This is a genomic window from Rugosimonospora acidiphila (assembly GCF_039543385.1).
Classification (GTDB): domain Bacteria; phylum Actinomycetota; class Actinomycetes; order Mycobacteriales; family Micromonosporaceae; genus Rugosimonospora; species Rugosimonospora acidiphila.
Genome location: NZ_BAABJQ010000038.1, coordinates 1 through 80,758, shown reverse-complemented (window position 1 = coordinate 80,758; position 80,758 = coordinate 1). Strand labels below are relative to the sequence as shown.

Genomic DNA, 80,758 nt, shown 5'->3' with positions numbered 1-80,758 from the left:
CGCCGCGACCCTGGTGATCAGCCAGGAGACGGTGAAGACGTACGTGTCGCGGATTCTCACCAAGCTGGATCTGCGCGACCGGGTGCAGGCGGTGGTGTATGCCTACCGCAACGGCCTGGTGACCTGAAACTCTCCACCGCCCGGTCGGACAGGCTCAGGACGACCCGGGTACGACCTCCGATCCGTGGGTCGGTGCCCGGCAGGCGTTGGTGGCCTATCCCTCGGCGTATGCGGTGGCGGCGAAGTTGCTGACCAAGCTCGGTGTGGGTGAACTCGCGCTGCCGGTGGCGGACCGGTCGGCGACGGCGGTGGAGGCGGATTCGCTGGAGGCTCGGGGTTTGGCCGCGTACCACGTGGCTTGCGCGTTGCTGCGTCTGGATCGACCGGAGGACACGGCGGACCTGGCCGTGGCGATGGCGGCGTGGCCGTACGGGCCGGAGTGTTGGACTAGGCCCGTCTAGCCGGGTCCTCTGCGACCACGAACGACCAGTCAAGTCGCTGCGCCACGCGGAGCCACCTACGCTGCGGCTCCTGGCCTGCTCGGCAAATCGTTGCTCCGGTCGGAGGCAACCAGATGGTGCTTCCAGGTCGTGTCAACCACAGACGAGGGATCGTGCCGCGAGGGGGCAGCATGTGCACTCGGTTGGTTGGAGTCCGGCTGGCCGATCCGAGACCTACTCGACGTGGTGGGCGAGATGAAGGACTCGCGCACACTCTCCCAGCCGCTTCGCCGCCGAGCGCTTCGCCTATGGCGCGCTGCGGCAGATACCTGACGGCCTGACAAGCCTGAATCTCGGTGGAACGGTGCGGGTCGCGGCATGTGAGTGCGTTTCGGGGGACATGAGCGGCGCGCGATCGGCGACGCAGCCGCGCGCGTGATCTTGGGTCTTGAGTGGACGGCGAGGGTCCGCTTTCTCGGTCATTCGGCGAGAATTGGGTGGAGTGCAGCACCAGTCGGGCTTCATGCTTGCGGTGATGATGGATTGGCATTATTCGCCGTACCTCGGTTTGTACGGGGGGCTGCAGCGAGGACACGGGACTGCGGCGGCCCGGCTACGCGATCGGCCCGAACACGCGTCGCTGGTCTACGCGTGTATCGGCCGGGACACGCGGTGGGACCGGCAGGTCGACGATCGCTACACCTATCTGGCCAGGCTGCTGCGCGACCTGCGTCTGGACCCAGCCCCGGTGGTAGCCCAGCTTCGCGCCTGCGCTGCACCGCCGGGCCCCGACGATGACGACAACCGGTTCGAGCTTGCCGCCGGCGTCCTGACGGCGCTGGCCGGCACCGGCGACCTACAGGCTCGGGAGGCACTGCGCGACTACATCCGCGACGGGACCCGCTGGATCGAAACGCTGGAGGGCCTCTGCGACGAATGGCCCGTCGACTGGTGGGACGACCTATGGGAGACCGCCGCCGCGCGCATCGACGCCGAACACGCACCCCAGCTGTGGCCGCACAGCCAACCGTGGCAGCGCTGGTACGGTCGCGACCGGCGGCTCGACACGGTGCTCGACGCCGCCGGCCGCGACCGCCCGCGAGCGCGAACCCGCCGCACCGACCTGGCTGCGGCCTCCGACGACGAACTCGTCGGTCACCTGCTCGCGCCGGGTGCCGGCCGCGGCAGCATCGCCGCGGTGCTGCGCCACATCCGCTGCCGGGGCCATCCGGTACCGCAGCTGCTCGACGTCGCAGAACGGCTGGCACTGGCCCGGCCGCCAGGGCTGCTCGGGGCCTTGGGCGCGCAAGGCCGGCTGGTCGTCCCACTGGCCCGGGCCTGGGCCTCGGATCCCGACCACCCGTTGTTCCTCGACGCCCCCCACCTACTCGCGCAGCACGGCGACGTCCAGGACATCCCGGTACTGCTCGCCGCGCTCGACCGGCTTGCCGACCGGTGGTGCGGCCACGACACCCTCACCGAGGGTCTGGCCCGGATACTCGCCGACGCGCCGGACTCCGCGCACGCTCACACTCGCGCCAGACTCGTCCGGCAGCTGCGCGGATTACTCATCGCCTCTCCGCACTCCTACGAGCGGGCCAGTCACCTGCGCAGCTTGCTGCTGCTCGACGCGACGCGCACGACCCGGGTGCTGCCGTTCTTCCTGCTCGACTGTGAGCCCACCGTACGGCTGCTCGCAGCCCAGCACACCCCGCTGACCGACCAGTCCCGCTACTGGATCATCCAGCTGCGCGACGACCCCATCGAGGACGACGAGGTCCGCCACACCGCGGCGCAGCGGCTAGCCTGACGCGGTCACAGCCAGCCGACTGCCAACTGTGGAGGCGCAGGACCTCGCTCAAATCGCGGCAGCTGCGGGTCCTGGCTAGCGAGCCATCCATCTGGCGTGCTGGGTCACGCGGCCATACCGGGTTATGCGGCTACCACCGCGGTCCACGCACAGCTCGTTGGTCTTGCGACCGCTGATCCGTCCGACCTGTTCGGGCCTGCCGGTAGCTCCGCAGGTGAGCCCAGGTGAAAGAGCACGATTAGCGAGTAGGCCGCGTCGCGGTGTTCATTTCAAGACCGCCGCCATCGGCCGCTAGGCGAGCCCCCTGACCTGCGGATTCGCCGCTACCGAAATCCGATTGTCGGTCTCAGTCGTGGTCCTGTAGCCCTGGCCGCAACCTCACGCGACGATCCGAGCGCGGGGCGATGATCCACAAAGTCCACTGAATAAGGAGCGCGGCCGTCAACAACCCCTGGCCAGCAACGCTTGGGCCGGGACGTCGTCCCGGCCCAGGCGTTGACGACTACTGCTGCTGGTCGCGTTGGGTCAGTGGTGGCCGTTGCCGCCGTCACTACGACGGCGTTGGAGCGTGAACTTCTCGAAGACCGACAGCTCACCTGTGGGCGTGATGATGTTGTAGTAGGTGACGTAGATGCGGGTCATGTCACCGGGGTGACGGCCCGGGTCGACGGTGAACTCGGCGAAGCCGTACGGATGCTCCGCGTCGCGGACGCCGATCCAGATCGCCGTCTCCTGCTCCTTGACCGAGTTGAACTTGCCGACGTGCTCCGTCTGGACGAATGCCGAGTGATGCCCGTGACCGTCAGCGTCGTCGGTGGTGAAGCTGTTGTTGGTGATGCCGGACACGCCGCCACCGCCGAGGACCATGTGCGTCGTGCCGTGCGCGCTGTCGATCACGTCGAGTGCGGTCTGGCTCGGGTTGGGTGTGAGTGTGACGCTGCCGGGGACGACGCCACGCACCGCCAACGAGCGCTCGTAGTCGTGCTCGTGGCCACAGACCACCAGGTCGACGCCGTACTTGTCGAACAGCGGGCCGTACGCCGCGCGCAGCGCGAGATCGGGGCCGTTCGCGGCGGTCGCCGAGCTGATCATCACCTGGTGCATGCAGATGACGATCCAGTCGATGTCCTTCGAAGCCCTTGCCGACTTGAGCTCCTTCTCCAGCCAGGCGAGCTGCCGACCGCCGGAGTAGCCGTTGATGTAGATGTCGCCGCCCTCCTGCAGGGCGATGTCGTCGTTCTGCAGGGAGATCACCTTCACCGAGCCGACCGTGAAGGAGTACCAGAGGTTGTCGAGCTCGGGCTGGGTCTCGGTCGAGGGCAGCTCGAAGTAGGTCTGGTACGCGTCGAGACCGAGCTTGCCGTTGCCCAGCTCGATCTCATGGTTGCCCGCGCACGGCATCCACGGACGGAATCGCGCTGAGCGGCTGTTGTTGGTGAGGAAGTCGTGCCAGACGCGGATGCGGTCGGGCCCGGTGTTGGCGTAGCAGAGGTCACCGTTGAGGAGGTGGAACAGCGGGCCGACCTTCTCGACGCCGGTGACGATGTCGGCAGCGGCGGGCGTGGCGTTGGGCTCGAAGTCCCGGCCCGAGGCGTCGGCCGGGTTCGCTCCAGTCATCCACGTCACACTCGGCGCACCCTGGTCGCCGAAGCTGGTGAAGGTGAACGGAGCTCTGCCGGACGGCGCCGTGTGGAAGGTGCCGGCGTCGGGAGTGGCGCCGTCGTGCTGGGCCGCGTACAGGTAGTCGGTGTCGGCCTTGAGCTTGCTGATCAGCGCGTGATGGACCCAGACGGTCCGCCCGGAGGCGCCGTCAACGTAGGTCTTCGTCGTCGCGTGCGCTGTGGAGCCGAAGCCGCCACTCAGCGTGCCGTAGACGACCCGGGGGTTCTTGACGGCCGCGTCGGTGACCCACGAGGCGACCATCTGGCTGCGTGGGTCGGCGCCGAAGGTCAGGTGCAGGCCCTGGACAGGGGTGGTGGCCGAGCCGGTGGTGAGACCGGTGACCTCCGACTTCGCCGGAGCCGCCTCGGCGGTTCCGGCGCTGAGGAGCACCGGCCCGGCGGCGGCGCCGGACACTGTCGCGCCGAACAGGCCGAGCGCGTTGCGGCGAGAGATTCGAGTTTGTTTGGATTCTTCGGACATTCGGAGGGCCCTTTCGCGTCTTCGCGTGCAGTCGAACACCGACCGGACAGCAGCGGTTCGAACCTGACAGCGGACTGCGGCAGGCCAGTGGTGCGCACGTTCACGGACGCTACGAAAAACGGACGACCGGTGCGGCGGGATGGGCATGAACGCCAGATGGCGGTCACCGCAACGGACGGCAACTCTCGACGGCCTTGCCCTGCAGGCGCCCGGCAGCGCGGCCGGCACCCGCCCATCACTCCACATATACCGTTATTCAAGACCATGCTGTCAATATCAACCTGGTCACCCGACTTTCGCCGCCCGGGAGGGCTTGGTCGTCAACCGCAAACGCACCCATCGGCTGTGGATCGAGGAGGGTCTGAGACGGCCACCCGTGGTGCGTTAGAAACGCCGCACCGGCTCGGCGCGTCATCAGCGGATGCGGGCAGAGCGGCCGGATCAGATGTGGGCGTTGGACTTCCAGGTCGATGTGACCGCGAACGGCCGGCAGGTTCGGTTCCTGAACATCATCGACGGGTACACCGGCCAAGCCCCTGGCGACGAGGGCGGCCCGGTCGTTCACCGCGGACGCCACCATCGCGGTACTCGACGACCTGGTCACCACCCTGGGCAGGTGTCCGGAGCACATCCGGATGGATAACGGCCCCGCGCTGACCGCGCACGCCCTGACCGATTGGTGCCGCTTCACCGGCGCGGACCCGGCCTACATCGACCCAGGCTCGCCGTGGCAGAACGGCACGTGTGAGTCGTTCAACGGCCGGTTCCGCGACGAGTTCCTGACCTGCGAGCAGTTCGACACGCTGCCGGAGGTGCGGTGTGATGCCCGCCCCGGGCCGGTCCGCGCGGGCACGGCGACGCCGGCCGATCGCGAGGTGCGGACACAGGTCGAGGGCTGCGGTTATCTTGAGCCGGCGAAGTGATCGTGGCTGTGAGCTGCGGTTTTACGTTGTGGATGGTGTTGTCGTCGTGGTCATGTGCAGTCGCAGACCGCTTATCAACATTTCTGTTTCGGCGTGTCGCGCCGCGGTGAGCGGATGCTGGTGATTCAGCGTGAGCGACGGTATCTGGCAGTAGGACTTATCCGACCGCAGCTTTCAAGACCCAGGAAGTCAGTCGAGGACGGCCGGGGAGTTCGACACGTCCGGTGGACCAGAGAAGTGCCTGGAAGGGATCCCCGCCTGGAGCATCAGGAAAGAGCCGGGTCAGCACGGCGGTGCAGAGAGATTCGGGTGGATGCCAGCGGATGCCCAGCCCTTGGGTGATGTCGTAGGTATGCACCAGCGTTTCGTTCACGCCCAGCGCCGCGAAGCCGCTCGGGTCTGTCGGGCCCCAATGCCAGGCTCGTACCGACGAGTCGGATGCGGCCAACGCAGTGCTCAGCAATCTTCCTGCGCCGATGACTATTTGCAGCAGGTCGCGAGGAGACGCGTCGCCGCGTACCACCAGGTCGAACGGGAGGTAGGCGGAGTCAGGCCGAGCGGCGAGCTGCCCGGCGTATGCGAGTAGATCATGCGCGACATGCGCGGCCGTTTCCCAGCAGCTCCAGTCCAGGGTGCCGGCGGGCCGTTGCCAGTCCGCGGACTCATGCGGTGCGAGTGCCTGAACGATCTCGGCCACGGCTTGGTCGACGTCACCGCTGTCCATTGGTCGCATGATGAGGAGCCTGCCAGGTCTTGCACTACTCGGGGCTATTGGGGCGGGAGGTGACATCGTCGACGCGACGTTGGCCGAGGGCGTGCGCGAGTGCCTCGCGCGCGTTTGGTTCTCGGCCTCCAGCCTTCGAAGGCGGTCGGTGGCGGCCTCCAGCCGGCGGAGTAGGGAGGCGTCGGAGGCGCGTTGGCGTGGAGGAACGCTCGGGTGTGGTTGGTGGGGTCGGTGCCGGTCGCGGAGTCGTTCGATCTCGGTGCGTAGTTCGGGTTGGGAATAGAGCCAGGACCGCGAAACTCGGACCTCTTTTGCGAGGGTTTCGGAGTTAATGGTTCGGCCGGTGTTGTCGAGCCGGCGCAGCGCGGCTCGGGCCCGGCGGTGGGTGGCCTCGACGCGTCGGCGGGTGGCGGCGGCGAGGTGGCAGATCTACCGCGGCGGCCCGACCCGATCCCCCTCGACCTCACATGCCGAAGATGGACGGCCGCGAGCTGCTCCACGTCATCGAGGCCGGGTTGGTTGATTATCGCGTCGGCTCGAAGGACCGGATCGCTGAAGGGCAGCCGGTTCATTGCGAGGTCGATCTGGCCCCGCCGTGCTCGGTGATCCGGTAGCCCCGCTGCGGGCCGTTCTCGCCGGGGTCGTCGGACTCGATCTGCCCGTCGCGCTCCAGGGATCTGTCTCTCACGGCGGCACGCAGATCCAGAGCGCGGCCGGACGGACCACCGCGTTCAGCGTGGCGGCTGGTTCGATCACGTCACCGTCGACCTCCCGTGGATACGGGCGGTCGGCGATGACCTCCACCCGGCGGGCGCGGAAGGTCTCCATCCGCGGTACCACCGGCCGACGCCGCAACACGCCCCAGGCCAGCGCCAGCCAGTCCCGCAGGTGTCGGGGAGTGAGTACGGCGACGTCGAACAGCCCGTCGTCGGGCAGCGCATCCGGAAGCAACTCGACCCCGCCTTCGAGCCGGCCCACGTTCGCGACCAGCAGGGTACGCGCACGCCGTCGCATGGCCGGATGCCCGTCCAGCCGGATCCGCAGCCGCATTGGCCGGTCCCGCAGGTGGCGCAGTGCCGCCAGGACGTAGGCCGAAGGCCCGATCCTGGCCTTCATCCGGTCGGAGGTGGCCTCGAGCATGCTGGCGTCGAAGCCGATTCCGGCCATCACCGTGAAGCAGTAGCTCTCCAGCGAGCCGACATCGATACGCCGCCGCTGACCGCGGGTAGCCAACCCGACCCCGTCCAGCACGTCGCTTGGTACGCGGAGGTTGGCGGCGAGCAGGTTGCCGGTACCCGAGGGCAGCACCGCCAGCGCGACCGAGGTTCCGGCCAGCTCGCCCGCGCAGGCCATCACGGTACCGTCGCCGCCGCAGACGAACAGCACGTCCACACCCTCGCCCAGCGCCTGCCGGGTCTGGCCGCAGCCGGGGTCCTCGGGTGTGGTCTCCAACCACAGCGGCTCAGGCCACCCGGCGTCGGCGAGGGCGGCACAGATCTCCTTGCGCCGCCCGTCCAGGTCGGTCACCTTGGCCGGGTTGATCACCACGGCACTGCGGGTGCCGGTCATACCTTTCGGTACTTCGACTGGAAGAAGCAGTAGACGCCGAACGCGGCGAACCCGGCCGCGATGGCGATGAGCAACAACTTGCCGAACGGATGGCCGGCCAGGGTGCGCAGCGCACCGTCCAGCCCGGCGGATCGGGCCGGGTCGTTCTTCACCGCTGCGCTGAACAGCAGGATGCCCACGATGGCAAACGCGAGCCCCTTGGCGATGTAGCCGACCTGACCCAGCCGGGTCGCGGTGTGCCGGGTACGGCCGCTCATCTGCGCGAGGCGGAGCCGCTTCTCGAAGCTGCGCCTCGCGCCGTACACGGTCAGGCCGGCGCCGACGGCGATGACCGCGAGCCCGGCGACCGCGACAAGGGTGCGGCCGGAGGGGTGCGCGAGCACGCCCGCGGTCGCGACCTTCTGCTGGGCCGCGCTGGACGTCGGAGCGCCGGATTGCACCTTCCACGCGGTCCACGCGAGCGCGCCGTAGATGACGGTACGAGCCAGTGATGCCAGCCGCTCAAACACGCGGTGGGTGCCGCGCTCGTCCCGGTGTCCGATGGCCGCTTCCAGTAACTGCCAGACCGCCATCGCGACCAGCCCGACCACGACGATGATGACCAGCGGCCGGCCGAACGGCTGGCGCAGCAGGATCTGGAAAGCGCCAGACTGGTCGCCCTCCTCTGTGGTGTGGCCCAGCGCGATCTGCAACGCGAGCCACGCCACGGCGAGATGCAGCAGGCCGTACCCGATGAAGCCGCCCCGGGTCAGATCCACCAGAGGGGTGCTGTGCCGGGCCCGGCCGGCGGTACGGCGGGCGGATCGCGCCAGTGACGACATGACGGTGGGAGTTTCCGATGTGCCGATGCGGCAAACCTCGAATACGACAAGGTGTAGGAGACTGGGCTTCGGGTACCGACGTCCACCATGTCGACCTCTGCTGCCCGGATGGAGCATGACCGGCCGCGCCAGCGGAATCTCGGCGGCCTGATCGCGGTCAGTACCGGGGGGAGTCTCTTGGCGGTGCTGCTCCTGCTCGTCTGGTCTGGCTGGACGCCGCTGGAATCGGTGGACCACGGGCTCGCCACCGACCTGAACTCGCTGGTCGCAGGCCATCGGGGACTGGTCGCGCTACTCCGGGTGGTGACCACCCTGGGCAGGTACGGCATCCTGTCCTGGCTGGTCGGGCTGGGCGCGGTCGTCGTGGTGCTGCGCCACCGGTACCGGCTGGCCGCCTATCTCGTAGTGGCCGGCGTCGGCGCCCTCATCCTGGATCCGGTTCTCAAGGCGGCCGTTGGCCGAGCCATGATGATGGACACCGCCACTTCACCGTGGCAGCGTGATCCGGCCCGGCCGAACCAGCCGACAGCCTTCAATCGGCGTGGACGCCCTGATCAACCAGCCGCTCGGAACAGCGCAGCCGCTGTGGCGGGCTGGTCCGGGTCGACCAGGAGCAGCACCTCGTCTCCGGAGTACAGGACGGTGTTGCCGCGGACCGGTACTGGTGTTCCGTCGCGGTTGATCAGGCTGATCCAGGTATCCTCGCCCAGGTCGAGGTCCGCGACCCTGGTGTTGTCGGCGGGCGAACCCGCGGCGACTTGGTAGTGGCGGACGTTGGTCGGTTCGTGGCGGAACCGTACGGACAGCGACCAGGGCTCGGGTTCCAGGACGCGCATGGGTACGCCGACCCGATGGGCGATGGTCGGGATCAGACCGCCCTGCACGATGACGGAGAACGCGACGACAACCACCACGATCTTGTACAGGCGCGTCGCGCCAGCAACGTCCGCCGACAACAGGTAGGTCCCGAGTAGGATCGGTACGGCGCCTTTCAGCCCGGCCCACATGACGAACACCCGCTCGCCCCGGCTCAGTTTCATCGGCAGCAGCAACGCGCCGACCAGAATCGGCCGGATCACCAGGGTGAGCAACGCGGCCAGCGCGAGACCGATCAGCCACGCCGTACCGTGCGCCAGCCCGGCCACGGACACCGTCAGGCCGAGCATCGTGAACGCGGCGATCTCGGCCAGGCTCGCCGTCGATGAGTGGAAGCGCTCGATCTCCGCCTTGTACGGCGTACGCAGGTCCCCGACGACGATCCCCGCGACGAACACCGCGAGGAATCCCGAGCCGTGCGCGAGGGTGGCGATCCCGTAGATCGTGCCGGCGCCCAGCAGTGTCTGCACCGGGTACAAGGCGCCGCTGGGCAGCGGGAGCCGGCGCATCGCCAACCCCAACAGGTACCCGCCGCAGACGCCCGCCGCGGCGCCGATGAGTATCTGCTCCGCGAACTCGCCCACCCCGGCACCGATCGCGCTCCAGCCCCCGGCCGAGCCGGCCGCCAGTACGGCGGCCAACGCGGCGATGCCGACCGGGTCGTTGGCCCCGGACTCCCCCTCCAGCAGAGTCCCCGACCGGCCGGCGATCTCCCGTCTGCCCAGCACGGAGAAGACCACCGCCGGATCGGTGGGAGCTACGGCGACGCCCAGCAGCAGCGCGCCGCGCCAGTCGAGCCCGAACACCAGGTGCGCCACCGCGGCAACCCCGGAGGCGGTGACCACGGTGCCGGCGACCCCGATGATCAAAACCGGGCCGGCGGCCGTGCGCAGCCTCCGCCAGCCGATGTGCATGCCGCCCTCGAACAGCAGCAGGATCAGCATCGCGGTCACCACCCGCTGCGTCACCCGCACCGGGATGTGCTCCAGGGGCGTGAAGATGTCCGAGGTCACCGCGGCGGCGATCAGGAAGATCGCTGGTGCGGGGATCCGGACTCGTTCGCTGACCCGGTTCGACCACACCGACAGCAGGCCCGCCCCGCTGACGACGGCGATCACCAGGCCGAAGGGGATCACATCGCTCATCGGGCGACGATCAGTGGTAGGTCGAGCCAGGAGCGGATGAACATGAACAGCCTTTCGGTGAAACTCTTGCAAGGGTGCCGAGCATCCTTGCGGGCACGCCGCGTTGGACCTTATCGGGCCGGCATGGCCCAGGTTGAGGAAGCCGCGATCAAAGCGGGGGCGGTCGTCTCTCGCGGTGCGCCTGGTGCGGCGACGGCGCTCGCCGTCAGTTCGGCACCTGGATACGGAAGCGTAGGCGGCAGATCACGGCATTGGTGTGCTTGCGGATCGCGCGGTCGAGGACGGCGCCGCGCTGGTTCTGGAGCAGCCGCTGCCACGGTCGGGGCAGTTGCATCTCCGGGATGAGTACGACCACCCGGTCGTGCTCGTCTTCGGCGTCCACCAGCCGTACGTAGTCCACGATGGGTCTGGTCAACGATCTGGTCTGGCTGGTGAGCACCGTCAGTGGAACGTCGGGGTGCCACCGGTTCCAGAGGTCCCGTATGCCGGCGGCCTCCGCCTGGTCTTCGACGTGAACGACGGTGACGGCGCGTACCTCGTCGCCGAGGGACAGGGCGGCACCGAGCGCCTCCTGGGTCAGCCGGTTGACCGCGCCGACGGGGACGATGACCAGGTCGGTTGGCATGCGACCATCTCTCGTAGGCGCGTGGTGCGGCCCGGAGGTAGGCGCCAAGCTGAGCGTGCGTACCACGTCCTCGGCTTCGATACCGCTGACACCTGCCCAACTTGACGGACAGTGAATCGCCGGCCACGGCCCATCCAGTCCGAGTCAAGTGCGGGACGACAGTCTGTCGATGTCGACATCTCCCGAGAGACGCAGGAGTTGCTGTGAGCGCGACGCAATCGTTCCGCAGAATAGTGACCGGTCATGATCCGTCCGGCCGCGCGGTGATCACCCAGGACGCGCCGCCGACCCGCGCGGTCGAGATCGGCGGCCCGGGTGGCGCGATGTTCTACGAGGTGTGGCACACCAGCGAGACGCCTGCCCTCATCGACCGGCAGTCGGGCGAGCCGGCGGAGGACGGCCTGGTGCTCGGGCCGCCCACGCAGGGCACCCGTCTCCGCGTGATCGACTTTCCGCCGGAGGACGACCGGATCCGCAACCTGTCGGGGGCCGAGGCGGCGGGGCACTTCGCGCAGATGGGCGGCGCCGACGCCGCCCGCGCGGCGGCCGGTGCGCCACACCCGTTGATGCATCGCACGCAGACCGTCGACTACGCGATCGTCATCGACGGTGAGCTCACCCTTGTGCTTGAGGACAGTGAGACCATCCTGCAGGCCGGCGACATCGTGATCCAGCGCGGCACCAGCCACGCGTGGGCGAATCGGTCGGCGGAGACCTGCCGGGTCGCGTTCGTGCTCATCGACGGCCAGTACACCGACGGACTGTGAGGACGGCCATCATGCGCATTCGGCCCATCCCGCCCGACGAACTCGGCCCCGAGCTGCGCGAGGTCCACGACGGCATCGCCAGCCTGGTCAAAGAGGAGCAGGCCCGCGTCGTCATCCTCGACGACGACGGCGCGCTCGTCGGGCCGTTCGCGGCGATGCTGCACTTCCCGACGTTCGGCGTGCCCGCGCTGATGCTGCAGCGGGCAGTCGCGGCCGAGGCCCGCCTCGACCCGATCGTTCGCGAGATCGCCATCCTCACCGTCGGCGCCGCCTACGGCGCCCGCTACGTGCTGTACGCGCACGAGCACACGGCCGACCAGGTCGGCCTCGCACCGGAGCAGGTCGCGACTCTGGCGGCCGGCGGCCGGCCTTCGGGGCTGACCGCCGGGCAGGCCGTCGCCCACGACGTGGCGGCGGCGCTGACCCACGGCCGCATCCTGCCCAACTCGACATACGACCGCGCCGCCCGGCTGCTGGGCCATGACGGCGTCGGCGAGCTGGTCTTCCTCATCGGCAGCTACTGCCTCATCGCGATGGTGGTCAACTGCTTCGACGTGCCCGTGCCCGACCTTGACGTACCGAAGGGACAGTCCTCATGACCGAGACAACGCCAACGCCGACCGTCGTGCTCGTGCACGGCGCGTTCGCCGACAGCAGCGGATTCGATGCCGTCATCCGGCGCCTGCTGGCGGCTGGCTATCCGGTGCTCGCCGCGCCGAACCCGCTGCGGGGCGTCGCCGCCGACGCGGCCGGCGTGCGGGCGCTGCTGGACTCCGTTGAGGGCCCGGTCGTCCTCGTCGGGCACTCCTACGGCGGGGCAGTCATCTCCGTGGCCGCGGCGGAGAGCCGCAATGTGCGGGCGCTGGTATACCTCGCGGCATTCGTGCCGAACAAGGGGGAGGCCGTCGGAGAGCTCGTCGACCGGTTCCCCGGCAGTACCGTGAACGAGTCGCTCAAGCCGGTGCCGCTGCCCGACGGTCAGGTGGACCTGTACATCGACCCGCGGGTCTACCACGAGCGGTTCGCTGCCGACGTACCGGCCACGGACGCCGCCGTGTACTCCATCGCCCAGCGCCCGGCCAGCGCGGCCGCGTTCGCCGAACCGGCGGCCGGGGCGCCGGCGTGGACCGAGATTCCGAGCTACCACCTGATCGGCACGGCCGACCTGATCATCCCGCCGGCGGCCCAGCAGTTCATGGCCGAGCGGGCCGAAGCCGCCGTCGAGGTGATCCAGGGCGCCTCACATCTGCTGTTCGTCTCACACCCGGACACCACGGTGGCCCTCATCGAGCGTGCGGCACGGGAGACGGCCGGCTGAGTACCGACGCTTGAGGCCGTGCCGCCGATGCTCCGGCGGCACGGTATCTGCCAAGCAACGTCCAGACGGCCTTGGGTGCGACGGTGGAATCAGGCGCGTTGACCGACCGGGGTCTGGGGAGCGGACCGAGCGAACCACAGGTGGAGACCGAGTCCGATCCCCCAGGCGGAGCCCGGCCAGACCGTGCTCGACGCGGCCAACGAGGCCGGTGTACCGCTCCCGCAGTCGTGCGGCGAAGGGTCCTGCGGCACCTGCCGGGTGCGGGTCCTGTCCCGCCGCTACGAGACCGACGCCCGCGGGCTCTTCTCCACCGACGAGATCGCCGCGGGCTGGTTGCTGGCCTGCCAGACCCTGCCGACGGAAAACCTGGTCATCGCCTCCTAGGAAGCGCGGTTACGGGTGATCTTCGAACAGCCCCAGCAGTTCGCCGACACGCGCCGCGAACAGGTTGGCCTCGCGTTCCCGGGTAAGCGTCAGGGCCCGGCGAGCGACATTCTGCGCGGACTCGACGTCGCCGCCGGCTCGCAGCGCCTGCGCGCGGATGAGCAGGACCAGGCCCTCGGCGTACCGTTCGCCGTAGGTCTCGATGAACGTCTCGCCCTTGTCCAGTGCGGTGATAGCGGCGCCGACGTCCCCGGCTCGCAGCAGCACCTCGGCCAGCAGTGCATACCAGGTGGCGAGATTCGATCGAGGCGGGTCGACCAGTGCGCTCTCGATCAGGCGCTCCATCTCGAGCGCCGCCTGGCCTGGGTCACCGCCGGACATCGCCGTTGCCCAGTGTTTCGCGAGCCGCGGGTAGCTGCCGGAGAAGGTGAAGGAGAAGTTCGGATCGGCGTCGATCGCCTTCTGCGCCGACCGCAGCGCCCAGGCGGAGTCTCCCGCCACGGCCGCTGCGGTGACCGCGAACGAGCCCCAGATGCTGAGGGCATACGGATCGTCGCCGGCCTGGGACTCCACCGTGTCCAAGAGCTGGCGGGCGGCGGCCGGATCACCGTGCAACGCGGTGTTCAGCGCCAGCATGACCGGCGTCATCATCTGCAGCCGGTGGCGCAGCGGCTCGGCGTCCCGTTCGGCCCGGACGAGTGCGTCGGACTCGCTGAGGTTCCGGTAGGCCTCGCCGACGTTGCCCGTGCTCCACTGATGGACGCCCCACGCGTGATGGCCGGACGCCCGCACCACGGGGTCCGCGGAGCGCTGCCCATAGTGCAGCAGCCGGCGGGCGAGGCGCCCGGCCGCATCCAGCTGAATACCTTGGGCGTGCGCCAGAAAGCGGGAGAAGAGCAATGCGGTGGCTTCTCGTTCCCGGCCAAGCAACCGCGCGACCTCCTCGGCGCGGTCCAGATGGTCCATGGGCGCGCCGACGAAGCCGGCGTAGATGCCGGCAACGGCGGTCAGCTCGGTCAGCGCACTCAGCTCGAGGTCGAGGAGGATGGCGCTGCGCGCGGTCTGGGCGGCCGCGGCGAGATGGTGCTCCGCTCGGTCGTAGGCGGATCGCCGGGCCGCGATGCGGCCGGCGACGATCAGCGCCTGCGCCGTCTCCTCCGGGTCGGCCAGCGGGCCCGCGCAGAGCAGATGGTGGGCGAGAGCCTCGCGCTGACGCTCAGCCGGTTCCTGGGTCTGCGCGAGCAGGGCCGCGATGCGCAGGTGGAACTGGCTCGCGTCAGACCGCGACGTCGACCGGACCACCGACTCACGGACGAGGTCGTGTACGAAACGCCAGCCACCCAGGGGAACGGGGTCGACCTCGACCAGGCCGAGGTCGGCCAGGGCCTCCAGCCGTGCGACGCACTGCAGCACGTCGAGGTCGTTCGCGTCGGCCAGCAAGCGCACGTCGATGCTGCGGCCCATGAGCGCCGCCACCTCGAGCAGCCGGCGGTCCCCGTCCTCGAGCCTGGCCATCCGGTCGCGGACGATGTCGCGCACCGTTGCCGGAATGGCGGCCCGGGCGGCCGCCGGGTCGGACAGGTGGCCCTCTTCGGCGAGGAACCTCGCGAGTTCGCGGACGAACAAGGGGTTGCCCTCGGTCCGGGCCTGGATGTCTCGGGCGACCGCCGGACTTGGCCGCTGCCCGGTCTCCTGATGGACCAGTTCGGCGACGTCCGCCGGGCTGAGGGGGCCGACCGTGATGCGCTGATGGCCGCCTTGGCGGGCAATGCCCGCCAGCACCCGGCGCAGATGCTGCGTGGGCGTCGGCGCATGGTCACGCACGCTGCCCATCAGCGCACTGCGGGCCGGCAGCGAGCCGGCCAGAAACGCGAACAATTGCAGCGAGGCATGGTCGGCCCAGTGGAGGTCATCGATGACCACGATGATCGGCCGGCGGGCGGCGGCATCGCCGAACAGCGCCACGACCTTCGTGAAGAGTTGGAACTGTGCTCCGGCGTCCGGCCGCGCCGGGACGTCCGCTTCGCGTCCCGGGCGCCGCAGCAGGTCGTCGAGCACCGCAACCCAACGCCCCCGGTCGTGTTCCGGGAGGGTCGCAATCACGGCCTCGACGACCTGCATCCAGGGCCACATCGACGGAGCGCCTTCGCCGTCGTGGCATCGACCCCAGAACGTGACGACACCGTTCGCGGCGGCCTGGTCGGCGGCCTCGGCCAGCAACCGGCTCTTGCCCGCCCCGGGGGGACCTTCGACGAGCACAATCTGCGCTCGGCCGGAGACCGCCGACTCGACGGCCTGGTGCAGCAGGACCAACTGCTCCTGCCGCCCGAAAAGCCGATCGGACCGGTGGTCGGAGCGCTTTCGTGCCGTGGACTGCCCTTGGGATGCGGTCGGGTTCAGGGGCTCGCGGTGGGCGCCGGCGGCGCTGGGACCAACGACGGCTCCGGCCCCGCGCAGCACGCGTCGATGCGCCTCGCGAAGCGCCAGGCCGGGACCGATGCCCAGCTCCTCGGTCAGCCGCAGGCGCACCGTGTCGAACACCGACAAGGCCTCCGCCTGCAGTCCCCACGCGTCCAAGGCCGTCATGAGCGTCGACTGCATGATCTCGTCGAAGGGCGCCAACCATGCGGCGAGGCGCAGTGGTTGCAGGATGCGTTCAGCCCGGCCGCGCGGCACGACAACCTGAGCGGCCTCGACGCAGGCGTCGCGCAGCTCGCGGTTGACGGAGGCGAACAGCGGGCTGGCGGCGTTGGTGATGGGCAGCCCGTCGCCCACGGACCCCCGCCACCGCGACAGGGCCTTTTCGTATGTGTCCGCCGCCTCGTCGAGCCGGTCGGTGTCCACCGCAGCGCGCGCGAGGCGCAGCAGCCGTCGAAACTCCGTCAGGTCGAGCTGCACGCGGCCGTCGTCGAATCGGTAGCCGGTGTCGGTGCGGTGCAGATACGAGCCAGGTGCCCGCGCGGGCAGGTTCGGTTCGACGAGTCGTCGCACCGTACCGACGTACTTCTGCAGGATGTTCAGCGCCGACGCGGGCACGGTCTCGCCCCAGACGAGGTCGATGAGCTCGGACGAGCTGACCGAGTGACCGGCCCGCAACAGCAGCAGAGCGAGGAGATACGCCTGCTGGCGCGGCCCGGTGTCGACCTCGGCGCCGCCCCGCCACATCCGTAAGGGGCCGAGGATCTGGACGGTCAAGGTGTCATCGGCGCGCTCCGGGTCGACCAGCGTGGCGGCACCGCGCGCAGCGACGAGCGACGGTTCGGTTCCGGCGTTCGGTCGGGGGAGGGAGGATTCGGCCATTCGAGTCCTCTTCGACGAGAAGATGTCGGTGCCAGACTAGCGCTCCCTCTCGGCCGTGGATGTCCCCAGCGCCACCGGCGCCGGGCCGCCGTCCGCTGCCGCTGGGCATCCATTACCTCCTGTTGTCACAGGTGTTGCTGATCATGCACACGTGGACCAGAGCGTTTCCGGACGGCGCGGCACCGGATCGTGTGGTCGCTCGCGGAGCGCGCGGCGTGAAGGGCGATCGTGTTACCGACGAAACGGGTAGGCACACATCGCGCCAACAGCGACATCACTGGTCATGCGGAGGCAAGCACGGCAACCAGCAGATCGGCATCTGAAGACGGTGTGGGCCGGTCAAGCGGCCCAATAGAATGTTGCCTCTACGAAGAAAGGCGAGGTGTTGCTTCGCGTCGACATCCTGGGCCGGCTACGTCTGCAGCACGACGGCGTCGTCGTGGACACCGGCCCTCGGCAACAGACTTTCCTGCTCGCGGTGCTCGTCGCCCGGGCCGGGCGACCGATCAGCACGGACGAACTGATTGACGTGCTCTGGGAGGGCGATGTGCCGCCCAGCGCGCTCAACATCGTCCAAAAGTATGTGGGCGCGGTGCGGCGGCTGTTGGAGCCTTCTCTGCTGGCCCGGGAAACCGGGTCATACCTGCAGCGGCGCGGCAACAGCTACCTGTTCGACGCGCCGGTCATGACGGTGGATCTCACCGAGTTCCGTGATCTGGTGCACCGGGCCCGGGAACTCGCCGGTGAACCGTCCCTCAATCTGTATGCGCAGGCCTTGGGCTTGTGGCGCGGACCGGTCGGCCAGGGCCTGCCCGCGGGGCCGCGGGCGACCTTCCTGTTCGGCGCGCTCGACGAAGAGTTCTTCAGCGCCTGCACCCGGGCCGCCGACCTCGCGGTCGCTCTCGGCGAGCCGGATCGCCTCCTGGCCCCGCTGCGGCTGGCGGCGGCCATGAAGCCACTTCACGAGCCGATTCACGCTGCCCTCGTCTCGCTACTGGCCGCAGCAGGGCGGGGCGCCGAGGCGGACGCGGCCTATGACGACATCCGCGCCCGACTCGCCGACGACTTCGGCCTCGACCCTGGACCGGTCCTGCAGGCGGCCCACCACGTCCGCGCCGAACCGGCCGCGGCAGACCGGCCGGCCGGTGGCGGACTGATCGGCCGGGCCGGCGAGCTCGCGGTGCTACGCCGGGCCGTGCAGTCCGCCCTGGCCGGTGGCACCGGACTCGTCCTGGTCGAAGGGGAGCCGGGCGTCGGCAAGACACGACTGGTCGACGAGGCGGTCGGCAACGCCGGCGGCGAGGGAGCGCTCGTCGTCTGGGGCCACTGCCTGGAGGGCTCCGGCGCGCCGGCGATGTGGCCGTGGATACGCGCGGTCGACGCGGTCCTCGGCGCTCTGCCCCCGGCCGTTCGCCGGGAGTGGCTCGACGGTGAGCTCGGTCGGCTGGTCGTGTCAGCGGACGGCGCGCAGACGACACCGTCGCTGTCCGACTTCGGCCGCCAGTTCCGGCTCTTCGAGGCGGCGGTGAACGTACTCCGAGAGGTCGCCGCCAAGCAGCCGGTGCTGCTGGTCATCGACGACTTGCAGTGGGCCGACCTTGCCTCCCTCCAGCTGTTCGGTCACCTGGCCGCCCGGCTGCCTGACGGCGTCGCGCTGATCGGCACGCTGCGCGACCGCGCCCCGGTCCCCGATGCGCAGCTGCTGCGGATGCTCGCCGCCGTCAGCCGGGTCCCGGGTCACCGCCGGATTCGGCTCGGCCCGCTGCCCGCCGCCGACGTCGCCGAACTGGTGCGCCGCGAGATCGGCAGCGACCTAGGCGGCGATGTGACTATCGGCATCCACGCCCGCACCGCCGGCAACCCGTTCTTCGTCCAGGAACTGGTTCGGTTGCTCGCGGTCGGCGAGGCGGTCACCGCCGTACCGTCGACCGTGCGAGACGTCGTCCATGACCGCGTCTCCCGCCTCGACGACGATGCTCGCGACCTGCTGCAGGCCGCCGCGGTCATCGGCGGCGACGTCGACTTCAACCTGCTCTGCCGCGTGACCGCCACGGACGGGCAGACCCTGCTCGAGCGCATCGAGCCGGCCGAGCAGCTGGGCCTGCTCCGGCCGGCCCAGGGCCATTCCCTCGTCGTGCAGTTCTCCCACGACCTGGCCCGCGAGTCGGTCGTCACCGCGCTGTCACCCCACCGCAAGATCCAGCTGCACCTCCGCATCGCCGACGCTCTGGCGGCCACCGACACCAGGGTCGAATCGGTCGCCGAACGCCTCGCGCATCACCTCTGGGCCGCTGGTCCGCTCGCCGACCCGGCCCGGACCGCCGACGCGCTGATCCGCGCCGGCTGGCAGGCGGCGTCCAAGTCCGCCTTCGACGCCGCCGCGCAGCACCTGCACTCGGCGGCGCAGGTCGCCCGGACCGCTGGTCAGGCCGAGCTCGAACTGGCCGCGCTGTCGCTGCTCACCGCGGTTGTTCGTCGATCCGGCTACGCGGAGTCGACGAACGACCTCCTGGAGCGCGCCGAGCACCTGGCCCGCGAGCTCGGCCAGGCGGAGGTCGCCGTCAACTTCCTGATCTCCCGGTTCGCACTGTCCTGCCAAGGTCTGCAGCTGGACCGCGCCGGCCGGCTGGCCCGCCAGTTTCTGGCGCAGACCACCGTCTCGGCCGATCCGACCATGCGCGCCTACGGCTTGCACATGTGGGCGATTTACCAGTGGTCCATCGGCAACCTCGGCGAGGCGTACGACTATCAGCGCCGGTCCGACCGCACGCTCCTCGAGGATATCGACGGGTACACTCACTACTCGCTGCACCGCGAACTACATCTGATCATGGCCGGCCTGCGCGCCAAGATCTTCGCCCTGCACGGTGACCTCGACGCTGCCCGGACGGTCCTGGACACCATGGAAGCCGCCGGCGACGATCCCTACACCATCACCCTGTGGGCCGGCTTCGCGTCGACGCTCGCCGCCCTCGCCGGTGACCCGGATTGGGCGTTGCGGACCGCCGAACGCGGCATCGCCGAGGACGCCGGCTTCTCGTTCCGGTTCTTCGGGGCCTTCGCCCGCGTGAACCGGTGCTGGGCGCGCGCCGTGACCGGCCACGACGCGGCCGCGGCGGCCACCGAAGCCGAGGCCGTGCTCACCACCCACCTGCTCGACCCGCCGGTAACCGGACTGGCCGCATGGAGCGGGCTGATCGCAGAGATGTGGCTCGCCGCCGGCCGCCCGGACCTCGCCGCGACCGCCCTCGACCGCGCCGAGCACGCGCTCGACACCCACGGCGAACGGTACGCCGAGGGCCTGCTGCTGCTCCTGCGAGCCCGCCTGCTGGCGGCCGGCGGCGCGCCCGCCGACGAGGTACGGGCCGCCGCCGAACGGGCCCGGGCGTTGTCGGACGCCCGCGGCGCGCACCTGTTCGCGCGCCGCGCCGAGGCGCTGATCAGCGGAGCATGACCCGGCGCGTCGGCCCGGTCCGCGGATTCCTCACCGTGGCCCGGCCGCGAGATATGGACGCCGGCACGCGTACACCAGTGCCGGCGGCAAGTTCCCCCAGACCGTCCGGCTGACTGCCACCTCGTCAAACCGCGCCCGCAGCGAGCGCACCAGCCGACGCGCCGACGGCGCCCACCGGGCATGCACGTACGCGAAGGTGGTGAACACGCCGTGCGGCGGCAGCGCGGCGACGACCGCGGACAGTACCGCCCGCTGCTGGTCCGGCCCGAACGCCGCCCAGGGCAGGCCACTGACCACGACATCGGCGTGACCGAGTTCACGCTGGGCCAGCACGTCGGCCAGAAACGTCGCGTCGCCGTGCACCACGTCGACCGCCGGGTTCGCAGCCGCCAGCCGCCACCACACCAGTATCTGGACCAGGTTGGCGGCGACGTAGTAGACGACATGGGTTCAGAAACCCCATCGGGCGGCGGTGCCGCGGCTCGCATGCTTCATGCCGGCAAGCTAGGGCGGCGCACTTGACCGCAAATGAATCTTCCGTTCAGTCACCGTCAAGTGCCGGTCCCTACGTTTCCCAGCCATGACAACGACTCGTCGCACCGTACTCGCCGGAACCGCCGCTGTGGCGGCCGGCGCCTTCCTGGCCACCGCCTCCACAACCTCCGCAACCGCCTCGTCCGCCCGCAAACCCAAGCCGACCGTGGTCCTCGTCCACGGCGCCTTCGCCGATGCCTCCGGCTGGAACGCGGTGGCCACCCGGCTCCTCCGCGAGGGGTACCCGGTGATCGCGCCGGCGAACCCGCTGCGCAGCGTGTCGGCCGACTCGGCCTACCTGGCCAGCGTCCTGGCCACCATCAGCGGGCCGGTGGTGCTCGCCGCGCACTCCTACGGCGGCATGGTCATCACCAACGCGGCGACCGGCAACGCCAACGTCAAGGCCCTGGTCTACGTGGCCGCGTTCGCCCCGGACGTCAACGACACGCTGCTGGGCCTGCAGACGAAGTACCCGGGCAGCAGGCTCAACGAGACGGCGCTGGACTTCCGCCCCTACGGTGAGGGGCTCGTCGACGGCTACATCAAGAAGGACGCCTTTCACGACGTGTTCGCCGGTGACGTGCCGCGGGCCACCACCGACCTGATGTGGGCCGGCCAGCGGCCCGCCGACGCCCGCACCCTCGGCGAGCCGTCCAGCGCCCCGGCATGGCGGACGATCCCCTCCTGGTACCTGGTAGCCCGCAACGACCAGGTCCTACCGGCCGCGGCGCAGCGGTTCATGGCGCAGCGCGCCGGGTCCCAGGTCCGCGAAGTCAGCGCATCACACGTCGCGATGATCTCCCAACCGGCCGCGGCGGCCGACATCATCGCGCGCGCCGCGTGCTGAGCCGTCCCTCCGACTGACAAGGACGACCGTGCATCACCGTGCCCTTGAAGGACAGTGCGTCGCCGAAGAGGTCCGGCACACCGTCGCCACCTCGCCGATCCGCAACCCGGCGCTCGCGCTGCTCGCCCTGGCGCTGGGCACGTTCGCGATCGGGACCGGCGAGTTCGGCAGTAACGGCATCATCCAGCTGTTCGCGACAGACCTCGGCGTGCCCGTCCCGGTCGCCACCCACGCGGTTACCGCATACGCGCTCGGGGTGGTCGTCGGTTCGCCGGCGATCACCCTGTTCGCCGCCCGGGTCAACCGGCGCACCCTGCTGCTCGGCCTGGTCGCGTTGTTCCTGACCGGCAACGGGTTGTCCGCGGTGGCCCCGGACGTCACGCTGCTGGTCGTGTTCCGGTTCCTTGCCGGCAGCGTCCAGGGTGCGTTCTTCGGCGCCGGGGCCGTCGTCGCCGCGTACGTGTACGGCCCCGGCCGGGGTGGCAAGGCGTTCGCCACCGTGATGAGCGGACTGACCGTCGCCACCGTCGTCGGGTCGCCGCTGGGCACCTTCGTCGGCCAGCACGCCGGCTGGCGCGCCATGTACTGGACGGTGGTCGCTCTCGGCCTGCTGGCCGGCCTCGCCCTCGTGGCCTGGCTGCCGCGGACCCGGGATTTGCACGGCAGCTCCATCACCGAAGAGCTCGGGGCGCTGCGCCGGGGCAGCGTCTGGCTGATGGTCGCCGTCGCCGCGCTCGGCATCTCCAGCATCTTCGCCGTGTACACGTTCATCGGCCCGTTCATCACCGACGCCGCGCGCCGCGATGCCTCCCTCATCCCGGTCGCGCTGGCCGTCTTCGGCCTCGGCATGGCGGCCGGCAACCAGCTCGGCGGCCGCCTGGCCGACCGGTACGAGCACCGAGGCCTCATCGGCGGCTACGGCGGTGTGCTGGTGTTCCTGGCCCTGATCGGCGTCGCCGGTGACGACCTGTTGCTCCTGATGCCCTGCCTGTTCGGCGTCGGTGCCACCATGATGGCCGCGATCCCCACCATTCAGGTCCGGCTGACGAGGCTGGCGCCGGACGCCCCGACGCTCATGGGGGCGCTCAACCTCGCCGCCCTCAACCTCGCCAACGCCTTCGGCGCGATCGGTGGTGCCCTCACCATCGACGCGGGCTGGGGACCCCTGTCCACCGTCTGGGCGGGCTTCATCCTCACCACCGGCGGCCTGGCCCTGTACACCGCAGCCTTCTCAAGGAGACCCTAATGCCCACTCGCGTCAACCGGCAGACCGTCGATCTGTCGCCCTACCCCGACCTCGTGGTCGTGTACCTCGGCATGCGCGTCAACCGGCTCTACGGCCTGCGGACGCTGATGGGCTACGGCCCCCAGATCGGCCAGTCCGCCAGCGAGACACCTGAGGGCCTGCTGCACCACGAGTCGCTGCTCTGGTCGCTGTTCCCCATGCACGTCGGCATCCGCCAATACTGGCGGGATCTTCCCTCCCTGCTGTCGTGGGCACGGTCCGAACCGCACCGGCGCTGGTGGCGCAACTTCCTGCGCGACAGCGGCGGCACCGGCTTCTGGCACGAGACCTACCTGCTGCGCGGCGGGATGGAGGCGGTCTATGACGACATCCCCAAGCAGCGGGGCTTCGCCGCCTTCGCCCCCGTACAGCCGGCCCGCGGCCCCATGTTCGGCTCGGCCGCGCGAGTCGGGCGCCCCGAGGACATCGTCGCCCCCGTCGTCACCGAGGAGGAGCTCTACACTCCCGGCGCCGGCCAGCGCTGAGGACGCACCATGTCAGCGCACGCGTTCCGGAGCCCGGACGTCTGGCGACTCCCGATCATCATGATCGTACTGCTCAGTGGGCACTGCCGGCGTGCTACCTCAGCGGCATCACCGAACCGCCGGCGAACCTGCGCGGGCTGCCCGTGGCGCTGGTGGTCGAGCCGCAGCCGGCCGGCGCTTCCGGCACCTCTGCACTCGACGGTGCCGCCGACGCGATCGCCACCGCCGTCCGGGCCGGAACGGACGCCGACCGGATCCGGATCATCAACATGACTTCCGAGCAGATGTCCGAGGCGTTCCGCGACGACGACATCTACGGCGCCGTCGTCATCCCCGCCGTCAAAATGGGTCATCTCCCAAAAACTCGCCCACCCGCCGCTGGTCAGCGAGGAACAGCGACCACAGTGCCTGGACCATCGAGAGCGAGACGGCCAGCGTCACCCTCACACCAACGGCAAGCTACCTACCCGGCCTAGCGAAGAAAATCCCGCCCAGCGGGGCAGGGATCGGGGCGGGCTGGGCCGGTTTGGATGGGTGGTGGCCCGGCCGGGCGGCCGACCTCGGCTGCGAAGCCATTCGCTGCATCAAACGCCACATCGCCCGCGAGGCCTACCAGCTCATCCAACAACTCAACCCCGCAGACCACACCCTACGAACCGCTTGACAAACACAGGGGCATCGGAGCCTGCTGGACTGTTTCAGCGATGCGGGCCGGTAAACGTCGTGGACTCGAGGTCAACCGCCTTGGCGGTCGCGTTCCTCGCGCTGCTCGCGTTCTTCCTCCGCCCGGGACTGGGCGAGGTCCAACGCCAGGACTGCGGCCAGGACCAGCAGATGATCTTCGCCCTCGACGACGTTCACCGCGTACGTGTCGCGGATACTTAACCAGCGCTTCGACACCGTCGCGACCTCTCGACCGTCGCGCTCCACGGCGTACTCGTGATCCAGGAGATCCCCCCGCATCTCGAAGTCGGACGGGCCGGGTATGTCGATGGTGTACTTGTCGCGGAACGGCGTGAACAGGTTCTTGCGCACCTCGGCGGCCTTGTCGCCACCGATTTCGATGGCGTACGTGCGGCGCAGCGCCACCAACTGGCGATACACGGATGCCACCTCGCGCCCGGACGGATCCTCGATGACGAGCCGGTCGCGGACGCTCAGCACTTTGCCGTCGACGTGGTAGACGAGCCGGCCGGAATCGTCGGTGATGTCGAAGTCGTCGCCCAGATCGAAAATCCGCTCACGAATGAGATACATGGGGCCTATTCTGCCCCGGTTGCACCAGCCCTGCTGGAGACCGGCCGGCGCGCCCGCACCGGTCAGAGCCGCGACCATTTCGTCAGGGTCGAGCAGGCGGCAACCGGCGTCGTAGCCTCGATGGAGGGCAGCTGCGGTCAGAGCTGCGCCCGATCGAGCGTGCGTTGGTCGCCGACGGGCCTGTGGTGCCTCGGTGAAGGGCCAGCTCCGGTAAGGACTGCGACTCGCATCAGCGGCGGACGGTCTTGACGATCTGGCCGAGCGCGGCGCGGCCTTCGGGTGCGCTGTCACTGCCGAAACGCTCCACTGTGAACCGCACGGCGGCGGTGATGCCTCGGCTCGCCAACCATTGATCGGCGGCTGGGTCATCGGGCCTGCCGTCTTCTGGGCGTAGTCCGGCTACGGCCTCGCGATAGAGGACCTCAAGGCGCTGCGGCAGTGGGGCTCGCTCACTCCGGGTCACCCGGGGCACGGGAACACCGCGGGAGCGGAGACCACCACCGGTCCGCTCGGCCAGGGCCTGGGCAACGCGGTCGGGATGGCCATGGCCGCGTGTAGTCGAGCGAGTTGAACTCCAACTACATGATCGTCCTGCGTCACGAACTCCAGTCCGCGCCGTGGGCGATGTCGGTCAAAGGCAGGCTCGTCCTCGTGGTCGTGGGGATACCGGCGCGTTGTTTGGCCCGTGTCCGGTCCTGAGATCGACCAATCCGCCAGCAGGCATTACCCGCTCTTCTGCTGGTCTGGCTGTTTGTTGTGGTCACCGCGGCCGTTGCTGGTATCCGGGGTGGACGCCGGGCGTGAGACCTTGCTGTGCGGCGATGGCTTCGAGTAGCGCGGCGAGCCGCGCACGCTGGGTGTCGTCGAGCGCGGCGCAGATGTCGTCCTCGTGCGCGGAGCCGATCCCGCGCATCTCAGTCATCACGTGTGTGCCTTCAGTGGTGAGGTGCAGTGCGTAGTTTCGGCGGTCCTGTGGGTTTCGCCGTCGTTCGATGAGCCCTTTGCGTTCCAGGTTGTCGACCAGTGCGACGACTCGGCTCGGCACGACTCCCAGCTCCTCGGCCAGGGACTGCTGACTGCGCCCCGGCTGTGTGGCGATCATGCGCAGGAGTCCGGCATCGGCGGGAATCACCCCGAGTTCGCTGATCCGTTCGGCGAACCGCGCCGCGGCGTGCGCACCCACCTGCGCGAGGAGGAACGCCGTTGTCCTGGGTCGGTGACGAGGTGTCGATCCGTCGTCGTGGCCGGCCTGCTGTTGTGCGGTCATGCGGTAATGGTAGCGGTAGAGAATAGTTCTGTGCTATGAATAGTTCACATAGGAGAACGGAGGCAGCTATGGAGGTGTTCAGCGAAGCCGGTGGTCACCCGCCGCGCTATCCGGGCCTGGCCGGCAAGGTCGCGCTGGTGACCGGCGGCTCACGAGGAATCGGAGCGGCGACCTGCCGCGCCTTGGCGGCAAACGGCGTCAAGGTCGCGGTGAACGGCCGTGACCAGGCGGCGATCGATGCAGTCGTCACAGAGATCGCCGCGGAGGGTGGTACGGCGGTGGCGGCACCCGGTGATGTTGCAGATGAGGCCGCGGTGCGGAGCATGCGCGACACGGTCGAGCACGCGCTGGGGCCAGTGGAGATCCTCGCGACGTTCGCCGGTGGCCAGGGCACCCCTGTGCCCACCACCCAGCTCGGACTTGATCAGTGGCGCTCGGTCATCGAGTCCGACCTGACGTCGGTGTATCTCACGGTGGCCACGTTCCTGCCCGCCTTGATCGAGCGAGGTGGCGGATCGATCATCACCATGTCCTCTACAGCAGGCCGCCAACCGAGCGGCGCCAACGCCGCATACGCCGCAGCGAAGGCGGGCGTGGTGATGTTCACGAAGCACCTGGCGAACGAGGTCGGCAGGCATGGCATCCGCGTCAACTGCCTGGCCCCCTCCGCGGTGCTCAACGACCGCATGCGGCGGTTCATGTCCGCGGAGCAACTCGACGAGATGGCCGGAGCATTCCCGCTAGGCCGCATCGGGCAGCCTGATGATGTCGCCCAGGCCGTGCTGTATCTCGCCTCGAACGCATCGTCCTGGGTCACCGGGGTCACCCTCGACCTGACCGGCGGGCGGGTGATCGTGTGACAACCTCTGAGCGCACCCCGCGACAGGCCGATGGTGGGCCCCCGCTGGGGATTCTCGCCGTGGTGTTCACGACGCTGTTCGTCGGCGGGATCGCCATCAGCACGGCCATGGCGGGCGGCGACACCTTCCCGTCACCGTTCGGCTCCTCGCCCGAGATTCTGGCATATTTCCACGGCCACCAGGACGCCGTACGGGTAAGCGCGTTCCTGCAGTTCGCCGCCTCGGTCCCGATGGCGATCTATGCCGCCACCGTCTCAGCCCGGCTGCGTAATCTCGGCATCCGGGTGCCCGGGGCCACCATCGCCCTGGTCGGCGGCGTGCTGGCTGCGGCCATGCTGGGCCTGTCCGGCCTGTTCAGCTGGGTGCTGTCACGTCCGGAGGTGCTCGACGAGCCGGCCCTTGTCCGGGCGCTGCAGGACCTCGCCTTCGCTACCGGCGGCACCGGGCACGTCGTCTTCCTGGGCCTGCTCGTCGCGGGTGTCGCCGTGCCAGGCCTGCTGGCCGGACTGCTGCCGCGCCTACTGGCGCTTATCGGCCTGGTCATCGCCGCCGTCGCCGAACTGTCCCACCTCACCCTCCTGGTCTCAGACACGGCCATCCTGCTGCCCATAGCCCGGTTCACCGCGCTGGCCTGGCTCATCGCCACCGGTTTCCTTCTGCCGCGCACCCGAGCCAACAAGACCACGACCAACACATGATCCACTGGCCACAACCCGCGAACGGTCCAGGTCGGGAAAAGCGAGACAATCGTGACATCGACGCCATCGGGCAGATCCTGAACACGCAACCCGATCCCACGCTCGACGCCCGACCCGTCATCGGCCGGCAGGCCGCTGGGCAATTGCACCTCGACGACGGACTGCATCTCTCCCTCGCCGGTCAGCAAGCCCTGGCCGTCGCCCTGGTCGACACATTCACGGATCAATCATGAAGCTACTCATCTTCGGCCCTACCGGCGGCACCGGCGCCCAACTCCTGACTCAGGCACTCGGCGCTGGCCACAACGTCACCGTCGTCGCCCGCAACCCTGACAGGATCACAATCAGCGACCACGCCCGGCCGACCGTCATCACCGCAGACGTACTGCGGCCCCAGACGTGGGAAGCCGCCGTCGGCGGTCATGACGCCGTCCTGTCATGCCTGGGCAGCCGGGATCGCAAACATCCCACCACCGTTTACTCCCAAGGCACGACCAACATCATCGACGCCATGCGCCACACCGGGGCGCGACGCCTTGTGTGCCTGTCCTCGGCCGGCCTCGAAATCCCTCCCGAGGCTCCGCTACCCCAGCGGCTCGTCACCAGACTTCTTGTCCAGCGTCTCTACCGTTACGGCTACGCAGACATGACCGCCATGGAACGCGTCGTCACGGCCAGCGGCATCGACTGGACAATCATCCGCCCACCGATGCTCACCGACGGGCGGCTCACCGGGCGCTACCGGGCTGCGGCGAACCAGCACCTGTCAAACCCGAAGACCATCTCACGAGCAGACCTCGCCCACTACATGCTCACTCACATCGAGGACCACGAAACCTGGCAGAAGACAGTCGAAGTTTCATCGTGAACCGGCCGACCAAGACCAGCTGATGCCAGCGACGCTGGAAGCTGTTGCTTGAGAAATGCTCGAGATCTCTGGATCGGGTCGGGAAGGGCGAGATGGTGCGTGCACAGCCGGCACCGGAACTGGGCCAGCGTGGTGCTCGCCGACCCGCACGCCCCCGCCCCGGCGGCCTGTGCAGGTCGGCTCGCACGAGGTTCTGCCCGTACGCGCCTGGAGCAGGACGCGTCAGCCGGTACGCGGGTGTTCGCGTCCGAGTACATGCACCGTCGCGGACACCAGCGTCGTCAGCACGGTGACCACCGCACACACGAGCGTCACCTCCAGCGTCGGCCGCCAGGCCAGAACGATCTCCGGGCGGGCACCGGACAGGCGCACCAGCGCACTGCCGAGTCCGGCCAGCGTGAGGGCCTGCGCGGCGGCGGCCATAATGAACCCGACCGCCACAACGGCGAGCGACTCGGCGCCGGCGATGCGCAGCAGCTGGCCCGAGGTGGCTCCGGCGAGCCGCAGCATGCGCAGGCTGCCGCGACGTTCCTGGGCCGCCATCAGCATCGTGCCCGCGAGGGAGAGCAGGCTGTACAGCAGTGCGATGCCGAGCACCACGCGGAGGCCGGATCGAGTGACGGCGTTGCTGTGCGTACGAAGCGATCGCGCCCAATCCGCGGTCGACTCGACGGCCACGCCCGAGGCGGCGGTCGCGCGGTGGAGTGCGTCCGACACCGTGGCCGGGTCGGCACGCGGGCTCGGATTGACCAGCACCTGGCTCGCGAGCGTTCCGGACGGCGCCCACTGCCGCGCCACATAGGCGCCGTTGCCGTTGGCGCCCGTCCGGATGACGGCGGCCACGCGCAGCGACACGGTGCTGCCGTCGGTGCGCCACAACGTCACGGGGTCGCCCACCTTACGGCCCCAGTCCTGGTCGACGACGATGTCGTTCGGCTCCAGGCCCGTCACCGAGCCGGCGACGATCGGCAGATGCGTCACCTGAGCCAGCGCGTCGAAGTCGACGGCTTGCAGATCACGTCGGATCAGCGAGCCGCCGTCCTCGACGTGGAACGCGACCATCGGCGCCGACGCGCAGGCGACCAGACCGGGGACTGCGCGAAGGCGGTCGACCTCTGCCATGCCGATGCCCGGCGTCCCGTCCGGTACAACAATGTAGTGACTGATCACCTGGGCCTGGGACTCGGCCGCGCGTGTCTGGTCGATGGTGTCCGTGGTGCTCAGAAGGCACGCCGCGAGTCCCACCGTGAGGAGGACCGGCGCGGCGGCCGCCGCGGTTTGCGCGCTGGCGGCACGCGCCGACTGGTTCACCAGGAGGCCGACCGCGCGCCGCGATCGGTCCACCACCCGGCCGAATGCCCGGGTGATCGGGGCGATGATGGCCGGCGCCAGCAGCGCGAGCGCGACTACCAGCAGCATCGTCATGGGCACGTAGTGTTTGCGATTGAGGGCATCGTTCGGCGAGGACAGGGGCGGCAGCACCAGCATGGCCAGCGCTCCACCGCCGACCGCGATGGCACCGAGCCACCGCGGCACGGTCATCGGCCGGGCCTCCAGCCCCGACTCACGCAGCGCTTCCGTGGGCCGCACGCGCGCCGCGCGTCGGGCGGCTGCCCACGCACCGAGAATCGCGGTCGCGATCCCGACGACGATGGCGATCACGGAGGGCACGACGGAGGCGGGCGCCGCGAACCAGGACGGCGCGAAGCCCTGGCGGACAAGCCATTGCGCCATGGGTGGCGACAGGGCGCGACCGAGCAGGTTGCCCAGGACGGCGGACCCCACGCCCAGCACCGCCGCCTCGGCCAGTACCTGTCGCGATATCTGGCGTGACGTCGCCCCGATCATTCGCAGCAGCGCCAGTTCGCGCCGCCGCCGGGCGACGCCGTACGCGAACGTCGAGGCGACCACGAACAGCGAGACGAAGATCGCGACGCCTCCGGCCGTGCCGACCAGCGAGTTGGCCGCGACCAGCGCCTCGGTGTCGCGCCCGAGATCGGGGTCGAGTGAGCGCCGCGCCGACCCGGCCCGCACGGACGCCGTACCCGCGACCGCCGCACGCACCGCCGCGACGGGTGCCATCGAGATCACCGCGTCGACGCGGGGGCACAGCACCGCCGCCTCGTGATCGCTGAAGAACAGGGCGTGTTCGAAGGAAGCCGCCGACGCGATGCCCACCACCCGGAACGATCGGGCGTCACCCGCGGTGAACACACGTACCTGGTCGCCGACGTGTCCATCGCCGGTGGGGACGACGATCTCGTCGTCGCTGGCGGGGGCTCTCCCGGCCAGCAGTCGGTACGGCCCCGCCGCCGCCGCCGACCACGGGCGGCCGATCTGGTCCGAGGGGCCGTCGACGATCTGGGCGTAGAAGATCCGGTCGACCGTTTCCGTACCGAGTGCGGCCAGTTCGGTCACCACCGCAGCGGGCAGCCCGGCGTCCGTCGCGGGCGGCTTGTTCAGCGGGCTGACCACCACCGGCGCGTGCGCGTAGCGCTGCGGCGCGCGGTGCGGCGGCGAGAAGGTGCCAGCCAGCACATCGCCCGTCGCGGTCACCAGGGCGACGCCCAGGACCAGGGCCAGCATCGCGCTCGCATAGGTGGCCCACCTGACCCGGAACGACTGGCGTACAAGCATCAGCACGCCGCCGCCTCCAGCCGCGTCATGTGATCCAGGACCGAGCCGGACGTCGGGTCCACCAGTTCTTCGATCGGCCGACCGTCGGCGAAGAACACCACCCGGTCGGCTCGTGCGGCAGCGATCGGGTCATGGGTCACCATGATGATGGTCTGGCCCCGCGTGTCGACCAGGGCGCGCAGCATGCTGAGCACGTCCCGGCTGGTCTGGCTGTCCAGGGCGCCGGTCGGCTCGTCGGCGAAGAGCACGGAGGGCCGGTTCACCACGGCTCTCGCGATCGCGACGCGCTGCTGCTGGCCGCCGGACAGCTCGGTCGGATAGCGGTGCTCCCGCCCGGCCAACCCGACCTCCCGCAGCGCCGAGCGAATGTCCGTCCGAGACACGCGCCGGCCGGCCAGACGGGCCGGCAGACCGACGTTCTGTTCGGCGGTCAGCGATGGCAGCAGGTTGAACGACTGGAACACGAACCCGACGTGAGCACGCCGTAGCAGGGTGCGCCGCCGCTCGTTCAGCCTGGTCAGCTCAGTCCCGGCGATCCAGATCATCCCCGAGTCCGGCCGTTCCAGCCCCGCCGCGCACTGGAGCAGCGTGGATTTGCCGGACCCGGACGGTCCCATGATCGCCGTGAAGGCGCCCGCCGCGAAGCCGATGCTCACATCGGCCAGCGCCGTCACCGCACCGGTGCCGGCGCCGTAGGTGCGGCACACTGAGCGCAGCCGTACTATCTCGTCCATGTGTCAAGCACACCGGCCGCGCCGCCCGAGCGCATCACGCCTGGATCGACTCTGTTGGTAGAAGTTCTTCTACCGCTGTCCTAGCGCTGGGTGCATTCCGGTCGCCGTTGCCCGCACCGTAGCGTCGAACCATGCGCGCGACAACGGTCCGGCAGGCCCTGACCCAACCACGGCTGCTCGCGTCGAGCTGGCCCTGGCGAGCCTGCGCCTACCTCGTCAGCGGTGTGCCGATCGGCGCGTTGACCCTGCTTGGCCTGCTCACGCTCGTCGGGATCGGTCTGGCGTCCGCCGTCATCGTCATCGGGATTGTGCTGCTGGGCGCCGTGGGACTCGCCGGGCTGCCGGTGGCCGCCGTGGAACGCTGGCGGATCCGGCTCATCGACCAGCGGGGCATCGCCGATCCACACCGTCCCCCGAGCGGCGTCGGCCTACGCGCCTGGCTCGCCCGGCGCTACGGCGAGGCCGCGACGTGGCGTGAACTCGCGTACGCCCTGCTCCTGGCGACCGTATTGTGGCCGCTCGACCTGATCGTCACCGGTGTCGCCGTGGTGGTCCCGGGCGCGTTGCTGGCCACGCCGATGCTCCTGGAACTCGCCGCGGACCATCAGGTCAAGGTGTTGAAGACGGTGGACATCACCTCGTCGGCGCGGGCGTGGATGGCCGTCCCGCTCGGCGTGCTCGCGCTCGCCGCCGGCCTCTACGTGGCGACCGCGTACGGTGCGGTGCGCGCGTCGCTCGTGCACGTGTTCCTGGAATCCCGCGACGAGACACTCGCGCGCAGGCTGACCGCGGTGACCGAGTCGCGGATGCGGCTGGTGGGCGCGTTCGACGCGGAGCGCCGCCGGATCGAACGGGACCTGCACGACGGCGCGCAGCAGCGGCTGGTCGCGCTGGGCATGACGATCGGGCTGGCCCGGGTGGCCGAGCCGGAGGAGCTGCCCGACCTGCTCGACCAGGCGCACACGCAGGCCCAGTCGGCTCTCGAGGAACTGCGGGACCTGATCCGGGGCGTCCATCCGCAGATCCTCACCGATCGTGGCCTGCCGGCGGCGATCGCCGATGTGGCCGATCGCTCGCCCGTACCCGTCGCGCTCGACGCGGATCTACCGGACCGGCTGCCGGTGTCGGTCGAGACGACCGCATACTTCCTCATCTGTGAGGCGTTGACCAACGTGTCGAAACACAGCCATGCCCGGCAGGTGTCGGTCTGCCTGCGGATGAAAGGTGAGGTGCTGGTGCTGGACATCGACGACGACGGCGTGGGCGGCGCTGACCCGGCGCGGGGTACGGGCCTGACCGGCCTCGCCGACCGAATCAGCGTGGCCGGTGGCAGTCTCAACCTGAGCAGCCCGATGGGCGGCCCGACTCAGCTTCGAGTGGAGTTACCGTGCGAAACGATCTAGGCCTGCGCGTGGTGCTCGCCGAGGACGGCGTGCTCATCCGCGAAGGCATTGCCGGCCTGCTCACCAGGTTCGGCCATGACGTCGTCGCGGCGGTCGGCGACGCGCCCGGCCTGATGTCCGCGGTCTCCGCGTACGAGCCGGATCTGGTCGTGACCGACGTACGTATGCCACCCGGCTTCAGCGACGAGGGGCTGCGCGCGGCGCTGGCGCTGCGTGCCGACCGCCCGAAGCTGCCCTTGCTGGTGCTGAGCCAGTACATCGAGTTGACGTACGCCGGCGAGCTGCTCGACTCGCCCGGTGACACCGGTATCGGATACCTGCTCAAGGACCGCATCACCGATGTCACCGAATTCATCGAGGCGGCGGCGCGGGTGGCTGCGGGCGACACCATCATCGACCCGCGGGTGATCCGGCAGATGCTGCGTCGCCGTCGCCATCCCCTGGACCGCCTCACCGAACGCGAACGTGAGGTCCTGGCATTCATGGCCGAGGGGCGATCGAACCAGGCCATCGCGTCGGCGTTGAACGTCACCGAAGCTGCCGTAGGCAAGCACATCACCAACATCTTCACCAAGCTGGATCTGCCGCCCGCCGATGCCGACAACCGGCGCGTGCTGGCCGTGCTCACCTACCTGAGGCGCGCCGACGACCCGACTTGATCCCGATCGATCTCCCACCGGACGCGCAGCCGCCGGCGCCCTGTGCCTGCCGAAAATCCCATCCGTGCTGGTCAGACGGTGTACACGGTTCTGGCGTGGGACGAGCGCGTTCGCAGGTGGCCGCGCCAGCCGGCGGGCGGGCGGGCGTTACCGGGCACGATGGGGAGGTGCTGCTTCCTCTGGCCTATCTCACCGTCACCAACACCTTCGCCGTGATGCGGATGCTGCCGATGAGCGATCGTGACAAGGACGTCGAGATCCTCACCCTCCGCCATCAGTTGGCCGTGCTACAGCGCCACCTCGGCCCACAGATAGTGACCTTCACGCCCGCGGACCGGGCGTTCCTCGCCGCGCTGCTGCATCCCCTGCCCCGCGGGATGTTGCGCCGGCTGCGCCTGATCGTCCGGCCGGACACGGTCCTACGCTGGCACCGCAACCTCATGAAACAACGGCACGCGAACATGTCGAAACCGAAACGGCCCGGACGGCCACCGACGGTGCGCTCCATCCGTGTCCTGGTCCTGCGCCTGGTCCGCGAGAACCCGTCCTGGGGATACCGGCGCATCCACGGCGAACTCGCCACCCTCGCCATCACAGTCGCCGCCTCCACCGTCTGGGAAATCCTGAAAACCGAAGGCATCGATCCCGCACCACACCGACCCACCAGCACCTGGGCCGACTTCCTCCGCGGCCAGGCCCACGCACTGCTGGCCGTCGACTTCATCGAGACGATCACCCTGACCGGACAACGCCAGTACATCCTCGCCGCCATCGAACACGCCACCCGACGCGTGCGTGTCCTCGGAACAACCGCGCACCCGACCGCGGCGTGGGTCACCCAGGCGGCGAGGAACCTGGTGATGGACCTGGACGAGGCTGCCGTCAAGGTCAGGTATCTGATCCGTGATCGGGATGCGAAGTTCCCCGCCTTGTTCGACCGGATTCTCACCGACTCCGGGATCGACATCGTCCTCACCGGCGTCCGTATGCCACGGATGAACTCGATCATGGAGCGGTGGGTACGCACGTGTCGCCGCGAACTCCTCGACCGCACACTGATCTGGAACGAAACCCATCTGCGCCGGTGCCTGCATGAGTTCGAGATCCATTACAACGAGCACCGTCCCCACCAGGCGATGCGTCAGGCCGCTCCGCTCCGCACTCTCCCCACACCCATAACCGATCCGGACCTTCTCGCCCGCCTGGAGGTCCGCCGCAACGACCGGCTCGGCGGCATCATCCACGAATACCAACATGCTGCCTGAACTGCCTGGACGTAATTTTCGGCAGGCACAGGGTGCCGCGCCCGCCCGGCCGGGCCGGACTCGCCATGACGGCCGGCGACGACCCTGGGAATGATCGGGGGGACGAGCGAGGTGCTCACCACGACCACCCCCTAGCCCAGCCGGCGGTCGCCGACGGCACTGACAGAGAGTGAGAAGAGTGTTCAAAGGTGTTTGAACACGGACACGGGAAACTGCGCATAGAAACCCACGTGTGGTGTCCGAGGGGGGAGCTGAACCCCCACGCTCGGGAATTCCCCCGGTTTCGGGGGTCATACCCCGACTATAGCTGGAACCCGTGCTCGTGCACAGCCTCCCGGGACGCTGGCAGATGTCCTATGTGGACTCGTGACGCTCCCTTACCGCTGCCACCGTCATTGCCGAACTAAAACGCGCGGACGCATCGCGGTCACCCGCGGGTACTACACAGCGACAACAGCCGGGAACTGGCCTGCGCGAGGATGGCCAACGCAGCTGAGCGTCGGGTCGGACTGCGGTTCAGCCCACCCTGCCAGCATTGTCTCCGGAGGAACCCTGGTATGCACACGGCAATGGGGGCGAACGCCGGAACTCACGCTGGCTGCTCGCATCAAGGGCAAGTACCCGAATCCCCTGCTCCAGAGGGAATCTGGCGAAGCAACATGTCGACGGGAACCGTGTCTCGCGGCTCAAGGACCGACCCGACGATCCTCGTGGCTCAGCAGGTAGATATCCCAGTACGCGGGTCTCATGCCCTCAAGCGGCCCCTTCCGCCCCAGGGACCGCCAGCCAAGATGCTGATAGACGGCTTGAGTGTCCGTCGCGGTGGGTTGCACAGACAGGATCGTCCGCTGCTCGCTCCGGCTCCGGAGCAGCACCTCAAGGAGACGGCGTCCAAACCCTTTCCCGCGGTGACCGCTGTGAACGGCGAAGTCAATCAGCGCGAAGGTCCGCGCTTCCCATTCCCGAGTCAAGTCGTCCGGCAGCGGTTCGGGAAAACCCGTCCACCATCCGTGGTCTACGGGCAGGCGCACGCCGTAGGCGAACCCGACCAGTTCGTCGCCGCGCATGGCGACGGCCAGCCCGAAGGTCGGATCGGTACGCAGCGCGGCGAGTTCCTGCCCGTGCTCCTGCGAGTCGTTCGCGGTCCAGATGAACGGTGGTTGCGAAAAGACAGCGTCGTACAGCTCGCAGATCTGGCCATGCAGAGCGTCCGCGAGTCCTCGCCCGCCGAGCCGGACGTCGTACCCACTCGCCACCGACTCGTCTGGATCAAAAGTCGAAGCGCCGCACTCATCCATGGGACTCGTCCAGAGGATCGAGGCGCGCTCTGACCATGTCGGCGTGGGGATCAGCGAGTTCGTCGAGGATGAGCAGCGCGTCCTGCCAGCAGCGTTGAGCGCGGACGGTGTCGCCGAGAGCATGCAGGCTGTCGCCGAGCGCGGCGAGGGTTGTCCCTTCGCAGCGGCGGTCTCCGAAGGCACGGAACAAGCGCAGCGCCCGTTCATGCTGGTCGCGGGCCTCGGTGAACTGTCCGGCTTGCTGGTAGGCCAGCCCCAGCGGATGACACGCCCAGGCGATGCTCCACTGGTCATCGAGTTGCTCCAATATTGCCACTGCCTGCTGGTGGTGGGCGATGGCGTCGGTGGTGCGGCTGAGAGCTCGGTAGCAGTTGCCGAGGCTGAGTAGGGACATTCCCTCTCCGCGGGTGATGCGGTGGACGCGGAAGACGTTGAGTGCCTGCGTGTAGTGCTCCAGTGCGTCGTCGATCTGGCCGAGTTCTTCGTGGATCAGGCCGCAGCCACGCAGACAGAAGCCTTCCACCCAGGGAGCGTCGGCAGCGCGGCTTGCCTCGACGCCACGCCGATAGCAGTCGAGAGCCTGTTCGCGCTGATCCGTCCGCCAGTAGGCGTCGCCGAGGCAGCGGAGGTTGGACGCTTCGCCGTACCGGTCGCCGATGGCCCGAGCGGCCCGCAGGCCGATGACGTGGATGTCGCGCCAATCCGACCAGTACGACTTCAGTTCCCAGAAGCCGTCGCTGACCACCGGAAGCTGCCAGGCCACGTCATACTCGCCAAGTTGTTCGGCTTGGCGAATCGTGTCGAGCAGGTTGAGTCGCTCCTGCTCGAACCAGCGCATTGCCTCGTCAACCGTCGTTGGCGGCACAAGCTGCACCCCGGCCTTGACCTGCGCCAGAGGAACGGCCTGAGAGTAGGGCAGGATGACCTTGCGCCCCTCCTCCGCCATGTTCAGGTACCAGGAGTGCAACCGGCGGCGGACGAGGCTCAGCTGTTCCGGTGTCTCGTCGGCGTTGGCACGCTCGGCCGCGTAGACGCGCAGCAGATCGTGCAGGACGTATCGGTCACGTGCCGGGTTCTGGAGCAGGTGCGCGGCGGTCAACACGTCGAGCAGACCCCGGGTCCGCGCGATGGTCATTCCGGCCAGGGAGGCGGCCGCGGCGGTGCTGATGTCCGCGCCAGCATGTGCGCCGAGGAGGCGAAAGAACCTCGCGGTGTCGTGCGCAAGGGCGCGATAGGACCAGGAGAACACCGCCCGTACGTCGGACAGTTCGTCCTCGTCGATTCGGAGCGCGTCGAGCTGGCTGTCGGCGCGGGCCAGATCGTCGACGAAGTCTGCCAGCGACGTGTGGGGCGAGTTGGCGATCCGTTCGGCGATAATACGCAGGGCGAGCGGAAGGTACGAGCAGCGTCGGGCGAGTTCCGCCGCGGCCTGCGGTTCGGCGTCGACTCGGCCGGGGCCGATGGTGTCGCGGAGCAGGCCGAGGGATTCCTCGGCTGACAGGACGTCCAGGGTCATGCGGGATGCTCCCTCGCGGGCGACGAGTCCGGACAGCCTACTGCGGCTGGTGACGATCGCCATGCAGGTCGACGCCGCCGGCAGCAGCGGCCGGACCTGACCTTCCGAGGCGGCGTTGTCGACCACAACGAGGATTCGCTTACCCTCCAGCATCGAGCGGTACAGCGCCGCCCGCGCGTCGGCCTCGGCCGGGATCCGCTGCGCGGGAACGTGCAAGGCGCGCAGAAACGCGTCGAGCACCTGCTCGACACCCAGTGGCGTACCCGGACCGTAGCCGCGCATGTCGACATACAGGTCGCCATCGGTAAACCAACGGCGGACGCGGTGAGCCCAGTGCACAGCGAGTGCGGTCTTGCCCACCCCTGGGGCGCCCGCGATCGTGGTGACCACCGCGTGACCCGCCGACGGCACCTCGTCGGGCAGCGGTAGAGAAGCATCGAGGTCAGCCAGGGTGCGTTCCCTGTTGACGAACCCTGCCGCGTCGCGGGGCAATTGCCGGGGCGGTGGCAGCGGCGGCTCGGAACGGCCCTGCACGGTGATCCCGCCGTGGATCGTCCCCGCCTGCACGATCGCGTTCGCGTCCCCGGATGACTCGTTGCGTGCCAAGGGTTCGATGCTTGCCCTCCAGGTCGCATCAGGCCTATGGATTAGCGGCGAGCTGAGGTCCGGTGGCGTACTGCCGATAAGGGACGGAGAGGTGCACGGCCATGTCCCGCCACCGATTCGCCTCCACCACCTTGGCCGGCTCGGTGATCAGCTTTCCGGACACGAACGCGCCAGCCTCGTCGTAGTACATCGCCACCAGGTCGCAGGAGTCGAACAACCAGTAGTCGTAGTGCGGCAACCCCTCCGGCCAGTCCCTGCCGGCCACGGGTACCAGTCGGACATCCTCGCCCGCCTCGACTGTGTGCTCGTACGCCCAGCCGCACTCGAACCTCACGTAGTCCGACAGCGGATCCACCACGACGTGAACCCGGTGCATGCGCTTACCGGCCGCTACCGCTTCCCGGACGGTCTCGCACCACGCCCCGATACCCGGGAACTCCCCTCGGGGCTCGCCGGCCAGGAAGCGAGAGAACTCAGCCTGCTCGTAGGACACGTCGTAGCGCTGCAGGGTCTCCAACCGGTATGCCGTGTACCGGAAATCCCGGAACAGCCGATTGAACTCTTCGTCGTCGAGGGAGGTGAAGGAGCGGGTCAACCGTCGATCACCGCTGCCCCGCCGCGCGGTACTGCTCGATCGCGCCGAGGACCACGACCGGGTCGATCCGCACGGCACCCTCACCCGGCAGCACGTTCTCCAGCTCGGCGAAAGTGTCGCCGTCCACCAACTGCCCCTGCACAACCAACTCGCCGTTGTCCCCGAGGTAAACCGTCGGGCACCCGTTCCCGCCCGAACTCTGATCCTTGTAGAGCCTGGTCAGCTTCACGACGGCCCTCGCTTTCATCGACATATCCGACTGCCTGCGGTGAACAGGCTACTACGCAGCGTATAAGCTGGACAATCGAGTTGTAGCGGTGTCCTGGGACAGCAGGAGCGATTCGCGGGGCGGCATCAGCCGCTCAGCGATCGCCCCCCGGGCGCTTGGCGGCCAGGGGCACCTATCGCGATCCCTCCGTGAACGTCGCGGGCCTGCACCACACTCCCACTGACGTCGCCGACCACGCGATTGGTCACCTCGGCCCGGGCACCGTTCAGATAGGGCCCCAGCCCGCGCCAGATCTCGCGCAACTCAGCCTCGAAGTCGGGGTCCTCAGCGATCACCCGGGCCAACTCCGCACGCAGAGTGGCGACCCGTGCCGCATCGCCAGGGCTGACCTCAGCCGTGCCCAGCGCTTCCCGTGCCGATGCCTTGGACTGGAACCGTCGGCGAATCAGCCGCACCAACGTCGCGAACGTCGCCTTGCCGCCCTCGGCCAGTCCCTCGACAGCCTTGGTCGACACCGCAACCGCGATCGCGCTCAACACCTGCTCATCGATCACGACGACTCCCCGCCGTTCGTGTCGCTGGAACACAACGCCGTACACATGGGCCAAAACTAATTTTTTGACGGCAGCGCTAGGCGACGCCACGTCTCGTAAGGCCGCGACGTTTCATTGTCGACGATCCCACCCAACGTGACTACCCTTCGCGTCTGTCTAACTTCCGATAGTAGTCAGAACTATCGTCGAGTTACCTACAGCGATGAGATCGTCACATGAGAGGCATCGATGGCGGCGACGCCGAAGGTGCTCGACACCGGCGTGGTTCCCCTACAGCGCGGGCACGTCCGCTGGACGGCTTTCCCGAGTCGCTGCGACCGCTACTGACTGCCATCGTCAGCCGAGATCGTCCTCGCAGCGAGGCCACACTCCAATCCGACATCCGCCAACTCCTGCTCGCTGGCGACTTCGGTCTTCTCGAACACGACCTCGACGTCCACCTAGAGGCGCCAGCGGGTGGTGGCCATCGGATCGACATCGAACTCGGTCGCACCGTCGTTGAGGTGAAGAAGAACCTGGGTACCCCTCGTGCCGTAAGCGACGCCGTACGACAACTCGCAGGCTACGTGCGATCACGCAATCAGCAGACAGGCCAGCGATACGTCGGCATCCTGACCGATGGCGCCCACTGGCACGCCTATCACCTGCGCGGCGCCACCCTGAACCTCGTCACCAGCCATACCCTCGCCACCCGCGACCCCGACGGCCTCGGATTGTTCTATTGGCTCGAAGGCGTCCTCGCAACCCGGCAGCACATCCCGCCAACCCCCACAGAGATCGGTCAACTCCTCGGAGCATCAAGCACCTCCTACGCACTGGACCGTGCGACGCTCGCGGACCTCTACCACGAGAACGCCGACACCGCGACGGTTCAACTCAAACGCAAACTATGGGCTGATCTACTGAAGAGCGCGCTCGGCACACAATTCGTCGACGACGACAACCTGTTCATCGAACACACCCTGCTCATGAACAGCGCCGACATCATCGCGCACCTCGTCGTCGGACTCGACGTCATGGACATGGAGCCCGCCACGCTGCTCACCGGACAGCGCTTCGAACAAGCAGGAATCCTCGGCGTCGTCGAGCAGGACTTCTTCGACTGGACCATCGAGGTGTCCGGCGGCGCACAGTTCGTACAGTCACTGGCACGCCGAGTCGCCCGCTTCGACTGGTCACACGTCGACCACGACATCCTCAAGGTACTCTACGAATCGATCATCGGCGCCGACACCCGTAAACGCATGGGCGAGTACTACACGCCAGACTGGCTGGCCGAGCACATCGTCGAGACCGCAGTCACCAGACCTCTACAGCAACGAACGCTGGACCCCGCCTGCGGCTCCGGCACATTCCTCTTCCACGCGGTACGTCGATACCTGAACGCCGCCGAGCAGGCTGGCGAAACGCTGGACATCGCCCTGTCGCAGCTTCCCCGGCAGGTCATCGGCGTCGACCTCCACCCCGTAGCCGTGGCCCTCGCCCGGGTGACCTACCTGTTAGCCATCGGCCGTCACCGACTCACCGACCCACGCAGGGGCCCGATCACGATCCCCGTCTACCTCGGCGACAGCATCCAGTGGCGAGAACAACTCGACCTCTTCACGGAAGATCACTTGAAGATCAACGCTGGACACGGCGCCAGCTACCTCGACGATCTCCTACGCTTCCCTCAGCACCTCCTCGATGATCCCGACCACTTCGACCGACTCGTCGCCAACCTCGCCAACCTCGCCGCCAAGCCACGGGACAAGAACACCGTGCCGTCCCTCACGGCGCTCTTCCGCCGCATGGCCATCCCCAGCGACGACCAGCCGATGATCCGTGAGACCTTCGCAGCGATGTGCCGTCTGCACGACGAAAGCCGAAACCATATCTGGAGCTACTACATCCGCAACCTCGCCCGCCCAATCTGGCTCGCGATGCCAGAGAACCGCGTCGATGTTCTGATCGGCAACCCGCCCTGGCTGTCGTACCGCCACATGCCAATCGACATGCAGACAATCTTCAAAAAGCTCTCGCGCGACCGCGGCCTCTGGCACGGCGGGCAGGTCGCCACCCACCAGGACCTCTCCGCGCTCTTCGTCGCTCGCACAATCCAGCTGTACCTCAACGCCGGGGGTTCGTTCGCGTTCGTGCTACCCAACGCCGTCCTCGACCGCGACTACTTCGCAGGCTTCCGCTCCGGATGGTACGACGACGCCGCCGAACCCACCGCCGTCACCTTCACCGAGACCTGGGACCTACGAAAGCTACGGCCACACCTGTTCCTCCGAGGAAGCTGCGTCGTCATGGGCAACCGGATCCCGCTGACTCGACACCGTAAGACGGCGCCGGCCGCGGAAGTCTGGTCAGGACACCTGCCCCAACCAGCGAGATCCTGGAGATCAGTCGCGCAGCACATCAGCCGACACCGCGGCGACCATCACGGCAAAGCCTCTACAACCACCGGGTCACCTTACGGGCCCCGATTCACGCAGGGAGCCACCATCGTGCCGCGGGCCCTCTTCTTCGTGGAAACGGAATCCTCGGGACCACTCGGCTTGGGCGGGGGGCGACGCGCCGTACGATCCGCCCGCAGCAGCTATGAGAAGTTCCCCTGGAAGGATCTGCCCCGTCTCGAAGGAGTAGTAGAAACCGAGTTCATCAGACCCGTGCTCTTGGGCGAAAGTGTTCTCCCCTACCGAGTTCTCGGCGCCCGGGACGCAGTCGTGCCGCTCGTCGGCTCGCAGCTTTTCAGCGCCGAGAGCCCCGAGCTCGACTACTACCCCGGTCTCGCCGATTGGTGGCATCGCGCAGAGTCCGTCTGGAACGAGCACAGAAGCACCACCCGTCTGACGCTGATCGAACAACTCGACTTCCGAGGCAAGCTCACCGCCCAGCTCCCCACACCACCGTTACGCCTCGCCTACGGCAAGTCCGGCATGCACGTCACCGCCGCCATCATCACTGACCCCTACGCAGTCATCGATCACACGCTCTACTGGGCAACGATTACCTCAACCCACGAGGGCCACTACCTGTCAGCTATCCTGAACAGCCCGGTCATCACCGATCTGGTCCGGCCCCTGATGTCGTACGGCAAGGACGAACGCCACATCGACAAGCACCTGTGGAAACTACCCATCCCCCTGTACGACTCCACGAACCCCGATCACCGGTTACTGGCGAACCTTGGCCAACAACAACACGCACTCGTCGCCAAGATGACCCTCGACCAGCAGAACTTCATCACCCTCCGCAGACACGTACGGACCGAGCTTGGCAAGCATCCAACAACAGCAGACGTTGCTCGCCTTGTCGAGGGCCTCGTTCGCTAAATCGCTCGCTGATTCTTCTCGTCCCCGGCACAACTGATCGATGTGGAGTACGACGGAGTCCGGCTATCGGAGCCCCGTCCTGCGTTCCGGCCCAAGCCTCGTTCACGATTCATCAGCGCTCGGCTGCCGCAGTTCGTCGCGCAGGGCAGCCAACGGGCGCAAGCCCTCCTTCGTGTCCGCCAGCCAGTAGAGCCACCCGTTAGTGCTCCCACCGTGGGCGGCGTCGCTGGCCCCCGACGGCGAATCGTAGGCCGTTCCGTCGAACTCGACTCGACCGTCCCCGATCACCGTGGCCTCAACATCGTCAGTTAGGTTGATGAGCAGGGCGCCAGCGGCTAACGATCCGGCATCGAGCAGGTCGGCGACCGACACACCGTAGTGAACCCGGTTGGTTGCTTTCACCGGAGCGGGCTGGCCCGCGACCGGGTACGCCGGCGCGTAGCTGTGATCGGCGAGCTTGGCGAACGCCTCCCGAGCCACCTCAGCCATCAACTTCTGACGCTGCACAAGGAACTCGTCGTAGGTCAGCTTCGTCCAGTTGTCCGGCAGAGCATGCCAACGCATCTGATCCGCCAGTACCGCCGGCGGCAGGTGACGCACGGCCAACTGCTCAGGCCAATACTCGGCCGGCGGCTTGTCGGAAATCGCGACATTCTCTGGCCAGTCGACCAGGGCCATGTTCGCGATCTGGTTGATGCGTGGGGTGGAGTTGACCCCTGACCTACGCAGGTACGCCCGCGGAAAGAGGTGGTGACGCTCGACGCCCTTCCTTGCCGTGATCGCCGGATCCAGCCGGCTGCGCACCTTCACCGTGGACAGCAGCGCATCGGCATCGAGGATGTTCAGCGCAGCAATGTAGGCCAACAGGGCCGGAGACTTCGACGCCGAACTGGCCAACTCGTTGGGCAGCGTGGTCTGCCAGAAGTCCGGCGTCAACGTTCCATCGATGATCCGGGTCAGGACCGTAACGAAGCCGTCCGCGTCGCCCGGCTTCACCTCGGACAGCCGGCTCAGATCGCGCTCCACCTGAGTCTCAAAAGTGCCGGAGTAGCGCGAGGTGGTCTGAGTCATAAAGAACCAGCGCGCGATCACCTCGCGCAACCGGGACACCGATACCCGGTAGTCCACCCGACCAATGAGCCACATGGCGTACCCGAAGATGATCGCGTTCTGGCTGGAGATCATCTTGGCCCCGCGGAAGCCGGCCCGCTCCAGGCACTGCAGGAACTCATGCCAATGCGTCAGGTTCAATACCTGCTGCTGCGCCGCTGCCAGCGCCGCGAACTGCTGGTCACGATGTTCGGGCGATGGCTGGCCCGTGTCCAAGTCTCGTCCACGCAACAGGGTGTACACATGCCTCAGCACAGCCCGGCGGAACCCCAGCGCCACCGTCGCCCGCAACAACTGGGGCGGCTTGGGCTGGATGTACCAGTTGAACGGCGACGCCCCACTCAACGACGGAAGCTTGCAGTCCCGGCAGAAGTCCTCTAGCTCACGCCGCCCCTTTTCCCAAAAGACGGACATCAGGGTAAGAATGAAATCGGCCTGCACCAGCGTAACGCCTTCGCTGTTGACCCGGACGAAGATCTCGGCTACCTGCTCCTCGTCCACCGCCGCCGACAGCTCAACGACCGTGAACGGGTAGTTCTGCAAGTTGAAGAGCCGGTCAATCGCGTCCTCCAACCGCCCCTCCTCAGCGTCGTCGACCTTCCGGCGACTGCCGAGCCGGGCGAGGTACTGCTTGGTCGTGGCACGTCGGCCAGCACCCGACCACAAGGCGCTGATATCGGGAATGAACTCTGGATCCTTCTCAACCGCCGCGTCGCTGACCGCGAACGTGCCATCGGTCGGACGAAACGCGACCCGGATCCGTCCCTCGCTGTAGTCGTCTCGGACCACGACGTTGTTCGTCATCACGGCGAACAGCGAGGTCAAGCGCTGCTGTCCATCGACAATCAGCAGCCGCGGTACAGACTGCTTCGTGTCGACGCCGATCTGCCGCGCTCCCGGCTCCGCCCCGGTCTCCCAGAACAGCAGGTACCCCACCGGGAAGCCCTTGTACATCGAGTCGAACAGGTCACGGACCTTCGTCGCCTGCCACACGAACGGACGTTGGATGTCCGGCAGAGCGATCTCGCCCCGCCGGATCGACTCGACCAAGTGCGAGACTCCATACGTCGTCTCCTTGTACAGCGTGACGGCCATCGGACTCCTCGGCTCACACAACAGGGGTTCGCGATCGTTCTTAGGTTTGACGGTTGGGCCTTGGACTGCCAGCCCGGCTGCACGTGGTTCGCCACGATCCGACTCAAGGACCGCCGGTAATCTCGTTTCGGATCTGGATAATCCGTCGTTCCAGCGCTTTCAAATGTATCGAATCCGAGCCGTACTCCGCAGCGAGGACTGGCCGCAGTCCTTCGAGATACCGCAGCCCCTCGTCGGGTCGACCAACTGCCGGCAGCATCATGCCGAGCTGGTACGTCGCGTCCCGGTACAGCGGGTCGTCCGGCTTCGCGTCGACGAGGAACGCGGTCAGATACTCGATCGCCGAGTCGATGTCCCCGGTCTCCGCGTGGCTGACACCCGCGTAGTAGCGCAGCAGCGCGACGTCCTCTCCCCCGTCCAGCTTCGGCAGCACGGCGTCGAACACGGCCGCGGCGCGGGTGAACTCGTCCGCCATGTACAGCGTCGTGGCCAGCTCGATCCGCATCTCCAGTTGCAGCGCACGATCGTGAGCGGCCCGATCCACGGCATCGTCGAGCACGTCGATGGCCTGCTGAAGCTGCGAGTCCTGGACGAGCTGGGCGACGCGACCGTGGAGGTCCAAAGCCTCGTCGATGGTTAGCGGCGCCAGCGCCGCCCGCGGCGGGCGGGCGGCCGGCACCGCGGCGGGGGGACGCGGCGCGGGTGCGAACGGGCGGAGAAACGGCCTTCGTGGGTCTCGGTCGTCCGACGCGTCGGCGGGACCGGACCGGACAAGCGGAAGCAGCGTGTCGTAGACAGTCTCGGCATCCGGCCGATCGGCGGGCCGCTTCGCCAGCATGGCAACGACCAGGTCGTCGAGCTCGGTCGACACGTCTGAGCGCAGCAGCCGCAGGGACGAAGGCGGCGTGTTGACGTGGTGGTCCTGGTACGAGCGGGCCGTCGTCTCGACGAACGGGACCCGTCCGGTCACCATCTCATACAGGACGCAGCCGAGGGCGTACACGTCACTGGCGGGGCCCACCGGGTTCCCGAGCACCTGCTCGGGCGGCATGTATGGCGGGCTGCCGACGGTCATGCCGATCTGAGTGAGCTTCGGCAGCGCGCTGGCGCCCTGGAGGATCGCCACCCCGAAGTCGAGGACCTTCACCAGCCCGCTCGCGCTGACCATGAGGTTCGACGGCTTAATGTCGCGGTGCACGACGTCCACCCGGTGCACATCGACGAGCGTGGCGGCCACCTGCGCGGCAATCGCCGCCGCCCAGGAGATCGGCCACGGGTCGGCCGGATAGTCGCGGGAGCGGATCAGATCGGCGAGGGGCTGGGCGTACAGCAGCTGCATGACCAGGTAGATGCGGCCGGTCGACTCCTCGATGCCGAAGTCGTACACGGCGGGGATGCCGGGCAGCTCCAGCCGGGCGGTGGTCCGGATCTCGCGCAGGAACCGCTCCCGGTCCAGCGCCGCCGCCTCGGCGAAGGCGCCGCCCTCGGCACTGCCCGCGCGTGCCGCTGGGGTGGCGGCAGGGTGCATCAGCTTGATCGCGACCCGGCGGTCGAGCTGCCGGTCGTACCCGCTCCAGACCTCGCCCATGCCGCCGCGACCGATCGGCGCGTCGACGCGGTAGCGCTCCGCGAAGACCCACTCCTCACTCGGTACCGAGTCGTTCACGCCCGCCTCCACCCGGGATCATCACCCCCCGGAAGTAACTGTCTCATGATTGTCGATGCCGGCGGAGACCTGCGTGCGCAGCTTGCGCAGCGCCTCGGTCCGGGCCGGGCTGAGAATCAGGTTGTACGCGCGGCGCCGCGCCTCATCCTTCACGGCGGCCCGGAATTCGGGGTTGTCGAAGTACTTCCCGACGAACGCCGAGTTGCGTCCGTGGTTGCGGGCCACGATGTTGTCCAGCTCCGGGTCGGCGACCTGACCGAACTTGTCGATGTCGTTGTTGAGCGCGACGGCCTGCAGCTTCTCGTCCTCGGCCAGGATGATGATCTGCTGCGCCATGAGGATCTGATCCGAGGTGCTCAGATCGAAGCCGAAACGCTCGTTCAGCTCCTCGATCACCTCGCTGAGCGGCTTCTCCTCCACCTCCCGGGCCGCTCCCCCATCCGAGGAGAAGCCGGGAATGAGGTGCGCCCCGGACGGTTGCAGCGCGAGGTCGTGCTTGCCGGTCTTGTCGATCCGCAGGTGGCTCAGCGTCGTGTCGCCGATGTCCACACCCGCTCCCGGTTCACGCGGCAGTCGCCGCAGCAGGAACCGCGCGTAGAGGTAGAGCCGTTCCAGGTCGGGGTCGGCATACCCGACGACCTGGGCCAGGAACCCATAGGCCCGCACGTAGTCCGACGCCGACGAGCGGAACTCCTCGGCCCGGTCCCGGTCGTTCGACGCGAGCTCGCTGAACCGGTCGACCGCCGGCTGCAGGAACCGGTACAGCTGGGCGTGCGCCTTCTCCAGCTGGCTCTCGGTCGTGGACGACCGCTCGGCGGCCAGCAGCGCCTCGGCGAACGCGTCCATTTCCGACTCGACCAACAGCTGGTAGTCCATCACCTCGCGCTGCTTGTCATAGAGCAAGTTCGGGTCGGTCGGCTCGGTGATCGTCGTCTCGAAATACGGCTTGAACGCCTTCTGGATGTCCTCGGCCTCGTTGGCGAAGTCGAGCACGAACACGTCGTCCTGCGACTTGTACCGGTGGATCCGGTTCAGGCGCGACAGCGTCTGCACCGCGGCGACTCCAACCAGCGGCTTGTCGACGTACATGGCGGTCAGCAGGGGCTGATCGAACCCGGTCTGGTACTTCTCGGCCACGACCAGGATGCGGTACTCGGTCTGGTTGCGGGCCACCGCCTGCGGGTCGTCGACCTTCGTGTAGCCAAACGCGTCGGGCAGCGCACCTTCGGAGAAACCGTTGAGCTTCGGCTCCGTGTAGTCGATGTCGTCGATCGACAGCGTGCCGGAGAACGCCACCAGCGGGGCGCAGTCGGTGATGCCACGCTTGTCGAGGTACCTGCGCATCGCCTGGTACAGCTTGAGCGCGTGCTCCCGCGACCGGGTCACCACCATCGCCTTGGCCCGGCCACCGATGCGCTCGCTCACCTCGCCGCGGAAGTGCTCGATGATGATCTGCGCCCGCTGGTCCTGGGACTCGGGGTGCAGCTCCGCCGCACGCACCAGCTTCGCCTTGGCCTTCTTCGGATCCACCTCTGGGTCGGCGGCCTCGGCAGCCTCAACCGCCGCGTTGGCCAGCCGCCAGCGGGCCTGGTACGTGATGTAGTTATGCAGCACGTCCAGGATGAAGCCCTCGTCGATGGCCTGACGCATCGAGTAGACGTGGAACGGCTCGTCCTTGTCGGTCTGCGGATTGCGGGTGCCGAACAGCTCCAGCGTCTTCGACTTCGGCGTGGCGGTGAACCCGAAGAACGACAGGTTCGGGTGGCGACCCCGGGCCAGCGCCGAGGCGGTGAGCAGGTCCCCGTCGGAGTCGATGTCGTCGGAACCCAACCGGCCCAACGCCTTTTTCAGCGAGTTCGCATGCTCCCCCGACTGCGACGAGTGCGCCTCGTCGATGACGATCGCGTACCGGCGACTACCCAGCTCGCTCACCTTGTTCAGAATGAACGAGAACTTCTGCTGGGTCGTGATAATGATCTTCGCGGTCGAGCCGATCAGCGCGTCGGCGAGCTGCTGCGAGTCCTCGTCGATCTTCTTCACCACGCCGGCCACATGGTCGAACTGGTAGATCGTGTCCTGCAACTGCCGATCCAGCACCACCCGGTCGGTGATCACGATGACCTTCTCGAACACCGGCACGTTCGCCGCGTCGTGCAGGTTGGACAGCCGGTGTGCCAGCCAGGCGATGGTGTTCGACTTGCCCGATCCAGCCGAGTGCTCGATCAGGTAGTTGTGCCCCGCCCCGTTGTGCGCGGCGTGCGCGGTCATCGTCTTCACCGCGTGCCACTGGTGGAACCTCGGGAAGATGAGCGGACTCGTGTGCGGGTTCGCCTTGCCCTTCCGCGGCAGCTCCACGTGGACGAACCGCTGAAGCAGCTCCAGGAAGTTGTCCCGCTGCCAGATCTCCCGCCACAGGTACGACGTCTGGTAGCCATCCACCGGCGCTGGCGGGTTACCCGCCCCACCGGACACGCCCGGCCCGTTGGAGCCCACGTTGAACGGCAGGAACCGGGTCTGCTCCCCGGCCAGCCGGGTCGCCAGGAAGACCAGATGAGGATCGACCGCGAAGTGCGCGAGGGTACGCCGCGCGAAGATGAGCTCCTTCGGATCACGATCCTTGCGGTACTGCGCCTTGGCGTCCTCGACGTCCTGCCCGGTGAGCGGGTTCTTCAGCTCGGCGGTCGCGATCGGGACGCCGTTGACGAACAGCGCCAGGTCCAGCTCGCCGGCCGTCTTCGCCGAGTACCGCAACTGCCGCACCACGGTCAGCCGGTTGGCGCGGTACTCGTCGAGCGCACCGGCGGCAAGGGTGTGCCCGGGACGGAAGTAGATGAGCTGGATCGTCACGCCCCGGTCCTTGACCCCGTTGCGCAGCACATCGAGGACGCCCCGCTTATCGATCTCGGCGGCGACCCGCTTCGCGAACTCCCGCTGCGCGGTGGCGATGTCTCCGTACGCGGCGATCAGCTTTTCGAACGCCTTCTGCTGAGTGGCTCCGACGAAGGTCTCCAGCTCCCCGGTATCGAGCCCGAGCCCAGCGTCGTAGAAGCTCGACACGCCCTTGATCCACCCGCCAGCGAGCAGTTCGGCCTTGATGGCGTCCTCGAACTTCTCCTCCTTGTACACCTCCGCGCTCATGACAAATCAGCCCCCCGCGCCGTCGTGACATCGAACTGTCCGGTGACCGCCGCCGTGATCAACGCCTGGCGCCGCTCTGTCAGCAACTCGATTTGTCGTGTCATCAGGGATTGCGCGCCATCTACTTCCCTATCGATCTGTCCCACCGCTTCGACGACAGCCAACTGCTCCGTCGGATCCCGCTCCGGAATCGGCAGTTGCTTTAGGGCAGCGACGTTTAGATGCGATTGAATAGTTCCCACAGAAAACTCGTTAATATACTGCCGAGCGAAGTCGGAGTTCAGTACGATCTCGATATACTGAGGTACAACTGTAGATATCGGTCGTACGATGACGAGATCTATGCAATTACTGCCGTCCAAAGACTTAGGGACAACAGCCGCTACACCGGTTTGGCCGGTCCGTACGACCACAACATCGCCAGCGCGAAGCTTGGACTTGGCGTGTAGCGTATGGCCTTCCTGACTGATCCGGACGATATCATCGATGCTTATCCTACCGGGCCGAATGTTTAACCCGCGAAGCGCAACGACGCCATCACCATCGACATACCATCGTGCTGGCGTGATCACAATGCCCACCGACAGTGAGGACGAAAGGTACTTCAACGCCACGGTTGGTCGAGCGACATTGTCTCTGACTGGTTCTATCAGATCGAGCACGTGCAGCCTCCGCCTAGCCTCAAGCAGCTTGATCGCACGTTTGACAAGATCCACGAGGGTGTCAATACGAACAGTTTCGGCGTCGAGGAAGTCGGCGATCCGCCGCTGCTCTGCGAGCGGTGGCAAAGGTATTCGCAACTCGGCAATGTCCGGCATATAGATGGTCTTGTGGGTAGAGCCCGTTGCCAGACGACGAAGGTCTGGCGCCATGGCGCGGAGTGCGTGAAGTAGGTACTTCGGATCGAGACGGGGCCCGCATGTCCACGTCGCATAGTCCTGGCTTGTCGCCATGTCGGTCCCGAGAACTGCAGAAAATCCGACCGACGCCGTACGTGACAGGATTACAGTTCCAGCCGGATGCTGAACAGCCGCCGAGTTCGCCACACCAAGGGGGCTGATCATTTCGGCCGTGCCCGAGATGGTATCGACGGTTCCATCTCGAAGCTGACCGACATCGGCGAGCGTCACCCACGGTATCGTACAGTTTTCCCAGTACTCCGGATGTTGCCTACTCGGAGTGTGTCCGGTCCCCAGCCGAGCAACATACCGGATTGGCACGGTCGGCCAATGCGAGCTGGTTAGCCATGGAGCGATGTTAACGGTCATGAGGTAACCTGACCCAGCAATTCTTGGATCTGGGATTCGAGGCCGCGTAGTTCGGCGTCGATCTCGGCAAGCGGCCTGGGCGGCTTGTACACGTAGAAGTGACGGGTGAAGGGGATCTCGTATCCGATCTTGGTCTTACTCTCGTCTATCCAGGCGTCCGGTACGTGCGGGAGCACCTCACGGGCGAAGTACTCGTGGATGCCCTCCCCCTGCGGCACGTTCTCGTAGTCGCGCAGGTCGGTGTCCGGCACGACCTGGCCCTTGACCTTCTGCACCTCCCCTTCCGGGTCGCTGATCGAGACCGCGTCCCAGATGCCCTTCTCCGCGGCGGCCGCCGGCCATGGCGCCCCACCCGCCGCTGCGGCCGCATGTAGTGCGTCCCGCGCTTCCTTCTTGGTCCGCCACACCGTGCCGAGCAGTGGCTTGAACGCGCCGATGAGCGCCTCCCGGTGCTCGTACCGCGAAAGGGGCTTGGCCTCTTCGAGTGCGGCGAGCGTGTCCTCGGTGATCTCGAAGCGCAGCTTGAGCGGCCGTTCGACGGTGATGCGCTGGTAGCCGAAGTCGGTGGTCTGGAAGACCTTCGCCTTGGCATGGTCGGCGTGCGCAGGGTCGGCCGCGATGGCGAGCGCGTTGCCGTAGAGCTGGGTGATGTACCCGATCTGCTCGTCTGAGATCATCTTGCGCTTGTCGCCGAGGCTCTTGCGCATCTTGACCCACTGGTCGCGGGCGTCTACCAGGATCACCTTGCGCTTGAGCGCGTCCGCCTTGCGGTTGGACAGGATCCAGAAGTAGGTGGAGATGCCGGTGTTGTAGAAGAGCTGGTCGGGCAGGCCGACGATGCCTTCGAGCAGGTCGTTCTCCAGGATCCAGCGGCGGATGTTCGACTCGCCGGACTCGGCGGCGCCGGTGAACAGCGGCGAGCCGTTGAAGACGATGGCGATGCGCGAGCCGCCCTTCTCCACCGGCTGCATCTTCGACACCATGTGCTGGAGGAACAGGAATGAGCCGTCGTTGATACGCGGCAAGCCGGCGCCGAAGCGGCCGGCGTACCCAAGCCCGGCCTCGTCCTCGACCTCGGTTTTGACCTTCTTCCACTCCACCCCGAACGGCGGATTGGCCAGCATGTAGTCGAACCGCATCTCCTTGTGGCCGTCGTCGCTGAACGAGTTGCCGAAGTAGATGTCTGAGGTCTCGTTCTTCAGCATCATGTCGGAGCGGCAGATGGCGTACGACTCGGCGTTGATCTCCTGGCCGAACAGTCTCACGTTGGCGTTCGGGTTGAGCGAGGTGATGAGTTCCTCGGCGGCCGACAGCATGCCGCCGGTGCCGCAGGCGGGGTCGAGGATGTTGATGACATTTCCCGGCCCGGTCAGGTTGTCCGAGTCCGAGCCGATCAGCAGGTGCACCATCAGCCGGATGACCTCGCGCGGGGTGAAGTGCTCACCGGCGGTCTCGTTGGAGATTTCGGAGAAGCGCCGGATCAGCTCCTCGAAGACGTACCCCATCTGGTGGTTGTCGACGCGGGCCAGGCTCAGGTCGACGTCGGCGAAGCGCTGCGCCACGGGATAGAGCAGCTTCGCGGCCCGCAGCCGGGCGATTTGCGTATGGAACTCGTACTTGTCGATGATCTCCCGGGCGTCGGCGGAGAACCCGTTGATGAAGTCGGTGAGGTTCTTCTCGACATTGGCGGCATCGGCGCCGATCGTGTGGAAGGTCTGCTTCGACGTGTTGTAGAAGGGCAGCTTCGCCTCCAGCTTGAGCATCTGCTCCTTGTTGCTGAAGGTGAGCTGCTCGTCCAGCGCCCAGACCGCCTTGCGGGTCGGCTCCATCACGCAGTCCAGTCGGCGCAGCACGGTCAGCGGCAGGATTACCTTGCCGTACTCGGACTGCTTGTAGTCGCCGCGCAGCAGGTCGGCGACCGACCAGATGAAGCTGGCCAGCTCCTGGTGGGTACTCACGTCAACAGCTCACTTTCCGTCTTCGTTGGGCGCGAAGATGCCGCCGGTCAGGCCGTAGATGGCAGTTCGGGTGGCGTCTGCCGCCGCGGCGGCCACCCCGTCGGCACGGCCGGCGAACTCCATCAGGCGGCGAAACGCTTCACCATAGTCGCGCTGTTGTGACAGTGTCATGCGTGGCACGCGGGCGCGTCGTACGTCGAGCCGAAATGTCCCACCCATCGTGCCGGCCGCCTGTCGCCGGTTCGTCTCCGACCTCAGGAAACAGGCGAGGAAGTGCGCGTCGAGCGCCTCCGGGGCGCAGCGCAGGACGGATCCGAGCTTGGCGTCGTGGGTACCGGCGTCGTCGAGGACGACCGCCTCGAAGCCTCCGGGGTGGGTCGGGACCAGCACGTCGCCCGGGCGGGCGGCATCGCGGTCGACGAACGCCAGGGCACCGGACCGGGCCAGGTCGCCGACGGTGACGAGTTCGCCGGTCGGCCGCCCGCCGCCGGCCGGGAGCGTCGGCGCCGCCTTGGCGAGCCGGCGGACGGACGCGGCGTATCGGTCGCGCGAGGCGGCGTAGTCAGACGTGACGTCGCGCAGTTCCGCGACGATGTGGGCGGCCGGGACCAGGAAGACGTCCTCGTCGAGGAGTTCGATCGAGGGTACGTCCCGGGTGTGTGCCGCGTCGGCGAACACCGCTGCCCAGGCCTGTTCGTCGTCGGGCAGGTCGTCCGGTGCTCGGTCGGTCAGGTCGACCATCCCCAGCAGGTACGTCGGCCGGCCGGCCGGCCGGGTCAGCATCCAGATCTGCCACGGACCGGCCCCGGCGGCGGCGAGCTTCTCGGGCAGGCCGATGACGTGGGTCAGCGCACCGGCTCGCAGTAGCTCGGCCCGGATGCGCCGGGCGGACGCGCGCACGGCCATGGCGAACGGGACGGCGACCACGGCGGTGCCGCCCGGTTTGAGGTGGGACAGGCAGACCTGGACCCAGGCGAGCGGCTGGTCGTTGCGGCTCGGCTGCCCGTACTCCCAGGTCAACCCGTCGACCCGCGGCTCCGATGGCGGCACGATCGCGATGACGACGTCCGCCTCGCGGCCCAGGGCGGCGACCGGGTCGGCATCGGGCGACTCGACATAAGTCTCGATCTTCGAGGCGCCGGCCTCGGTCAGTAGGGCCCGGGCGATCTCGATCCGCACCTGGTCGATGTTCAGCCCCACGTATCGCGGGCCTGGGCCGAGCCGCTCGGCGGCGACCGCCAGGAGCGAGCCATCGCCCCCCGCCGGGTCGAGCACCGTGCCGCCGGACAGCGCCGGCAGCAGCGCGGCCATCGACCGGGCCAGCCCGCCGTCGCCCGGCCGCGAGGATCGACCGCCCCCGGGCCGGGTGGGAGCGTTCTCGTCCGCTGCCCGGCCGTTGGCCTGCAGCCAGGCCTCCACCTCACTGAGGGAGAAGGTCGGGCTGTTCGACGGGCCGCCGACCGGGGCGGGGAAGTCCGGATGCCGGCGCCGCCAGTTCGACACGGCCGCCCGCCCCACGCCGGCGATCCGCGCGATGTCCGCCGCCGTCACCTCGTTGTTCGCCATCACGTTGGAGACCTCCGTCGCTGCTTGGCGACATCGTACACACGCCGGGTTGTTCACGCTAGGACTGGGTCCCGGATGTGGACTTGACAGACTGTGTACGTTGTTCACGAGGGTTCACAGCAACGAAGGGATACCATGAACAAGCGCAAGATCATGCTGCTCGCCGCCCCGCTCGCGCTCCTCGCGCTCGCCTGCTCCTCGGGTGGCACCGGCAGCGGCGCCGCGCCGGCCGGCACCGTCGCCGGCGGAACCGGGAAGGCCGCCGCGGCTGGTGCGGTCGGTCAGCCGGTACGGGACGGCAAGTTCGAGTTCACCGTCCAGAAGATCCAGTGCGGCGCCACCAAGGTCGGCGACAGCGTGCTCAACAAGACGGCACAGGGCCAGTTCTGCATGGTCACCCTCAAGGTGGCCAACATCGGCAAGGAGGCACAGACCTTCGACGACAGCAGTCAGAAGGCATACGGCGCCGACGGCGCCCAGTTCTCCGCCGACTCGACCGCCGGGCTGTACGCCAACAGCAATGACGAGACCTTCCTCAACCAGATCAACCCGGGCAACACCGTGACCGGCACCGTCATCTTCGACATCCCCAAGACGGCGAAGCTGGCCAAGCTGGAGCTGCACGACTCGCCGTTCTCCGGCGGCGTCACGGTCGCGGTGAAGTGAGGCGGCCATGACCCGGGAACCCCTTATCGAGCTGCTGTTCGACCGTCTAGCCAAGGACGGCGTACCCGCCGCCACCGCGGAAGTCGTCCTCGCCGCGGTCAGCGGCGACGACGACCTGGTCGCGGCGCTCGCCGGCCAGCCCACCACGCTCGCCGTGGTGGATGGTGGCGAGGACACACCGCGCGAGCACATCTACCTGTCCGCGGTCACCGTGGCTGGATTCCGGGGCATCGGTCCCGAGCGCACGCTGCCGATCCCGCCGGAGCCCGGGCTGACCGTCGTCGTCGGGCGCAACGGCTCCGGCAAGTCCAGCTTCGCCGAGGCGGTCGAACTGTCGCTGACCGGCGACAGCGCCCGCTGGGCGGACCGCCACAGCGTGTGGCGCACCGGGTGGCGCAACCTGCACGCGCCGCAGGACTGCGCGATCACTACCGAGCTGCACGTCGACGGGACCGCCGGTCCCACCCGAGTACGCCGGTCCTGGCCGGTCGGCGCCGAACTCGCCGACGCCGAGGTCACCGTCACCGGTCCACGCGGCCGCCGCACCAGCCTTGCCGATCTCGGTCTGGCCCGGGCACTCCAGCTGTACCGGCCGTTCCTGACCGCCGCCGACCTCGGCAAGCTGCTGTCCGGGACGCCGAGCGACCTGTTCGACGCGATCGACGCCATCCTCGGCCTGGACGCGCTCACCGCCGCCGACAAGCGGCTGCTGGCCGCCGCCAGGCCGCTGGAGGCGGCGGCCACGGAGGTACGCACCGGCCGCGCCACGCTGTCGACCCGGCTCACGGCCGTCCAGGACGATGACCGCGCCCGCCGGGCCGCCCAGGCGCTGTCCGCTCGTACCCCCGACCTCGACCTCCTCGACAGCATCCTCGACGAGCCGGTCGACGCGGGGCCGGGCGAGGCCATCGCCACCTGCCGTCGTCTGCACGAGTTCACCGTCCCCGACCCGGGGGAAATGAGCCGCCTCGCCGACGACCTGCGCGCCACGGCGACGGCCGGCCGGCAGCACGACGGGGTCGCGCTGCGTGCCTCAGTACGCGTCGCCGAGCTGCTTCGCCTTGCCCTGGACCACCACGACGACGTGGGCGACGGAAGCTGCCCGGTCTGCGGCACGGGGTCCCTCAACGCCGCCTGGCACGCCACCGCCAGCACCACCCTCGACCAGCTGCGCACCGGTACCCTCGCCGCTCGCCGCGCCGTCGACCAGCTGACCTCAGCCACCCGCCAGGTACGCGGCGCCATCGCCGCCGTCACCGTTCCCGGCATCGACCCGGTCGCCGCGGTACAACTCCCGGACCTCGGCCTGAAGGCTCTGTCCACTGCGGTGGCCCGGCTGCACGCCGCGCCCGCGAACAGCGCCGAAGCGCTCGCCGACCACCTCACCACCACCTACCCCGAGGTCACGGCGGCCGCCGCAGCCATTCGGGCCCGGGCCGCCAGCTGGCTGGAGAACCGGGACAGCGCCTGGCGACAGATCGCCGACGACCTCCGGCTGTGGGTCGCCGCGACCCGCGCCACGAGGGAACAGGAGAGCACCGCGGCCCTACTCAAGGACGCTCGTGGCTGGTTGAAGGGCGCCGGTGCGGAGCTGCGCGACGAGCGGTTGACCCCGTTCGCCGAACACTCGCAGCGGATCTGGCGCCAGCTCCGCCAGGAGAGCAACGTCGAACTCGGTCGCATGAGCCTCATCGCGGCCAACACCCGCCGCCGCATCGCATTGCCGGTCAGCGTCGACGGCGTCGACAACGGCACGGCGCTCGGCGTGATGAGCCAGGGTGAACTGCACGCACTCGGCCTGGCCGCCTTTCTGCCGCGCAGCTGCGCCGACGAGAGCCCGTTCCGTTTCGTCGTCATCGACGACCCGGTCCAGAGCATGGATCCCGCCAAGGTCGACGGCCTCGCCCGCGTCCTCGGCGATTTGGCCATCGACCGGCAGATCGTCGTGTTCACCCACGACAACCGGCTTCCCGAGGCAATCCGCAACCTCGAACTCAAGGCCGAGATCATCGAAGTGCTCCGTGCCGAGGGCTCGGTGGTCACTCTGCGGACCGCCCTGGACCCGGTCATCCGGTACCTCGACGACGCGACTGCGGTCGCCTACTCCGGCAACGTGCCCGCCGATCTCCGCGCGCCCGTCGTCGCCGAACTGTGCCGCTCGGCGCTCGAGGCCGCCTGCCACCGCGTCGTCTGGCGCCACCGGCTCTCTACCGGTCACCGGCACGTCGACATCGAGGCCGCGATCACCGCGACCGGCAAGAGTGTCACCCAGGCGTTCGCGCTCGCCCTGTTCGACGACGCCGCCCGCGGCTCCGACGTCCTCCCCCGGCTCAACCGACGGTACGGACCGTGGGCCGCCGACGCCTATCAAGCCTGCCGCAAGGGCGTCCACGGCCTCTACCTCAACGATCTCCGGCAGCTCGTCGCCGACTGCCGCCGGCTGGTAAGGGCGCTGGCATGACCACACCAGACCCGAGCCGGTACCTCGCCGCCGCCGACGACATGCTGCGGGGCCGGGGAGACCTCGGCGCCGCTGCACTGGCCGACGGCTGGTGGCCCAAGGCCTGCGCCTGCCTCATCCGGCTCGCCCTCGAGGCGACCATCAGTGCGTACTGGCACCAAGTCAGCCCACCGGTCGCCCAATACGGCAACGGCCGCATGAAACTGCTCCTGCTGCGGCGACGCCTGCCCGACGAACTGGTGCGTTACGCCGCCTACACCTGGGCCGCGCTCTCGCGGGCTACCCACCACCACTGCTACGAGTCGTCAGTGTCCGCCGTCGAACTTCGACACTTGCACGCGGCGGCTACGTCGATCGCCGCCGAGATCGCTCGGCTGTCGTCCGGTACCGGCCGCAGGGCGAGCGCGTCGCCTCGCTGGCAGGCGGCCTCGGTGCAGCCACAGCAGCAGGGGCGTCGAGGGTGACGTCGCTGCCGCAGCTTCGAGCCAGATCATCTGTCCAAGATCTTACAGCCACCATTAGTCCTGCAGGTCGATACGATCGAGGGCTTTGCTCACGGCAGGGAGGAAAGACTGTGGCCGACGTACTCGACGATTTGGTGAGGTCCTCGGCGAACTTCGGGTACCTGGTCAAACACGACCCGGTGCTGGCATACGACGGCGCCAGCGCCGAGTCGTACATCTACACCGATCCAGATGCCGCGATGTTCAAGGCTCGACGGTTTCTGGAGGCGCTGTCGAAGAAGGCGGCTTCCGTCTTCGGCGTCCGCTCACAGGCGAACCGGCTCTACGACCGTATTCTCGACCTACGTCGAGCGGGCGCTATCGACAAGGACATCCAGGACCTGTGCGACGCGGTGAGAACAGCTGGCAACCAGGCCGTACATGGACAGCTGAGAGACATCCACGTCGCGCTGCAGGTCGTACGCCACTGCTTTGACCTCGGCCTGTGGCTGCACAACACGATCAACATCGGTCCGGAGACGAAGGTGTTCGTCCCACCCCGGCCTCCTGAGCTCGTGCCCTCAGCACGCGACGCGGACGGCCACGACGCCCTGCGCGACATTCAAGTCCTGCTCGCCACGTTCGAACGTCGCCTCGTCCTTCTGGAACTGGAACGCGATGGTGCGCCAGCACCATCCATGCGCGACCTCGTACCTTCCGCAGTGGCCTCGATGGCGCGGCAGGCGTCGCTTGGCGAGGCCGTGCGTGCTGCGGAGGAACGGATCGAGAACAGGCGGACCGAGCTGGCCGACCGGCTCGACGAGCGTCTCGCTGACGACCAAACTCGGCCAGGATCGGAGCACGAAAAACTCCGTGGAAGCAGTGGAGCTGCGTCTGAGCTGCTCAAGCGCGAGGCCGAACGCCTCGTCGAGATCGCTCAGGAGGTCGCCCAGCGGTCCGACACCGCCGCCTCGGCAGATTCCACGGTCGTCGTCAACGTAGCTGGTGACAGGTCCAGCAACTTCGTTGTCGGGAAGATCTACGGGAGCACGGTGAGCCCGACGTTCGGTGGAGGCGAGGGCCGGTGATGCTCGACGGATCGAGCGTGGGGGCCTTTGGCGGCGCCGGGTCGAACAATCTGGCCGTGGGTGTACTCCACCACACCACCCTCATAGGTAGCGGGCGTGTGGGTTGGCGACTGATCGACCAGAGGCTGGTCACGAAGGCCAGGTTCACGTCATACATCCCGGCCAAGCCGACGGAGGAGTTCAAGAAGGCCGAGACCGCCCTCGACGCGTACGGGCTCGCGATCCTGGAGAACCACCGGGGTACCGGCAGGGAGACCGACGCGATCCGCCTGTTGTCCGCCACGGTGCCCCTATCGACCTCCGCGGTGGACCTGTACGAACTGCTCCCGGACTGGGAAGGAACGCCGACCACCAGAGATCTCCCGTTGAGCCCGCGTACACGCTTTCTACTCGACCTGAGCGACGCAACCGACGAGATTCCCGAAGCGTTCGCGGACGAGGTCAGGGCGTACGCGCGGGACCTCAAGGAGATGAATTCGCAGATAGTCATCACTGTGACCGGCCAGGCGTGGCATCGGTGCCGACCCAAGCTGGCCGATCTGACTGCGACGATTCCCCCGCGCCGCGCTGGTGCCGTTATTCGAGCTCACCTGATGTTCCACCAGCCCGGGGCCCTCGACTTGCTGGATCTCGAAACAGTGCGCGCGTTCGTCGCCGAATTGGACGAGGGGGGCGCCAGTCCGGACGACGCAGTGAAGGTGGCGGAACGACTTCGGGTCGCAAGCGCGGCCGACATCGACCATGCCATCGACGAACTACGCAAGTGGAAACCCTACATCGATGAGCAGCTCGACAGCAGGAAGCCGGACTGGGCCGACCGTCGTATACTGCTGATCTCCGCAGCAGTGCTCAACGGCTGCCCCTCCCCTGTCGTCGCCACCGCCGCTCGCGGGCTGGCGAAGGCCCTGGGACACGAGTTGCCGCTGTTCAGAGCACTCGAGTCAGAGGGGTGGTCGAGGCGACTGCGCGAGATCGGAGTGACCGTCGCCGACGACTGCACGTGGGTCGACCGCGACAAGCGCGGCGTGGACCACGCGATCTTCGAGTGGCTGTGGAACGAACACCCCGAGCTCCGTGACCCTGTCCTGCAGTGGACCAGGGATCTGGTTGCCGATCCGAAGACGAAGAAGTATGCCCGCCGGATCATCGGCGTCATCGCCCACGCAGTGGCCGAGTGTCGCAACGCCGAGCTGCTGGAGGCGCTGTATACGCAGCTCAAAAGCCAGCGCGCGGAGGCATACCGTGGGCTGGTCGAGGAAGCCGTCGAAGGGCTTCTATTCCACCCGGCGGTCGCCGCGCTAACTCAAGAGCGGCTGTGGCGATGGGCCTATCGCGGTGACCGCGCGGCGTTTCCCTCGCTGGCGAAGCTGTGCGGCGGTCGTTTCGGAAAAGAACAACCGTTTGTGGCAATGGCCAGGCTGCGCCACCTCGTAGCTCGCGCCGAACTTCCGGAGCATCGCGCCGCCGCCGCGGCCGCCCTTCGCGGGCTGGCTCGGGAACCTCGACTGAGGCAACCGGTACTGGAGAAGGTCGTGTCCTGGGCACGGGACACGTTCACTTCGGGCCTGATCATGCTGTTCGACGCGCAGTGTGACGACACCGTAGTCGACCAGCTCGTGCGGGACGCTAGCGGCGACCCGCGGGCGCGCGACCTCCTGGTGGAGGCATGGGACCTCTTGACATCCGATAAGGACCAGAACCAGGTCGCCGACGTCACGGCGGGCTGGAGCGCGCAACGAGATATGAAGCGGATCGACGCCCCCACCTTGGCGCGCGTGTGGCAGCCCATCGTGCAAAGGCTTTTGGACAATTCACGCGAAGCCACATTCCTCGCGGCGATGACGCCGGAGACAAGGGCGGACACGCTCCAGTTCGCGATGACACAGAGCCCGACGACAGGACCCGACGGACCCGGAGAAGCGCCGGCGCCCTCTCTAGTTGAGGCGATCCCATCGGATGCCAGCCCAGCGCGAAGCGAACTCGCAACCGATAGTGAGCAGGACTACAACAACACGCCGGGTGTTCAGCTCACCGTAGACGACGACGCCAGCAGAGGAGCCGATTCAAATCCCGCCTCGGCGGTACCAACGGCGATGCCGTCGCCAAGTCCGCCCGTTCGGCGAACTTGGGCGGTATCGGCGGTCCGACCAGCTGTTCCCCACCGATCCGCAGTCATATAAATCGATTACCTCACGCTGCCAGAAGCTCGTGGTTGGGGTCGGCGTGGGGGTGCGGTTGGCCGGTCATCGCGGAGAGCGCGGTCGCGACTTCTACCAGGTAGCCCTTGATGTAGGTGGTGGTGGCCGCGCCCTTGGCGTCAGTGTGCCCGGCGTACGCGCGGGCAACGCCGTAGTTGAAGTGCCGCTCGACCCAGGTGAGGGTGGTATGGCGTAGCCAGTGGGTGGAGATGTTCTGAGCGGCGACCCACGGCAGTTGCTGCCCGATTCGGCGCCAAAGCTGATCGTAGCGTCGACTGGTCAGCGGAGCGCCGTTGCGGTAGCGCAGTAGCGCATCGGTGGGATGGACAGCGCCTCGGGCATGGGCGAGCTCGGCAAGGCTGCCTGCGAGGTCCAGGGTGATGGGCTGGCAGCGCAGCGTGCCACCCTTCTCGCGAAGTTGTACGAGGCCGTTCTCCCTGTCGAGATCCATCAGCCGAAGTCCGAGCGCACCGCCGCGACGGCAGGCCGTCTCGGTGTGCAGTCGCAAGAGAATCGCATCGAGGACAACGTCGTTGCCGCTGGTGTGGGCGACCAAGTTGATCTGTTCGAGCTCTGAAGCGGTGAGGGCCCGTCGCGTACTGGGTAGCCGTCGAGGCTTGCCGATACGGTGGGCGGGACTTTCGGCGCGTTCAATGATCCCATCGGCGATGGCCCGGTTGTAGATGGCACGGGCGGCGGCGATGACGTGCTCGCCGGCGTGCCGGCCGCCACGGCCGTTTCGTCGACACAGTGCCATTGCGGCAGCCTCGTGTTTCAGTGCTTCGATGTCGGTCGCGGCGATGGCGTCCAGCGGCCGGTCGCCCCACAGCGTCGCCATCCGGACCCAATAGCTGCCGTAGGTACGACGGGCGCCGGGTCCGGCCGCGGCCATGACCTGGGGCAGGTACTGCGCCATGGTCGGTACCGGTGGCCGCTCAGCCTTGCGAAGGTCGGCCACGGTGATCCCGAGCTGGGCCAGGAACTGGCGTGCGGTTGCGATGGTCTGAATGTCAGACATGCTCTCCCCCGGCTGTGAGGCGAGCGTGATGCTCGATGAGTAGCCGTGCCACGGTGGCGACGGGATGAATGACGAGAACGTTCTGGGCGGGCGAGGCGGCCAGAAGTACCGACACGCCGGGCGGCAGGTTGCACATGCTGCGGGCCGTGGCCGGCAGACTCAACTCGCCCCGGCCGTGCACGACATGCTGGCCGGTGGGCGATGAGCTGGCTACCAGCACGCCAGCCACGATGCCGATGTCGATCCGGTGGCCAGGTTGCCAGCCCAACGCGCCCAGCAGATCCCGGGCGGACAGCCGCCCGGAGCGGTCCAGCCGGGCCATCCCCAACACCAGACCGTCCGGGTTTTGATCGGACGGCAGGCTCAGCCTCGGCAGCACCGGCATCGGTGCCGGAACCCGGTCCGCCCGATTGGCGATCTTGGGCGGTATCAGCGCCCCGATCAGCTGTTCCTCGCCCGCGCGCATCGATCCAGTAGAGGTCATGACCACCATGGTGGCGAGCCGACGCGGATCTTTTTCACGTTCCGCGGAAGAGCTACGAGCCCGGCCGATGAGCGGGTATGGTGGCGCATCACGCAAATAGCGGAGCTTCACCAAAACTTGTGTCCGAGGGGGGACTTGAACCCCCACGCCCGATAAAGGGCACTAGCACCTCAAGCTAGCGCGTCTGCCATTCCGCCACTCGGACTTGCGCGTCAACAATACCCGGCACGGTCGCGGGAATGACTAGACGTCATCCTCGGCCCGCCCGGGCACGCTCACGGGGCCTCACTGTACACGGAACCGCGCCCGTTCGCTCAAGCCCCATCCCCTTGATCATCCGTGGGTCGACAATCCCCCGTCCACCGGGATCACCGCGCCCGTCAGGTACCCGCCCGCCCGCGACGCGAGGAAGATCGCCGTACCCGCCATGTCCTCAGGGCGGCCGATCCGGCCCAGCGGCACCCGCCCCGCGATTTCCGCCCGAACGTCCGGGTTATCCAGGGCAAAGGCCATCATCTTGCTGTCGAACGGGCCCGGTGCGATCGCGTTCACCGTGATCGACTCGGTGGCCAGCTGGTGGGCCAGGTGCCGGGTGAGCATGTGCACCGCCGCCTTCGTGGAGGAGTACGCGTACACCTCCATCGCCGGTACCGCGATGCCGTCGATCGAACCGATGTTGATCACACGGGCCGGATCGTCCGGGGTCGCGGCCGCCCTCAGCAGCGGCAGCAGAGAAATCGTCAGCCGGAACACCGGCTTCACGTTGGTGGCCCACAGCTTGTCGAAGGCGCTGTCCGGGTACTCCTCCAGCGGCGCGCCCCAGGTCGCCCCGGCATTGTTGACCAGCACGTCGAGGCTGGGGACCTGTGCGGTGAGTTCCTCGGCGAGCCCGGCGATGCCCTCGGGCGTGGACAGGTCGGCGGGGATCGCCTGGCAGCCCAGCGAGCCGGCCACCTCTGCGCACGCGTCGGCCTTGCGGGACGAGATCCAGACCTTCGCCCCCGCCTCGACAAAGCCCCGGGCGATCATCAGCCCGATCCCCCGTGTACCGCCCGTGACCAGCACGTTCTTTCCGGAAACCGAGAAAAGACCTGTCACCGATCCCCCATCCGAGAGCCTTGTCGAAGGTCCGCCATCGTGGCCGGCGCCACAGGGACGTTACCCTCCGGTAACCGCGAACTCCACCGTCAACCGATCAACCCCCGTCGCCCGGGGACGCCGGGCCAGACGTCGAACCCGCACCCCAATCCCCGCCACCGCGCCAGACCGCCGAGCAAGGCTCCAACCCCGGCGCCGCCGAGCCGGACTCCACAACGAGCCGGCAAGCCGCTGGTAAGTCATCGGCATCACGGGCACCGGCACCAGCGTCGGCGGACCCGCAGGCACGCCCCGGCCGGCACCGCGCCCGATGGCTCACCCCGGGCATCGCCGACCGGCATCACCGCGGACCCCGCACGTCGAACCGCGAGGCCCTCGACCCCGAGCATCACACTACGCAACCCAACAACCACCATCTGTCAACGGATCGCGCTCACCGTCCACTGTGAGCATTCACGAGATCCATCCGCGTAGCCGCCAACCCGCACGGCCAAAACCCACCCGCCGGACCGATCGACAATCGGCATAACCAGCCGACACAGCCGGCATCTGTCCGCTGTGGACACCCGACGGAACACCGGCCCACCCGAACACCCGGTGCGCAGCTTCGGACGAAGTAGCACGGCGCGCCGGAGCGGTGACTGGCATTGTGGCCGGTCAGGCGGCAGCATGACCACGTGTCTGCACCACCACCACTGAGTGCGACCTGGCAACACGCGGACGATCTTCGCGCCCAGGGCAACTTCGTGGCGGCCCGTGACCTGCTGGAGCCGGCCGTCGATGTGGCCGCCGCTCAGCTGGGCTCCGACGATCCCGCGGTGGTCGAGACCCAACGCCGGCTGGCGACCGTCCACCGAGAGCTTGGCGAACTGTCCGCCGCGCGCCGGGTGCTGGAGGAGGCCCTGGAGGGGGGCCTGCTCGGCCTGGGCGAGGCCGATCCGCTGATTTTGCTCATCTCCGCCGAGCTCGGTGCCATCGCCGACGAGTTGGGCAACAAGCACGAGGCGCGGCGCAATCTCGCGCGCGTGGCCCGCTACGGCCCGACGGTACTGGGGCCCGACCACCCGTACGTGCGCACCTCGCAGCGCTACCTCGGGGTGGACGTGCCACCGCCGCCGCCCACGCAGGTGACCGTGCAGCCGCCGGAGGCGGCGGCGCCGCCCGGACCGCGGACGCCGGCCGATGCGGACGAGACGGTGATTCCCGTCGAGCCGGGCGTGTACCGGCCGGTGGCCCGGGACGAGCCGTCGTCGCCGCAACCCGAGCCGACCGGTGACGCCGGCGTGTACCTACCGCCGAACCCGGTCGCATTCCCCGGGCCCGGGGGGCCTGGCACCGGCCCGCCGGGCCCGGGGATCCCGATGCCGACCCAGCGCACGCCGACGACCTGGCAGCAGCACCCGGCGCCGCCGGCGCGCGGGACGGGCAACCAACCGTACGACTGGGCCGCGCCCGGCGGCGGACCGTGGAGTGCTCGCCCGGGGGCGCAGCGGCCCGCCCCGAGCCGGCCTCGCTCCCGGGGTCCGCTGATCGCGATGGCCGTCATCACGCTGGCCGTGGTGGTGGCCGGTGTCGCGATCGGCGTGTTCGCGTTCGGCGGGCACCACGCCTCGCCGCAGGGTAGCCCGCCGGCCACCTCGCCGTCGGCCTCGACGCGTCTGGCGCCGACGGACGTGCGGCTGCGCGACAACGGCGTGTCGGTGACGCTGACGTGGACCGACCCGAGTTCGGGTCGGGTGCCGTTCGTGGTCGCGGGCGGCCGGGCCGGCGAGGAGTCCCGGGCGTTCCAGACGCTTCCGGCGGGGCAGAGCGCCTACACGGTCAACGGGCTCAACCCGGACGTGGATTACTGCTTCACCGTGGTGGCGGTGTACACGACCAACGAGGTGGCCACCTCGGCGCTGACCTGTACCCAGCGCACGGGCCACCCCACGATCTCACCGAGCCGATAACCAGCGTGTAGCCGATCGGTAACTGTCCGCTGTGGACGGTAGCGGTAGCGGTAGCGCGGGGTATCCACAGGCACACGCAGTGGCTTTCCTTGGGCCCTTCCCGGCCCCTATGATGGCCCGCGGACTTGCGGATGGGCGCCAACCAGCACCACCCGGCACCCGACGCACCGGTGCGACGCCGACGGTGAGGCGTGACGATGTCGCGGACGGGCAAATTTGTACGAGGCCGGGGTGCGTGGGTCACCCTGGGGACCGTGCTCGGCCTGGCGGTCGCGATGGGTGCGACCGTGCTCGGGCTCGGCGCCACCAACCACGCCCTGGCCACCTCGAACGCGAGCCTGTGGATGTGGTCGTCCAACCGGGGTGAGATCGCCCGGGTCAACGCCGAGACCGGCCGGGTCGACACCCGCTACAAGGTGGTCGACGCGCAGGGGCACGTGATCCAGGTCAGCCAGACCGACCGGTACCTCATCATGCGTGACCTGAACACCGGCAAGGTCAGCTCCCTGGACCTGTCGACCCTGCAGGTCGCGGCCACCAGCCAGACCACCGCCGGTCTGGGCGTCAGCGTGGTGCTCTCCGGCGACTCCGGGTTCATCATCGATTCGGTGCAGGGCGTGGTCCGCCAACTCGACCCGTTGACCCTGGCACCGACCGGTAGCCCGTTGCGGTTCCCGCCGGGGTTGTCCGGCGGCGCCTTCGACGGCAACGGCACGCTGTGGCTGCTGGTCCAGACCGAGGGCACCGTGGTCGGCATCCGCCCGGCGGTGCCGCACCCGGCCAAGGGCGTGGCGGCCACCACCACCCCGAGCGTGGCGCAGACCGTCACGGTCGGCGACCCCGGCCACGATCTGACGATGTCCACCCTGGACACCGGCGTGGCGGTGCTGGACCAGACCGGCGACACGCTGACCACCGTGCGCGGCGCGCAGAAGCACACCTTGAGCGTGCCGATGAGCGGCACCGGCTCGCTGCCGGCGGCCACCGGCGGCAGCGGCTCGAGCATCCCGGTGACCGTCGAGGACGATCGCCACGTGTACGTGGTGGCCGACGGGCGCGTCACCGACTTCGCGGTGCCGGGCCACGGCGGCAAGCTGTCCCCGGCGGTTCCGTTCGCCGGACGGCTGTACGTGGCCGACAACGACGCGGGCAACGTGTACGTGCTGGACTCGGCCGGCAAGCTGGTCAGCACGATCGCCATCCCGAACGCGGGCGGCTCGCTGGAGCTGGACGTCAAGACCGACCACCTGTTCATCAACGCGCCGCGCTCCTCCACCGCCCGGGTGGTCGACAACCACAACCGGGTCAAGGTGGTCGACAAGTACGCCAACAACGTGCTGGGCGGGGACCCGCCGCCGTCTCCCCCACCACCTCCCCCGCCGCCCCCGCCACCACCGGTCGGGCCGCCTGGCGCGCCGGTGCGGGTGGCCGCCGTGGCCGGCAACGCCTCGGCGCACATCACCTGGGGCGCGGCCAGCGCCCACGGCTCGGCGATCACCAAGTACGTGATCGAGGGCGACGGTCAGCCGCACGAGGTGGGCGCCAAGCAGCGCTCGCTGGACGTGACCGGCCTGACCAACGGGCAGACGTACACGTTCAGCGTGTACGCGGTCAACGCCAAGGGCGCCGGCCCCAAACGGTCGGCCAACCCGGTGATGCCGACCTCCGACGTGCCGGACCCGCCGGCCAGCGTGAGCGCGCAGGAGCAGAAGGACGGTTCAGTGGTCGTGCAGTGGCCGGCCGCCAACGGCCTGGGCCACAACGTGGTCAGCTACTCGGTGGCCACGGTCTCCGGCGGCGCCGCGGTCGACCCGATGACGACGTCGAAGACCACGCTGACCATCGCGCCGGGCAAGCTCGACTACGGCACGCAGTACGCGTTCACGGTCAGCGCCATCAACGACAAGGGCGCCAGTTCCAAGGCCTCCCCGACCAGCAACTCGGTGGTGCCCTACACGCTGCCGGGCGCGCCGCAGCAACTGGGCGCGGCCACCGTCGACGCCAAGGGCGCGATCAGCGTGTCCTGGCAGCCGGCCGAGGACAACGGCCGGCAGATCACCAAGTACGTGGTCACCTCCGGCGACACCAGCCAGGACGTCACCGGGGCGACCTCGGTGACGCTCGACGGCTTCGCCAACGGCGCCACCGTGCGGGTCAGCGTCAAGGCGGTCAACCAGGCCGGCGACGGGCCCGCGGCCAGCGCCACCGCCAAGACCATCAACGTTCCGGTGATCACCAAGGGCACGGCGGCGGCCAGCGGCTACAACGCCATCAAGGTGCCGTTCACGGTCAACGGCAACGGCAGCACGACCACCTGCACGCTCGCGCTGGTCGGGGTGGCGCCGGCCGCCTCCTTCCCGTGTACCGGCGGCACCAAGACCGGGCTGTGGCCGGCCACCAAGTACAGCTTCGCGGTGACCGCGTCGAACAAGGCCGGCTCGGCCACCTTCACCGGCAGCGTGACCACCCCGACGATCACCGGCACCGTGGTCTGCACGAACGAGAGCTACTGCGGGCACAGCTCGACCACCGGGGGCATCTGGGTCTACACCTCGCCGACCCAGACCGACGGCAACGAGGTGGGCCACGTGTACGCCCCGGGACAGGTGAGCACCCAGTGCTGGACCACAGGTCAAACGGTCAACGCGAAACCGTATGGCGGTAAGCAGACCAACCAGTGGCTGCGGATAACCTTCAGCGGGAACAACTACATCCCGTATGCGTGGGTCAACCTCGACGGCGGTGCCTCCATCGGGAACCTACCGAAGTGTTAGCACCGCAAGGAGTACAGACCGTGACGCAGCCACCACTCATCCAGCGCAACGACGCTCCCAGCCCCGAGGAGGCCGCCAACTTCGCCGCGTTCGCCAACCGCCTGGGCTACGCCATCGGTTCGGTCGTGCTGGGCAAGGCACCGGTCGTCCGGTTGGCGTTGACGGCGTTGCTGGCCGAGGGCCATCTGTTGGTCGAGGATGTGCCGGGGGTTGGTAAGACGACGTTGGCGCGGGCGATCGCGGCGGTGGTGCAGGGGGCGTGGCGTCGGATCCAGTTCACGCCGGATCTGCTGCCCAGCGACGTGACCGGGGTGACGATCTTCAACCAGGCGACCCGGGGGTTCGAGTTTCATCCGGGTCCGGTGTTCGCGAACATCGTGATCGCGGATGAGATCAACCGGGCGTCGCCCAAGACGCAGTCGGCGTTGTTGGAGGTGATGGAGGAGCGGTATGTGACGGTTGACGGGGTGCGTCATCCGGTGCCACGGCCGTTTCTGGTGGTGGCCACGCAGAACCCGGTGGAGATGGACGGCACGTACCGCCTGCCGGAGGCTCAGCTGGACCGGTTCCTGATGAAACTGTCGGTGGGATATCCGGACGAGGCCGTCGAGATCGACGTGCTGCGCGGCGCCGCGGCCGGGCGCAGCCCCGACCAGCTGGAGCCGGTCACCGACACCAGCGCCATCGCCCAGGCCATCGAGCTGGGCCGGCGGGTCTACCTGGCCGACCCGCTCTACACCTACGCCGTCCGGCTGGCCGCCGCCACCCGCAACCACCCCCACGTGCGCGTCGGGGTCAGCCCCCGCGGCGCGATAGCCCTGACCAAGGCGGCCAGCGCCTACGCGCTGCTGGACGGACGCAACTACGTGGTGCCCGAGGACCTGCAGGTGCTCATCGAGCCGGTCTTCGCCCACCGGCTGCTGCTGTCGCCCGACTCCCAACTGCGCGGCACCACCGCCGAGCAGATCCTCGCCGGCGTGCGGGAATCCGTCGCCGTACCCGCGGCGCAGCCAGTGTGAAGCCGACCGGGCGCGGACTAGCCGTCACCGGCGGTGGCGCGGTGCTGATCGGGGCCGGATTCACCTTCGGCTACCCGGAGCTGGCCGTGCTGGGCGCCGTCGCGCTGCTGGCCGCGGCCTGCGCCCTGGCCTACGCCGCCTGGCGACCCCGGCTGTCCGTGACCCGCACCGTCGAGCCCGACCGGGTGGCCCGCGGCCAGCCGTGCACCCAGACGCTGGTGGTGCACAACGGCAGCCGGTTGGTCGCCGCCACCCTGATCGCCCAGGATCGCTGCGGCGGCGCCACGGTAGCGGTGCCGCTGATCCGGCTGCGCCCCGCCCGGGACACCACCGTGAGCTACCCGGTACCCACCGCCCGGCGCGGCGTGGTCCAGGTCGGGCCGCTGAGCGTGACCCGCCGCGACCCGCTGGGCCTGCTCGGCGCGCGGCGCACCCACGGCGGCACCGCCCGGGTGTGGGTGCACCCCCGCTCGCACCCGCTGGCGGCCGTGCCGGCCGGCATCGCGCGCAGCCTGGACGGGCGCATCGACCGGGTACCGCATGGCAACATCACGTTCGACGCCCTACGCCAGTACGTCATCGGCGACGAGCTGCGCCGGGTCCACTGGCGTACCACCGCCCGCATCGGTGAGCTGATGGTGCGCGAGTACGTGGACACCAGCCTGCCCCGGCTGGTCGTGCTGCTCGACGACCGGGCCGGCGCCTACCCGCAGCCAGACGACTTCGAGCACGCCTGCGAGGCGGCCGCCTCGGTACTGGTCGCCGCGGTGCGCGAGGACCTGGCCGCCGAACTGCTGCTGGTCGGCGCCGCCTCGGCCCCCGGCACGCGCGAGCACCAGGCGATGGGTCCGGCCGGCGCCCGCCGGGTGGACGTCGCCCCGCTGCTGGACCGGCTGGCCGAGGCGCAGCTGCACCCCGGCGACCGGCTCGGTGCGGCGATCGACCGGCTGCGCCAGTACCGGCTGGGCGACACTTTGGTCTACCTGACGGGCAGCGGCAGCGCCGAGGACCTGGCACCGGTCGGCGCGCTGCACCCCCGGTACCCGACGATCGTGGCCGGCGTGTTCGGCGACCCGGCCGCCGTACCGTCCACGGTGGAGGGTGTGCGGGTGCTCGCGGTACCCGACGCGGCCTCCTTCGCCGCCGCGTGGGACGGGCTCGAGCGATGGTGAGGCGGCTGGGCGTGGCCGCGGCGCTGGCGGCCCTGGTGGCCCTGGCCGCGCTGCCGCTGGCCCGCATCTACCACGGCGATCTGCTCACCCGCCTGCTGCTGGGCGCCGCGGTCGCCTCGGTGCTGCTGTCGACGCTGGTGCGCCGGCTGCCCGCCTACACGGTCGCGCCGATCTCCGCGGTGGCGCTGCTGGCCTACAGCCTGCTGGCGGTGCGCCTCGCGGCCGCGCACGCGGGTCTTGCCGGCCCGCTGTGGGCGACGTGGCGCGACGCCGTCGGCAACGGCATCCCCCGGCTGCTGACCGCGCTGATCCCGGTCGAGCCCCAGCCGGACACCGTACTGGTGCCGGTGGTCGCGACCTGGCTGGCCGGGCTGGCCGGGGCCGAACTGGCGGTGCGCTACCGCCGGGTGCTGTTCGGCGTCGCCCCGCCCACCGTGCTGTACGCCGCCTGCCTGCTGCTGGTCGGACCCAACGCGCACCCCGCGCTGTGGCAGCCGCTGGCCTATGCCGCGGTGGCCGCCGCCGCGCTGGCGGTGACCGGCCGGCCCGCCGGCACCACCCCGAAAGACCTGAGCACCTCCGACCGCTTCGCGCTCCGGGCGCGGCTGGTCACCAGCGGCGCCGCCACCCTGGTCGTGCTCATCGGGTTGGCCGTCGCGGTCGCGCCGGCGCTGGCCGGGCGGGTGGGCGCCACCCCGATCGACCCGCGCAAGTACGTGACCCCACCCAACCTGTCCACCCAGGACGAGAACCCGCTGATCCGGTTGTCCGGCTGGGCGCTGAACCCGACCGAGAAGCTGTTCGACACAGACATCTCCACCGGAGTACCAGCGGCCGGCCTGCGCGTGCGGCTGGCCGTGCTGTCCGACTACGACGGGGTCAACTGGCTGGTCCACGGCGACTACCGGCAGGCCGGACGTGCCCTGCCGCCGGTGGACGGCCCCGGCGCGCCGGCACCCGGCGGGCGGACCGTCGACCAGCGCATCACCGTCGATGACCTGGACGGCCGGCTGCTGCCCGCCGCCGCCAACGCCCGCGAGGTCGACGGCGTACGGGTCGGGTACGACCAGGCCACCGGCACCGTGATCCGGCTGACCGACGAGCTGACCCCGGGGTTGACCTACACCGTGCATTCCGAGGCACCCACGGTCAACGTGAACCTGCTGCCCGCCGCGGACGTGCCCGCCGGCCCGACCGTGGCCCGGTACCTGCAGCTGGCCGTCGGCGCCCCGGACCCGATGACGAAGCTGGCCAACCAGTTGGGTGCCGACGTCGGCTCCCCGTACCAGCGGGCCCAGGCCATCGCCGAGTTCCTCTCCGACCACTACAGCCTGGTCAGCGACGCGCCCAGCGGCCACGCCTACCCCAACCTCAACTTCTTCCTGTTCGCCGCCCGCAACCTGGGCGGCCAGCGCGGCACCAGCGAGCAGTTCGCGGCCAGCTTCGCGGTGCTGGGCCGGATGCTCGGCCTGCCCACCCGGGTGGTGGTGGGTTTCATCGCGCAACCCGGCCGGCACAGCGTGCTCGGTCGCGACGCACTGGCCTGGCCGGAGGTGCTGTTCACCGGCGTGGGCTGGGTACCGTTCGACCCGCTGCCCCACCCCGACACCCCACCACGCCCGGTCGAGGACGACTTCGCGCCCAAGCCGCCGCCCTCGGCCCCGCCACCCTCACCGGAACCGACCCCGGCGGTGTCCGCCTCCGCCCACGCAAGCCACCCCTCGCCCAGCGCGAGCCTGTCCGCGGCGCCGGCCGGCGGCGTGCGCACCGGCCTGCTGGCCGGGCTGGGGGGCGGCGTGCTGGTGGTGCTGGTGGGCGCGCTGGCCGGCGCGGTGCTGGCCCGGCGCGCTGAGCGCTCGCGGCGGCTGGACCGGGGCTCGCCCGCCGACCGGGTGGCCGCGGCGTGGAACGAGGTACTCGACGGGCTGCGGCTGGCCGGGCGGCCGGCGGCGGCCCATCTGGCGGTGACCGAGGTGGCCACGCACGCGGCGGCCGTGGTGGCCGAGGCGCCCCGCGCACGCCGGCGCACCGCGGCCGGATCGAGCCTGCCCGCCCCGTCGCTGCTGGACCTGGCGACGCTGGCCAACCGGGTCACGTTCGCGGGCGCGGCCGTGCGCGAGGAGGACGCCCGGCTGGCCCGGGCCCAGGCGATCGCGTACGTCGGCGAGCTGCGCGCCCGCCGTTCCTGGTGGCGGCGGCTGCGGTGGTCGCTGGACCCGCGCCCGCTGCGCTGGCACCGCCGGACGCCCGAGCCTTCGGGTCACCACGGAGCTCAGGATCACCACGGAGTTCAGGGCCACCATGGGGCTCAGGGCCGGCACGAGACTCAGGGCCGGCACGAGGCGCACACCGGGCCCGAACGCCACCGGTCCGATCGCCACCACCGGCCACCGGAGGGACCTTCGACGGTGTGAGCGGTCCCGCGCTCTACTGCCAGGTCGCGGTGTCGGGATCGATGCCGTGGGTGCGCGCGCTGGCGTCGATGATTCGGCGGAACCACGTGGCAAGGCCGGCGCGGATGCCGTCGTAGTGGGCGGCGAATCCCGGATCGGCCTCATACCTGCGGCCGAGACAGACCTGCATCTGCCTGGTGAGGGGAAAGTACGAAGCAAAGACCTCGCGGTGCCGCTCGACGAGCTGATCCGCTTCCGGACTACCAGGTGTGACGCCGGCGTCCATCGCATCCCCGAGGGTGCGGTCGAGGCCTGCAACGGCGTCGGCGACGGCCTGCCATTCCTCCGGACCGCGAGAGGCGCCGCGTTCGGCGTACTGCTGCCATTGCGTCGTGTCTCCGTAACGCTCGCGGGCCTGGGCGGGCCAGTCTGGGTTCCACCGGGGGCCGAAGATCGCGGCCTGCTGCTCGATGGTCAGCAGCAGGCCGCGCTCGTGGGCGTCGATCATCCGATCCAGTCCGGCGCTGAGCTGCCAGAGGCGGTCAATCCGGTGAGCGACCTGGGTGCGCTGCGCACGCAGTGCAGCGGGCACGTCTGCGGTCGAGTCGTCCAGGATGGCCCGAATCCCGTCCAGGCCGAGACCGATCTCCCGGTACACGATGATGCGGTGGAGGCGTTCCAGGTCACCAGCGGTGTAGAGCCGGTATCCGGCAGCCGTGCGCAGCGACGGTCGCGCCAGACCGATCTCATCCCAGTGGTGCAGCGCGCGGACCGTCACGCCCAGACGCGTCGAGACCTGACCGACGGTCAGACCATCGGCGTCAGTGGCATCAGGCATGGTCCTCATTGTCGCCGCGCCCGACGCCCGGTGGGGTGATCCCGACGGCGGCAAGGTCCCGCGCCTCCTGACTGGCCGGATCAAAGGGCTTCGCCGCAGTGAAAACGATCCGAGCGTTCTCCGGCGTGATCACCACCACATCGCGGGTGTTCCAGGGGGTATCCCGTGGACCCTCGACCGAGTTCGGGCGCAACGCACGACAGGCCTCGACCAGGGAATCGACCTGGCTGAGCAGGCACGCGAAACTGAAGCTCATCGCGGGTGCCTGCTCCGCAACGCTCCCCGCCGGGACGAGCAGTACGTCCTGGAACGCCCACCGGCGCAGGTGTACAACCCGGCCGGGGATGCTGAACAGCTCGAAGAACCCGAGCCCACGGATCCAGAAGTCCACCGACGCCGCCAGATCGCTCGTGGGGATCGTCACGAACGCGGGCATTCCATAGATGCCACGGAACGGCTCCGGCGCGACCGCATCCAGGCCGGGAGCTGGCACGGGGCTCATCTCAAACGCGTTGTAGTAGTCGCTCATGCACCCGACCCTCCAGCCTCACGCGACGTGAGGGTCAAGCCGGATTCGTGAATCTCTAGTCGGGCATCGTGAAGGGCGGCGGATCCCCGCCGACGGATCGCCACACGAGCGTCGCGGCGCGTACCGGCCAGTCCGGTGGCGGGTCGTCGCCGGCCAGAGCCCGGCCGTACCAGTTGCCGGTGCACATCGTGACCGCGACCGTGAAATCGGCGTCGGGGTCGATGAGGCCGAGTCGTTGCGCGTCGTGGAAGATCGCGGTGAGCCGGGCCCGGCGGGGAGCGATCACGTGCGCCCGGTAGCGGGTGACCACGGCCGGGTCGGCGGACTCCTGCAGCATCGCTCCGACCAGCGACATCCGTCCGGGCATGCTGACCCCGCGGGCGAAGTCGGTCAGCTCCGCCACCAGCGCCGCGAACGGGTCGGCCTGCGCCGTCTCGGCCGCTACGTCGTCGTCGATCGTGGCGACCACCGCCGCGGCGAGGTCGGCCTTGGTGGGCCACCGGCGGTAGATCGCCTGCCTCGTGGTGCCGGCCTCCTCCGCGACGGAGGCGACGGACATCGCCTCGTAGCCGTCGCGGGACAGTTGCCGCCGCGCGGCGGCGAGCACGCGCAGGTCAATGCTCGTGTCCCGAGTCCGGCCGGCGCGACGGGCCGGCCCAGAATTCAAATCCACAACAGTATTGTATTGTAAAGCGCGATGGACGACGGAGGAGTAGCCATGATCGTCGAATACATCCGGTATCTGATCCCCGATGAACAGTCCAGCGCTTTCGAGGCCGCCTACGCCCGGGCGGCCGTGCCGCTGGCCAGCGCGCCACAGTGCGTCGACTACGAACTCAGTCGCAGTGTCGACGAACCGGGCAGCTACGTGCTGCGCATCGTCTGGACGTCCGCCGCCGACCACATCGAAGGCTTCCGCCGCAGCGCGAACTTCACCGAGTTCTTCGCCGAGATCCGCCCGTACCTGCCGATGGTTCAGGAGATGCGCCACTATCAGCGCACCGACGTGCACGGCACCGGCTCCTCGGAGCCGAGCCTGTACGAGTGGGCCGGCGGAGCCGGAGCCTTCGAGCGCCTCACCGAGGCCTTCTACCGCGAGGTGCTCCGCGACGATCTGCTGGAACCGCTGTTCCGGCACATGGACGCCGAGCATCCGAAGTTCGTCGCGATGTGGCTGGACGAAGTCTTCGGCGGCCCCGACACGTACACGGCCAAGCGCGGCGGATATCCGCACATGCTGGCCCAGCACCTCGGCAAGGCCATCACGGAGCCGCAGCGCCGACGCTGGATCAACCTGCTCGCGGACGCCGCCGACGAGGTCGGCCTGCCGTCCGACCCGGAGTTCCGGGCCGCGTTCATGGGCTACATCGAGTGGGGCACCCGACTGGCGATAGGCAACTCCCAACCGGAGGCGCACCCGATGACGGAGGCTCCCGTGCCTCACTGGGGTTGGGGCGTGGCCCCGCCGTACCGCGGCTGATGGTCTTCTGACAGTTGCGGACCGCCCCGGCGATGGTCCCGGCCGCGGGGAGTGCCGGTGCCCGCATCGGCACCGGCACTCAGCGGTCGCGGATCAGGGCGAAGGCGAAGGCGAGTCGCCGATCGAACCAGTCCTTGTACAAGCGGAACTCGTCGCTGCCGACGGATCGCATGACCTCGTCCTCGCCCGACCACCACTCCAGGATCCGAGCGGCGTTGCCTCGCCCTTCTCCATTCTCCGAGCCCGCAGAATCAATGATGTTAAAGCCGACCCTCACCGCGGTCGTGACGAGCAACTGTGCCTTGGACGGGCCACCGCTGGCCCACTCGTTGCGACCCACGATTTCGGGATGTCCCGGCTGGTCGATGCGCCACGTGTGGCGGAACGGACGTCGAGGGGGGATGCGGCGCACGACGCCGATCGTCTCGTGGCCGCCATCACGGACGACGTGACGACGCTCGCCGTCGACTTGCTGCGACGCTTCGACGTAGCACAGCAACCGCTGGCACGCCTCGTCCTCGAACAGGGTGAGTTCGTGCGAGACGGGCAGGTGGACGCCGTCGGCGGGGGCGAAGAAGGCGCATGGCGCGTTGACGGGGAAGTCCTTGTCGCCCCGGCGTACTCGGACGGCGCGCGCGCCGAACGTCTTACGCCTGCGCTTCAGGGTCTCGGGCCGCTCCAGCGTGGTGATGGAGAAGTTCGGCGCGTCCTGCCACGAGACGAGCTCGACAGGGGACTCGTCCCGCTTCTTGCCGCCCCTACCGAAAACCAACTCGGCTCCCCCAGTCGGAAGGTCACGTGTCAGCGAACAACGCGTGTACCTTAACTGGCCTCGGGTCCGGCCGGCAGATGGGTCGAGCGTAGCCGGAAGAGGCCACGATCCGGTGCGTCTGCGATCCTGGTCGGATGGACAGCGTGGATCCGGGCGGGCCACCGAGCGACGCGGACGTGCCGAACCTGCCGCCGCACCTTGCGCGGGACCAGCCCGAAGCCGGCGGATCGGGCGGCTGGACCGTGTGGCGGCAGGACGACAACGGCAACCGGTACGAGGTGTCCCGGCACGATTCTCGACCGGAGGCCGATTCGGTGGCCGCCACGATGGAGGCGCGTGGCCATAGGCAGACCTACTGGGTCGCGCCATCCGCCCCGGGCGCGGGCATCGACGGGTTCACGACGACAACTGCCGGATGACCGTGCCCATCCGGCTCACCGTGGCCACGGCGTGCTGCCAGGGCAGCACCCGCGCGGTGTCCCGACCAAGCCATCGGAAGGCCACGAACTGCAATCCCGCCACGGTCATCCACCAGCGGGTCAACTCCGGGCCGGGCCGCCAGCCGCAACCGTCCACATAGCCACGCCACACCGCGATGGCGTTGCCCGCCGCGGTATCTGACGCATCGGGGTCGGCGGCGAGCAGGGCCAGGAAGGCGGCGCGGGCCGGGTCGAGGCCCATCGACGTCACCTGCGCGGTCTCCCAGTCCAGCAGGTAATCGCACCCGTCGTCGTTGACGAGGAAGTTCCCGGGACCGGGATCGCCGTGGGTGAACACCGGGCGGGACAACGTATCCGGCGCGGGTGCGGCGCGCACCGCGGCGGCCAGCACGCCGGCCTGCGCTTCGGGCAGTTGACTGGTCAGCATCGCGGCGAGGCTCTCATGGGTCGCCACCGCCGCGCCCGCGTCCGAGACCGGGACCCCGGAGTCCGCCCACGGCAGCCGGGACAGACCCGACAGGGCCACACCCATGCGCCACCAGTCGGCCGGGCTCTGCGGGCGCCGCCCGGGCAGACGGTCCAACACCAGGCACGTGCGGTCCCGGTGGCTTCCGCTACGGATCACGCCGTGGCGGCGTACCCCGGGAACGGCAACGGCATGCCGGCCCGCCCACCGCAGGGCGCGATGCTCATCGGCGAGCCCGCCCGGCGTCCCCTCCACCTTGACGACCACGCGATCGCCGGTGTGTTCTTCGCACCCGAAGAACACCCAGTTCTTCTGCCCGCCGGTGGCTGGTTCCAGTCCGTTGACCCGGAAACCATCGGTCAACTCCACATGAGACACCCCGCCGCCGATCCCCTTCACAAAACCGCTTTTATAGCCAGCCCCGGTCGTCGGCGACGCGCACCGCGCCCATCCGGTTCTGCGCCCCCGTCTTCGCGATCGCCGCCGACAGGTAGTTGCGCACAGTCCCCTCCGACAGGTACAGCTTGCCGGCTATCTCCGCGACCGTGGCGCCGGAGCGGGCCACGTTCAGCACATCGCGTTCCCGTGCGGTCAACGGGGAATCGCCCGCCGCGAGCGTCGCCGCCGCGAGGGCGGGGTCGACCACCCGCTCACCGCGTACCACGCGGCGGATGGCGTCCACCAGAGCCTCGGGTGGGGCGTCCTTGACGACGAAGCCGAGGACGCCGGCCGTCATCGCCCGGCGCAGGTAGCCCGCGCGACCGAACGTGGTGAGGATGACCACGCGGCAGTCGGGTACCTGCGCGGTGAGCACCGCCGCCGCGGCCAGACCGTCCAGGCCCGGCATCTCGATGTCGAGCAGAGCCACATCGGGATGGTGGGCCAGCGCCGCGTCGACAACCTTGTCGCCGCGGTTGACCGAGGCGACCACCTCGAAGTCGTCTTCCAGCTCGAGCAGCGCGGACAACGCGCTGCGGATCAGGTCCTGGTCGTCGGCCAGCAGCAGCCGGATCGTCATGCGACGGTTTCCTTTGTGGTAGCGAGGAGTCCGGAGGTTTCGGGCCGGCCGAGCGTGACCCGCAGCCGCCAGCCGTGCGGGCTGGCCGGGCCGCTGTCCACCGTGCCACCGGCGGCGGCGACCCGCTCCCGCAGTCCGGTCAGGCCGTTGCCGTTGGGCGCCGCGCTGCCCGTGCCGTCGTCGCGGATCTCGATCTGGGACGACGACAGGGTCACCGTGCAGCGGGTGGCGTGCGCGTGGCGCACCACGTTGGTGAGGCCTTCCCGCAGAATCCAACCGAACAGCTCCTGGTGGGCGGGATCGACCACGTCGGTGGCGGTGGGCAGGTCGGCCACCACTCCCGCCGCCCGCAGCAGTTCCCGGCCGCGGGCAAGCTCGCCGTTGAGGGTCACCTCGCGGTACCCGGACACGGCGGCCCGCACGTCGGTCAGCGCCTGGCGGGACAGGCCCTCCACGGCGGTGATCTCCTCGATCGCCTTTGGCGACCCGCTTTCGGCCAGCCGGCGGGCCAGGCCGCTTTTCACGGTGATGACGGTCAGCGAGTGCCCGAGCAGGTCGTGCAGGTCGCGTGAGATCCGGGCCCGTTCGGCCTCCGACGCCAGGCGCGCGACCTCGGCTCGGGCTTCCAGCAGGGCGCGGTTGGCGTTGGCCAGTTCGGAGAACCCGCGCACCGTCAGGCTGGTGAAGACCATCAGGATCGCCGGGGTCCATCCGGGGCCGACGTGCCAGGGTCGCACGGCCCAGGGCACAACCAGCGCGGCGAGCACACCGGCCGCGAGAATCATTCCCAGGTACTGGGGCCGCACCATCGCCGCGAAGGACACGATGACGACGGCGAGGAAGAAGGCATTATCGTGCGCGATGGGCAGTTCGGCGAGGAACAGCAGGTTCATGGCCCCGAACAGCACCCACATCTGGGTGGTGCGGCCCCAAGCCACCGAGAGGGCGGTCAGGACGTAGGCCACGGCGAAGGCGGCCACGATGACGTGCCCGACCACCTCGGTGGCGCCGCTGGTCGACTGGGCGATTCCGGAGGCCGCGACACCGGGGTAGGCGAGCATTCCGGTCGCCAGGACGACGCGCCGCCATCCTCGCGCCCATCGCTGCGGGTCACTCTCGGCCACGCTGCTCACCCGCACCCTTCGGCTGTCCGCCATGCCGCGAACGGTAGCAGTGGCATGGCGGACGGCGCTGGTTCGTCGGTGCCGATGCGGTTTCGGGTGCCGGTGCGGTTCGGGGGTGCTGGTGGTTCACGCGGAGGCGAACTGGGAGCGCAGCGTCCGGCCGTTGACCAGTGCCACGACGCCGAGCAGCAGTAGTCCGCAGGTGCCCTGTTCGAGTTTCATCCAGAGGGGGAAGGTGCCGGGCAGGGTGATGATGACGGTGATCGCGGCGACCATGACGCCGGAGATGATGCGGAGCCTGCGGTAGGC

At 68.8% G+C, this 80,758-nt stretch carries 66 protein-coding genes, 1 tRNA gene and 3 pseudogenes; 34 read left to right on the top strand and 36 right to left on the bottom strand.

What is annotated here, in order from left to right:
* From ABEA87_RS37880 to ABEA87_RS37870, 3 genes are all read left to right on the top strand, one after another.
* The coding region (locus ABEA87_RS37880; protein ID WP_345638095.1) for a response regulator transcription factor at positions 1 to 127 on the top strand (127 nt) is incomplete at its 5' end.
* A gap of 82 nt (positions 128 to 209) precedes the next feature.
* The gene (locus ABEA87_RS37875) at positions 210 to 461 is read left to right on the top strand and encodes a hypothetical protein (protein ID WP_345638088.1); all 252 of its coding nucleotides are present in this window, start codon (positions 210 to 212) and stop codon (positions 459 to 461) included.
* A gap of 514 nt (positions 462 to 975) precedes the next feature.
* Complete coding sequence (locus ABEA87_RS37870; protein WP_345638087.1) at positions 976 to 2,250, top strand: hypothetical protein; 1,275 nt, start codon at positions 976 to 978, stop codon at positions 2,248 to 2,250.
* A gap of 525 nt (positions 2,251 to 2,775) precedes the next feature.
* Here ABEA87_RS37870 and ABEA87_RS37865 read toward each other — a convergent pair.
* Positions 2,776 to 4,392, bottom strand: coding sequence for a purple acid phosphatase family protein (locus ABEA87_RS37865; RefSeq protein WP_345638086.1), 1,617 nt, complete (start codon positions 4,390 to 4,392; stop codon positions 2,776 to 2,778).
* A gap of 635 nt (positions 4,393 to 5,027) precedes the next feature.
* Between ABEA87_RS37865 and ABEA87_RS37860 the strand changes: the two genes are divergently transcribed.
* On the top strand, positions 5,028 to 5,315 hold the full coding sequence (locus ABEA87_RS37860) for an integrase core domain-containing protein (RefSeq protein WP_425571029.1): 288 nt from the start codon (positions 5,028 to 5,030) through the stop codon (positions 5,313 to 5,315).
* A 157-nt stretch (positions 5,316 to 5,472) separates the two neighbouring features.
* On the opposite strand, the gene ABEA87_RS37855 is transcribed toward ABEA87_RS37860, so the two are convergent.
* Positions 5,473 to 6,039: a maleylpyruvate isomerase N-terminal domain-containing protein gene (locus ABEA87_RS37855; protein ID WP_345638085.1), complete on the bottom strand. Its 567-nt coding sequence runs from the start codon at positions 6,037 to 6,039 to the stop codon at positions 5,473 to 5,475.
* A gap of 123 nt (positions 6,040 to 6,162) precedes the next feature.
* A pseudogene (locus tag ABEA87_RS42805) lies at positions 6,163 to 6,468 on the bottom strand (DUF6262 family protein); the annotation flags it as partial.
* Between the two features lie 47 nt (positions 6,469 to 6,515).
* On the opposite strand from ABEA87_RS42805, the gene ABEA87_RS37850 reads away from it, so the two are divergent.
* A complete protein-coding gene (locus tag ABEA87_RS37850; RefSeq protein ID WP_345638083.1) occupies positions 6,516 to 6,653 on the top strand; it encodes a hypothetical protein in 138 nt (45 codons plus the stop codon).
* Positions 6,654 to 6,723: 70 nt separating this feature from the next.
* On the opposite strand, the gene ABEA87_RS37845 is transcribed toward ABEA87_RS37850, so the two are convergent.
* The 4 genes from ABEA87_RS37845 to ABEA87_RS37830 form a co-directional block, all read right to left on the bottom strand.
* On the bottom strand, positions 6,724 to 7,608 hold the full coding sequence (locus tag ABEA87_RS37845; protein ID WP_345638082.1) for a diacylglycerol/lipid kinase family protein: 885 nt from the start codon (positions 7,606 to 7,608) through the stop codon (positions 6,724 to 6,726).
* The gene (locus ABEA87_RS37840; RefSeq protein ID WP_345638081.1) at positions 7,605 to 8,429 is read right to left on the bottom strand and encodes a DUF1206 domain-containing protein; all 825 of its coding nucleotides are present in this window, start codon (positions 8,427 to 8,429) and stop codon (positions 7,605 to 7,607) included. The genes ABEA87_RS37845 and ABEA87_RS37840 overlap by 4 nt, the downstream gene beginning before the upstream one ends.
* A gap of 554 nt (positions 8,430 to 8,983) precedes the next feature.
* Positions 8,984 to 10,450, bottom strand: coding sequence for a cation:proton antiporter domain-containing protein (locus tag ABEA87_RS37835; protein ID WP_345638080.1), 1,467 nt, complete (start codon positions 10,448 to 10,450; stop codon positions 8,984 to 8,986).
* A gap of 205 nt (positions 10,451 to 10,655) precedes the next feature.
* Positions 10,656 to 11,075 carry a hypothetical protein gene (locus ABEA87_RS37830; protein ID WP_345638078.1) on the bottom strand — a complete coding sequence of 140 codons (420 nt, stop codon included), beginning with the start codon at positions 11,073 to 11,075 and terminating at the stop codon, positions 10,656 to 10,658.
* 203 nt (positions 11,076 to 11,278) lie between these two features.
* On the opposite strand from ABEA87_RS37830, the gene ABEA87_RS37825 reads away from it, so the two are divergent.
* The 4 genes from ABEA87_RS37825 (at position 11,279) to ABEA87_RS37810 (ending at position 13,544) form a co-directional block, all read left to right on the top strand.
* Positions 11,279 to 11,842, top strand: coding sequence for a cupin domain-containing protein (locus ABEA87_RS37825; RefSeq protein ID WP_345638077.1), 564 nt, complete (start codon positions 11,279 to 11,281; stop codon positions 11,840 to 11,842).
* A gap of 11 nt (positions 11,843 to 11,853) precedes the next feature.
* Positions 11,854 to 12,441: a carboxymuconolactone decarboxylase family protein gene (locus ABEA87_RS37820; protein ID WP_345638076.1), complete on the top strand. Its 588-nt coding sequence runs from the start codon at positions 11,854 to 11,856 to the stop codon at positions 12,439 to 12,441.
* Positions 12,438 to 13,160 carry an alpha/beta fold hydrolase gene (locus ABEA87_RS37815; protein ID WP_345638074.1) on the top strand — a complete coding sequence of 241 codons (723 nt, stop codon included), beginning with the start codon at positions 12,438 to 12,440 and terminating at the stop codon, positions 13,158 to 13,160. The genes ABEA87_RS37820 and ABEA87_RS37815 overlap by 4 nt, the downstream gene beginning before the upstream one ends.
* 183 nt (positions 13,161 to 13,343) lie before the next feature.
* Positions 13,344 to 13,544, top strand: a complete 201-nt coding sequence (locus tag ABEA87_RS37810; RefSeq protein WP_425571028.1) for a 2Fe-2S iron-sulfur cluster-binding protein — start codon at positions 13,344 to 13,346, stop codon at positions 13,542 to 13,544.
* 9 nt (positions 13,545 to 13,553) lie between these two features.
* Here ABEA87_RS37810 and ABEA87_RS37805 read toward each other — a convergent pair whose 3' ends face one another.
* Positions 13,554 to 16,709 carry an ATP-binding protein gene (locus tag ABEA87_RS37805; protein WP_345638073.1) on the bottom strand — a complete coding sequence of 1,052 codons (3,156 nt, stop codon included), beginning with the start codon at positions 16,707 to 16,709 and terminating at the stop codon, positions 13,554 to 13,556.
* A gap of 517 nt (positions 16,710 to 17,226) precedes the next feature.
* Between ABEA87_RS37805 and ABEA87_RS37800 the strand changes: the two genes are divergently transcribed.
* On the top strand, positions 17,227 to 20,298 hold the full coding sequence (locus ABEA87_RS37800) for an ATP-binding protein (RefSeq protein WP_345638072.1): 3,072 nt from the start codon (positions 17,227 to 17,229) through the stop codon (positions 20,296 to 20,298).
* Between the two features lie 30 nt (positions 20,299 to 20,328).
* Here the strand turns inward: ABEA87_RS37800 and ABEA87_RS37795 are convergent, their stop codons facing one another.
* The gene (locus ABEA87_RS37795) at positions 20,329 to 20,703 is read right to left on the bottom strand and encodes a hypothetical protein (RefSeq protein ID WP_345638070.1); all 375 of its coding nucleotides are present in this window, start codon (positions 20,701 to 20,703) and stop codon (positions 20,329 to 20,331) included.
* Positions 20,704 to 20,878: 175 nt separating this feature from the next.
* On the opposite strand from ABEA87_RS37795, the gene ABEA87_RS37790 reads away from it, so the two are divergent.
* Genes ABEA87_RS37790 through ABEA87_RS37780 form a run of 3 tightly spaced genes read left to right on the top strand, consistent with a single transcriptional unit; the run spans position 20,879 to position 23,449 of the window.
* Entirely contained in the window at positions 20,879 to 21,679 is an 801-nt protein-coding gene (locus ABEA87_RS37790; RefSeq protein ID WP_345638069.1) for an alpha/beta fold hydrolase, read from the top strand.
* A 28-nt stretch (positions 21,680 to 21,707) separates the two neighbouring features.
* Positions 21,708 to 22,925, top strand: a complete 1,218-nt coding sequence (locus tag ABEA87_RS37785; RefSeq protein WP_345638068.1) for an MFS transporter — start codon at positions 21,708 to 21,710, stop codon at positions 22,923 to 22,925.
* Positions 22,925 to 23,449 carry a monooxygenase family protein gene (locus tag ABEA87_RS37780; RefSeq protein WP_345638067.1) on the top strand — a complete coding sequence of 175 codons (525 nt, stop codon included), beginning with the start codon at positions 22,925 to 22,927 and terminating at the stop codon, positions 23,447 to 23,449. Before ABEA87_RS37785 ends, ABEA87_RS37780 begins: the two co-directional genes overlap by 1 nt.
* A 735-nt stretch (positions 23,450 to 24,184) precedes the next feature.
* Here ABEA87_RS37780 and ABEA87_RS37775 read toward each other — a convergent pair.
* Positions 24,185 to 24,784, bottom strand: a complete 600-nt coding sequence (locus ABEA87_RS37775; RefSeq protein WP_345638065.1) for an LURP-one-related/scramblase family protein — start codon at positions 24,782 to 24,784, stop codon at positions 24,185 to 24,187.
* Between the two features lie 316 nt (positions 24,785 to 25,100).
* Here ABEA87_RS37775 and ABEA87_RS37770 point away from each other — a divergent pair.
* Positions 25,101 to 25,259: pseudogene (locus ABEA87_RS37770) on the top strand (hypothetical protein); the annotation flags it as partial.
* A 207-nt stretch (positions 25,260 to 25,466) separates the two neighbouring features.
* Here the strand turns inward: ABEA87_RS37770 and ABEA87_RS37765 are convergent.
* The gene (locus ABEA87_RS37765; RefSeq protein ID WP_345638063.1) at positions 25,467 to 25,973 is read right to left on the bottom strand and encodes a MarR family winged helix-turn-helix transcriptional regulator; all 507 of its coding nucleotides are present in this window, start codon (positions 25,971 to 25,973) and stop codon (positions 25,467 to 25,469) included.
* Positions 25,974 to 26,041: 68 nt separating this feature from the next.
* Here ABEA87_RS37765 and ABEA87_RS37760 point away from each other — a divergent pair, with 68 nt between their 5' ends.
* The 4 genes from ABEA87_RS37760 to ABEA87_RS37745 are packed head-to-tail and all read left to right on the top strand — an operon-like array spanning position 26,042 to position 28,399.
* Positions 26,042 to 26,833, top strand: a complete 792-nt coding sequence (locus ABEA87_RS37760; protein ID WP_345638062.1) for an SDR family NAD(P)-dependent oxidoreductase — start codon at positions 26,042 to 26,044, stop codon at positions 26,831 to 26,833.
* A complete protein-coding gene (locus ABEA87_RS37755; RefSeq protein WP_345638061.1) occupies positions 26,830 to 27,531 on the top strand; it encodes a DUF4386 domain-containing protein in 702 nt (233 codons plus the stop codon). Before ABEA87_RS37760 ends, ABEA87_RS37755 begins: the two co-directional genes overlap by 4 nt.
* Complete coding sequence (locus ABEA87_RS37750; RefSeq protein WP_345638060.1) at positions 27,528 to 27,764, top strand: hypothetical protein; 237 nt, start codon at positions 27,528 to 27,530, stop codon at positions 27,762 to 27,764. Before ABEA87_RS37755 ends, ABEA87_RS37750 begins: the two co-directional genes overlap by 4 nt.
* Complete coding sequence (locus tag ABEA87_RS37745; RefSeq protein ID WP_345638059.1) at positions 27,761 to 28,399, top strand: NAD(P)-dependent oxidoreductase; 639 nt, start codon at positions 27,761 to 27,763, stop codon at positions 28,397 to 28,399. The genes ABEA87_RS37750 and ABEA87_RS37745 overlap by 4 nt, the downstream gene beginning before the upstream one ends.
* 222 nt (positions 28,400 to 28,621) lie before the next feature.
* On the opposite strand, the gene ABEA87_RS37740 is transcribed toward ABEA87_RS37745, so the two are convergent.
* A complete protein-coding gene (locus tag ABEA87_RS37740; RefSeq protein ID WP_345638092.1) occupies positions 28,622 to 31,036 on the bottom strand; it encodes an ABC transporter permease in 2,415 nt (804 codons plus the stop codon).
* On the bottom strand, positions 31,036 to 31,770 hold the full coding sequence (locus tag ABEA87_RS37735; protein WP_345638058.1) for an ABC transporter ATP-binding protein: 735 nt from the start codon (positions 31,768 to 31,770) through the stop codon (positions 31,036 to 31,038). The genes ABEA87_RS37740 and ABEA87_RS37735 overlap by 1 nt, the downstream gene beginning before the upstream one ends.
* Before the next feature lie 131 nt (positions 31,771 to 31,901).
* Between ABEA87_RS37735 and ABEA87_RS37730 the strand changes: the two genes are divergently transcribed.
* The 3 genes from ABEA87_RS37730 (at position 31,902) to ABEA87_RS37720 (ending at position 35,097) form a co-directional block, all read left to right on the top strand.
* Positions 31,902 to 33,173 carry a sensor histidine kinase gene (locus ABEA87_RS37730; protein ID WP_345638057.1) on the top strand — a complete coding sequence of 424 codons (1,272 nt, stop codon included), beginning with the start codon at positions 31,902 to 31,904 and terminating at the stop codon, positions 33,171 to 33,173.
* Between the two features lie 2 nt (positions 33,174 to 33,175).
* On the top strand, positions 33,176 to 33,832 hold the full coding sequence (locus ABEA87_RS37725; RefSeq protein WP_345638090.1) for a response regulator transcription factor: 657 nt from the start codon (positions 33,176 to 33,178) through the stop codon (positions 33,830 to 33,832).
* A gap of 167 nt (positions 33,833 to 33,999) precedes the next feature.
* Positions 34,000 to 35,097, top strand: coding sequence for an integrase core domain-containing protein (locus tag ABEA87_RS37720; protein ID WP_345638056.1), 1,098 nt, complete (start codon positions 34,000 to 34,002; stop codon positions 35,095 to 35,097).
* A gap of 686 nt (positions 35,098 to 35,783) precedes the next feature.
* On the opposite strand, the gene ABEA87_RS37715 is transcribed toward ABEA87_RS37720, so the two are convergent.
* The 5 genes from ABEA87_RS37715 to ABEA87_RS37695 all read right to left on the bottom strand — a co-directional run bounded on the left by ABEA87_RS37715 (position 35,784) and on the right by ABEA87_RS37695 (position 39,895).
* A complete protein-coding gene (locus tag ABEA87_RS37715) occupies positions 35,784 to 36,395 on the bottom strand; it encodes a GNAT family N-acetyltransferase (RefSeq protein WP_345638055.1) in 612 nt (203 codons plus the stop codon).
* The gene (locus tag ABEA87_RS37710; RefSeq protein WP_345638053.1) at positions 36,388 to 38,517 is read right to left on the bottom strand and encodes an ATP-binding protein; all 2,130 of its coding nucleotides are present in this window, start codon (positions 38,515 to 38,517) and stop codon (positions 36,388 to 36,390) included. The genes ABEA87_RS37715 and ABEA87_RS37710 overlap by 8 nt, the downstream gene beginning before the upstream one ends.
* Positions 38,518 to 38,551: 34 nt before the next feature.
* Complete coding sequence (locus ABEA87_RS37705; protein ID WP_345638052.1) at positions 38,552 to 39,112, bottom strand: DUF6879 family protein; 561 nt, start codon at positions 39,110 to 39,112, stop codon at positions 38,552 to 38,554.
* 7 nt (positions 39,113 to 39,119) lie between these two features.
* Positions 39,120 to 39,359, bottom strand: a complete 240-nt coding sequence (locus ABEA87_RS37700; RefSeq protein ID WP_345638051.1) for a hypothetical protein — start codon at positions 39,357 to 39,359, stop codon at positions 39,120 to 39,122.
* Positions 39,360 to 39,466: 107 nt separating this feature from the next.
* A complete protein-coding gene (locus tag ABEA87_RS37695; RefSeq protein WP_345638049.1) occupies positions 39,467 to 39,895 on the bottom strand; it encodes a hypothetical protein in 429 nt (142 codons plus the stop codon).
* Between the two features lie 215 nt (positions 39,896 to 40,110).
* Here ABEA87_RS37695 and ABEA87_RS37690 point away from each other — a divergent pair, with 215 nt between their 5' ends.
* The gene (locus tag ABEA87_RS37690) at positions 40,111 to 43,215 is read left to right on the top strand and encodes an N-6 DNA methylase (protein ID WP_345638048.1); all 3,105 of its coding nucleotides are present in this window, start codon (positions 40,111 to 40,113) and stop codon (positions 43,213 to 43,215) included.
* Positions 43,216 to 43,317: 102 nt separating this feature from the next.
* On the opposite strand, the gene ABEA87_RS37685 is transcribed toward ABEA87_RS37690, so the two are convergent.
* From ABEA87_RS37685 to ABEA87_RS37660, 6 genes are all read right to left on the bottom strand, one after another.
* The gene (locus ABEA87_RS37685; protein ID WP_345638047.1) at positions 43,318 to 45,420 is read right to left on the bottom strand and encodes a GmrSD restriction endonuclease domain-containing protein; all 2,103 of its coding nucleotides are present in this window, start codon (positions 45,418 to 45,420) and stop codon (positions 43,318 to 43,320) included.
* Positions 45,421 to 45,523: 103 nt separating this feature from the next.
* On the bottom strand, positions 45,524 to 47,086 hold the full coding sequence (locus ABEA87_RS37680) for a protein kinase domain-containing protein (RefSeq protein ID WP_345638046.1): 1,563 nt from the start codon (positions 47,084 to 47,086) through the stop codon (positions 45,524 to 45,526).
* A 21-nt stretch (positions 47,087 to 47,107) separates the two neighbouring features.
* Positions 47,108 to 50,224 carry a type I restriction endonuclease subunit R gene (locus tag ABEA87_RS37675; protein WP_345638044.1) on the bottom strand — a complete coding sequence of 1,039 codons (3,117 nt, stop codon included), beginning with the start codon at positions 50,222 to 50,224 and terminating at the stop codon, positions 47,108 to 47,110.
* Entirely contained in the window at positions 50,221 to 51,492 is a 1,272-nt protein-coding gene (locus ABEA87_RS37670; RefSeq protein WP_345638043.1) for a restriction endonuclease subunit S, read from the bottom strand. Before ABEA87_RS37670 ends, ABEA87_RS37675 begins: the two co-directional genes overlap by 4 nt.
* Positions 51,489 to 53,450, bottom strand: a complete 1,962-nt coding sequence (locus ABEA87_RS37665) for a type I restriction-modification system subunit M (RefSeq protein WP_345638042.1) — start codon at positions 53,448 to 53,450, stop codon at positions 51,489 to 51,491. The genes ABEA87_RS37670 and ABEA87_RS37665 overlap by 4 nt, the downstream gene beginning before the upstream one ends.
* Positions 53,451 to 53,459: 9 nt before the next feature.
* On the bottom strand, positions 53,460 to 55,016 hold the full coding sequence (locus ABEA87_RS37660; RefSeq protein ID WP_345638041.1) for an N-6 DNA methylase: 1,557 nt from the start codon (positions 55,014 to 55,016) through the stop codon (positions 53,460 to 53,462).
* A gap of 135 nt (positions 55,017 to 55,151) precedes the next feature.
* Here ABEA87_RS37660 and ABEA87_RS37655 point away from each other — a divergent pair, with 135 nt between their 5' ends.
* From ABEA87_RS37655 to ABEA87_RS37635, 5 genes are all read left to right on the top strand, one after another.
* Positions 55,152 to 55,682, top strand: coding sequence for a DUF4352 domain-containing protein (locus ABEA87_RS37655; protein WP_345638039.1), 531 nt, complete (start codon positions 55,152 to 55,154; stop codon positions 55,680 to 55,682).
* A gap of 7 nt (positions 55,683 to 55,689) precedes the next feature.
* On the top strand, positions 55,690 to 58,143 hold the full coding sequence (locus ABEA87_RS37650; protein ID WP_345638038.1) for an AAA family ATPase: 2,454 nt from the start codon (positions 55,690 to 55,692) through the stop codon (positions 58,141 to 58,143).
* The gene (locus ABEA87_RS37645; RefSeq protein ID WP_345638036.1) at positions 58,140 to 58,607 is read left to right on the top strand and encodes a hypothetical protein; all 468 of its coding nucleotides are present in this window, start codon (positions 58,140 to 58,142) and stop codon (positions 58,605 to 58,607) included. The genes ABEA87_RS37650 and ABEA87_RS37645 overlap by 4 nt, the downstream gene beginning before the upstream one ends.
* A gap of 110 nt (positions 58,608 to 58,717) precedes the next feature.
* The gene (locus tag ABEA87_RS37640; protein ID WP_345638034.1) at positions 58,718 to 59,674 is read left to right on the top strand and encodes a DUF4145 domain-containing protein; all 957 of its coding nucleotides are present in this window, start codon (positions 58,718 to 58,720) and stop codon (positions 59,672 to 59,674) included.
* Positions 59,671 to 61,854: a hypothetical protein gene (locus ABEA87_RS37635; protein ID WP_345638033.1), complete on the top strand. Its 2,184-nt coding sequence runs from the start codon at positions 59,671 to 59,673 to the stop codon at positions 61,852 to 61,854. Before ABEA87_RS37640 ends, ABEA87_RS37635 begins: the two co-directional genes overlap by 4 nt.
* Before the next feature lie 10 nt (positions 61,855 to 61,864).
* Here ABEA87_RS37635 and ABEA87_RS37630 read toward each other — a convergent pair whose 3' ends face one another.
* The 4 genes from ABEA87_RS37630 to ABEA87_RS37615 form a co-directional block, all read right to left on the bottom strand.
* Entirely contained in the window at positions 61,865 to 62,890 is a 1,026-nt protein-coding gene (locus ABEA87_RS37630; RefSeq protein ID WP_345638032.1) for a tyrosine-type recombinase/integrase, read from the bottom strand.
* A complete protein-coding gene (locus tag ABEA87_RS37625) occupies positions 62,883 to 63,485 on the bottom strand; it encodes a hypothetical protein (RefSeq protein ID WP_345638031.1) in 603 nt (200 codons plus the stop codon). Before ABEA87_RS37625 ends, ABEA87_RS37630 begins: the two co-directional genes overlap by 8 nt.
* A 9-nt stretch (positions 63,486 to 63,494) precedes the next feature.
* Positions 63,495 to 63,579, bottom strand: a tRNA-Leu gene (locus tag ABEA87_RS37620).
* Positions 63,580 to 63,707: 128 nt separating this feature from the next.
* Entirely contained in the window at positions 63,708 to 64,472 is a 765-nt protein-coding gene (locus ABEA87_RS37615; RefSeq protein ID WP_345638029.1) for an SDR family oxidoreductase, read from the bottom strand.
* A gap of 677 nt (positions 64,473 to 65,149) precedes the next feature.
* Here ABEA87_RS37615 and ABEA87_RS37610 point away from each other — a divergent pair.
* The 5 genes from ABEA87_RS37610 (at position 65,150) to ABEA87_RS37590 (ending at position 73,803) form a co-directional block, all read left to right on the top strand.
* Positions 65,150 to 66,424: a fibronectin type III domain-containing protein gene (locus tag ABEA87_RS37610; protein WP_345638028.1), complete on the top strand. Its 1,275-nt coding sequence runs from the start codon at positions 65,150 to 65,152 to the stop codon at positions 66,422 to 66,424.
* A gap of 197 nt (positions 66,425 to 66,621) precedes the next feature.
* Positions 66,622 to 69,198 carry a fibronectin type III domain-containing protein gene (locus tag ABEA87_RS37605; protein WP_345638027.1) on the top strand — a complete coding sequence of 859 codons (2,577 nt, stop codon included), beginning with the start codon at positions 66,622 to 66,624 and terminating at the stop codon, positions 69,196 to 69,198.
* Between the two features lie 38 nt (positions 69,199 to 69,236).
* The gene (locus ABEA87_RS37600) at positions 69,237 to 70,217 is read left to right on the top strand and encodes an AAA family ATPase (RefSeq protein ID WP_345638089.1); all 981 of its coding nucleotides are present in this window, start codon (positions 69,237 to 69,239) and stop codon (positions 70,215 to 70,217) included.
* Positions 70,214 to 71,389 (top strand): DUF58 domain-containing protein, encoded by a 1,176-nt coding sequence (locus ABEA87_RS37595; protein ID WP_425571026.1) that lies wholly within the window; start codon positions 70,214 to 70,216, stop codon positions 71,387 to 71,389. Before ABEA87_RS37600 ends, ABEA87_RS37595 begins: the two co-directional genes overlap by 4 nt.
* A complete protein-coding gene (locus tag ABEA87_RS37590; RefSeq protein ID WP_345638024.1) occupies positions 71,383 to 73,803 on the top strand; it encodes a transglutaminaseTgpA domain-containing protein in 2,421 nt (806 codons plus the stop codon). The genes ABEA87_RS37595 and ABEA87_RS37590 overlap by 7 nt, the downstream gene beginning before the upstream one ends.
* 13 nt (positions 73,804 to 73,816) lie before the next feature.
* Here ABEA87_RS37590 and ABEA87_RS37585 read toward each other — a convergent pair whose 3' ends face one another.
* Genes ABEA87_RS37585 through ABEA87_RS37575 form a run of 3 tightly spaced genes read right to left on the bottom strand, consistent with a single transcriptional unit; the run spans position 73,817 to position 75,822 of the window.
* Complete coding sequence (locus tag ABEA87_RS37585; RefSeq protein WP_345638023.1) at positions 73,817 to 74,620, bottom strand: MerR family transcriptional regulator; 804 nt, start codon at positions 74,618 to 74,620, stop codon at positions 73,817 to 73,819.
* Entirely contained in the window at positions 74,613 to 75,149 is a 537-nt protein-coding gene (locus ABEA87_RS37580) for a VOC family protein (protein ID WP_345638021.1), read from the bottom strand. The genes ABEA87_RS37585 and ABEA87_RS37580 overlap by 8 nt, the downstream gene beginning before the upstream one ends.
* A 55-nt stretch (positions 75,150 to 75,204) precedes the next feature.
* Positions 75,205 to 75,822 (bottom strand): TetR/AcrR family transcriptional regulator, encoded by a 618-nt coding sequence (locus tag ABEA87_RS37575; RefSeq protein WP_345638020.1) that lies wholly within the window; start codon positions 75,820 to 75,822, stop codon positions 75,205 to 75,207.
* 45 nt (positions 75,823 to 75,867) lie between these two features.
* On the opposite strand from ABEA87_RS37575, the gene ABEA87_RS37570 reads away from it, so the two are divergent.
* On the top strand, positions 75,868 to 76,629 hold the full coding sequence (locus ABEA87_RS37570; RefSeq protein WP_345638019.1) for a group II truncated hemoglobin: 762 nt from the start codon (positions 75,868 to 75,870) through the stop codon (positions 76,627 to 76,629).
* 79 nt (positions 76,630 to 76,708) lie between these two features.
* Here the strand turns inward: ABEA87_RS37570 and ABEA87_RS37565 are convergent, their stop codons facing one another.
* Positions 76,709 to 77,401 carry a hypothetical protein gene (locus ABEA87_RS37565; RefSeq protein ID WP_345638018.1) on the bottom strand — a complete coding sequence of 231 codons (693 nt, stop codon included), beginning with the start codon at positions 77,399 to 77,401 and terminating at the stop codon, positions 76,709 to 76,711.
* A gap of 134 nt (positions 77,402 to 77,535) precedes the next feature.
* Here ABEA87_RS37565 and ABEA87_RS37560 point away from each other — a divergent pair, with 134 nt between their 5' ends.
* Positions 77,536 to 77,820, top strand: coding sequence for a hypothetical protein (locus tag ABEA87_RS37560; protein WP_345638016.1), 285 nt, complete (start codon positions 77,536 to 77,538; stop codon positions 77,818 to 77,820).
* On the opposite strand, the gene ABEA87_RS37555 is transcribed toward ABEA87_RS37560, so the two are convergent.
* The 4 genes and pseudogenes from ABEA87_RS37555 to ABEA87_RS37540 all read right to left on the bottom strand — a co-directional run.
* Positions 77,798 to 78,676, bottom strand: coding sequence for a phosphotransferase family protein (locus ABEA87_RS37555; RefSeq protein WP_345638015.1), 879 nt, complete (start codon positions 78,674 to 78,676; stop codon positions 77,798 to 77,800). The genes ABEA87_RS37560 and ABEA87_RS37555 overlap by 23 nt on opposite strands.
* A 40-nt stretch (positions 78,677 to 78,716) precedes the next feature.
* A complete protein-coding gene (locus ABEA87_RS37550) occupies positions 78,717 to 79,325 on the bottom strand; it encodes a response regulator transcription factor (protein ID WP_345638014.1) in 609 nt (202 codons plus the stop codon).
* Positions 79,322 to 80,482, bottom strand: coding sequence for a sensor histidine kinase (locus ABEA87_RS37545; protein ID WP_345638012.1), 1,161 nt, complete (start codon positions 80,480 to 80,482; stop codon positions 79,322 to 79,324). Before ABEA87_RS37545 ends, ABEA87_RS37550 begins: the two co-directional genes overlap by 4 nt.
* A 93-nt stretch (positions 80,483 to 80,575) precedes the next feature.
* Positions 80,576 to 80,758 (bottom strand): annotated as a pseudogene (locus ABEA87_RS37540) (hypothetical protein); the annotation flags it as partial.

Excerpts from the sequence above, each read along its gene's own strand:
- ABEA87_RS37750 (WP_345638060.1), top strand. The coding sequence starts at position 27,528 with ATGATCCACTGGCCACAACCCGCGAACGGTCCAGGTCGGGAAAAGCGA.
- ABEA87_RS37760 (WP_345638062.1), top strand. The coding sequence starts at position 26,042 with ATGGAGGTGTTCAGCGAAGCCGGTGGTCACCCGCCGCGCTATCCGGGC.
- ABEA87_RS37730 (WP_345638057.1), top strand. The coding sequence starts at position 31,902 with ATGCGCGCGACAACGGTCCGGCAGGCCCTGACCCAACCACGGCTGCTC.
- ABEA87_RS37580 (WP_345638021.1), bottom strand. The coding sequence starts at position 75,149 with ATGAGCGACTACTACAACGCGTTTGAGATGAGCCCCGTGCCAGCTCCC.
- ABEA87_RS37780 (WP_345638067.1), top strand. The coding sequence starts at position 22,925 with ATGCCCACTCGCGTCAACCGGCAGACCGTCGATCTGTCGCCCTACCCC.
- ABEA87_RS37605 (WP_345638027.1), top strand. The coding sequence starts at position 66,622 with ATGTCGCGGACGGGCAAATTTGTACGAGGCCGGGGTGCGTGGGTCACC.
- ABEA87_RS37815 (WP_345638074.1), top strand. The coding sequence starts at position 12,438 with ATGACCGAGACAACGCCAACGCCGACCGTCGTGCTCGTGCACGGCGCG.
- ABEA87_RS37660 (WP_345638041.1), bottom strand. The coding sequence starts at position 55,016 with ATGGCGAACAACGAGGTGACGGCGGCGGACATCGCGCGGATCGCCGGC.
- ABEA87_RS37765 (WP_345638063.1), bottom strand. The coding sequence starts at position 25,973 with ATGACCGCACAACAGCAGGCCGGCCACGACGACGGATCGACACCTCGT.
- ABEA87_RS37850 (WP_345638083.1), top strand. The coding sequence starts at position 6,516 with ATGGACGGCCGCGAGCTGCTCCACGTCATCGAGGCCGGGTTGGTTGAT.
- ABEA87_RS37570 (WP_345638019.1), top strand. The coding sequence starts at position 75,868 with ATGATCGTCGAATACATCCGGTATCTGATCCCCGATGAACAGTCCAGC.
- ABEA87_RS37650 (WP_345638038.1), top strand. The coding sequence starts at position 55,690 with ATGACCCGGGAACCCCTTATCGAGCTGCTGTTCGACCGTCTAGCCAAG.
- ABEA87_RS37865 (WP_345638086.1), bottom strand. The coding sequence starts at position 4,392 with ATGTCCGAAGAATCCAAACAAACTCGAATCTCTCGCCGCAACGCGCTC.
- ABEA87_RS37840 (WP_345638081.1), bottom strand. The coding sequence starts at position 8,429 with ATGTCGTCACTGGCGCGATCCGCCCGCCGTACCGCCGGCCGGGCCCGG.
- ABEA87_RS37630 (WP_345638032.1), bottom strand. The coding sequence starts at position 62,890 with ATGTCTGACATTCAGACCATCGCAACCGCACGCCAGTTCCTGGCCCAG.
- ABEA87_RS37655 (WP_345638039.1), top strand. The coding sequence starts at position 55,152 with ATGAACAAGCGCAAGATCATGCTGCTCGCCGCCCCGCTCGCGCTCCTC.
- ABEA87_RS37715 (WP_345638055.1), bottom strand. The coding sequence starts at position 36,395 with ATGGATGAGTGCGGCGCTTCGACTTTTGATCCAGACGAGTCGGTGGCG.
- ABEA87_RS37590 (WP_345638024.1), top strand. The coding sequence starts at position 71,383 with ATGGTGAGGCGGCTGGGCGTGGCCGCGGCGCTGGCGGCCCTGGTGGCC.
- ABEA87_RS37585 (WP_345638023.1), bottom strand. The coding sequence starts at position 74,620 with ATGCCTGATGCCACTGACGCCGATGGTCTGACCGTCGGTCAGGTCTCG.
- ABEA87_RS37855 (WP_345638085.1), bottom strand. The coding sequence starts at position 6,039 with ATGGACAGCGGTGACGTCGACCAAGCCGTGGCCGAGATCGTTCAGGCA.
- ABEA87_RS37700 (WP_345638051.1), bottom strand. The coding sequence starts at position 39,359 with ATGAAAGCGAGGGCCGTCGTGAAGCTGACCAGGCTCTACAAGGATCAG.
- ABEA87_RS37740 (WP_345638092.1), bottom strand. The coding sequence starts at position 31,036 with ATGCTTGTACGCCAGTCGTTCCGGGTCAGGTGGGCCACCTATGCGAGC.
- ABEA87_RS37820 (WP_345638076.1), top strand. The coding sequence starts at position 11,854 with ATGCGCATTCGGCCCATCCCGCCCGACGAACTCGGCCCCGAGCTGCGC.
- ABEA87_RS37685 (WP_345638047.1), bottom strand. The coding sequence starts at position 45,420 with ATGGCCGTCACGCTGTACAAGGAGACGACGTATGGAGTCTCGCACTTG.
- ABEA87_RS37835 (WP_345638080.1), bottom strand. The coding sequence starts at position 10,450 with ATGAGCGATGTGATCCCCTTCGGCCTGGTGATCGCCGTCGTCAGCGGG.
- ABEA87_RS37670 (WP_345638043.1), bottom strand. The coding sequence starts at position 51,492 with ATGACCGTTAACATCGCTCCATGGCTAACCAGCTCGCATTGGCCGACC.
- ABEA87_RS37845 (WP_345638082.1), bottom strand. The coding sequence starts at position 7,608 with ATGACCGGCACCCGCAGTGCCGTGGTGATCAACCCGGCCAAGGTGACC.
- ABEA87_RS37690 (WP_345638048.1), top strand. The coding sequence starts at position 40,111 with ATGAGAGGCATCGATGGCGGCGACGCCGAAGGTGCTCGACACCGGCGT.
- ABEA87_RS37775 (WP_345638065.1), bottom strand. The coding sequence starts at position 24,784 with ATGGTCGCGGCTCTGACCGGTGCGGGCGCGCCGGCCGGTCTCCAGCAG.
- ABEA87_RS37550 (WP_345638014.1), bottom strand. The coding sequence starts at position 79,325 with ATGACGATCCGGCTGCTGCTGGCCGACGACCAGGACCTGATCCGCAGC.
- ABEA87_RS37805 (WP_345638073.1), bottom strand. The coding sequence starts at position 16,709 with ATGTGGCGGGGCGGCGCCGAGGTCGACACCGGGCCGCGCCAGCAGGCG.
- ABEA87_RS37545 (WP_345638012.1), bottom strand. The coding sequence starts at position 80,482 with ATGGCGGACAGCCGAAGGGTGCGGGTGAGCAGCGTGGCCGAGAGTGAC.
- ABEA87_RS37735 (WP_345638058.1), bottom strand. The coding sequence starts at position 31,770 with ATGGACGAGATAGTACGGCTGCGCTCAGTGTGCCGCACCTACGGCGCC.
- ABEA87_RS37860 (WP_425571029.1), top strand. The coding sequence starts at position 5,028 with ATGGATAACGGCCCCGCGCTGACCGCGCACGCCCTGACCGATTGGTGC.
- ABEA87_RS37560 (WP_345638016.1), top strand. The coding sequence starts at position 77,536 with ATGGACAGCGTGGATCCGGGCGGGCCACCGAGCGACGCGGACGTGCCG.
- ABEA87_RS37790 (WP_345638069.1), top strand. The coding sequence starts at position 20,879 with ATGACAACGACTCGTCGCACCGTACTCGCCGGAACCGCCGCTGTGGCG.
- ABEA87_RS37645 (WP_345638036.1), top strand. The coding sequence starts at position 58,140 with ATGACCACACCAGACCCGAGCCGGTACCTCGCCGCCGCCGACGACATG.
- ABEA87_RS37870 (WP_345638087.1), top strand. The coding sequence starts at position 976 with ATGATGGATTGGCATTATTCGCCGTACCTCGGTTTGTACGGGGGGCTG.
- ABEA87_RS37745 (WP_345638059.1), top strand. The coding sequence starts at position 27,761 with ATGAAGCTACTCATCTTCGGCCCTACCGGCGGCACCGGCGCCCAACTC.
- ABEA87_RS37675 (WP_345638044.1), bottom strand. The coding sequence starts at position 50,224 with ATGAGCGCGGAGGTGTACAAGGAGGAGAAGTTCGAGGACGCCATCAAG.
- ABEA87_RS37830 (WP_345638078.1), bottom strand. The coding sequence starts at position 11,075 with ATGCCAACCGACCTGGTCATCGTCCCCGTCGGCGCGGTCAACCGGCTG.